Source organism: Acidisoma sp. S159 (assembly GCF_009766125.1).
GTDB lineage: Bacteria > Pseudomonadota > Alphaproteobacteria > Acetobacterales > Acetobacteraceae > Acidisoma.
Genome location: NZ_LMUG01000008.1, coordinates 158,000 through 271,094, shown reverse-complemented (window position 1 = coordinate 271,094; position 113,095 = coordinate 158,000). Strand labels below are relative to the sequence as shown.

The 113,095-nt window shown below is 64.2% G+C and carries 106 protein-coding genes and 1 tRNA gene (1 of these 107 only partly in view); 71 read left to right on the top strand and 36 right to left on the bottom strand.

Annotated elements, in window-relative coordinates; translation table 11 throughout:
• Window positions 1-54, top strand: the end of a protein-coding gene (locus tag GSQ92_RS04580; protein ID WP_158802242.1) for a DUF445 domain-containing protein. The gene continues 1,245 nt to the left of window position 1, outside the view; the window shows 54 of its 1,299 coding nt (coding positions 1,246-1,299); the start codon falls outside the window, past its left edge; its stop codon occupies window positions 52-54.
• Window positions 55-72: 18 nt separating this feature from the next.
• Here GSQ92_RS04580 and GSQ92_RS04575 read toward each other — a convergent pair whose 3' ends face one another.
• Window positions 73-432 carry a hypothetical protein gene (locus GSQ92_RS04575; protein WP_159013087.1) on the bottom strand — a complete coding sequence of 120 codons (360 nt, stop codon included), beginning with the start codon at window positions 430-432 and terminating at the stop codon, window positions 73-75.
• Between the two features lie 175 nt (window positions 433-607).
• On the opposite strand from GSQ92_RS04575, the gene GSQ92_RS04570 reads away from it, so the two are divergent.
• The 12 genes from GSQ92_RS04570 (at window position 608) to GSQ92_RS04515 (ending at window position 12,871) form a co-directional block, all read left to right on the top strand.
• Window positions 608-1,081: an SUF system Fe-S cluster assembly regulator gene (locus tag GSQ92_RS04570; protein WP_158802240.1), complete on the top strand. Its 474-nt coding sequence runs from the start codon at window positions 608-610 to the stop codon at window positions 1,079-1,081.
• Window positions 1,082-1,085: 4 nt separating this feature from the next.
• Entirely contained in the window at window positions 1,086-2,570 is a 1,485-nt protein-coding gene (sufB, locus tag GSQ92_RS04565) for a Fe-S cluster assembly protein SufB (protein WP_158802239.1), read from the top strand.
• Between the two features lie 147 nt (window positions 2,571-2,717).
• Window positions 2,718-3,476, top strand: a complete 759-nt coding sequence (sufC, locus tag GSQ92_RS04560) for a Fe-S cluster assembly ATPase SufC (protein ID WP_158802238.1) — start codon at window positions 2,718-2,720, stop codon at window positions 3,474-3,476.
• Window positions 3,476-4,792: a Fe-S cluster assembly protein SufD gene (gene sufD / locus GSQ92_RS04555; RefSeq protein ID WP_158802237.1), complete on the top strand. Its 1,317-nt coding sequence runs from the start codon at window positions 3,476-3,478 to the stop codon at window positions 4,790-4,792. Before sufC ends, sufD begins: the two co-directional genes overlap by 1 nt.
• A complete protein-coding gene (locus GSQ92_RS04550; protein ID WP_158802236.1) occupies window positions 4,789-6,039 on the top strand; it encodes an aminotransferase class V-fold PLP-dependent enzyme in 1,251 nt (416 codons plus the stop codon). Before sufD ends, GSQ92_RS04550 begins: the two co-directional genes overlap by 4 nt.
• A gap of 67 nt (window positions 6,040-6,106) precedes the next feature.
• Window positions 6,107-6,493 (top strand): SUF system Fe-S cluster assembly protein, encoded by a 387-nt coding sequence (locus tag GSQ92_RS04545; RefSeq protein ID WP_254065548.1) that lies wholly within the window; start codon window positions 6,107-6,109, stop codon window positions 6,491-6,493.
• Window positions 6,494-6,588: 95 nt separating this feature from the next.
• Window positions 6,589-6,906, top strand: coding sequence for an iron-sulfur cluster assembly accessory protein (locus tag GSQ92_RS04540; RefSeq protein WP_158802413.1), 318 nt, complete (start codon window positions 6,589-6,591; stop codon window positions 6,904-6,906).
• A gap of 330 nt (window positions 6,907-7,236) precedes the next feature.
• Window positions 7,237-8,475, top strand: coding sequence for a branched-chain amino acid ABC transporter substrate-binding protein (locus GSQ92_RS04535; RefSeq protein ID WP_158802234.1), 1,239 nt, complete (start codon window positions 7,237-7,239; stop codon window positions 8,473-8,475).
• A 68-nt stretch (window positions 8,476-8,543) separates the two neighbouring features.
• A complete protein-coding gene (locus tag GSQ92_RS04530) occupies window positions 8,544-9,482 on the top strand; it encodes a branched-chain amino acid ABC transporter permease (protein WP_158802233.1) in 939 nt (312 codons plus the stop codon).
• An 11-nt stretch (window positions 9,483-9,493) separates the two neighbouring features.
• Complete coding sequence (locus GSQ92_RS04525; RefSeq protein ID WP_158802232.1) at window positions 9,494-11,602, top strand: ABC transporter permease subunit; 2,109 nt, start codon at window positions 9,494-9,496, stop codon at window positions 11,600-11,602.
• A gap of 7 nt (window positions 11,603-11,609) precedes the next feature.
• On the top strand, window positions 11,610-12,314 hold the full coding sequence (locus GSQ92_RS04520) for an ABC transporter ATP-binding protein (RefSeq protein WP_158802412.1): 705 nt from the start codon (window positions 11,610-11,612) through the stop codon (window positions 12,312-12,314).
• A 65-nt stretch (window positions 12,315-12,379) separates the two neighbouring features.
• A complete protein-coding gene (locus GSQ92_RS04515) occupies window positions 12,380-12,871 on the top strand; it encodes a YaiI/YqxD family protein (RefSeq protein WP_158802231.1) in 492 nt (163 codons plus the stop codon).
• On the opposite strand, the gene GSQ92_RS04510 is transcribed toward GSQ92_RS04515, so the two are convergent.
• Genes GSQ92_RS04510 through GSQ92_RS04500 form a run of 3 tightly spaced genes read right to left on the bottom strand, consistent with a single transcriptional unit; the run spans window position 12,868 to window position 15,342 of the window.
• A complete protein-coding gene (locus GSQ92_RS04510) occupies window positions 12,868-13,608 on the bottom strand; it encodes a DUF72 domain-containing protein (RefSeq protein ID WP_158802230.1) in 741 nt (246 codons plus the stop codon). The genes GSQ92_RS04515 and GSQ92_RS04510 overlap by 4 nt on opposite strands.
• On the bottom strand, window positions 13,601-14,941 hold the full coding sequence (locus GSQ92_RS04505) for a gluconate:H+ symporter (RefSeq protein WP_158802229.1): 1,341 nt from the start codon (window positions 14,939-14,941) through the stop codon (window positions 13,601-13,603). Before GSQ92_RS04505 ends, GSQ92_RS04510 begins: the two co-directional genes overlap by 8 nt.
• On the bottom strand, window positions 14,941-15,342 hold the full coding sequence (locus GSQ92_RS04500; protein WP_158802228.1) for a RidA family protein: 402 nt from the start codon (window positions 15,340-15,342) through the stop codon (window positions 14,941-14,943). The genes GSQ92_RS04505 and GSQ92_RS04500 overlap by 1 nt, the downstream gene beginning before the upstream one ends.
• A gap of 95 nt (window positions 15,343-15,437) precedes the next feature.
• On the opposite strand from GSQ92_RS04500, the gene GSQ92_RS04495 reads away from it, so the two are divergent.
• The gene (locus GSQ92_RS04495) at window positions 15,438-15,731 is read left to right on the top strand and encodes a hypothetical protein (protein WP_159013086.1); all 294 of its coding nucleotides are present in this window, start codon (window positions 15,438-15,440) and stop codon (window positions 15,729-15,731) included.
• A 146-nt stretch (window positions 15,732-15,877) separates the two neighbouring features.
• Here the strand turns inward: GSQ92_RS04495 and arfB are convergent, their stop codons facing one another.
• Both arfB and GSQ92_RS04485 read right to left on the bottom strand, forming a co-directional pair.
• Window positions 15,878-16,306 carry an alternative ribosome rescue aminoacyl-tRNA hydrolase ArfB gene (gene arfB, locus GSQ92_RS04490; protein ID WP_174246636.1) on the bottom strand — a complete coding sequence of 143 codons (429 nt, stop codon included), beginning with the start codon at window positions 16,304-16,306 and terminating at the stop codon, window positions 15,878-15,880.
• A gap of 32 nt (window positions 16,307-16,338) precedes the next feature.
• Window positions 16,339-17,397 carry a glycosyltransferase family 4 protein gene (locus GSQ92_RS04485; protein WP_158802226.1) on the bottom strand — a complete coding sequence of 353 codons (1,059 nt, stop codon included), beginning with the start codon at window positions 17,395-17,397 and terminating at the stop codon, window positions 16,339-16,341.
• 295 nt (window positions 17,398-17,692) lie between these two features.
• Here GSQ92_RS04485 and GSQ92_RS04480 point away from each other — a divergent pair, with 295 nt between their 5' ends.
• The 3 genes from GSQ92_RS04480 (at window position 17,693) to GSQ92_RS04470 (ending at window position 22,939) form a co-directional block, all read left to right on the top strand.
• Window positions 17,693-19,528 carry an ABC transporter ATP-binding protein gene (locus GSQ92_RS04480; protein ID WP_158802225.1) on the top strand — a complete coding sequence of 612 codons (1,836 nt, stop codon included), beginning with the start codon at window positions 17,693-17,695 and terminating at the stop codon, window positions 19,526-19,528.
• Window positions 19,529-19,588: 60 nt separating this feature from the next.
• Window positions 19,589-21,037, top strand: a complete 1,449-nt coding sequence (locus tag GSQ92_RS04475; protein ID WP_158802224.1) for a trehalose-6-phosphate synthase — start codon at window positions 19,589-19,591, stop codon at window positions 21,035-21,037.
• 201 nt (window positions 21,038-21,238) lie between these two features.
• Window positions 21,239-22,939: a glycosyltransferase family 39 protein gene (locus GSQ92_RS04470; protein ID WP_158802223.1), complete on the top strand. Its 1,701-nt coding sequence runs from the start codon at window positions 21,239-21,241 to the stop codon at window positions 22,937-22,939.
• Window positions 22,940-22,948: 9 nt separating this feature from the next.
• On the opposite strand, the gene GSQ92_RS04465 is transcribed toward GSQ92_RS04470, so the two are convergent.
• The 4 genes from GSQ92_RS04465 to GSQ92_RS04450 are packed head-to-tail and all read right to left on the bottom strand — an operon-like array spanning window position 22,949 to window position 26,911.
• Window positions 22,949-24,031 carry an ABC transporter ATP-binding protein gene (locus tag GSQ92_RS04465; RefSeq protein ID WP_158802222.1) on the bottom strand — a complete coding sequence of 361 codons (1,083 nt, stop codon included), beginning with the start codon at window positions 24,029-24,031 and terminating at the stop codon, window positions 22,949-22,951.
• Between the two features lie 34 nt (window positions 24,032-24,065).
• A complete protein-coding gene (locus tag GSQ92_RS04460; protein ID WP_158802221.1) occupies window positions 24,066-24,863 on the bottom strand; it encodes an ABC transporter permease in 798 nt (265 codons plus the stop codon).
• Window position 24,864: 1 nt separating this feature from the next.
• The gene (locus GSQ92_RS04455; protein WP_158802220.1) at window positions 24,865-25,716 is read right to left on the bottom strand and encodes an ABC transporter permease subunit; all 852 of its coding nucleotides are present in this window, start codon (window positions 25,714-25,716) and stop codon (window positions 24,865-24,867) included.
• A 52-nt stretch (window positions 25,717-25,768) separates the two neighbouring features.
• A complete protein-coding gene (locus GSQ92_RS04450) occupies window positions 25,769-26,911 on the bottom strand; it encodes an ABC transporter substrate-binding protein (protein WP_254065546.1) in 1,143 nt (380 codons plus the stop codon).
• Window positions 26,912-27,243: 332 nt separating this feature from the next.
• On the opposite strand from GSQ92_RS04450, the gene GSQ92_RS04445 reads away from it, so the two are divergent.
• From GSQ92_RS04445 to GSQ92_RS04430, 4 genes are all read left to right on the top strand, one after another.
• Window positions 27,244-28,536, top strand: coding sequence for a PA0069 family radical SAM protein (locus GSQ92_RS04445; protein ID WP_254066560.1), 1,293 nt, complete (start codon window positions 27,244-27,246; stop codon window positions 28,534-28,536).
• A 186-nt stretch (window positions 28,537-28,722) separates the two neighbouring features.
• On the top strand, window positions 28,723-30,183 hold the full coding sequence (locus GSQ92_RS04440; RefSeq protein WP_159013085.1) for a deoxyribodipyrimidine photo-lyase: 1,461 nt from the start codon (window positions 28,723-28,725) through the stop codon (window positions 30,181-30,183).
• A gap of 80 nt (window positions 30,184-30,263) precedes the next feature.
• Window positions 30,264-30,500 carry a CsbD family protein gene (locus GSQ92_RS04435; RefSeq protein ID WP_158802219.1) on the top strand — a complete coding sequence of 79 codons (237 nt, stop codon included), beginning with the start codon at window positions 30,264-30,266 and terminating at the stop codon, window positions 30,498-30,500.
• Between the two features lie 122 nt (window positions 30,501-30,622).
• Entirely contained in the window at window positions 30,623-31,180 is a 558-nt protein-coding gene (locus tag GSQ92_RS04430) for a type II CAAX prenyl endopeptidase Rce1 family protein (protein ID WP_254066563.1), read from the top strand.
• A 190-nt stretch (window positions 31,181-31,370) separates the two neighbouring features.
• Here GSQ92_RS04430 and GSQ92_RS04425 read toward each other — a convergent pair whose 3' ends face one another.
• Window positions 31,371-32,822, bottom strand: a complete 1,452-nt coding sequence (locus GSQ92_RS04425; protein ID WP_159013083.1) for an AMP nucleosidase — start codon at window positions 32,820-32,822, stop codon at window positions 31,371-31,373.
• 120 nt (window positions 32,823-32,942) lie between these two features.
• Window positions 32,943-33,350, bottom strand: a complete 408-nt coding sequence (locus GSQ92_RS04420; protein WP_158802216.1) for a hypothetical protein — start codon at window positions 33,348-33,350, stop codon at window positions 32,943-32,945.
• Window positions 33,351-33,656: 306 nt separating this feature from the next.
• Here GSQ92_RS04420 and GSQ92_RS04415 point away from each other — a divergent pair, with 306 nt between their 5' ends.
• The gene (locus tag GSQ92_RS04415; RefSeq protein WP_159013082.1) at window positions 33,657-34,313 is read left to right on the top strand and encodes a glycine zipper family protein; all 657 of its coding nucleotides are present in this window, start codon (window positions 33,657-33,659) and stop codon (window positions 34,311-34,313) included.
• A gap of 39 nt (window positions 34,314-34,352) precedes the next feature.
• On the opposite strand, the gene GSQ92_RS04410 is transcribed toward GSQ92_RS04415, so the two are convergent.
• Window positions 34,353-34,577, bottom strand: coding sequence for a hypothetical protein (locus GSQ92_RS04410; RefSeq protein WP_158802214.1), 225 nt, complete (start codon window positions 34,575-34,577; stop codon window positions 34,353-34,355).
• A gap of 208 nt (window positions 34,578-34,785) precedes the next feature.
• On the opposite strand from GSQ92_RS04410, the gene GSQ92_RS04405 reads away from it, so the two are divergent.
• On the top strand, window positions 34,786-35,154 hold the full coding sequence (locus tag GSQ92_RS04405; RefSeq protein WP_159013081.1) for a nuclear transport factor 2 family protein: 369 nt from the start codon (window positions 34,786-34,788) through the stop codon (window positions 35,152-35,154).
• A gap of 62 nt (window positions 35,155-35,216) precedes the next feature.
• Here GSQ92_RS04405 and GSQ92_RS04400 read toward each other — a convergent pair whose 3' ends face one another.
• Window positions 35,217-35,525, bottom strand: coding sequence for a putative quinol monooxygenase (locus GSQ92_RS04400; RefSeq protein ID WP_158802212.1), 309 nt, complete (start codon window positions 35,523-35,525; stop codon window positions 35,217-35,219).
• 205 nt (window positions 35,526-35,730) lie between these two features.
• Between GSQ92_RS04400 and GSQ92_RS04395 the strand changes: the two genes are divergently transcribed.
• Entirely contained in the window at window positions 35,731-36,117 is a 387-nt protein-coding gene (locus GSQ92_RS04395) for a hypothetical protein (protein WP_158802211.1), read from the top strand.
• Window positions 36,118-36,202: 85 nt separating this feature from the next.
• Here GSQ92_RS04395 and GSQ92_RS04390 read toward each other — a convergent pair.
• A tRNA-Gln gene (locus GSQ92_RS04390) sits at window positions 36,203-36,276 on the bottom strand.
• 112 nt (window positions 36,277-36,388) lie between these two features.
• Between GSQ92_RS04390 and rfaE1 the strand changes: the two genes are divergently transcribed.
• The 6 genes from rfaE1 to GSQ92_RS04360 all read left to right on the top strand — a co-directional run bounded on the left by rfaE1 (window position 36,389) and on the right by GSQ92_RS04360 (window position 44,864).
• Window positions 36,389-37,912, top strand: coding sequence for a D-glycero-beta-D-manno-heptose-7-phosphate kinase (gene rfaE1 / locus GSQ92_RS04385; protein WP_159013080.1), 1,524 nt, complete (start codon window positions 36,389-36,391; stop codon window positions 37,910-37,912).
• Complete coding sequence (locus GSQ92_RS04380; protein ID WP_159013079.1) at window positions 37,899-40,061, top strand: malate synthase G; 2,163 nt, start codon at window positions 37,899-37,901, stop codon at window positions 40,059-40,061. The genes rfaE1 and GSQ92_RS04380 overlap by 14 nt, the downstream gene beginning before the upstream one ends.
• Window positions 40,062-40,126: 65 nt before the next feature.
• Window positions 40,127-41,605, top strand: coding sequence for an ABC transporter substrate-binding protein (locus tag GSQ92_RS04375; protein ID WP_159013078.1), 1,479 nt, complete (start codon window positions 40,127-40,129; stop codon window positions 41,603-41,605).
• A 15-nt stretch (window positions 41,606-41,620) separates the two neighbouring features.
• Window positions 41,621-42,571 (top strand): ABC transporter permease, encoded by a 951-nt coding sequence (locus GSQ92_RS04370; protein ID WP_159013077.1) that lies wholly within the window; start codon window positions 41,621-41,623, stop codon window positions 42,569-42,571.
• Window positions 42,568-43,380, top strand: a complete 813-nt coding sequence (locus tag GSQ92_RS04365; protein WP_254065542.1) for an ABC transporter permease — start codon at window positions 42,568-42,570, stop codon at window positions 43,378-43,380. Before GSQ92_RS04370 ends, GSQ92_RS04365 begins: the two co-directional genes overlap by 4 nt.
• Window positions 43,377-44,864: an amidase gene (locus tag GSQ92_RS04360; protein WP_159013076.1), complete on the top strand. Its 1,488-nt coding sequence runs from the start codon at window positions 43,377-43,379 to the stop codon at window positions 44,862-44,864. The genes GSQ92_RS04365 and GSQ92_RS04360 overlap by 4 nt, the downstream gene beginning before the upstream one ends.
• On the opposite strand, the gene GSQ92_RS04355 is transcribed toward GSQ92_RS04360, so the two are convergent.
• The 4 genes from GSQ92_RS04355 to GSQ92_RS04340 form a co-directional block, all read right to left on the bottom strand.
• Entirely contained in the window at window positions 44,830-45,852 is a 1,023-nt protein-coding gene (locus GSQ92_RS04355) for a P1 family peptidase (protein WP_158802205.1), read from the bottom strand. The two genes, GSQ92_RS04360 and GSQ92_RS04355, sit on opposite strands and share 35 nt — an antisense overlap.
• Window positions 45,853-46,764 (bottom strand): agmatinase, encoded by a 912-nt coding sequence (gene speB / locus GSQ92_RS04350; protein ID WP_158802204.1) that lies wholly within the window; start codon window positions 46,762-46,764, stop codon window positions 45,853-45,855.
• A 92-nt stretch (window positions 46,765-46,856) separates the two neighbouring features.
• Window positions 46,857-48,023, bottom strand: a complete 1,167-nt coding sequence (locus GSQ92_RS04345) for a Hint domain-containing protein (protein ID WP_159013075.1) — start codon at window positions 48,021-48,023, stop codon at window positions 46,857-46,859.
• A gap of 458 nt (window positions 48,024-48,481) precedes the next feature.
• Window positions 48,482-50,776: an NADP-dependent malic enzyme gene (locus GSQ92_RS04340; protein ID WP_159013074.1), complete on the bottom strand. Its 2,295-nt coding sequence runs from the start codon at window positions 50,774-50,776 to the stop codon at window positions 48,482-48,484.
• A gap of 110 nt (window positions 50,777-50,886) precedes the next feature.
• Between GSQ92_RS04340 and mutS the strand changes: the two genes are divergently transcribed.
• The 3 genes from mutS (at window position 50,887) to GSQ92_RS04325 (ending at window position 57,346) form a co-directional block, all read left to right on the top strand.
• Window positions 50,887-53,553 (top strand): DNA mismatch repair protein MutS, encoded by a 2,667-nt coding sequence (gene mutS, locus GSQ92_RS04335; protein WP_159013073.1) that lies wholly within the window; start codon window positions 50,887-50,889, stop codon window positions 53,551-53,553.
• Complete coding sequence (locus tag GSQ92_RS04330) at window positions 53,547-56,357, top strand: [protein-PII] uridylyltransferase (RefSeq protein WP_158802199.1); 2,811 nt, start codon at window positions 53,547-53,549, stop codon at window positions 56,355-56,357. The genes mutS and GSQ92_RS04330 overlap by 7 nt, the downstream gene beginning before the upstream one ends.
• A 119-nt stretch (window positions 56,358-56,476) precedes the next feature.
• Window positions 56,477-57,346 carry an SMP-30/gluconolactonase/LRE family protein gene (locus GSQ92_RS04325; protein WP_158802198.1) on the top strand — a complete coding sequence of 290 codons (870 nt, stop codon included), beginning with the start codon at window positions 56,477-56,479 and terminating at the stop codon, window positions 57,344-57,346.
• 281 nt (window positions 57,347-57,627) lie between these two features.
• Here GSQ92_RS04325 and phaR read toward each other — a convergent pair whose 3' ends face one another.
• Entirely contained in the window at window positions 57,628-58,293 is a 666-nt protein-coding gene (gene phaR, locus GSQ92_RS04320) for a polyhydroxyalkanoate synthesis repressor PhaR (RefSeq protein ID WP_158802197.1), read from the bottom strand.
• A gap of 141 nt (window positions 58,294-58,434) precedes the next feature.
• Between phaR and GSQ92_RS30750 the strand changes: the two genes are divergently transcribed.
• The 4 genes from GSQ92_RS30750 (at window position 58,435) to GSQ92_RS04305 (ending at window position 61,350) form a co-directional block, all read left to right on the top strand.
• Entirely contained in the window at window positions 58,435-58,881 is a 447-nt protein-coding gene (locus tag GSQ92_RS30750; RefSeq protein WP_254065541.1) for a hypothetical protein, read from the top strand.
• A 100-nt stretch (window positions 58,882-58,981) separates the two neighbouring features.
• Window positions 58,982-59,902 (top strand): alpha/beta fold hydrolase, encoded by a 921-nt coding sequence (locus GSQ92_RS30745; protein ID WP_371417981.1) that lies wholly within the window; start codon window positions 58,982-58,984, stop codon window positions 59,900-59,902.
• 178 nt (window positions 59,903-60,080) lie between these two features.
• Window positions 60,081-60,455, top strand: a complete 375-nt coding sequence (locus tag GSQ92_RS04310) for a hypothetical protein (protein WP_158802195.1) — start codon at window positions 60,081-60,083, stop codon at window positions 60,453-60,455.
• A gap of 178 nt (window positions 60,456-60,633) precedes the next feature.
• Entirely contained in the window at window positions 60,634-61,350 is a 717-nt protein-coding gene (locus tag GSQ92_RS04305) for a hypothetical protein (RefSeq protein ID WP_159013072.1), read from the top strand.
• On the opposite strand, the gene GSQ92_RS04300 is transcribed toward GSQ92_RS04305, so the two are convergent.
• The 3 genes from GSQ92_RS04300 to GSQ92_RS04290 all read right to left on the bottom strand — a co-directional run bounded on the left by GSQ92_RS04300 (window position 61,347) and on the right by GSQ92_RS04290 (window position 63,518).
• Window positions 61,347-61,880: a GNAT family N-acetyltransferase gene (locus GSQ92_RS04300; protein WP_158802193.1), complete on the bottom strand. Its 534-nt coding sequence runs from the start codon at window positions 61,878-61,880 to the stop codon at window positions 61,347-61,349. The two genes, GSQ92_RS04305 and GSQ92_RS04300, sit on opposite strands and share 4 nt — an antisense overlap.
• Window positions 61,881-61,949: 69 nt before the next feature.
• A complete protein-coding gene (gene rpsD / locus GSQ92_RS04295) occupies window positions 61,950-62,564 on the bottom strand; it encodes a 30S ribosomal protein S4 (protein WP_158802192.1) in 615 nt (204 codons plus the stop codon).
• Between the two features lie 225 nt (window positions 62,565-62,789).
• Window positions 62,790-63,518 (bottom strand): orotate phosphoribosyltransferase, encoded by a 729-nt coding sequence (locus GSQ92_RS04290; RefSeq protein WP_158802191.1) that lies wholly within the window; start codon window positions 63,516-63,518, stop codon window positions 62,790-62,792.
• A gap of 178 nt (window positions 63,519-63,696) precedes the next feature.
• Between GSQ92_RS04290 and GSQ92_RS04285 the strand changes: the two genes are divergently transcribed.
• Together GSQ92_RS04285 and GSQ92_RS04280 are read left to right on the top strand one after the other, a co-directional pair.
• Window positions 63,697-63,939, top strand: a complete 243-nt coding sequence (locus GSQ92_RS04285) for a hypothetical protein (protein ID WP_158802190.1) — start codon at window positions 63,697-63,699, stop codon at window positions 63,937-63,939.
• Between the two features lie 9 nt (window positions 63,940-63,948).
• A complete protein-coding gene (locus tag GSQ92_RS04280) occupies window positions 63,949-64,821 on the top strand; it encodes a glycerophosphodiester phosphodiesterase family protein (RefSeq protein ID WP_158802189.1) in 873 nt (290 codons plus the stop codon).
• A 23-nt stretch (window positions 64,822-64,844) separates the two neighbouring features.
• Here the strand turns inward: GSQ92_RS04280 and gltA are convergent, their stop codons facing one another.
• From gltA to GSQ92_RS04265, 3 genes are all read right to left on the bottom strand, one after another.
• A complete protein-coding gene (gene gltA, locus GSQ92_RS04275; RefSeq protein ID WP_158802188.1) occupies window positions 64,845-66,152 on the bottom strand; it encodes a citrate synthase in 1,308 nt (435 codons plus the stop codon).
• Between the two features lie 167 nt (window positions 66,153-66,319).
• Window positions 66,320-67,924, bottom strand: coding sequence for a CHAD domain-containing protein (locus GSQ92_RS04270; RefSeq protein ID WP_158802187.1), 1,605 nt, complete (start codon window positions 67,922-67,924; stop codon window positions 66,320-66,322).
• 5 nt (window positions 67,925-67,929) lie between these two features.
• Window positions 67,930-68,457, bottom strand: a complete 528-nt coding sequence (locus GSQ92_RS04265) for a histidine phosphatase family protein (protein WP_158802186.1) — start codon at window positions 68,455-68,457, stop codon at window positions 67,930-67,932.
• 233 nt (window positions 68,458-68,690) lie between these two features.
• On the opposite strand from GSQ92_RS04265, the gene GSQ92_RS04260 reads away from it, so the two are divergent.
• Genes GSQ92_RS04260 through GSQ92_RS04240 form a run of 5 tightly spaced genes read left to right on the top strand, consistent with a single transcriptional unit; the run spans window position 68,691 to window position 74,112 of the window.
• On the top strand, window positions 68,691-69,419 hold the full coding sequence (locus GSQ92_RS04260) for a DUF6134 family protein (RefSeq protein WP_158802185.1): 729 nt from the start codon (window positions 68,691-68,693) through the stop codon (window positions 69,417-69,419).
• A gap of 5 nt (window positions 69,420-69,424) precedes the next feature.
• Window positions 69,425-70,093: an MBL fold metallo-hydrolase gene (locus GSQ92_RS04255; protein WP_158802184.1), complete on the top strand. Its 669-nt coding sequence runs from the start codon at window positions 69,425-69,427 to the stop codon at window positions 70,091-70,093.
• Window positions 70,074-71,486, top strand: coding sequence for an NAD(P)/FAD-dependent oxidoreductase (locus GSQ92_RS04250; RefSeq protein ID WP_158802183.1), 1,413 nt, complete (start codon window positions 70,074-70,076; stop codon window positions 71,484-71,486). The genes GSQ92_RS04255 and GSQ92_RS04250 overlap by 20 nt, the downstream gene beginning before the upstream one ends.
• Window positions 71,483-72,691, top strand: coding sequence for an NAD(P)/FAD-dependent oxidoreductase (locus GSQ92_RS04245; protein WP_159013071.1), 1,209 nt, complete (start codon window positions 71,483-71,485; stop codon window positions 72,689-72,691). The genes GSQ92_RS04250 and GSQ92_RS04245 overlap by 4 nt, the downstream gene beginning before the upstream one ends.
• A complete protein-coding gene (locus tag GSQ92_RS04240; RefSeq protein WP_254065539.1) occupies window positions 72,688-74,112 on the top strand; it encodes an FGGY family carbohydrate kinase in 1,425 nt (474 codons plus the stop codon). Before GSQ92_RS04245 ends, GSQ92_RS04240 begins: the two co-directional genes overlap by 4 nt.
• A 43-nt stretch (window positions 74,113-74,155) precedes the next feature.
• On the opposite strand, the gene GSQ92_RS04235 is transcribed toward GSQ92_RS04240, so the two are convergent.
• Window positions 74,156-75,724, bottom strand: a complete 1,569-nt coding sequence (locus GSQ92_RS04235; RefSeq protein ID WP_158802181.1) for an amino acid permease — start codon at window positions 75,722-75,724, stop codon at window positions 74,156-74,158.
• A 169-nt stretch (window positions 75,725-75,893) separates the two neighbouring features.
• Here GSQ92_RS04235 and GSQ92_RS04230 point away from each other — a divergent pair, with 169 nt between their 5' ends.
• Window positions 75,894-77,117, top strand: a complete 1,224-nt coding sequence (locus GSQ92_RS04230) for an MFS transporter (RefSeq protein ID WP_158802180.1) — start codon at window positions 75,894-75,896, stop codon at window positions 77,115-77,117.
• A gap of 12 nt (window positions 77,118-77,129) precedes the next feature.
• Here GSQ92_RS04230 and GSQ92_RS04225 read toward each other — a convergent pair whose 3' ends face one another.
• Window positions 77,130-78,131 carry a HAMP domain-containing sensor histidine kinase gene (locus GSQ92_RS04225; RefSeq protein ID WP_158802179.1) on the bottom strand — a complete coding sequence of 334 codons (1,002 nt, stop codon included), beginning with the start codon at window positions 78,129-78,131 and terminating at the stop codon, window positions 77,130-77,132.
• The gene (locus GSQ92_RS04220) at window positions 78,128-79,105 is read right to left on the bottom strand and encodes a patatin-like phospholipase family protein (RefSeq protein ID WP_254065538.1); all 978 of its coding nucleotides are present in this window, start codon (window positions 79,103-79,105) and stop codon (window positions 78,128-78,130) included. The genes GSQ92_RS04225 and GSQ92_RS04220 overlap by 4 nt, the downstream gene beginning before the upstream one ends.
• A 317-nt stretch (window positions 79,106-79,422) precedes the next feature.
• On the opposite strand from GSQ92_RS04220, the gene rpmH reads away from it, so the two are divergent.
• The 7 genes from rpmH to GSQ92_RS04185 all read left to right on the top strand — a co-directional run bounded on the left by rpmH (window position 79,423) and on the right by GSQ92_RS04185 (window position 84,612).
• Window positions 79,423-79,557, top strand: a complete 135-nt coding sequence (gene rpmH / locus GSQ92_RS04215; RefSeq protein ID WP_158802177.1) for a 50S ribosomal protein L34 — start codon at window positions 79,423-79,425, stop codon at window positions 79,555-79,557.
• A 31-nt stretch (window positions 79,558-79,588) separates the two neighbouring features.
• Complete coding sequence (gene rnpA / locus GSQ92_RS04210; RefSeq protein WP_158802176.1) at window positions 79,589-79,951, top strand: ribonuclease P protein component; 363 nt, start codon at window positions 79,589-79,591, stop codon at window positions 79,949-79,951.
• 13 nt (window positions 79,952-79,964) lie between these two features.
• A complete protein-coding gene (yidD, locus tag GSQ92_RS04205; protein ID WP_158802175.1) occupies window positions 79,965-80,219 on the top strand; it encodes a membrane protein insertion efficiency factor YidD in 255 nt (84 codons plus the stop codon).
• A 14-nt stretch (window positions 80,220-80,233) separates the two neighbouring features.
• Window positions 80,234-82,018, top strand: a complete 1,785-nt coding sequence (yidC, locus tag GSQ92_RS04200; protein WP_159013070.1) for a membrane protein insertase YidC — start codon at window positions 80,234-80,236, stop codon at window positions 82,016-82,018.
• A 52-nt stretch (window positions 82,019-82,070) separates the two neighbouring features.
• Window positions 82,071-82,709: a ribosome biogenesis GTP-binding protein YihA/YsxC gene (yihA, locus tag GSQ92_RS04195; RefSeq protein ID WP_158802405.1), complete on the top strand. Its 639-nt coding sequence runs from the start codon at window positions 82,071-82,073 to the stop codon at window positions 82,707-82,709.
• A 287-nt stretch (window positions 82,710-82,996) separates the two neighbouring features.
• Entirely contained in the window at window positions 82,997-83,899 is a 903-nt protein-coding gene (argB, locus tag GSQ92_RS04190) for an acetylglutamate kinase (protein WP_158802173.1), read from the top strand.
• Window positions 83,900-83,907: 8 nt separating this feature from the next.
• Window positions 83,908-84,612, top strand: a complete 705-nt coding sequence (locus GSQ92_RS04185; protein ID WP_158802172.1) for a hypothetical protein — start codon at window positions 83,908-83,910, stop codon at window positions 84,610-84,612.
• Between the two features lie 204 nt (window positions 84,613-84,816).
• Here the strand turns inward: GSQ92_RS04185 and GSQ92_RS04180 are convergent, their stop codons facing one another.
• The gene (locus GSQ92_RS04180) at window positions 84,817-85,710 is read right to left on the bottom strand and encodes a dihydrodipicolinate synthase family protein (RefSeq protein WP_158802171.1); all 894 of its coding nucleotides are present in this window, start codon (window positions 85,708-85,710) and stop codon (window positions 84,817-84,819) included.
• Between the two features lie 7 nt (window positions 85,711-85,717).
• On the bottom strand, window positions 85,718-86,665 hold the full coding sequence (locus GSQ92_RS04175; RefSeq protein WP_158802170.1) for an ABC transporter substrate-binding protein: 948 nt from the start codon (window positions 86,663-86,665) through the stop codon (window positions 85,718-85,720).
• Window positions 86,666-87,169: 504 nt separating this feature from the next.
• On the opposite strand from GSQ92_RS04175, the gene GSQ92_RS04170 reads away from it, so the two are divergent.
• Both GSQ92_RS04170 and GSQ92_RS04165 read left to right on the top strand, forming a co-directional pair.
• Entirely contained in the window at window positions 87,170-88,174 is a 1,005-nt protein-coding gene (locus GSQ92_RS04170) for a GDP-mannose 4,6-dehydratase (RefSeq protein WP_158802169.1), read from the top strand.
• Window positions 88,171-89,094, top strand: a complete 924-nt coding sequence (locus GSQ92_RS04165; RefSeq protein WP_159013069.1) for a GDP-mannose 4,6-dehydratase — start codon at window positions 88,171-88,173, stop codon at window positions 89,092-89,094. The genes GSQ92_RS04170 and GSQ92_RS04165 overlap by 4 nt, the downstream gene beginning before the upstream one ends.
• Window positions 89,095-89,115: 21 nt before the next feature.
• On the opposite strand, the gene GSQ92_RS04160 is transcribed toward GSQ92_RS04165, so the two are convergent.
• Window positions 89,116-90,579 (bottom strand): mechanosensitive ion channel family protein, encoded by a 1,464-nt coding sequence (locus GSQ92_RS04160; protein WP_158802167.1) that lies wholly within the window; start codon window positions 90,577-90,579, stop codon window positions 89,116-89,118.
• A 48-nt stretch (window positions 90,580-90,627) separates the two neighbouring features.
• Window positions 90,628-91,752 carry a zinc-dependent alcohol dehydrogenase family protein gene (locus GSQ92_RS04155; RefSeq protein ID WP_159013068.1) on the bottom strand — a complete coding sequence of 375 codons (1,125 nt, stop codon included), beginning with the start codon at window positions 91,750-91,752 and terminating at the stop codon, window positions 90,628-90,630.
• 304 nt (window positions 91,753-92,056) lie between these two features.
• Here GSQ92_RS04155 and GSQ92_RS04150 point away from each other — a divergent pair, with 304 nt between their 5' ends.
• Entirely contained in the window at window positions 92,057-92,941 is an 885-nt protein-coding gene (locus GSQ92_RS04150) for an alpha/beta hydrolase (RefSeq protein ID WP_159013067.1), read from the top strand.
• 19 nt (window positions 92,942-92,960) lie between these two features.
• Here the strand turns inward: GSQ92_RS04150 and GSQ92_RS04145 are convergent, their stop codons facing one another.
• Entirely contained in the window at window positions 92,961-93,923 is a 963-nt protein-coding gene (locus tag GSQ92_RS04145; protein WP_158802165.1) for an alpha/beta hydrolase, read from the bottom strand.
• A 150-nt stretch (window positions 93,924-94,073) separates the two neighbouring features.
• On the opposite strand from GSQ92_RS04145, the gene GSQ92_RS04140 reads away from it, so the two are divergent.
• The 9 genes from GSQ92_RS04140 (at window position 94,074) to GSQ92_RS04100 (ending at window position 104,256) form a co-directional block, all read left to right on the top strand.
• Window positions 94,074-94,988, top strand: coding sequence for a LysR substrate-binding domain-containing protein (locus GSQ92_RS04140; protein ID WP_158802164.1), 915 nt, complete (start codon window positions 94,074-94,076; stop codon window positions 94,986-94,988).
• Between the two features lie 278 nt (window positions 94,989-95,266).
• The gene (locus GSQ92_RS04135) at window positions 95,267-96,625 is read left to right on the top strand and encodes an NAD(P)H-dependent oxidoreductase (protein ID WP_158802163.1); all 1,359 of its coding nucleotides are present in this window, start codon (window positions 95,267-95,269) and stop codon (window positions 96,623-96,625) included.
• Window positions 96,626-96,715: 90 nt separating this feature from the next.
• The gene (locus GSQ92_RS04130; RefSeq protein WP_158802162.1) at window positions 96,716-97,744 is read left to right on the top strand and encodes a substrate-binding domain-containing protein; all 1,029 of its coding nucleotides are present in this window, start codon (window positions 96,716-96,718) and stop codon (window positions 97,742-97,744) included.
• 11 nt (window positions 97,745-97,755) lie between these two features.
• Window positions 97,756-99,294 (top strand): sugar ABC transporter ATP-binding protein, encoded by a 1,539-nt coding sequence (locus GSQ92_RS04125; protein WP_158802161.1) that lies wholly within the window; start codon window positions 97,756-97,758, stop codon window positions 99,292-99,294.
• The gene (locus tag GSQ92_RS04120; protein WP_158802160.1) at window positions 99,291-100,274 is read left to right on the top strand and encodes an ABC transporter permease; all 984 of its coding nucleotides are present in this window, start codon (window positions 99,291-99,293) and stop codon (window positions 100,272-100,274) included. The genes GSQ92_RS04125 and GSQ92_RS04120 overlap by 4 nt, the downstream gene beginning before the upstream one ends.
• 45 nt (window positions 100,275-100,319) lie before the next feature.
• Window positions 100,320-101,201, top strand: coding sequence for an NAD(P)-dependent oxidoreductase (locus GSQ92_RS04115; protein ID WP_158802159.1), 882 nt, complete (start codon window positions 100,320-100,322; stop codon window positions 101,199-101,201).
• A gap of 430 nt (window positions 101,202-101,631) precedes the next feature.
• Window positions 101,632-102,576, top strand: coding sequence for an acetamidase/formamidase family protein (locus GSQ92_RS04110; protein WP_158802158.1), 945 nt, complete (start codon window positions 101,632-101,634; stop codon window positions 102,574-102,576).
• The gene (locus GSQ92_RS04105; RefSeq protein ID WP_256367072.1) at window positions 102,497-103,519 is read left to right on the top strand and encodes a LysR family transcriptional regulator; all 1,023 of its coding nucleotides are present in this window, start codon (window positions 102,497-102,499) and stop codon (window positions 103,517-103,519) included. Before GSQ92_RS04110 ends, GSQ92_RS04105 begins: the two co-directional genes overlap by 80 nt.
• A 68-nt stretch (window positions 103,520-103,587) precedes the next feature.
• Window positions 103,588-104,256, top strand: coding sequence for a DsbA family oxidoreductase (locus GSQ92_RS04100; RefSeq protein ID WP_158802156.1), 669 nt, complete (start codon window positions 103,588-103,590; stop codon window positions 104,254-104,256).
• 4 nt (window positions 104,257-104,260) lie between these two features.
• Here GSQ92_RS04100 and GSQ92_RS04095 read toward each other — a convergent pair whose 3' ends face one another.
• Window positions 104,261-104,455, bottom strand: a complete 195-nt coding sequence (locus tag GSQ92_RS04095) for a hypothetical protein (protein ID WP_254065535.1) — start codon at window positions 104,453-104,455, stop codon at window positions 104,261-104,263.
• A 99-nt stretch (window positions 104,456-104,554) separates the two neighbouring features.
• On the opposite strand from GSQ92_RS04095, the gene GSQ92_RS04090 reads away from it, so the two are divergent.
• Entirely contained in the window at window positions 104,555-104,893 is a 339-nt protein-coding gene (locus tag GSQ92_RS04090) for a DUF1491 family protein (RefSeq protein ID WP_158802154.1), read from the top strand.
• A gap of 213 nt (window positions 104,894-105,106) precedes the next feature.
• Here the strand turns inward: GSQ92_RS04090 and iolG are convergent, their stop codons facing one another.
• Window positions 105,107-106,102: an inositol 2-dehydrogenase gene (gene iolG / locus GSQ92_RS04085; RefSeq protein ID WP_254065534.1), complete on the bottom strand. Its 996-nt coding sequence runs from the start codon at window positions 106,100-106,102 to the stop codon at window positions 105,107-105,109.
• Between the two features lie 209 nt (window positions 106,103-106,311).
• Between iolG and GSQ92_RS04080 the strand changes: the two genes are divergently transcribed.
• The 6 genes from GSQ92_RS04080 to GSQ92_RS04055 all read left to right on the top strand — a co-directional run.
• Window positions 106,312-107,244: a MurR/RpiR family transcriptional regulator gene (locus GSQ92_RS04080; RefSeq protein WP_158802153.1), complete on the top strand. Its 933-nt coding sequence runs from the start codon at window positions 106,312-106,314 to the stop codon at window positions 107,242-107,244.
• Between the two features lie 90 nt (window positions 107,245-107,334).
• Complete coding sequence (gene iolC / locus GSQ92_RS04075) at window positions 107,335-109,248, top strand: 5-dehydro-2-deoxygluconokinase (RefSeq protein ID WP_158802152.1); 1,914 nt, start codon at window positions 107,335-107,337, stop codon at window positions 109,246-109,248.
• 27 nt (window positions 109,249-109,275) lie between these two features.
• Window positions 109,276-111,147 (top strand): 3D-(3,5/4)-trihydroxycyclohexane-1,2-dione acylhydrolase (decyclizing), encoded by a 1,872-nt coding sequence (iolD, locus tag GSQ92_RS04070; protein WP_158802151.1) that lies wholly within the window; start codon window positions 109,276-109,278, stop codon window positions 111,145-111,147.
• Window positions 111,148-111,190: 43 nt separating this feature from the next.
• On the top strand, window positions 111,191-112,075 hold the full coding sequence (gene iolE / locus GSQ92_RS04065; protein ID WP_159013066.1) for a myo-inosose-2 dehydratase: 885 nt from the start codon (window positions 111,191-111,193) through the stop codon (window positions 112,073-112,075).
• Window positions 112,075-112,872, top strand: a complete 798-nt coding sequence (gene iolB, locus GSQ92_RS04060; protein ID WP_174246635.1) for a 5-deoxy-glucuronate isomerase — start codon at window positions 112,075-112,077, stop codon at window positions 112,870-112,872. Before iolE ends, iolB begins: the two co-directional genes overlap by 1 nt.
• A gap of 28 nt (window positions 112,873-112,900) precedes the next feature.
• A partial coding sequence (locus tag GSQ92_RS04055; protein WP_159013109.1) for an aldehyde dehydrogenase family protein occupies window positions 112,901-113,095 on the top strand: 195 nt, incomplete at its 3' end.

Here is a 113,095-nt window from a genome sequence, read left to right as displayed (position 1 = left end):
GGAGGCGTGCTTTATCTGCTGCTGCGGGCAGCCTTTGGCACTGGGGCTCTGTAAGACGAAGCGCGGCGGGAATTAGCCCCGCCAGCGGCCAGCGCGCTGCTGGGCTCTCAGCATTTCCTGGACCCGGCTCATCACGGGGCCGAAACCTTTTGCCTCGAAGCCGTTCCGCCGCATGCGCCAGAGCTGCCAGCGCAGGGCGGCGTAGCCGATCAGCGCCGCGCCCAAGGCAATCGGCACGAGGATGAGGGCGAGCGACAGGGCAATGCCTGCAACAATCGCGGAGCCCGCGATCACCGCCACTAGGCCCAAACCGCGTGGTGCTCGGAAGGTCGCCGATCCCCCGCGCCATCCGGGGGGTGGCCCGGGCCGCTGCGCTTGCACGAAGCTGCCATCGGATCGCATGTCGAGGTCGTAGCCTTGACGGTCGCTCATGGGAAAGACACTGGCGAAAGACGGACGGGGTTTCAAGTTTCCATCCCGTAATCTAACCCGGTGGGACAGCCTGCGCGTCGCGCCGCCCAGCGTTCCGAAAACAGGACTCGCGCGGTCCTAGATGAGCCGCTAAACCTTCGCTCAAGGCGACCAGGGTCGCCAGAAGGTTTCGTGCATGCTTCGCCTCTCCAAGCTCACGGATTATGCCGTGGTTGTGCTGGTGCGGCTCTCCGAGGAGGGCGGCCTACAGAGTTCGGCCGGCATCGCCGCCGCGATCGGCGTGCCTGAGCCTACGGTCGCCAAAGTTCTGAAGATCCTGGGGGCCGGCGGACTCGTTCTGTCCCATCGCGGGGCGCGGGGCGGTTACCGGCTTGGCCGGCCGCTCAGCGCTATTCCAATCGCCGATGTGATTGCCGCGGTCGATGGCCCGATTGCACTCACCGCGTGCGTCGAACATTCGGTGACCAGTTGCGAAGCCTCGGGACTTTGCCCGGTCCGGGGGCGGTGGGATGCGGTCAATGCCGCCATCCTCGATGCGCTCTCTGGCATTAGCCTAGCGGAAATGCGTGGCCGGAGCTTTATGCCGGACCCCATGCCGCACATCTCTACCAAACCCGCCCCTTCCTCCGCCGCCGTCACAGCCGAGTGAGATAATGCCAGCAGTCGCCGAGACCCTAGACACCGTCCGCGCCGTCACGGGCTCCACCTATAAGTGGGGCTTCGAGACGGATCTCGAGATGGATATCGCGCCCAAGGGGCTGAGTGAGGACACCATCCGCCTGATCTCGGCGCGGAAGGAAGAGCCTGAATGGCTGCTTGCCTGGCGGCTGAAGGCCTTTGCGGCATGGAAGACCATGGCCGAGCCGCATTGGGCGAAGGCGACCTATCCGCGCATCGACTACCAGGACATCCATTACTATGCCGCGCCCAAGAAGGGCGGCGGACCGAAAAGCCTCGACGAGGTCGATCCCGAATTGCTGCGCACCTATGAGAAGCTCGGCATTCCGCTGCGCGAGCAGGCGTTGCTCGCGGGCGTCGAGCCGAGCCCAGATGATCGGCTGCCGATGGCTGTTGATGCGGTCTTCGACAGCGTCTCAGTCGCGACGACCTTTCAGGAGACGCTGGCGAAGCAGGGCGTGATCTTCTGCCCCATCAGCGAAGCGGTGCGTGAGCACCCCGATTTGGTGCGCGAATATCTGGGCAGCGTTGTTCCGGCTGGGGATAATTTCTACGCGGCCCTGAACTCGGCGGTCTTCACCGACGGCAGCTTCGTCTACATCCCCAAGGGCGTGAAATGCCCGATGGAGTTATCGACGTATTTCCGCATCAACGCCCGCAACACGGGACAGTTCGAGCGTACGTTGGTGATCGCGGCCGAGGGCGCTTCCGTGAGCTATCTTGAAGGCTGCACCGCGCCAATGCGGGACGAGAACCAGCTGCACGCGGCGGTGGTGGAACTCATCGCCTTGGATGATGCCAAGATCAAATATAGCACGGTGCAGAACTGGTATCCGGGCGATGCGAATGGCAAAGGCGGCATCTATAACTTCGTCACCAAACGCGGGGCGTGCCGTGGCGCGCGCAGCCGCATCAGCTGGACGCAGGTTGAGACAGGTTCGGCAATAACCTGGAAGTATCCTTCCTGCATTCTGCAGGGCGATGGCAGCGTCGGCGAATTCTACTCGGTCGCGGTGACGAATAACTGTCAGCAGGCCGATACTGGCACCAAGATGATTCACATTGGCCGCAACACCAATAGCACGATCATCGCCAAGACGATCAGCGCCGGGCGTTCGGACAGCACCTATCGCGGGCTTGTCCGCATGATGCCGAAGGCGCAGAACGCGCGGAATTTCACGCAGTGCGACAGCCTGCTGATCGGCGACCAGTGCGGCGCGCATACCGTGCCCTATATCGAAAGCCGCAACGCGACGGCGAAGATCGAACATGAGGCCACGACCTCGAAGATCGCCGAAGACCAGATGTTCTATTGCCGCAGCCGGGGCCTTTCGCAGGAGGATGCGGTTGGCCTGATTGTGAACGGCTTCTGCAAGGATGTGCTGAAGGAGCTGCCGATGGAATTCGCGGTGGAAGCGCAGAAGCTTCTTGCGATCAGCCTCGAAGGTTCCGTGGGCTGAGCATGTTCGGCAATTTACCTCGTCGTGCTCGGCGAAGGCCGAGCATCCACGTCTTGCCTGCTCCACGAAGGCAAGACGTGGATGGCACGCCTTCGCGTGCCATGACGGAGAGACTTCACGACACAATCGCTGACGAGACGTGAGAAAATGCTCGAAATTCGCGGCCTGACGGCCACCATCGACGACAAGACGATCCTCAACGGGATCGACCTCACCATTCCGCCGGGCGAGATCCACGCCGTGATGGGGCCGAACGGCGCGGGCAAATCCACGCTGTCCTACGTCCTCTCCGGGCGCGAGGGCTATGAAGTCACCGCCGGCAGCGTGACCTTCTACGGCCAGGATCTGCTGGCGATGGAGCCTGAGGAACGCGCGGCGGCCGGGTTGTTCCTCGCCTTTCAGTACCCCGTCGAATTGCCGGGCGTCGGCAATGCGAACTTCCTGCGCACCGCGCTCAACGCCATCCATCGCCGGCGTGGCGAACCGGAACTCGATGCAGTGCAGTTCCTCAAGCTTGCACGCGGCGAGGTGAAGAAGCTCGCGATGTCCGAGGACATGCTCAAGCGCAATGTCAATGTCGGGTTTTCCGGCGGCGAGAAGAAGCGCAACGAAGTTCTGCAGATGGCTGTGCTGAAACCCAAGCTTGCAATTCTGGACGAGACCGATAGCGGCCTCGACATCGACGCGCTGCGGATCGTGGCCGATGGCGTCAACGCGCAACGTGGCCCAGGCTTTTCTTCGCTGATCATCACGCATTACCAGCGGCTGCTCGACTATATCGTGCCCGACAGAGTGCACGTGCTGGCCGAGGGCCGCATCCTGCGCTCTGGCGGTCCTGAGCTCGCACATGAACTCGAAGCGCGCGGCTATGCCGGCCTCGTCGGCGAATCGGCGGAGGCCGCATAATGGCAGCGACCCCGCTTCGCACGCCGGCTCGCGCACCAAACGCCGCTTTGGCGGCCTTCCTCACCCGGTATGACGGTCTGCGCGAACGCCTGCCCGGACCACACGAGCCGCGCGACGCCGCGGCCGAGGTGCTACGCGAGATGGGCTGGCCGACCCCGAAGGAGGAGCCTTGGCACTACACCAACCTCCGCCCTGTCGAGGCTCAGGTCTTCCATGAAGCGGTGGCCGAGACCGGCGATGGTACGCGACTCATCGCGCATCTGCCCGCCGTCGCGGGCCCCCGCCTGATCTTCGTGGATGGGCGGTTTCGCGGCGATCTCTCCGCACTGCCGCCCGATGTGACGACCAGCACCTTTGCTGAAGGCGGCGCCTCCAGCGGCTTCGATCTATTGGCCCGGCCCAAGCGTGACCGGCTGGTGGCGCTCAACACGATGCTTGCCGAAGATGGCGCCATTATCGATGTGGCGGAGGGCATCGATGGCGGCTTCCTGCTGCTCGGCCAGCTCACGAGCGGTCAGCATCGCCGGGTAGCGAGCCATCCCAGGCATCGCCTGCGGCTACGTCGCGGCGCCAGCCTTGTCCTGCTCGAAGTTTCGGCCGGGGAGGGCGAATATCTGCACAATCCGGTCATCGAGATCGACCTCGCAGAGGGCGCGCATCTCACGCATGTCCGCTTGCAGCAGGAATCGGCCGAGGCCTTCCACCTCTCAACGGTCTATGTCGATACCGCCGCGCGCGCGACGTATGACAGCTTCTCGCTGTCGCTCGGCGCGCAGCTTGGCCGCAGTGAGATCCATGCACGGCTCGGCGGCGCTCAGGCAGCAGTGCATCTCAACGCGGCGCAGATCATGGGCGGCACGCAGCTTTCGGATTTCACGACGGTCATCACGCATGACGCGCCGAATTGTGCATCGCGCCAGACGGTGAAGTCGGTGCTGATCGGCCGGGCGCGTGCCGTGTTCCAGGGCCGCATCGAAGTCGCGCGCGTGGCGCAGAAGACCGATGGCTACCAGATGAACCAGGCGCTGCTGCTGTCACCGGATGCGGAGATCAACTCCAAGCCCGAGCTCGAGATCTACGCGGATGACGTGAAGTGCAGCCATGGCGCGACGGTCGGCGCGCTCGATCCCGAGCAGCTTTTCTACCTGCGCAGCCGGGGCATCGCCGCCGCCGAGGCGCGAATGATTCTGGTGCGCGCGTTCCTCACTGATGCTTTCGAGGCGGTGACGCATGAGGGTGTGCGCGCCGTTTTGGAACATGCTGTCGAGACCTGGTGGAACACCACGGGCCGCGCGGCGGAGGCGCTTGCGTCATGAATGTGATCGCGCCAAGCCGTATCGGCGTCGATGACATCGCGCGGCTGCGTGCCGATTTTCCGATTCTGTCGCAGACCGTGCGCGGCAAGCCGCTGGTGTTTCTCGACAGCGCCGCCTCCGCGCAGAAGCCCCGCGTGGTGATCGACGCGATGGTCGGTGCGATGGAAACGCAATACGCCAATATCCATCGCGGCGCCCACTGGATGAGCGAACGCACGACGGAAGCCTATGAGGCGACGCGCGATTCCGTCGCGCGGCTGCTCAACGCAGGCTCCCGCAACGAGATCGTTTTCACCCGCAACAGCACAGAGGCGATCAACCTGGTCGCCCATAGCTACGGGCGCGGTGTGATGAAGCCGGGCGAGGCGGTGGTGATCTCGGAGATGGAACATCACTCCAACATCGTGCCGTGGCAGATGCTGCGGGATGCTCATGGCATCGAGCTACGCGTCGCCGCCGTGACGGATGCGGGCGAGCTGGATATGGCGAGCCTCGAGGCACTGTTGCAGGATGGCCGCGTCGGTCTCGTCGCCGTCACCCATATGTCGAATGTGCTCGGAACCTATACACCGGCGGAGGGTATCGTGGCGCTCGCCCACGCGCATGGCGCGAAGGTGCTGTTCGATGGCTCGCAGGCGGTGGTGCATCGCCGGATCGACGTGCAGGCACTGGGCGCCGATTTCTACGTCTTCACCGGCCATAAGCTGTATGGCCCAACAGGGATCGGCGCGCTCTGGGCACGGCCCGAATTGCTGGAGGCGATGCCGCCGTGGATGGGTGGCGGGGATATGATCTCCTCCGTGACCTTCGAGAAAACCACCTGGGCGCGGGTGCCGCATAAGTTCGAGGCGGGAACCCCCGCGATCCTGGAGGGCATCGGCCTGGACGCCGCGATCCACTATATCGAGGCGGTCGGCTACGATTCCATCTCGGCTCATGAGGCGGTATTGACGGAGCATGCCATCGCGCGGCTGTCCGCGATCGAGGGCCTGCGGATCATCGGGCGGGCGCAGGATCGGGGTGGCGTGATTTCCTTTACGCTGGACGGCGCCCATGCCCATGATGTGGCGACCTTGGCCGATCGCTCGGGAATCGCGCTGCGTGCCGGCCATCATTGCGCCGAGCCGCTGATGCGCCGCATGGGTGTGGACAGCACCGCGCGCGCGAGTTTCGGCCTCTACACGACGATCGAGGAGATCGATTTCCTCGCGGATACGCTGGACCGCGTTCGGGCCTTCTTCGTTTGAGCTTGCTCATCTCATACGAAGAAAGAGCAGTGCAATCTGCTCTGGCCCGGGCGCAATGGAGATGACGATGATGGACCATTCGCCGGAGACCGAGACCGCCCTCCACCACTCCTGGACGCCGGAGGGTGAAGTCGCGCCCGCATCCGCGCAGCGGGTAAGTGAGGATGACGTGATCAGCGCCATCGCGACCGTCCACGATCCCGAGATCCCGGTGAATATCTATGAGCTTGGCCTGATCTACGCGATCGACATCTCCGACGAGGGCCATATCAAGGTCGAGATGACCCTTACTGCTCCTGCTTGTCCTTCGGCTCAGGAACTGCCCGAGATGGTGAAGCAGGCAGTCGAGATGGTGCCGGGCGTGACTGGTGTTGAGGTGGAGACCGTTTGGGATCCGCCTTGGGATATGAGCCGCATGAGCGACGAAGCCCGCCTGTCCCTGAACATGTTCTGAGGGAGCTGAAGCAAGTGAGTGAAGTAACCCAATCCGCCATTTCCGTTCCCGCTGGCGCCCCGCCGAAGCCGCCGCGCCGCGCCTTGCCGCCGCTCATGCAGCTCAGTGACGCCGCGGCTGAACGGCTGGCTTCGCTTTACGCTGGCGGCCAGGCCGGCATGCTGCTGCGCATCAGCGTCAATACCAAGGGTTGCTCGGGCATGGCCTATGAGATGAGCTGGGTGGAAGCCGCGGGCCCAACTGACGAGCGTGTGACCGATAAAGGCCAGACCGTTTTGGTGGATCGCAAGGCCAGCCTTTTCCTGATCGGTACGATCATGGACTACCGCAAGGAGAAGCTCTCGGCCGGCTTCACCTTCACCAATCCGAACGAGAAAGGCCGCTGTGGCTGCGGCGAAAGCTTCCACGTCTAGCGAATCGCCAACGCTTACGAGACACGTGAGTTCGTGTTGATACAATAGACTTTTATCGTCTCGCTACCACTTGCCGCGCGTCGCCTCTACCTGGCACTCGATTTAAATCGCTGAGGCTGCGGGCAGTGCTCCGACCTTTGAGCAGACTGTCGAAATAGCTAGCCCGCCCCCTCATCCCGCGCGCGTTTTCGCCGCGATCGCAATCTTTCGTAAATCTTTAGCCTCCTAGTCTCCGGCCATCGGGTCGCGTGGCCCCATTCCTGCTTGCGCTCCCCTTGCGATGGCACCAAGCTGAGTTGCATGCCACCTATGTCGGACATGGAGGTCCATATGCTAAAGCGACGCTTCCTCGCCTCACTGATCGCTGCCACCGCCCTTACCGCTGTCGTGGGTCTCCCGCACGGGGCCCAAGCCGCTGACAAGACGATCATTATCGGCATTAATCTGCCGATAACCGGTGGTGACGCGGCTGGGGCCAAGCGCATCATGAATGGCGCGCTCCTCGGCATTTCGATGGCGAATGATTCGAAAGCCGTCCCCGGTTACACTCTGAAGCCGATGGTTTTGAACGACGCGACGCCGACCGCCGGGCAATATGACCCTGCTCAGGCAGCCACCAACGCGCGCAAGATGGTGTCCAACGAGAAGGTTCTCGCGGCGATCGGGCCGGAGATGAGCGGCTCGGCCAAGGCCATGGTGCCGATCCTCAGCGAGGGCAACCTCACGATGATCACCCCGGCCGCCACCAATCCGGACCTGACCAACCCGCAATTCGCCGCGCAGTACATGCCGGGCGGCAAGCCGGTGTTCTTCCGGACGGTGACAACTGACGCCTTCCAGGGCCCGAACATGGCGAACTACTTCGCCGAGACGCTCAAGGTTAAGAGCATCTACGTCCTCGATGACAGCGGCGCCTATGGCGTGGGTCTCGCGGATGCCTTCCAGAAGCAGGCAGCGGCTCAGGGCATCAAGGTGCTCGGGCGTGACAGGCTTGACCCAACGGCGGCGGATTACAGCTCGATCCTGACCAAGGTGAAGTCGCTCGGTGCCGAGGCGCTGTATTTCGGTGGCGTTGCCCAGGCGGGTGTCAAGCTCGTCAAGCAGGCCTATGATATCGTGCCGAATATCCCCAAGGGGGCGGGGGATGGCATGTATAGCCCGGACGTGCTGACCGGCGCCGGCTTCCCTGCGGCGGAAGGCTGGTACATCAGCAACGCATCGCCGCATCTCACGGATGATACGAAGCTGTCGCAATGGATTGGCGATTATCAGTCCAAGTTCAACGAGTCGCCCGATGACTACGCGATCACCGCCTTCGACGGTGTTCAGGTCATCATCGCCGCGATTAATAAGGTAGTTGCGAGCGGCGGAACGCCGGACCGTGAGTCGGTTCGCGCGGCGATCGCATCCGGAACTGTCCCGACGCTGCAAGGGGCGGTTTCCTTCGACAAGAATGGCGATATCACCCAGCGCATCGTCAGTGTGTTCCGCATCACGCATGATCCGAAGTTCCCGGACGGTGATCCGCAGCACCAGTTCAAGTTCGTCGGCAACGCGCCGCAGAGCTGATCTTCTCCGCCCGGAGCCGCAATGCGCGCGCTCCGGGCGTTTTATTCTCCAGCTCTAGTCAGGTGCGGATGACCCCTTTCGACCTGCTGCTTCAGCAGCTCATTAATGGCCTCAGCCTGGGCGCGATGTACGCGCTGCTCGCTCTCGGCTTTACGATCGTCTACGGCATCCTAGAGCTGATCAACTTCTCTCACTTCAACGTCTTCATGGTCGGCTCCTTCATCGCCATGGGCGTGCTTCACCTTTTTGGAATTGAGGGCCAGTCCGTGCTACTGCATGGGCTGCCGCTCGTCGGCGTTTTGCTTGTTGTTCTTGTCGTCACGATGATTGCCTGTGGGTTTCTTGGTGTCATCATCGAACGTTTCGCCCTTCGGCCGCTACGCGGTGTGAAGGGGCCGATGGCGATGATCACCACCATTGGCGTCTCGTATATTCTCTCCAACGTCGTGCTGCTGACTCAAGGCGCGAACGAGAAGAACTATCCCAATCCGATCCCGCACTGGTCATTCTATATCGGCGGCATAAACGGCGCCCGCATCACCGTTTTCCAGATTCTCATCTGGGTCATCTCGACCCTGTTGATGGGCGGCCTTTTCTGGTTCGTGCAGCGTAGCCGGCTCGGCAAGGCGATGCGCGCCACGGCGCAGGATCCGGACGCCGCGCTGATGATGGGCGTCGAGGTCAATCGCGTCATCATGACCGCCTTCTTCATGGGTTCCGCCTTGGCGGGAGCGGCAGGCCTGATCTTCAGCCTCTATTACAATTTCACGAGCTTCGGCATCGGCTTCTCCGCCGGACTGCGTGCCTTCACCGCCGCCGTGCTCGGTGGCATCGGCAATATTCCTGGCGCCATGGTGGGCGGTATCATCATCGGCCTCATCGAATCGCTCGCGGGTCAGTACATCGCCGTCAAATGGGCGGATGTCATCATCTTCTCGATTCTCGTTCTCGTTCTCATCTGCCGTCCGGCGGGCCTGTTTGGCCGCCTTGCGCCCACCAAGTCCTGAGGAGAGGCGCGATGGAAACGACCACCACCTCCCCGGATTCCACACCTGACCCCACGATCCTGGACAACACGCCTGGTCATGAGAACGTCAATGCGCTGCACACCGTGCAGGTCGCGACGAGCCGCTGGACACGGCTGACCGCGCCCTTCGAGCGGCCGCGCGTCCAATACGCCGTCATCACCGTCGTCGCGATCCTCGCCTTGATCTTCCCGATCCTCAGCGGAGATCAGGCCAATATCGACGCGGCGGCCAATGCGACGGCTTACGCGACACTGGCGCTCGGCCTGAACATCGTGGTGGGTTTCGCCGGCCTGCTCGATCTCGGCTACGCGGCCTTCTTCGCGATCGGCGCTTATTCCTTCGGCATCCTGACGTCCTGGCAAATCACCCCCGACTGGGGTGTCTTCTGGCAACCCTTCGCCTATCTCGGCCTGGTCCAGAAGGTCGTGCAAAACGGCCATGCCATCGTGCATTTCACCGTCTCCTTCTGGATCATGCTGCCGGTATCCGCCTTCATCGCGGCCTTCTTCGGCGTGCTCTTTGGTGCGCCGACCTTGCGCCTGCGCGGCGATTACCTGGCGATCGTGACACTCGGCTTCGGCGAGATCGTGCCCATCGTGGCGCGCAACTGGACCGGACTCACCAATGGCGCCGCAGGTTTGAACGGCATCGCCGGTGCGCAAATCGGCAGCTATCACTTCGGCATCAACGCCACGCCCTATTACTACGTCGGCCTCGGCCTCATCGCCTTCCTGATCTTCGTCAGCACCCGTCTGCGAGACGGCCGCATCGGCCGCGCCTGGATGGCAATCCGCGATGACGAAATCGCCGCCAGCGCGATGGGCATTCATCTCGTCCGCTTCAAGCTGCTGGCCTTCGGTATCGGCGCCGGCTTCGCCGGAATGTCCGGAACCTTCTATGTCGCAAAGCTACAGACCGCGACACCCGACATGTTCGGTTTCCCCGTCTCCGTCATGATCTTGGTCATGGTGGTGCTCGGCGGTCTCGGCAGCATCTGGGGCGTGGTGCTCGGCGCCATTCTGTTGCAACTGCTGCAGACTTGGTTCCTCGGCTCGCTGACACAGTGGATCGACGCGCTCGGCACCGCCATCGGCTCCGACTACATAAGCTCCCTCGATCTCACCCAGGCGAGTGAACTTATCTTCGGCATTATCCTTGTCGCGATGATGCTCTACCGGCGAGAAGGTCTCATTCCGGCCGCGCGCCGTCAGCGGGCGCTGACCACGGAGCAGCAGCATGCCTCGGTGCAGCGCCGTGCGGCGAGCGATGTTCGCCTGTCGCAGATCAGTGGCGAGCGCTACGCCCACGCGCCGGGTGCGGTGCCGATGCTCGAGATCAATGACGTGACGGTTCGGTTCGGCGGGTTGGTGGCGTTGAACAAGATCAACATCACAGTGCCTGCCGGCAGCGTCGTCGCCGTCATCGGGCCGAACGGTTCCGGGAAATCGACGCTCTTCAACACTATCACCGGCCTCACACGCGCCGCCGAAGGCAGCATCCTCTTCAACGGGGCGGAGATCCTGGGTCTTCAGCCACATGAGATCCTCAAGGCGGGCGTGGCGCGCACCTTTCAGAACCTGCGGCTGTTCCCGACCATGACGGTGCTCGACAATATCCTGGTTGGTCAGCATGCGCGTCTGCGCAGCGGCCCGATCGGCACCGTCTTCTGGGGCCCCAGCAATCTGAAAGAGGAGAAGGTCGCGCGGAGCTGGGTGTTAGAGATCGCCGAAATTTTCGGCAACCGTCTCGTGCCGCGTCTCAATCACACGGTGGAAGGGCTGTCCTACGCGAACCGCCGCCGCGTCGAGATTTCTCGCGCGCTGGCCTCGCGTCCGCGCATTCTGCTGCTCGATGAGCCGACGGCCGGCATGGACACGTCGGAATCGCTTGAGCTCGCGGAGCAGATCAAGGGGCTGAACGCGCTCGGCCTGACCATCCTTATCATCGAGCATAAGCTCGATGTGGTGACGCGCATCGCGTCGAAGGTAATCGTGCTGGACCATGGCGAGAAGCTGACCGAGGGCCTACCCGACGAGGTGCGTCGCAATGAAGCGGTGCTAACCGCCTATCTGGGCAGAGGGGCCGCCGCCCGTGCTTGAGTTTCGTATGGTCAATACGCATTACGGGGACCTTCACGTTCTGAAGAACGTGAACTACCGGCTCGATCAGGGGGAAATCGTCTGCCTGCTCGGCGGCAATGCCTCGGGCAAGACCACCACGATGAAGACGATCATGGGGATCGTCCGCCCAACTTCCGGCAGCGTCATCTATGAGGGCGAGGCCATCGAGGGTCTCGCCACTGTGGAGCGCGTGAAGCGCGGCATCGCGCCGGTGCTGGAAGCGCGGCGGCTGTTTCCCCGCATGACGGTTTTCGAGAATCTCGAGATGGGCGCCTATACGCGCAAAAAGGGCGCCGAATTCGACCAGGATCTCGACCGGGTCTATTCGCTGTTTCCGCGTGTGAAGGAACGGCGCGATCAGGTCTCCGGCACGCTGTCGGGTGGCGAACAGCAGATGGTCGCGATCGGCCGCGCGCTGATGGCCCGGCCGCGGCTGATCTGCATGGACGAGCCGTCGATGGGTCTCTCGCCACTCTATGTCGAGCAGACCTTTGACATTATCCAGGAGATCAATCGCCAAGGCGTCTCGATCTTCATGGTGGAGCAGAACGCCGCCATGGCACTGCTCATCGCCAACCGCGCCTATGTCTTGCAGACCGGGCAGGTTATCCTCTCGGGCTCCGCGGCCGAATTGCGGGAGAATGAGACGGTGCGCGAGGCCTATCTTGGCGAAATGCAGGGCGGTCACTGAGGCAAGGCGAGGGCTCCGCCCTCGACCCGCTGCGGCCGGCGGCCCCAGGCCGCGGTTCGTTTGAGATGACCATCCTTTATGTTGATGGCGATGCCTGCCCGGTGCGCGATGAGGTTTATCGCGTGGCGGATCGGCTTGGGCTGGCGGTGTTTGTGGTGGCGAACGGGTCGCGGCCGATCCGGCCGACCGGGCGGCCCAACGTGCAGATGATCACCGTCGATGCGGGGCCGGACGCGGCGGATGATTGGATCGCCGATCGCGTCGAGGCGCCCGATGTCTGCATCACCGCCGACATCCCGCTCGCGGCCCGCTGTCTGGCTCGGGGCGCACGAGCGCTTTCGCCGAAGGGGCATGTCTGGACCTCGGACAATATCGGCAGTGCCCTCGCTGGACGCGCGGTTGCCGAGCATCTGCGCGCCACAGGCTTGCCCACCGGCGGCCCATCGACGCTGACAAAGCAGGACCGCTCACGCTTTCTCGCCGCGCTGGACAGTGTCATCCAGGCCGCGCGCCGCCCGGCGCCGCCGTCGCTCAGGGTCCCACCTGGCGGGTTTTAGTTGTTACGCCCGCAGCCGGCGAGCAGGTCCAGCGCGTTCCGGGTTGCTTCGCCCAGCGCCGTATTGTCGAAGATGCACCAGCTTTCCGCCGCCTCCGCGTCGCGCATCGACGCCGCGTAGCAGTCGAGTTCCGTCGCGGCATAGCTTGAATAGTAGATCTTCGGTGCGCCATGCAGGCGGCGATAGACGAGATCCGGCCAGCCACCTGGCTCGGCCGCGCGCGCAACTGGCGCTGGGTCGGCGGCGACTCGAGCGACCCGGAAAGCCGCCAGCATTGCTTCGACCCGATCCTCGAACCAGCTCGCATGGCGCGGTTCGCAGACGAGCGCGCCATCGAAGCACTCGCGCATCCGAGTGAAGAAACGCTCGGCCACTGCCTGCTCGCATTCCAGGCTGGGCGGCAGCTGGATCAGCATAGGGCCAAGCCTGTCACCAAGCGCACACACCTCGGTCAGGAATTGGTCAAGCGGTTCCGCCACATCCTCCAGCTTGCGCTCATGCGTGATCGAACGTGGCAGCTTGACCGAGAAGCGAAAATCTTCCGGCACGCTTGCCGCCCAGCGGGCATAGGTCGTGGGGCGATGCGGGCGATAGAACGACGAGTTGATTTCGACCGCCGAAAAGCGCGCGGCGTAGCGCGTAAGGTGGCTGCCGGCCGCTGGAAACGCATCCGCGACCGCCTTCGGAATGCTCCAACCCGCGGTGCCGATTCGCGGAACCCCCGTCGCGTCAGACAACCAAGGACAGGCCGAGCGCCAGAATCAGTCCTGTCACCGAGATGATCGTCTCCAGCACCGACCAGCTCTTCAGCGTCTGAGCCACGCTCATATTGAGATACTCCTTCACCAGCCAGAAGCCGCCGTCATTGACGTGGCTGTAGATCAGCGAGCCCGCACCAGTCACCAACACGAGCAACGGCGCCGAGACGCCGGGCGAATGCAGCGCGATGGGCGCGACGATACCGGCGGCGGTGGTCATCGCGACGGTCGAGGAACCCACCGCCAGACGCACCAGTGCTGCGAGCAGCCAGGCGAGAACGAGCAGCGGCACATGCGCCCCGGTCGCGACGGTCACGATTGCCTGCGACACGCCGCTATCGATCAGCACACGGCCGAAACCGCCTCCCGCACCGATCAGCAAGGTGATCATCGCGGTCGGTGCCAAGCATTCATTGGTGTATTTGAGAATCGTGTCACGCGAGATGCCCCGTGCGATGCCGAGCGTATAGAAGCTCAGGATCGTCGCCAGCAGCAGCGCGATATCGGTATTGCCCAGAAAATTTAGAATCTCGTAAGCCGCTGAGCCCTTGGTGGTGAGGAGGCCGACCCAGCTTCCCAACAGCATGAGGAAGACCGGCAGCAGGATGGTGGCCATGGTGATGCCGAAGCCGGGGAGGACACGTTGTTGCTCCGCGCTGACGAATTGCGCCTCCATCGGATTCTCGTCCGGCAGGCGCATGCGCGGCGCGAGGTAGGAGGCGAAAATCGGCCCGGCGAGGATGGCGGCGGGAACGCCTACAATCAACGCGTAGAGAATTGTCGGCCCGATCGGCGCATTGAAGGCTAGGACCGCGAGCATCGCCGCCGGGTGCGGCGGCATCAGTCCATGGACCACCGAAAGCCCCGCCACCAGAGGCAAAGCGACGAGAATTAGCGGCGTGCCCGTCCGCTTTGCCACGTTGAACGCGACCGGGATGAGCAGGACGAAACCGACCTCGAAGAAGACCGGCAGGCCGATGATCAGGCCGATGAGCATCATCGCCCAGTGGATGCGCTTCGGGCCGAACCAGTGGATCAGCGTCTCGGCGACCCGCTCGGCGCCACCCGATTCGGCCAGCATCTTTCCCAGCATGGTGCCGAGCGCGATGATGATCGCGATATGGCCGAGCGCATGGCCGACGCCATTCTCGAAAGAGGTCACGACTTTCGCCGCGGGCATGCCAGCGGCCAACGCGAGCGCTAGCGAGACGACGAAGATCACGATGAACGCATTAATGCGGAAACGCGCGATGAGGACGATCAGCGCGAGAACCGCGACGACGGCAAGACCGACCGAGACGAGGGGGGCCATCAGCGGTCGCCTTCTGGGGGTACGCTTGCTCGGCGCGCCGTGACTTCGATCTCGATTTTCATGCGCGGATCGAGGAGGCCCGCTGCCAGCATGGTCGCTGCTGGCCGGACCTCGCCGAGATAGCGTTGCAGCACCGGCCAGCACGGCTCGAAATCGGCGGCATCGGGCAGGATGTAGCGCACGCGAACGATATCATTGAAGGAAGTGCCGGCCTCGGTCAGCGCTTGGCCGATATTGCGCATCGCCTGTTCGGCCTGTTCGCGCACATCGGGCGAAATCGTCATGGTCGCGTAATCGAAACCGGTCGTGCCGCTCACAAAGACCCATGCGCCGTCGACCACGGCGCGGGAATAGCCGATGGTCGCCTCGAAGGGCGATCCCGAGGTGATCAAGCGTCGCATGCTTTTCGATTCCCGCCCCAGTCAGGGGTGAAGCCTATGACCAAGCGGGCACATGATCCAGCCGGGACCCCCGGCGGTTGTCGATTTCGGCCAGGATGAAAGACATACCCATGAGCTACGACACGGTGAGTGGCGGCAAGGGCGGTGTGCCGGCCTGGAAGGGTGCGGGCATCGTTTACGACCGTGCCTGGATGATCCTGGAGCACCTAAGGAAGAACGGCTACGGCGCCGGGCGCCATCCCATCTACAAGGAGATGAAGCGCGTGGAAGAGGATATGGCGGCGATGATCACCGCGCTTGAGCAGGGTCACGAGATAACGGTGCGGAATGCGGTCCAGCGCAACATCCGCTTTCTAACCGCACAGCAATTGGCGGCTACAAGCCGTTGATGGTGTTGGGCTAAGGGGGCTTGCTTGCCGGTTGCCCTCCCAGCAACGGAGGGGCTTGGGGTGGGTTCTTTGGGTCGAAACCTACCGTCGCGATGCCGAACCCACCCCCAACCCCTCGCTTGCAGGGCGGGGAGATTCTCCTCATCTCAGCTCGATGAATCCGGCGAACCCCGCATCCGCTTGACGTTGCCTCGGCGGGTCTTGGTGTCCAGCCTTCGCGTCTTGCTGCCGAGTGTCGGCCGCGTCGGACGGCGGCGGCGCGGTACCTCAGCAGCCTCGCGGAGAAGCGCCACCAACCGCTCAGTGGCGTCTTCCCGGTTGCGAATCTGGCTGCGGTAGCTCTGCGCGAAGATCACGACAACACCGTCCTGCGTCATGCGCTGGCCGGCAAGGGTCGCCAGCCGTGGTGCCATTGCGGCAGGCATTTCCGGCCAGCGCCGGGTGTCGAACCGCAGCTCTACCGCGGTTGACACTTTGTTGACGTTCTGGCCGCCCGGGCCCGAGGCGCGGACGAAACGAAACTCGATGGTTTCGTCATCCAAAGTGAGGCCGGGCCTGATCTCCAACAGCGTCATGGCGATCAGGCACCTGTCAGCCTCTTGGCGCGTTAGCCCGCGACAGCGCGGAGCGCCGGGCGCGGGCGGCGCTCGACCATCTCCTCATAGACCGAGAGGTAGTTCTCGGCCATGCGGCGAGATGTGAAGCGCTGCTCGAAGCGGGCGCGCACGCCGTCTCGGCTGATTTCGCCGAGGCGACGCACAGCACGCACCGCGTCTGCCTCATCGCGCGCGACGAAGCCCGTTACGCCCTCGTCGATAACCTCGGGCACGGAACCGCGCTCGTAGGTAATGACAGGGGTGCCGCAGGCCATGGCCTCGATCATCACCAGGCCGAAGGGCTCGGGCCAGTCGATGGGGAAGAGCAGGGCATGGGCGCCGGCAAGGAATTCGGGCTTTTGCCGCTCGTTGATCTCGCCGATGAACTCGACATGCGGCTGCTTCAGGAGCGGCTTGATCACGGCCTGGAAATACTCCTCGTCGGCTGCATCGACCTTGGCGGCGATCTTGAGCGGCATCCCAGCGCGGCCGGCGATGCGGATCGCCTTGTCCACACCCTTCTCCGGCGAAACGCGGCCGAGCACGGCGAGATAGCTCGGCTCGACCGAGCGCGGCGTCAGCAGATTGAGCGGCAGTCCGTGATGGACTGTCCGCAGCCAGTTCAGGTTCGGCACCGGCGCGCGCTGGCTGTCGGAGATGGAGATCAGCGGCACCTTCGGAAAAGCGCCGTAGATGTCTATGAATTCCTGTAGGTCGAGGCGGCCGTGGATGGTCGTCACGAAAGGCGTTGCCTGGCGAGAGAACAGCGAGAAGGGCAGGTAGTCGTTGTGGAAATGGATGACGTCGAACTCATCCACGCGGTCGCGGATCGCCTCCATCATCAACAAATGGGGAGCGATACGATCACGGATCGAGGGATCGAGGCGCAGGGCCTCGGCACACATCGGCTCGAGACGTGCGCGGGTGATAGAGTCACCGCTGGCGAACAATGTTACGTCATGGCCCATCGCCACCAGTTCTTCCGTAAGGAAGGAGACGACACGCTCGGTGCCGCCATAGAGGCGAGGGGGAACAGCCTCATACAGAGGCGAAACCTGGGCGATACGCATGGGCGGGATACTCTCCTGTGCGGTCCGATGCTGAGCGTTCCGGCGAATGCCAGACTCTCCAGTGGGATAGCCGGAAGTCTTAATGGTTGGTCTCAGCCCGATAACGGCAGGTATAAAAATCTTCCGTGAATGTGGCGAAATCTCGGCGCTAAAGCTTTGAAAACTTGGCAATTCCGTAAAATGCGCCCTATTTCCGCTACGATCTTCTCTTAGGTTTCGTTCAAGCAGGCGGCGGGGCCATGGCTTTGGCCAGGCAATCAGCCGCAGCGATATCGAAGTCTATTGGAGTGTTGGCATGCGCGGTTTCAATCGTGCTCGCGAAGCTGGGACGACGGAGCGGACAGTGACGGCGGAGCATGCGCCCTCGCTACTCGGCCTGCGTTCCAAGCCGATCCACTTTCTCCTTCATTTTGCCGGGCGGCATAAGCTTGCCCATATCGGCGTGCTCGGGTCGGTACTGATCGCGGTGCTGTGTTCGGTGCTGACGCAGTACGGCCTGAAGAACGTGATCGACGCGGTCGCGCACGGCCATTCGGCGGCGGCCGTGACGGGCGTTTGGATCGCGTTCGGCGTGCTCGCGGTGCTGATCTGCGCCGATAACCTGATGTGGCGCGTGGGCGGCTGGATCGCGGCCGGGCTGTTTGTTCGGGTCACCGGCGACGTCCGCCGCGACCTCTTCGCGCATCTCGCCGGTCATTCGCCGAGCTACTTCGCTGACCGCCTGCCCGGCACGCTCGCCGGCCGGGTTACGGCGACCGCGAACGCCGTGTTCACGACTGAGAATACGATTGCCTGGAATGTTCTGCCGCCCGTCGTCGCGGTGATTTTCTCGATCGCCCTCGTGACCTCGGTCAATCCGCTTATGGCGATCGTCATGCTCGCGATCAGCGTGGGTCTTGCCGCGGTGATCTTCATGCTGGCCCGCAAGGGCGGTCCGCTTCACCGCACCTATGCGACCTCTGCCGCGCGGGTGGATGGCGAACTCGTCGATATCATCAGCAATATCGGCGTGGTGCGGGCCTTCGGTGCGACGCTGCGCGAATCTCGCCGGATGAGCGAGACCATCGCGACGGAGATGAAGTCGCGCCATGGAAGCCTGATCTACCTTGAGAAGCTGCGTCTCCTGCATGCCGTCGTCACGGCGGGTTTCTCCGCCGGTGTCATGGCCTGGGCGATCCTGCTTTGGCAGGGTGGTCACGCGACCTCGGGCGATATCGTGCTGGTTGGTTCGCTATGCTTCACCATCCTGCACGGCACACGGGATCTTGCCGTCGCGCTGGTCGATCTGACCCAGCATGTCGCGCGGCTTGAGGAAGCGACCGAGACGCTGCTCGTTCCCCATGCTCTGCCGGACATCGCCCAGGCGCGTCCGCTGCTGCTGACCGCCGGTGCCGTGACTTTTGAGGAACTTGGTTTCGGCTATCCCGGCCGTCCGGACATCCTGAAGGGCGTTGACATCAAGATCGCCGCCGGCGAGCGCGTCGGCCTGGTCGGTGCCTCGGGCGCCGGCAAGTCCACCATGCTCAGCCTGCTGCAGCGCTTCTACGATCCGAATGAAGGCCGCATCCTCATCGATGGCCAGGACATCAGCCGCGTGACGCAGGAAAGCCTCCGCCAGGGTATCGCGGTGGTGCCGCAGGACATTTCGCTTTTCCATCGCTCAGTGCTGGAGAATATCCGCTACGCCCGGCCGACCGCGACAGAGGCCGAGGTTCTGGCGGCCGCCGAGATGGCGCATTGCCGCGAGTTCATCGAGGCGTTGCCGGAGGGCTTCGATACCGTCGTGGGCGATCGTGGCACCAAGCTTTCAGGCGGCCAGCGCCAGCGCCTCGCGATTGCACGCGCCCTGCTGAAGAACGCGCCGGTTCTGCTGCTCGATGAGGCGACCTCCGCCCTCGATACCGGCTCGGAACAGGCGATCCAGGCGGCGCTTGATACGCTGATGGAAGGCCGCACGGTGATCGCCATCGCGCATCGTCTCTCGACGCTACAGAGCTTCGACCGGATCATCGTGATGGATCAGGGTCGCGTTATCGACGACGGGTCGCCGCGTGACCTCTCTCTTCGCCCCGGTCCGTATCGCGATCTTTTGTCCAAGCAAAACGTCGTCCACCTCCCCAAGGCGGCTTAGGCCTCCCATATGCTTCGCACGCGGCTCAGCTCATTCGCAGGGACATAGGGAAGCGCTCCCATGGAAGAGACGGTCTTCGGTCGGGCTTACTCGGATCTGCTGGAGCAGGCGCCCCGCCGCTCCTGGCAGGCCCAGGCAGGCAGGCTGGTCGTGGTCTCCAACCGCATCGCCCCGATCGAGGAGGGGCAACCGACCGCTGGGGGGCTCGCCGCCGGTGTGCTGGATGCGCTCAACGAGAAAGGCGGGCTGTGGTTTGGCTGGAGCGGGGAGATCGCCGCCGGAGCCTCTACCGCTCAGCCGGAGAAGGCGAAGGGGCGGATCCTCCTCCGTACGATCGATCTCAGCGCCGCGGATTACGAGGAATATTATCGCGGCTTCGCCAATGGCGCGCTGTGGCCCGTGTTGCACTACCGCACGGCGCTCGCTCGTTTCTCTCGCGATGAATACGCCGGCTATTGCCGCGTCAACGCGCTGTTTGCCAAGACACTGCTGGATAGCATCGCGCCCGATGACGTGATTTGGGCGCATGACTACCACCTGCTGGGCCTCGCGGCAGCGATGCGGGAAGGCGGAGCGACCAATCGCATCGGCATCTTTCTGCACACGCCTTTCCCCGCGGCCTCGGTTTTCATGACCTTGCCGCCGCACGCCGAATTGGCGCGCGCGCTTTGCCAATTCGATTTGGTCGGCTTCCAGACCGAGACCGACCGCCGCGCCTTTGAGGACTATATCCTCCGCGAGGCGGACGGGCATTTGCTGCCCGGCCGCGCCATCATGGCTTTCGGTCGCGTACTGCGCACCGGTGTCTATCCGATCGGCGTCCAGGTCGATGAGATCCGCCGCCAGGCGGAGGCGCCGGCGAACTGCCCGCAGATGAACCGGCTGCGCAACTCTATTGGCGAAAGCCGCCTCATCATCAGCGTTGATCGGCTCGACTATTCCAAAGGCTTGAGCCAGCGCTTCCTGGCCTATGAGCGGTTTCTCGAGCGACAGGACACGTCGCGGGGGGATGTGACCTTCCTCCAGATCGCACCGCCGTCGCGGGCCGATGTCGATACCTATCGCGAGATCCGGCTGGAGCTGGAGCGAGAGGCCGGGCGCATCAACGGCCGCTTCGCCGAGGTGGATTGGACGCCGCTGCGTTACCTCAATAAGGGCTTCGCGCGGCACCAGCTTATGCCGATGTATGCGCTCGCCGATGTCGGGTTGGTGACGCCGATGCGGGACGGGATGAACCTCGTCGCCAAGGAATATGTCGCGGCGCAGGATCCGGCTGATCCCGGTGTTCTCGTGCTGTCGCAATTCGCCGGCGCCGCCGCCGAGCTGACGGCGGCGCTGCTGGTCAATCCGCACGATGCCGATGATATCGCAGATGCGATCGAGAAGGCGCTGGCGATGCCGTTGCGTGAGCGGCGGGAGCGGCACGCGCAGATGATGTCGGTCCTACGACGCAACAGCCTGTCGGCGTGGCGCGACCGCTTCCTGGGCGATCTTTCGCGCCGCGCCTGATGGGGCGGCCAGAGCAACGATTGCCGTCCTTCGTGACCGGCCAGCCTCGGGCGTTTCTGAGCACGCAGGCGGCAACAAAGCGCCACAAAGTGCTACCTAACAAGCTATAAAGCTGCCTCAATCCCCCGCCATCTTCGTCCTTGGTAGGCGGTCCCATCGGCCGTTAACTTCCTCTGGCGGCTAATGCCGTATGGAGACTAAATGTCGATCGCCTCCCAGCCTCAACCCGTAGCCGGCATCGCCGAACGGCCACGCGCGCGCCTCGCTTTATGGGCGGAGGCGAATGCGACGCTGCTGTTATTCTCAGCCGTTTTCCTCGTTGGCTTCTTCGCGCGCTACTACGGTGTTGCGAGCATGCCGTACTGGCTGGACGAAATTACCACGGTCACGCGGTCGAGCCTGCCGTTCTGGGACATGATCGCCGACTCTCTCGCGCATCACCATTTGCCGTCCTACTTCATGATCACCTCGATGCTCGCCTCCTTCGGTACCACCGAGGCGATTCTCCGCATCCCCTCCGTGATCTTCGGATCGGCATCCTGCGCGGTGCTGTTTCTCATCGGACGGCAGCTTGGTGGCTGGCGAGCCGGGTTGATCGCCGGCATGCTGCTGGCACTTTCTCCGCTACAGGTGCAGTACGGCCAGGAGGCGCGCTCCTACAGCTTCGTCATCTGCATGATGGCGATCGGGTTGCTGGGGCTGGTGGAATTGGCCCGCGACCCTCGCGCCGCCTCGGCACCATGGCGCGATTCCTCGGCGCGGCATGCGCCCTGGGTGCTCTATACCCTCGGCACCCTGGCGGCCCTCAATGTGCTAAGCGTTGCGTTCTTCTGGTTGATCTCGGCCAATCTCGCGGCGCTCGCGATCGCCTTTGACGCGCGGGTCGACCGTCGGCGCTTCCTGCTGCGCTGGCTCGTGGCGCAGGCGATCGTGCTGGGCTTCTCGCTGCCCTGGTTCGTCGCGATGGACATCTTTACGCATGGCTATATGGGCAACGCGACCAACTGGGTGCCCGCTTTGACCTTGCGCCACTTCTTCTCGACGATCTCCTCGCTCTATCTCATGCGGACTTCGCGGCTGATCAGCTTCCAGCTGCTGCCGGCTGCCATTCCGGGCTTCGGTGCGGCCATCGTCGTCTTCGCCGCGATGGGACTGGCCTATCTGCAGCGGCAACCGGTCGCGGGCGCCTTGCAGCGCGGCGCGACGCCCGGGTTGTCGCGCACCATGCTCCGCGCGCTGGCTATCGCCGCCTTCATGCCGCCCCTGACTATCCTCCTGATTTCGTTCATCAAGCCGCTATGGATGCCGCGTTACCTGCTGTGGAGTTCGGTGCCTTTCCTGCTCTTCGTCGGCTTGGGCGTAAGCCTGCTGCCGCGGCGCTGGCAGAGTGGGGCCGCCTTCGCGCTCATCCTCCTCGCGGCCATCAATCTCGCGCCCTATTACCGGGCCGAGACCAAGCCGCGCTGGGATTTGGCGGGCCAGGATCTGCGACAGGCAATGTTACCAGGTGACGTCGTGCTCGTTTCTGATGGCCTGCCCGTCTACATGATGAATTTCTTCCTCAAGCGGCAGGGCGACGAGATCCCTGCGGATGCCTGGACGCTCGACGTTTATAAGGCGGCGCAGCATCTTTCGACCGGTGGCCGGGTGTGGGTGCTGTTTGGCAGGGTCGGGCAGGCGGATCGGACCTCTGAGCCGAATTTTGCGCGGATCATCGAGCCGCTTGGGCAACCGATCCTGCAGACCAAGGAAGGCGACCTCATCACGATGAAGCTCTTCGCCGGGCTGCCGACGGGCACTGCGCTCGATTGCGGAACGGTGACCTCGACGATCCCGACCCATCCGACCACTGCGCCGCCCCAGCCTGCGGCCTGCGATACGGTGGCCGACAATATCGAATAACGTGTAGCGCTAACGCGCGAGGACGCGTGGCGCCCCTGACGGCCAGGATGCCCATACTTTCGTACCTGGCACGAAACGCTCGGCGGCGGCGCTGGAGAGGTCGGCCCAAATCTCGCCGCTTCCCGCGTCGTCACCGGTCGGGGCGCCCGTCAGACCCAGCTTGATGCGGCTGAGCGAGCCGAAGAACGTTAGATCCACGACCTCCGCCGCCACGGACCCTGCTGGCGCACCCTCCGGGGCATCATGCAGCGACACATGCTCGGGGCGGAGGAACATCTCGACCTCGGTGCCAGACGGCATGGCGGCGGCGGCATCGGACGGCAAAGCAATCTCGCCGATCCGCACGGTTGCTCCAGAGGTACGGCCAGCGAGCACGCCGCCCGCGCCGATGAAGCGCGCGACAAAGGCGTCTGCGGGCTGGCGATAGATCGCGGCGGGCGCCGCCATCTGCAGCACGTGACCCTCATTCATCACGGCGACGCGGTCGGAAATCGACAGCGCCTCCTCCTGGTCATGCGTCACGAAAACCGTGGTGATGCCGATCTCGCGCTGGATACGGCGGATCTCAGAGCGGAGCTGCACGCGCACCTTGGCGTCCAGCGCCGATAGCGGCTCGTCGAGGAGCAGGATGTCTGGTTGCACCGCGAGCGCGCGCGCCAGCGCCACGCGCTGCTGCTGGCCGCCAGAGAGCTGGTGCGGGAACTTATCGACATGCGCGGCGAGCCCGACCATCGCGAGCAGCCGCTGCGCCTCTTTCGTTTGCTCGGAAGTGGTGCCGAGGCCGCGAACGCGCGGGCCGAAGCGGACGTTCTGCAAAGCCGTCAGGTTGGGGAAGAGGCTGTACGCCTGGAACACCATGCCCATCCGCCGCTTGTTCGGCGGCAGGCTGCTGACATCCTGGCCGTTGATGACGACCTGCCCGGAATCCGGCGTCTCAAACCCCGCCAGAATACGCAGCAACGTGGTTTTGCCGCAGCCGGAGGGGCCAAGCAGGCAGAGCAACTCGCCCTGGTCCAGCTGCATATTGATATCGGCGAGAACGGTGCGCGTGCCGTAGGTTTTGCGGATCGCGGTGAGGGTAACCCCGGTCATCGGGCGCGCTCCTTGATGGGGGTTGGCCGTCTCATCAGCGGGCGCCGATGCGGGTGCGCTGCCGCTTGCCGGCAACGATGACGCCGAGCATGGCGATCCAGGTCAGCACGAAGCTGAACAGCGACAGGGCTGCGGCCTCGGTCACGGCGTTCTGCCCAGTGTCGTTGATGAAGACGGCGAAAGTCTTGAACAGCAGCACGCTGGCGAAGGTGAACTCGCCCATGACGATGGTGAGCGTCAGCAGCGTGGCGCCAACCAGCGCGGCGGTCATGTTGGGCAGCAGGATCAGAACGATGATGCGCCCCCAGCCAGCACCGAGCGACTGCCCTGCTTCGGTCAACGTCTTCACATCCAGCGTGTTGAGTCCGACATCGATCGAGCGGTAGCCATAGGGAAGGGCCAAGAAGAAATATGGGATGACCAGATAGTTCGGTGTTCCGATCAGCCAGTTCGGCCCTGTGTAGAGCGTGCTGAGACCGGCGATCAGGGCGATGGCCGGGATCACGAAGGGCAGGGTGGCGATAAATTCGAAAAGCGGCTTGAGCTTCGGCGCCTTGAGATGGACGAAGATCATCGCAGGCACCAACAGCACGAAACTCAGCAGGATCGTCTCGATCGCCAGTTGCAGAGACAGCAACAGGCTGCGCCAGAAGCCGCTGCTATGGATCAACAGAACATAGGAGGAGACACCATAGCTGTGGCCACCCTCCCAGAGGCTGAAAATTCCCGTCACGATCAGCGGCACGAGGAAGAACAGCCCGCAGGCCAGAATGATGATCCAGTTACCAAGACCGACGCGCGGCCCGCCGCTGCGGGAGAGTGTGGCACTCATGCTAGCGCCTCCACCGCGCGGCGCGCCGCGAGATGAGGCCGTAGATGGCGAGCACCACGATCATCACCACGATCATTCCGGTGGAGAGCGCGGCACCCACTTGCGGATCGGACATGACATTGCCCGAGAGCACATTGCTGATGTCGATCGGCACCAGCGCGATATTGCCGTCAGTCAGGGCAAAGGGCGTGGCGAAGGCCGAGAAGGCATTGCCGAACAGCAGCAGGAAGGCCGCGAGCAACGACGGAAACAACACCGGCAGGCCGACCAGCCGCCAATACTGGCCGCCGGTCGCGCCGAGATTGTCAGCCGCCTCGCGCCACGTCGTCCGCAAACCTTCGAGCGCCGGAATGATGACGATGAGCATGAGCGGGATTTGGAAATAAGCGTAGGTGATGGTCAGACCGGTCAGCGAATAGAGCGAGAAGCCGTGGCTGTAGATGTCGATGCCGATGCTGCGCAACGCCACCGTCACGAAGCCCAATGTTCCTAGCGTCGTGATAAAGGCGAAAGCCAGCGGCACGCCGGCGAAATTCGCGGCGACCGCAGAGAAACTCGTCACAGCTGAACGCAAGAAACCGGGCGCGCCCGGCCGCAGCACGGCATGGGCCAGCAGGCCGCCGAAAATCAACCCGACGACCGCCGAAGCGGCCGACAGGATCACGGAATTCTCGAACGCGACGCGATACTGATAGTCGCCGAGCTGAGCCAGGTACGACAGCGTGAAACCGTTGTCACCGGTGACCGACTGCACGACGAGCACCAAAGTCGGCGCGATGAGGAAGGCGCAGACAAAGGCGAGGAAGAGACCGACGAAGAGCCAGGGAATGAGCGCGCCAATCCGCGCGCCCATCGGCCTTGGTTTGTGAGTGGACAGAGCCTGGCTCAAGACTCGCGGCCGAGCGTCAGATCTTGACCATCCGGGGCCACTGCGCCGCGACTTCCTTCTGCGCCTTGGAAATCTGCTCCTGGGTCGCGAACTTCACCTCGGCATAGGGGCCAGCCGGCGGCAGCTTCTTCTGCAATTCGGCGGGGACGAGATTCCGCTTGGCAATATCCGCATAGCGCGCGGGATGCGCGTAGCCGGCGAGGAACAGAAGCTGTCCCTCATCCGAATACAGGAATTCCTGCCACAGGCGTGCAACGTTGGGATGTGGCGCGTCGGTCGGGATCGCCTGACAGTAGTAGCTGCCATAAGGTGGCGCGCCGCTCGGAACAACAACGTCGATGACCGCTTTGCCGACGGCGGCATCGCGATAGCCGAGCGCCAGGTAATCCCAGTTGATGACGATGGGTGCCTGGCCACTGACCAGCAGCGCGGGACCGGTCGCGGCGGCCGGGTTGAGGTTGCCGCGCTTGGCGAGGTCGGCGAAGAAGGCGATGCCGGGGTCGATGTTGTCGTAGGTGCCGCCATTGGCGAGCGAGGCCGCGAAGACCGCCGAGAAGGCCGCGGCGGCGCCGAGCACGCTGCCGTTCAGCGCGATCATGCCCTTATATTCGGGCTTCTTCAGATCCGCCCAGGTCTGCGGCGAGTTCTTCACGACGCTCTTGTTGATCGCGAAGGAGACGACGCCAAAATAGTCAGCGACCCAATAGCCCTGAGGGCTTTTCATGTTGTGCGGGATCGTCTCCCAGGTCGCGACTTTATACGGTGCGAAAAGCTTTTTCTGCACGCCCGCGGTTGTGAAAGACGGGCCGACATCGACGGCATCCGGCGCCCGGTCCTGCCCCTTGAGGCTGCGGATCGCCTGCATTTCCTGGGCGGAGGAACCGTCCGGGTTCGCGTCGTTGATCTTGATGCCGTATTTCTGGGTGAAGGTGTCCATCAGCGCGCCGTAATTCGCCCAGTCGCGCGGCAGGGCGATGGCGTTGAGCGTGCCTTCCTTCTTCGCCGCCGCGATCAGCGCATTCATGTCGCTGGTGGCATCCATCGCCGCCGCATAGGCGTGGCGCAGGCCGGGAATGGTCGCGGCCGTCGCCAGTGCCGCGGCACCGAAACCGAGCTTGGCGAAGTCGCGTCGTCCGAGAAGGCGGGGGTCGATCGGCATCAGGATCTCCTGGGGTAGGGTCAGATGAGAGGCGGATAGACGCGAAGACAATCCGCACGATGGGGTGCGGAGGGGCGATACAGGCGGCCATGGCGAGCCACAACGTCACTTTTGTGACAGTTGAGGGGGCGCAACGGCGCCCATCGCCGGCCGATATCAGAACTTTAGGCATGGAGTGCGGCCGGCGTCACCTGCTTAACGCAATGTTTCATTGGGCTTTCGGGTGGAATTTGCCGCCGTCGCTGTCGGCGCAAAACCGATGTTCTCTATTCGTTCTTGACGGCGGTGCCCCGCCTGTCCATCTTGTTCTCAGCCAGAAAGCGGGGCGCAAGATGGGCGAAGCAGTCGCGGCCGGGACCGAAACCGGCGGAGTGCCAGGCAAGACCGAACGAAAAGTCCGGATGGTGTTTCGCCAGGCGCTTATGGCGCCGTCGAGGCGTGCCGCCGTGGCGCCGCGACCGACCGTCGCGCCAGCCGTGGACGATGCGGTCGAGGAGGAGCCAGTCGCCGCCGCGCCTAGCCTGGCAAGGAAGGGACGTGGCGCCACGACCAATCCGGGTGTGCGCTTCGAAAGCGCTTCCGCCACGCCCTATGACGACGGCTGGGGTTCGCTGGAGGATTGCTTCGCCGCTCTACCGCCGCTCGAGACCACGCTCATTCGCGACGCGTCGCGCACAGTCATCGCGCGAAACGACAGTCCCGATATTGGCTTTGACCGATCCATCAACCCGTATCGCGGCTGCGAGCACGGCTGCGTCTACTGCTTCGCGCGTCCGACCCACGCCTATCTCGGCTATTCGCCTGGCCTGGATTTCGAGACCAAGCTTGTCTTCAAGCCGGATGTCGCAGCGCTGCTGGACAAGGAATTGCGGCGGCCGCGCTATACCGCGAAGCCGATCACGCTCGGCTCGAACACCGATCCGTACCAGCCAATCGAGCGAAAGCTCAAGCTGACACGCGCGGCTCTGGAGGTGCTGCTGCGGTTTCGGCACCCTGTCAGCATCGTCACCAAGTCAGCGAGCATCGTGCAGGATCTCGACCTGCTGAAGGAGTTCGCGGCGCTCGGGCTGATACGCGTTTTCATTTCCATCACGACGCTGGATGGGGAATTGGCGCGCCGCATGGAACCGCGCGCTTCGGCGCCCAGCCTTAGGCTAAGGGCCGTCGCGGCATTGGCCGAGGCCGGGGTGCCAGTCGGTGTGCTGGCGGCGCCGATGATTCCAGGGCTGAACGATGCGGAGCTGGAGCAGATCCTTGCGGCTTCCGCGAAAGCGGGCGCCAAGCGGGCCGGCTTCACGCTGCTGCGGCTGCCGCTGGAACTCCGCGAGATCTTTGAGGCCTGGCTGCGTGAGCATATGCCTGACCGCGCTAACCATGTGCTGAGCTTGGTGCGGCAGATGCGCGGGGGCGACCTCAATGACTCACGTTTCGGGCATCGCTTCACCGGCACCGGTCCATATGCGGAACTCATTGGCCGCCGGTTCGAGCGTGCGGTGCGGCAGAATGGCCTGGACGCTGGAATGGGTCCGCTGAACACCAGCCAATTTCGAGTGCCGGAGACGGTATCGGCAACGGGCAACAAGCAGATGTCGCTATTCGACGGGCTGGCGATTGCCGGATCCTGAAGTTTCGCTGCTGAGGCGCGTTACTTCGAATGCTGGTTCTTTCACTATGCTGCTGGGAGAGGCCAGTCGCCGCCAGCTTGATAAATCTCAGCTCGATAAATCAATGTCACCGATAAGGCGGACGATCTCGCTTCTCGCTCAGGTATTAGCGCCCATATGCGTGGCGTCGAGTGAGGAGCGGGCGGATTGGCGAGACAACCTAGTGTGAGTGCGGCGTCCGGTCCCGCCATCGTGTGGTATCGGCGGGACCTTCGCGTGAACGACCATGCGCCGCTGCGCGCGGCGGCCAAGGCCCATGGCTTCGTTTTGCCGGTCTTCGTGCTCGATGATGAGGGGCCGGGTGGCTGGAAGGCCGGTGCCGCCTCGCAGTGGTGGCTGCATCATAGCCTGGAACGGTTGGCGGAAGGCCTGCGCGCCCGAGGTGCCGATCTGCTGCTGCGGCGCGGTCCGCGCGTCAGCACAATTCTCACGCTCGCCCGCGAGGTCGACGCCGCCGAGGTCCATACCGGGATCATGCCCGAACCTTGGGAGAAGGCGGATGATGCCGAGGTCGCGGCTGGTCTCGCGGCGGAGGGGCGGCGGCTTGTCCAGCATCGCACGAGCCTGCTGCACGATCCCGACGCCGTACGGACGCAAGCCGGCAAGCCCTTCACAGTCTTCACGCCCTTTGCGCGCGCCTTCGCCAAGGCCACGCATGTCCCCGAGCCGGTCCTGGCGCCTCGGCGCCTCAAAGGTGCGAAGCTCTCGACGCCCGACCGGCTCGATGCCTGGCGGCTGCTGCCCGCCGTCCCCTGGGATGCGGCGTTTTCGCGCCGCTGGGAGCCAGGCGAGGCAGGCGCCAAGCGACGCGCTCAAGCCTTCATGAACGATGGTCTCGCGGGTTACGCGACGGGGCGGAACGATATCCCGAGTGATGGCAGTTCCTCGATGTCGCCGCATCTGCATTGGGGCGAGATCTCGCCGGTCCAGCTTTGGCACGCCGTGGCGCAAGCGCCGCAGCCGCATGGGGCTGGCGCCGAAGCCTATCGGCGCGAACTCGTCTGGCGCGAATTCACGGCCCATGTGCTGTGGCACCATCCGGAAACCCCCGATGCGCCCCTGCGGGCGGAGTTCAAGAAATTCGAGCGCCGGCATGATCCGGGCCAACTCCGGGCGTGGCAGAAGGGCAAGACCGGGGTGCCGATCGTCGATGCCGGGATGCGTCAGCTCTGGTCGATCGGCTGGATGCATAACCGCGTCCGCATGATCACGGCGTCCTTCCTGGTCAAGCACCTTCTGCTGCCTTGGGAGGAGGGCGAGGCATGGTTCTGGGATACACTGGTGGATGCGGATCTCGCGAACAACGCCGTCAACTGGCAGTGGGTTGCCGGCTGCGGGGCCGATGCGGCGCCGTTCTTCCGCATTTTCAATCCGGTGTTGCAAGGCCAGAAATTCGATCCCGAGGGCACTTACGTCCGGCACTGGGTGCCCGAACTCGCGAAGCTGGAGAGTCGGTATATCCACGAACCGTGGTCGGCGCCCGTGAAGGCGCTGGAGGCCGCTGGCGTGAAGCTGGGCGAAACCTACCCGCGTCCTCAGGTCGATCTGTCCGAGGGGCGGGCGCGCGCCCTGGCGGCACTGCGCGCCATCACAAGAAAGGCCGCTTGAGTCGTTCACAGACGCGCGGCGGGCGGTTGCGAAGCGTGAACGGCCTCCCAGATGTGGCGCAGGTTAAAGGGAGACCACGCATGAGCGAGAACAGGTTCACCGGCGCGGCGCGCGACGCGGCGGGTAAGGTGCAGGAGGCAGTCGGCGATTTCGCCGGCGACGCACGGACGCAAGTGCGCGGCAAGGTCAACCAGGCACGCGGCCAGGCCGAGGATGTGATGGGTGACGCTGCCGACATGATCCGCGACCAGCCGCTGGTAGCGGCACTCGTGCTGATCGGCGTCGGCTACCTGATTGGCCGCCTGCGCCTTCTCTAGGCGGCTAAAAACACCCTTCGCCGCCTGACATGGCGGCGGCGAAGGGTGCCACTTCAGGCAGGGGCTTCCGACTATGGCTCATCGCGGAGTTCGCTTTGATCTATGGAGGAGGCCCTTTGTATGTGCTTTTGGTTCGCTTGCCCGGTGTCTTGTTCCTAGTCTTGTGGGTGAGCGCGCTGATCGCCTACGTCGCCACCCGAGGCGTCCAGCCGGTTCCGAAGGACAGTCGCGCCGAGATCCGCGCAGTGCTCCTCCGCTTCGCCGTGCTGGCACACATTATTACCGGCGCAACATGGCTTCTTTGGCCCCAGAGGTTCCTCAGCCTGCCGCGCGAGCGACCGTTGTTTTGGGCGATCATCATGGTGCTCTACCCGGTCTTATCAGTCTGGCCACAGGAGGTGCTGTATCGCGCACTGCTCTTCATGCGGTACGCGGCTATTCTTCCGACAAATGCGAGGCGGGTGCTGGCGAGCGCGATCACCTTCGGCTTCGCGCATGTCATCTTCCTAAACTGGATCGCGATCACGATGACTGCGGCTGGCGGCTTCCTTTTCGCGCGCGACTACGGCCGCCACCGCTCGCTCAAACTAGCGTGCCTGGCGTACAGCCTTTCCGGCTGCCTCATATTCACCATTGGCCTCGGCCGCGTTTTCTACACGAGCGCCGCTTGGCACCACTGAGGCATGGGGTGTGCAGCAGGATGTCTTCGGTTCAAACCGTTTTCATTCCACCGTCGTCATGCTCGGCGAAGGCGAGCATCCACGCCTTCCTTTCTCGACAAGCAAGGCGTGGATGGCACGGGGTGCCCCGCACGCCTTCGCGTGCCATGACGGATAGGCGGGTCGCGGTTCAATCATGGGCAAACACGCTTTAGCGGAACACCGGCTCGTCGAAAGCACGCAGCTTGCGCGAATGCAGCGAGTGAACCTGACCGCGCAGCAGCTCGATAGTCTCCAAGCCAATCGCGAGATGCTCACCGACAGCGCGCTGATAAAATGCGGTGGCAGCGCCCGGCAGTTTGATCTCTCCATGCAGCGGTTTGTCGGAGACGCAGAGCAGTGTGCCGTACGGGACGCGCAGCCGATAGCCCTGCGCCGCCAAGGTGCCGCTTTCCATATCCACCGCGATCGCACGGCTGAGATTGATGCGCCGCCGCTCCTGGCTCCAGCGCAGTTCCCAATTGCGGTCGTCATAACTTACGACAGTGCCAGTGCGCAGCCGTCGCTTGAGCGCTTCGCCCCGCTCACCGGTCACGCGTGCCGCCGCTTCCTGCAGCGCGACCTGGACCTCGGCCAGCGCGGGCACCGGGACTTCCAGCGGCAGCAGATCGTCGAGAATGCGGTCCCGCCGGAGATAGCCATGGGCGAGCACATAGTCGCCAATGACCTGGCTCTGCCGCAGACCGCCGCAATGGCCGATCATGAGCCAGCAATTGGGCCGCAGCACCGCGAGGTGGTCGGTGATGTTCTTCGCGTTCGACGGGCCGACGCCGATATTGGCGATGGTAATACCCTGGCCGTCCTCGCGTTCCAAGCTATAGGCCGGCATCTGGAAGCGCTGCCATGGGCTCGCCGCGACGATTTCCGCCGCTTCCGCCGGCGGTGTCTCCCGAGTCACGCGGCCGCCGCCCGGCAGGAGGAGCGCGACATAGGGGCTGTCCGGCCGGGCGATCTCGGTGAGGGCGTGGCGCACGAAGCCCTCGACATAGCGCTGGTAATTGGTGAGTAGGATCCAGGGCTGAAGCCGCCGCCAATCCAGGCCGGTGTAATGAGTGAGGCGCTTGAGAGAGAAGTCCGTCCGCACCGCATCGAACAAAGCGAGAGGGCGGGGCCGGTCGGCATGGAATCGCCACAAGCCATCCGCCACCTCGTCTCCCACCGATGAGAGCATCGGCGTTGGGAAGACACGCGCGAGGTCATCGACCTGCACCTCGCCACGCACGAATTCGTCGCCGACCTCGGTGACGTAGGGATAGGGGATTTCGAGGTCGCTGACGCCGACGGACAGCGTGGCGCCGAATTCCTCCACTAGGGGTTCGAGCTGTTCAAGGAGATAGGCGCGGAAGAAGCTCGGCTGGGTGATGGTGGTCGCATAGTCGCCGGGGGTTTGCAGCTTGGCCCAGGCGCGGGTGGTGTAGCGGATGGCGCCCTTCGGCTGCCAGGATACGCCGAGTTGCGGGTAGCGGAAGGCGCGGCGGTCGGCGGCGGTCGGTGCGACGCCGGTATTGACGTAGCGCGAGAGCGCGTCGCGCAGGGCGTTGCAGGCCCGCTCGTAGTTGAATTCGAGCCGCGCTACCGCTTGGCTCGGGGAAATGCCGCCCATCTCGCCGCCTCCTGACCTCGCGGGCGGCTGACGCCTCCGCAGGGCTCCGGGTAGACGAGACGCCGGTGCGACGCTACCCCCGGCGAATGGTGGCTTTCGAGATGCGGCTTTGAGCTTCCGTTAGAAGCGCGGTTCGATGCGTTTCGCGCGTTTTGTCCCGTCCGGGGTCTGGGGAACGCGATACGGCCCCAAATCGAGAGGGTTCTTCGCCTTCCAGGGTGTCGGATCCGGCCATGGTTCGGCGGCCTTGCGGGCGAGCCAGCGTTCGTGAGGGGTCATTTTCGGGACGAAAGCCCGATAGATCGCAATGGGCAGCAAGATCGCGACAAGCGCCCAAGGGGCGCAGAGCATCACCAATATGACGGTTTCGCCGCCGCGGTCGCTCACGCGGTCCGCGATGACGGCGATCACTAAGACAAGTCCGACGAAGACCCGCGCGCCAATCGTGGTGAGCAAGGAGATGGCCCGGCCCTTGAACCAAAGCTGCGCATAATCTGGTTCGGCGCTGGGGCGGCGATCTCGGGGCACGAGCTTGCTACTCTTTGTTGGGCTTGGTCACGACGGGCGGGAGGCTGCGAGAGGCGGGGGCGTCCGTGCCAGCAGTTCGATAGCACAAAACGTTGCTAAGGCGCACCGAAAACACTCTCGCTTGAACTGCGACGGGGAGCGCGGGACAGGGCTTTCCACCTATCCGGCTGCTATGTGAGCTAAGGTGCCTCTCGCCTGACAGCTATGCCCGGTCCACGGATCGAAGAGATGAATAGAAAGCCCCAGCGCGGGTGTTTTCAGCCTTGAGGAGTCGCCGGGAAACCGGGCGGCGGCAAGGAGCAAGTCATGATGCGGTGCGGAGTCGCTTTGGCGTTGACGAGCATCTTAGGGCTGAGCGCATGCGCGGCGCCTCCCGATGGCCCAACGGTGCTCGAAGTTCCTGGGCCCAACAAGACCTTACCGCAATTCCAGGCCGATGACGCGGGTTGCCGTGACTATGCACAAGCGCAGACCGGACCCACCTCGCCGAACCAGGCGGCGAGGTCGAGCGGTGTCGCGGGCGCCGCGGTTGGAACTGCGGTCGGCGCGGCGGCTGGAGCGGCGATCGGTGCCGCCGCCGGGAATGCGGGCGCCGGAGCAGCCGTCGGTGCTGGGACGGGGCTCGTGCTGGGTGCCGCGACCGGGGCGACGAACGGCGCCTATTCGGGTGCGAGCCTGCAGCGGGTCTATGACGCCTCGTATATCCAATGCATGGCCGCGAACGGCAACAAGCTCGAGGCCTATCCCATCTATGCCGATACGGGATCCGGCTTCTACGCCGACCCCTATGCTGGCTTCGGCTATGGCCCCTATGGCTATTTTGGTGGGCCGGTTTTCGCGTTCGGGTTTTTCAACCATCGTGTCTACCCCCGCTACGGCTACCGTGGCGGCTATTGGCACGGCGGTTACCACGGGGGCTGGCATGGCGGCGGATATCCGCATGGCGGACCGTGGGTGAAATAGCCGCCGGCGCCCCATTCCATCGTCGACGCCCCGATGAAGTCACCGGGCGTCCTCGTCCGGAACCTCCATGGCGCGCCAGGTGAGCGCGTCCAAACCAGGCTGAAGAAGATCGGGATGATCTCTCAGATAGGCGCGCGCCCAGGCTCGTGCTTCCAGCGGGTCCAAAAACCCTGGGGAGTCAGGCAATGGGATGAAGACCGCCGCCCGTAAAATTCCGACCACCAACACCGCCGCGCCTACCTCATGCCCGGCGAAATCATACATTACTGTTTTAGAACGAATCTAGCCCTGCCTTATCCGTGGGCGGTCAGACGCTGAGTGAGAAGAGGTCTGCGACGGTCGCATGAGGCAAGCGCTGGGAGCGCTTGGGCAAGCGGCGCGAGACCCTTAAGATTGTCACGCCGAGGGCCGGACCGGAGCGGAGTTAGTGCCGTTTTGTAGCCCGGTCCCGGACGCGCAAGGAGCGGGGCTAATGGTGACAACCGCGCTAATCGACGATGCGGAAGAACGTTTGCGGCGGGCTGTTCTCGCAAACGACGTCAAGGCGATTGGCGATCTTCTCAGTCCAGCACTCGTCTTTACCGATCAGACGGGGCAACGCCTCAACAAGATCGACAGCTTGATCGCGCATTCGTCCGGCTCGCTGCGGATCCGCAGCATGACGATCGAGGATTTCGAAACGAGGCTGATGGGGAGTTGCGCGGTGGTTACGGTGACCGCCACTGTCGGCGGCAAGCTGGACGGCACGGCCTTCGAGGGACGGTATGCCTATACGCGTATTTGGGAGCATCGGGAGGGCCGATGCATGCTCGCCGCGGCACATTGCTCAGCCATCGCGTGAGGCCGCGAGGGTGATGGCGCTGACCCGCATGTGCCGCGGGTTCTCCTGTGTTTCTGGGCGGCTCAGAGCGGTTCGAGAACGTGGATGGCTCGGGATGCGATGAGGTCCTTAACCCGCGCCGCATAGGCCACCATGTGGGCCGAAGCGCTATGAGCCTCGAGTGCCTCTTTGCTCTCCCATTTCTCGATCACGACGAAGGTGTCGGGGCCGAACTTCGCCCAGGTCTCGGGGCCGCCCTCGATATCCACAGTGGCGCGATATTCGACACAGCCTTCTTCCCGGCGGACCTCGAGAATAATGTCCCGGAAGGATGAGAACACCGTCCCGCGCTGGCCGGGTTTCGTGGTGATGATCGCGACAACATGGATCAAGGTCTCGTTCCCTCGTTGGATGCTCTTACAGGCGAGGGAGACTACCACCACCACGGCCCGAGTCACGAAGCGGGTTCGCCGAAGGGAGATCGCCGTCTCGCCGGCGGCAGTTCCGTGGCACTAGATCGCTCAAAGACCATGAGCGTAAGCTGCGATCCCGGCCGGTCGCTTGCCAAAGCCGTCTGAACCACTTTGAGGTGTCGGAATGAAGCTGAGGATTCTGGCGTTCGCGCTCGTCGCGGCAGGTCTGTCCACATCGCCCGCCCTTGCGAAGCGGAACGCGCCCGGAACATTCGCGGTCTATGGCTTTGGCAAGAGTCCTTGTTCCGAGTTTCTCGTGGCGCGGCAGCACAACGATGCGCAGACGGCGGGCTCGAACCAGCCCGGCAAGCCGCCGGAGGTCAAAGACCTCCAATATGAGGGCTATTACGCCTTCATGGCCGGCTCACTGACGATCACCAGCCTCCTGCTCAACAAGGCCTATACGGTGACGATGGAAGACGCGATGGACAAGGTGGCGAAGTTCTGCCGCACCTATCCGAGCAGCCTCTACGTGATCGCGGTGACCGCAGTCGTCGGGCCAGCGAGCTGAGGCGAGTGACGGGGGAAGATCTCCGCAAGCACCTCGGGTTAACAACGACCTTGGGTTAAGCGGCTGACGACCGAATTCATTGGACTGGCTGGGGGACCTGGATTCGAACCAAGGCTGCCCGGGTCAGAGCCGGGAGTTCTACCGCTAAACTATCCCCCACCGGGACAGGGGGCGCGGATTACCACGACGATCCCAGGGGATCAACCATCCTCCCAGGCGCCCTGTAGCCTGCCACTACCAGGGACCGGCCAGAGCGGCTATCTGGAAGCCGATGTCCAACGACTCTTCCGCGACACCAGCTCCGACCGATAACCCGCCCCAGGATCTCGCCGAGGCCGCCCGCTGGCTCGGCCGCGGCTCCGTTCTCGTGGTTGGCGACGCCATGCTGGATCGCTACTACTACGGCGAGGTCACCCGCATCAGCCCCGAGGCGCCAGTGCCCGTGCTGGGCGTGCAGCGCGAAATGTCGGTGCCCGGCGGCGCCGCCAACGTGCTGCGCAACGTCACCGCTCTTGGCGTCAGCGCCGCCTTCGTGTCGGTGGTGGGCGATGATGCTGCGGGATCTGACCTCACCGCGCTGATCGGGAGGCAGGCGGGCGTCGAGCCCTGGCTGCTGGTCCAGGGCGGCCGCGTCACCACGGTGAAGACCCGCTTCGTGGCGCGTGGCCAGCATCTGCTGCGCGCCGATAGTGAGGATCCGGCTCCGCTGCACCCGAAACTCGGGGAGCGGCTTCTCCGCATCGCCTGCGATTCCATCGCAGCGACCACGGTCACCATCCTCTCCGATTACAGCAAGGGCGTGCTTGGCGCCGGGATCGCGGGCAAGCTGATCGCGGCGGCGCGGGCAGCGGGCCGGCCGGTTCTCGTCGATCCGCGCGGCAACCAATACGAGGACTACGCCGGCGCCGATGTCATCATGCCCAACCGCCGAGAGCTTGCGGCCGTAACCGGCCTGCCGGTCGACAGCGATGAGGAGATCGTCATCGCCGCCCAGGCTCTGCGTCACCGGCTGGGCTTCGGCGCGGTGCTGGTGACGCGGTCCGAGCATGGTCTCAGCCTCATCACCGAGACTGAGACCTGGCATTTCCCCGCCGAGGCGCTGGAGGTGCATGACGTCGCTGGAGCTGGCGACACGGTGGCCGCGACTCTCGCCGCTGGGCTTGCCGCCAAGCTGCCGCTGCATGAGGCGGCACGGCTCGCCAATGTCGCGGCGGGAATCGTGGTCGGGAAGGTGGGAACGGCCGTCGCGCGGCAGGACGATATCATCGCGCGGCTCTCCCCCTTCGATGGCAATCGCGCCAAGATCGTGACCCTTGCGGCGGCTGTGGAACAGGCCGAGCGCTGGCGCCGGCGAGGCTGGCGCATCGGCTTCACCAATGGGCGTTTCGACACGCTGCATTCTGGTCATCTTCACCTGCTGGAACAGGCGCGCGCGGGCTGCGACCGGCTGATCGTGGCGGTCAATAGCGATGCGAGCATCGCGAAAATCGTTAATGGCGGCCGGCAACCTCAGCGACCGCGACCGCAGGCCGAGCGCGCCGCGAACCTAGCCTGCCTTTCCTCGGTCGATTTGGTCTGTTTCTTCGACGAGACGACACCTATTTCCCTGATCAATACCCTGCACCCGGATCTCCTGGTCAAGGGATCCAATCATGCGGCGGATGTCGTGGGCGCGGAGATGGTGCGCGGCTGGGGCGGCACCGTCCTGCTGGCGGAGTTGCTGCCGACGGCGGCAGGTTTCGGCAATGGCGGCTCGACGAAACTGAATGAGGAGAAGGTCGATGGAGCGAATTGAGATCGGCGGCCTGTCGGTCGTCACCGCCCTCCATGACTTTGTGAGGGAGGAGGTTGTGCCGGGAACCGGCGTCTCTCCGGAGGCGTTCTGGTCTGGCTTCGGCGCCCTGGTTCATGATCTCGCGCCACGCAACCATGCGCTGCTGCGACGCCGCGACGCGCTGCAAACCGAGATCGACGCCTGGCACAGCCGCCATCCCGGGCGGCCGAGCGACCCCGCCGCCTACCGTGCGTTTCTGGAGAGCATCGGCTACCTGATGCCTGACCCTGCGCCGTTCACGATCCAGACGACCAACGTAGATCTGGAGATTGCTTCAGTGGCGGGGCCGCAGCTTGTCGTGCCCATCACCAACGCACGCTATGCGCTCAACGCCGCCAACGCGCGGTGGGGCAGCCTCTACGACGCGCTTTACGGCACCGATGCGATTCCGGAGGAAGGCGGCGCGCAGCGTGGACGCGGCCTCAACCCTGAACGTGCGGCGCTCGTGATCCGCAAAGCGCGCGCCTTGCTCGATGAGGCGGCGCCGCTCGCCATCGGCTCGCATGCGGATGCGACTGGCTATGCGGTGTCTGACGGTGCGCTGAAAGTGGCGCTAGCGAATGGCACGGAAACCGGGCTGCGTGACCCTGCAGGCTTCGCCGGCTATCGCGGAGATGCCGCGAAGCCAAGCGCGATCCTGCTGCGCAACCATGGGCTGCATGTGGAGCTGCTGATCGACAGCGCGCATCCGATCGGCAAGGTCGATGCGGCGGGCATCGCTGATGTCGTTTTGGAATCCGCGATTTCCACCATCATGGATTGCGAGGACAGCGTCGCCGCGGTCGATGCCGAGGACAAGATCCTCGTCTACCGCAACTGGCTTGGTCTGATGCGGGGCACGCTTACCGCAAGCTTCGAGAAGGGCGGCCATACGGTCGAACGCCGGCTCGAACCCGATCGCATATACAGGGCGCCGGCTGGCGGCGAAGTTGTGCTGCCAGGCCGCAGCCTCATGCTGGTGCGCAATGTTGGGCATCACATGATAACGGATGCGGTGCTCGATGCCGAGGGCAAGGACATCCCGGAGAATTTGCTAGATGGCGCGGTCACCGCGCTCATTGCGATGCATGATCTCAAGGGGCGGAGCGGGCTGCGCAACAGCCGCGAGGGCTCGATCTATGTTGTGAAGCCCAAGATGCATGGGCCGGAGGAAGTCGCTTTCGCGAATGAGGTCTTCGGCCGCATCGAGGATCTGCTCGGCCTTCCGCGCCATACCATGAAGATCGGCATCATGGACGAGGAGCGGCGGACAAGCGTCAATCTCGCCGCCTGCATTCACGCCGCGAAGCATCGCGTGTTCTTCATCAATACCGGCTTCCTCGACCGTACCGGTGACGAGATCCATACCGCGATCGAGGCCGGGCCGGTGGTGCGCAAGAACGCCATCAAATCCACTGTCTGGATCAAGGCTTACGAGGATCGCAACGTCGATATTGGCCTCGCCTGCGGGCTGCCGGGACGCGCGCAGATCGGCAAAGGCATGTGGGCCGCGCCAGACCGTATGGCCGAGATGCTGGAGCAGAAGATAGGCCATCCCAATGCCGGTGCCACAACCGCCTGGGTACCTTCCCCCACCGCCGCGACCCTCCATGCGCTGCATTATCACGCAGTCGATGTGGCGGCACGGCAGCACGCTCTCGCAAGCCGTCCGCGCGCTTCCTTGGACGATCTGCTGACGCCGCCGCTTTCCGACGGCGAGAACTGGTCGGCGGAGGATGTGCAGCAGGAACTCGACAATAACTGCCAGAGCATTCTCGGTTATGTGGTGCGCTGGGTCGAGCAGGGGATTGGCTGCTCCAAGGTGCCGGATATCCACGATGTCGGGCTGATGGAGGATCGCGCGACCTTGCGGATCTCCAGCCAGCATATCGCCAATTGGCTGCTTCATGGTGTGACGTCACGCGCGCAGGTGAAGGAGACCTTGCACCGGATGGCGCTGGTGGTGGACCGGCAGAATGCTGGCGACGCCAACTATCATCCCATGGCGCCGGACTATGACAGCCCGGCTTTCCGCGCGGCCTGTGACCTGGTGCTGAAAGGTCGCGCGCAGCCCAATGGCTATACGGAGTTCATCCTCCATAGCTGGCGGCGTCGCGCCAAGCTCGCCTGAACACTCACCCGCGTACCGCGCTTCCACCGGAGAGAAGGGGCGAGGGCGCCCCGAAAGGGATTGGCATGAGGCAGCTTGGCGTTTTCTTGGTCGCGGCGCTGGTGATCGGTACGGGCGCCGCCTATGCCGCGCCGCCCGATACGCTGACGCTCGGCCTGCCGCTGGAACCGCCCGGCCTCGATCCGACTGCAGGCGCCGCGTCGGCGATCCGCGAGGTGACCTACGCTAATATCTTCCAGGGCCTGACGCATATCGACGAGAACGGGCAGGTTCAGCCCGATCTCGCGAGCGGCTGGGAGATTTCCAAGGACGGGCTAACCTACACCTTCAAGCTGCGCTCCGGCGTGACCTTCCATGACGGCACGCCCTTCGATTGCAGTATCGTCAAGTTCAGTTATGGACGTGCCGCGGCGCCCGAAAGCATAAACGCGCAGAAGCAACTCTTCGCGCCGATCGCATCCGTCGATTGCCCGTCACCGGATACAGCAGTCGTTGAGCTGAAGCAGCCGACATCGACATTCCTCTACGACATGGCCTGGGGCGACGCGGTGATGATCGCGCCGAAAACTGCGGCCGGAAACAAGGCGCATCCGATTGGCACGGGGCCCTTCGTGTTCAGCCGCTGGGTTCCCGGCGACCGTATCGAGCTGCTGCGCAACGATCATTACTGGGGCGCCGCGCCCAAGCTCAAAGCGGTGACATTTCGCGTGATCGGCGATCCTGCCGCGGCGACGGCGGCGCTGCTGTCGGGCACGCTCGACGCCTATACGAATTTTCCGGCACCCGAGGCGGTGGCGCGGTTTCGGCAGGATCCGCGCTTCACCGTCGCGATCGGTCATGACGAGGGCAAGGTGATCCTGGCGCTCAACAACGCGCGCCAGCCCTTCAGCGACGTTCGCGTGCGCCAGGCGATCGCCTATGCCATCGATCGCAAGGCGATCATCGATGCGGCCTATTCGGGGCTGGGTTCGCCGATTGGCTCGCATTACACGCCGCAAGATCCGAGCTACGTGGATCTTACGGGCGCCTATCCCTACGATCCCGCCAAGGCTAAGGCTTTGCTGGCGCAAGCCGGTGTGGCGCCGGGCACGAGCTTCACCATTATGCTGCCGCCGCCGAGCTACGCGCAGCGTGGCGGTGAGTTGATCGCGGCCTATCTGCAACAGGTCGGTCTGAACGCGAAGCTGCAGTCGGTGGCTTGGGCGCAATGGCTGGCGCAGGTGTTCGGACAATCGGCCTTCGACGCGACGGTGATTGCGCATACCGAGGCGCGCGACCTCGATATCTATGCGCGCCCGCATTACTACTTCAACTATGCGAGCGACCAGTACAAGACTCTTTATGCGCAATACATCGCGGCTACCGATGCGGCGAAACAGGCCGACTTGCTGCAACAATTGCAGCGTCAGCTTTCCGCCGACGAGCCCAATATCTTCCTGTTCGCATTGCCGAAGATCGGCGTGTGGAACGCGAAGCTTCGCGGGTTGTGGACCAATGACCCGATGCCGATCAACGATGTGACCGGCGCATACTGGGCACCCTAAGCCGGCGACGACGGCATGCGCGCCTTTCTCCTGCGCCGTCTGGCGACGCTCGTCGCGGCTCTATTGGTTGCCTCGCTGGTTGTCTTCGTCGTGCTGCAGATCTTGCCTGGCGATCCGGCGCTGGTGATCCTGGGGCCAGATGCGCAGCCCGATACGCTGACGGCGCTGCGCCATCAACTCGGCATCGATCTGCCGGTCTGGCTGCGCTATCTGCACTGGATCGGCAGCCTGCTGAGCGGCGATTTCGGGCGTAGCACAGCGTATGACATTCCGGTCTCCGACCTGATTCTGCAACGCATGGCCGTTACACTCCCACTTGCGGTGATGGCGATGGCGCTGGCTGGCGTGCTGGCTGTGCCGCTAGGCGTCGCGGCTGCAGTACGGAAGGCGCGGCTGGCGGATGTCGGGATCATGGGCCTCACCCAGATTGGCGTGGCGCTGCCGGATTTCTGGGTCGGGCTGCTGCTGATCCTGGTGCTCGCGGTCCACGCAGCCTGGTTCCCGGCTGGGGGCTTTCCCGGCTGGTGGCATGGTGCCGGTGCCGCGTTTCGCGCGCTGATCCTGCCGACTGTGGCGCTCGCTTTGCCTCAGGCGGCGATCCTCACGCGCGTTGCACGTGGCGCCATGCTCGATATTGGCAGCCGCGACTATCTGCGCACCGCGCGCGCGAAGGGTCAGCGCGAGCGCCGCATCGTCTGGCGTCACGCGGTGCCGAATGCGCTCGGCCCGATCATCACGATGATGGGCCTGCAATTCTCGTTTCTGCTGGCAGGAACAATTATCATCGAGAATGTCTTCGCCCTGCCGGGGCTTGGCGCGCTGCTGTTCCAGGCCATCGCGCAGCGGGATCTCGTCGTCGTGCAGGATCTGGTCCTGTTGTTCGCGGGCATTGTCATCATCGTCAACGCGGCCGTTGACTTGCTGAACGCCGCCATCGATCCCCGGCTGGTGGAGGCGACGGCGTGAGGGTGGGGCTGGCAATCGGCGGCGCGCTAACGGCCGGTATGCTCGTGCTCGCCGCGCTCTCGCTGGTCTGGACACCCTATCCTCCCACCGCCATCGACATCATCCACCGGTTGTCACGCCCCTCCGCCGCCCATTGGTTCGGCACAGATCCGTTTGGCCGCGACGTATTCTCCATGGTCATGGTCGGCACCCAGGATGCCGTGGCCGTCGCCGCCTTGGCGGTGCTGCTGGGCACCGCGATCGGTGTGCCCGCCGGGATGCTGGCAGCGACACGCGGTGGCTGGACCGATGAGACGGTGATGCGCGGCGCCGATCTTACTTTCGCCTTTCCGGCCGTGCTGACGGCGGTGATGCTGACCGCGCTGCGCGGTGCTGGAGCGATCACCGAGATCATCGCGATCGGCGTTTTCACCGCCCCTGTGCTGGCCCGCACCACGCGTGGCGCCGCCGCGGCGATCTGGGTGCAGGATTATGCCCGCGCCGCCCGCGCCCTCGGCCGCACTCGCCGAGGCGTCGCGCTGGTCCATGTGCTGCCCAATATCCTTGGCCTGCTCATCGTCCAGGTCACCATCCAGCTTTCGCTTGCCGTGTTGGCCGAGGCGGGGCTGTCCTTCGTGGGGCTGGGCGCCCAGCCGCCGGCGCCGAGCTGGGGGCGGATGCTCAACGAGGCGCAAACCTATATCTACACAGCGCCGCTGCTCGCGGTGTTTCCGGGCCTCGCGATCGCTGCTGCGGTTCTTGGCCTCAATATGCTGGGCGACGGTCTGCGCGACCGCTTCGACCCAAGGCGAAGGAGATCGGCCCAATGAAGCCCGGCGAGTGGACGGTGGCGAAAATCCAAGCGGCGCTGGTGCGCGGCGAGACGACGGCCGAAGCGATCCTCCGACAGGCTCAAGGTGAAATCGACCGCCTCGATGGCAGGCTCAATGCCATCATCACGACCAATCCTGATGCGCTGGATGAGGCCCGGGCGATCGACCGTCGCATTGCTGCGGGGGGGGGTGCCGGGCCTCTGGCGGGCGTCCCAATCGTCGTCAAGGACACGATGGACATCGCGGGACTGCCGACGACCGGCGGTTGGTTCAAGCTCAGCAGCAGGGCGGGTGGCACCGATCTCATTCCCAGCCGCGATTCACCGGTCGTCGCCCGCATGCGTGCGGCGGGCGCGGTGATCCTCGGCAAGACCAATGTGCCGGTGATGAGCGCGAGCGGCACCCACGCCAATGACAGCTGGGCAGGCCCCACGCTCAACGCCATCGCGCCAGATCGCGCGCCCGGCGGCAGCAGCGCGGGCAGTGCCACCGCGGTCGCGGCAGGCTATGCGGTGATCGGCCTCGCCGAGGAGACCGGCGGCTCGATCCAGAACCCGGCTGCCGCGCAGGGCCTGGTCGGCATCAAGCCGAGCTTTGCCCTGATATCGAATGCGGGGGTCATGCCGCTGGCTGGAAGCACGCGGGATGTCGTGGGGCCGGTGGCGCGCACCGTGTCGGATGCCGCAATCGCGCTGGATGTGCTCGCGGGATATACGGCGGCCGATCCGAAGACGGTCGCTGGCATCGGCCACCGGCCGAAAGGGGGTTATGCGGCGTCGCTCCGCCCCGGCGCGCTGAAGGGACGCAAGCTCGGGCTTTATGGGGCGGGATGGCGCGCGGCACCGCTCTCATCGGAGACCGAGACGCTCTACGCCGCCGCGCAGGAGCGGCTGCGGCGCCAGGGTGCGCTGCTGGTGCCCGATCCCTTCGCCGGCAGTGGCTTCGCGGAACTCGCCCGCTTGCTGCGCGGCATGCCCTACGATCCGCGGGGTGAGGAATATGTCGCCTATGACCTGGAGCGCTACCTCGCGGGCTTCGGCCCAGGCGCACCGATCCACTCGATCGAGACTTTGCGGCGCGTCACCGGCGCGGACCCGCTCGGCCCTTCAGGCTCGCTGGGCTATCTTTACGAGCTGGAGAATTTTGCAGCTCTGGTCGAGAATTATGGTGAGGCGCCTGACATGTCGGAGTTCGTTGCGGCGCGCGAAAGCTACCTCGACATATTCGACAAGGTCATGGACGCTGCCGGGCTTGATGCGATTGTGATGCCACAGACGCGCGAGGCGATTCCGCCCCGTGAAAGCGACCTTGTGATCCTGGAGACCGCGGTTTCGGAGATCAATATCTCTGGATTGCCTGGCATCACCGTGTCCGCTGGCACCTACGCCTCCGGCGGCGGTGCCGGGCTGCTGTTCGTGGGGCGGCTGTGGTCCGAGGCGACCTTGCTCAACCTGGCGCTGGATTTCGAGGCATCGTGCTGAAGCGGTCCCGCCAGGCGGGTTTCGCATCGGGATAGGGCAGGGCGGTCGCCTCGAACACGCCGCGCGCGATGGCGCGCGATAAGGTGAGCGCCGCGTGGTGGCAGAGCAGGGTGAGCACCATGGGATCCACTGCCGGTCCCTCGCCTGTGCTGGCGGCGAAGATCGTGTCGCCGTCGAACGGAAGATGCGCTGGCATGATCGCCCGCACGAGCCCGTCCTGCCCGGCGATGGCAAGGCGCTTGGCCTGTGCTTTGGTCAGCGGCGCGTCCGTCACAATGAGGCCGATGGTGGTTCCGGTTTCGGGGGGTGGGGCGGCGCCCTTCAGGCGCGGCGTAAGGGCGTCCGCCGGCATCGGAGACGGCCAGCCGATACCGCCGAATTCACCGTCGCGCTCGAAGGGCGCCGACCAAAAATGCGGGCCATCGCTCAAGCTGGCCGCGCCTACGGCGTTGACGGCCACCAGCGCCGCGACGCGGTAGCCGGTTTCCGTCTCGCTGCTCGCCGAGCCGATGCCGCCCTTGAAGGTCGCGGTTGTGGCACCTGTGCCCGCGCCGACCGAGCCGAGGGCGAAGGCACCCGACCGTGCCGCCTCGGCCGCCTGCCAGCCAAGCTCGCGATAGGGCGGGTAGCGGCCCCAATCCTTGTCGCCGCCATTGAGGAGATCGAACAGGATCGCCTGCACCACGATTGGAACGCGCGCCGCGCCGACGGCGACGCCACGGCCGAGGCCGCGCAACCAGGCCTGCACGCCGCTCGCGGCACTCAGGCCGAAGGCTGCTCCGCCAGAGAGCACCACCGAATCGACTTTCTCGACGGTCATCTCAGGCTCGAGAAGTGTCGTGTCGTGTCCACCCGGCGCGCCCCCAAGCACGCAGACGGAGGCGATGGCCGGCGGGTCAAACAGAATCGCGGTCACACCGGAACCGAGCGCGAGGTCGGTGGCGTGACCGACCATGACGCCTGGAATATCGGTGAGCAGGTTGCGCATCTAGTCGGGCGTCTGGGGACGGAACAGCAAAGCGAGATATTCCCAGACTACCGTCGCCGCGGCCAGCGCGGTGATCTCGCTCACGTCATGCGCAGGCAGAACCTCCACCACATCCATGCCGATGAAGGGAATGCCGCCCAATCGCCGGATGATGGCCTGCGCCTGCCAGGAGGCGAGACCGCCGATCTCCGGCGTTCCCGTCCCCGGCGCGAAAGCGGGGTCGAGGCAATCGACGTCGAAGGTGAAATAGGCGGGACGGGCATTGCCGACGACCTCGTGGACACGAGCGGCCACAGCGGCCGGGCCGATCTCATGGACTTCCTGCGCGCTCAGGATCGTGACGCCCTGGCTTACCGTCCAATCCCAGATCTCGCGCTGGATGGGCGAGCGGATGCCGATCTGGATCATCCGGCGGGGATCGACCAGACCCTCGTTAATGGCGTGGAAAAAGACTGAGCCGTGCCCATAGACTTGGCCGAAGTTATCGTCCCAGGTATCGGCATGGGCGTCGAAATGAACCAGCCCGAGCGGCTCGCCGATGCGTTTCCGCAGCGCGCGCAGCAGCGGTAGCGTGATGCCGTGCTCGCCGCCGAGGGCCAGCAAATGCTTCAGCGGCGCCGCCTGCTCCTCAATGAGGGCGAGGCTGCGCGTCAGGTCGCCCAGCAGGATGCGAAACTCGCCAATATCGGCAAGTGGCAGCGTATCGACGCGGGTCCAGAAATGAGGGTGCTCGCCATCGACCAGCATGCGGCTGGCCTGGCGGATCGCCGCAGGTCCGGAGCGGGCGCCGGAGCGGTTGGTGACACCAATGTCGAGTGGGATGCCAGCGACTACCAGTTCTGCGTGAGGGTCGCCGCCATGTGGCAGGCCGAGGAAGCCCGGCGGGGTAGCGAAGGTCGGCATGTCGGCCATTGCTGATCGCCTTTCCTGGTCCCCGGCTTCTGTAGCGGGGACCCCGCCGCTTGGCGAGGCGATCGCAAAGTTGGCTGTCGCGCGGTCTGCTGCTAGCTCGCCTTTACGCGCGTCACTCTTGTGCTGCTGGCCGTGGCGGCACTGCTGGCTACGGGAGCACCCCTGGTCACAGATCGTGAAGCCAGCGCATTTGCCACTTCAAGGTCAAGCCATGAGGAGGAAGCGTTCGACGCGCCCAGGATTTCGGACAGCTTCGCCTGTTGCTGTTTGAGCCACGACAGCATCTCGACAATTTCGACATCCGAGCTATCGACCGCAAGGCGCTCAAGATCGAATTCTTGGAGCCGTTGCAAGGTCGGCTGGGCACGGAGTGTGCGCGGCGAGCCGGGCAGGTGGGTGGCATCCTCGGCCCGGACCACGGAGAGCGAATGAAGGCGCGAGGGGTCGAGAGAGCGTGCCAGTTGCAAGTGAAAGCCGTGTCGGCTGGAGCCGATGCCGGCCTTACGAAGATCCTCTCGTGGAAGATTGGCGATGACGCGCCCAATCGTCTCGGCGCCATCGCGAATTTCGAGCACCACCGGCGTGTCGGGAAACTCGGGGAGCCAAGCCCAGCCTGAGACGGTTACGTGATCCGCCCATTCGAGGTAGCCGATTAGTGGGCCCTGCTGCGGACGTTCCATGATCTCGGCGGGAATGATGCCCGCGCGCAAAGCGAGGTGTTCGCGGATGCGTTCGAGCTCGGGGCCTTGCTCGACGAGTGGTGCGCAGGAACTCCAGGATGGGGTTAATTCCTGCCGCCGCGCGGCCTCCGCGGATTCTTCCGCGTTCAAGAACATGCCGCGATTGCCACGATCTACATAGCTTTCCGCAAACGCATCCTCAGCAACCAGAAGCGCGGAGCGGCTGAGTTCAATGTGAAAATACGAGACCTCGTCGAGATTCTCGCAACGCAGAATCGTTACACCATTAACCAGCTTGTTCGCGGGCACCAATACGCCACTGACATGGATGCAATGCAGTGGGGACACGCGTAGGTCGCGGAAGGGTCGACCCTTGTCGATCGCCCCGGCCTTGATCAGCACTGGAACGATTCCCGGGTTTGTTTTCGTGAAGGGAGCTCGGTACATCTTACGTCCGATCCACCGGATCGGCATGGGGACATTAGGCCAGGCCAAAACATTATCGCCGATGCGTAGATTTTCGACCTTCACGCGACCGCGCTCAGTGAGTATGCGCGTGCCTATATAGAAGCTGGGCATGTGATCCTTTACACTTCGGACTGTGCGAAGCGGCTAGGCGGAGGGCCCCTCGACTAGAAGGTCTCTTCGCTACGAAATTCTCGAAATGCACGGTGTCGAGCATGCTCCTCTCTCGCTTGATCACCCATGACAAACCTTGCGTGCTGTTCAGCCCTTCTACACGAAGATCAGCGCTTGGGGACGATCAAGACCTAGAGCGTGTTGATGATATTTTGTCAGAGCGCAAATTTTTGGATGCACCTAGCGTCGCGAATCAAAGCAAAATTTTTTGGATCGATATCAGAATAATCAAATTACGATATAACAACTAATAGAAGAATCCAAGTCGCGTTTAATCGAGATGGCATCATTTTGAATCGATCTCATAACCATGTGCTTTCGTTACAAGACCGTCCTCGGCTGGCGATGGATTGGAGCGCATCTCAATTTCGGCGAAAATTCTTCTGTGAGGCGGCTTTTTAGACGGGCTCGGCCTGATAGGCGGTGAGGCATGCAAGATCAACGATCTGGCTAACAGAAGCGTCCATCGGCAGGATTTGGACAGGTTTTGCCATGCCGAGCAGGATCGGGCCAATCGTGCTACCGCCACCTTGCGCAGCAGTCATGCGAAATGCGAGCCGCGTTGTAATATGGGCAGCATGCAGTCCGGGCATGACCAATACATTGGCGGGGGCAGTCAGCCGGCAGAAGGGGTACAGCGCGCGCACAGCGGGCTCCAGCGCCGCATCCGGACTCATTTCACCGTCGAATTCGAAATCCACGCCGCGTTCCTCAAGCACGCGGACAGCCTGCCGGCTTGCTTCGCCCACCTCGAACATCGGGTTGCCGAAGGTCGAGTATGAAAGCAGCGCGACGCGTGGCTCATGGCCCAGGCGCCGCGCCGCGGCCGCGGCGCCCACTGCGATGTCGGCGAGTTGCTCGCCTGTGGGCCGCGGGTGGATCAGCGTATCGGCAACGAACAGCGTGCCGCGCGGACCGACCATCAAGGTCAGACCGAAAGCGGCACCACCCGGTGCCGGATCGATCGCACGCTGGATCTCCTCGAGGCAGACATAAGTCGGACGTGTCAGGCCCGTAACCACTGCGTCCGCATCCCCCAAAGCGACCATGCAGGCGGCGAAAACGTTACGATCGATATTGACCATGTGCTGGCAATCGCGAGCGAGATGGCCCTGGCGTTGTAGCCGCCCATAGAGGAATTGCGCGTAGTCGCGATTGCGCCCGGAGCGCTTGGCGTTCTGGATCTCGATCCCGCCAAGATCTCCGAGGCCGAGATCCCGCACGATGGCGTTCACCCGTTCCTCTCGGGCCACCAGGATCGGCGTCCCATAACCGGCATTGCGGAAGGCATAGGCGGCGCGGACGGCTTTCTCCTCTTCACCCTCGGCGAAAACCACGCGCTTTGGCCGCGAGCGCACTGCTTCCATAATTGTGTCGAGTACCAGCGCCGTCGGGTCCAGCCTTCCCGACAATTCCCGGGCGTATTTGCGCAGATCGGGCAGCACCTTGCGCGCCACGCCCGAATCGATCGCCGCTTTCGCGACAGCCGGTGAAATGCGGGATATCAAGCGCGGATCGAAGGCGTTCGGGATGATGTAGGTCGGACCGAACTTGAAGCGCGCCCCGGATCCGGCAACACCGACTTCGTCCGGCACATCCTCCCGCGCGAGCTGGGCCAGCGCATGGGCCGCGGCGATCTTCATCTCCTCATTGATGGTGCGCGCACGGACATCCAGTGCGCCACGAAAGATATAGGGAAAGCCGAGAACGTTGTTGACCTGATTGGGATAGTCGCTGCGGCCGGTGGCCACGATCGCATCTTGGCGCACGGCATGCGCGTCCTCGGGTGTGATCTCGGGATCCGGATTGGCCATCGCGAAGATGATCGGGTTCGCCGCCATGCTGGCCAGCATCGGCCCGGTCAGCGCACCCTTGGCGGAGAGGCCAAAGAAGACATCGGCGCCCGCGCAGGCATCGGCGAGTGTGCGTTTCGTTGTCGCAACGGCATGTCCCGCCTTCCACTGGTTCATACCCTCGGTGCGGCCCTGGAAAATGACGCCTTTGGTGTCACAGAGCAGGATATTTTCCGCCCGCATGCCCAGCGCCTTGAGCAACTCGATGCAAGCGATACCGGCCGCACCGGCGCCGTTCACGACCATGCGGGTCTCGGCGAGGGCGCGGCCGGTCAGATGGCAGGCGTTGATGAGACCGGCTGCGGCAACGATGGCCGTGCCGTGCTGGTCATCGTGAAATACCGGAATGTCCAGCATCTCGCGGAGCTGGCTTTCGATGATGAAACATTCCGGTGCCTTGATGTCCTCAAGGTTGATGCCCCCGAAGCTCGCGCCGAGGTAGCGCACGCAGTTGATGAACTGATCGACGTCCTCGGTGCTGACCTCGAGATCGATGCCGTCGACGTCGGCGAAGCGCTTGAACAGCGCGACCTTGCCCTCCATCACCGGCTTGGAGGCGAGGGCGCCAAGGTTTCCGAGGCCCAGAACCGCCGTCCCATTGGAGATCACGGCCACCATATTGCCGCGTGTCGTATATTCGTACGCGAGGTCGGGGTCCTTGAAGATGCGCAGGCAAGGCTCGGCGACGCCGGGGGAATAGGCGAGGGAGAGGTCACGCGCCGTAAGCAGCGGTTTGCTGATGCGGGTCTCGAGCTTGCCGGGGCGGCCGGAAGAGTGCAGGAGCAGCGCCTCTTCGGCCGAGACGCGCGTGGTGCGCCGATCCTTGTCGCCTTCGGCCATGGCAGCTTCCCCTAGGTTCGTCTTATGAGCCCATACTGAAGCGCCTCAGCCTGTCGGGGAAGCCCAGTCGCGGTCTTCGCGCCGCTCTAAATGGCGGCTAAACGAAGACTATGGGGATTCCGAATGCGGACGGCGCGTCGCCTTCCATGGCGCAATGGTTCGCGATGAAGGCCGAGCATCCGAACGCGCTGCTGTTCTTTCGGATGGGCGATTTCTACGAGCTGTTCTTCGCCGATGCGGAAGCGGCCGCCGCCGCGCTCGATATCGCGCTGACCGCAAGAGGCGAGCACGGCGGAAGCCCGATCCCGATGTGCGGCGTACCCGCGCATGCGAAGGAGGCATATCTCGCCCGTCTTATTCGCCGTGGTTTTCGCGTGGCACTCGCCGAGCAAACCGAGGATCCGCGCCGCCGCACCGGCAAAGGGCCGCTGAAGCGCGAAGTTGTTCGCCTCATTACCCCCGGAACCTTGACGGAGGACGCGCTGCTCGAAGCCGTGCGGCCGAACTTGCTTCTCGCTATTGTCTCGCTGGCGCCCCCCAAGCCAGTAGCACGCGGCAACCTGGCCCCGCTTGGGGCTGCCTGGCTCGACATCTCGACCGGCCAGTTCGAGACAGCGGCGATTGCGCCGGCCGCACTTCCGGCACTGCTCGCCCGGCTTGATCCGGCTGAAATCCTCGGCGGCGATGGCGTCGACCTCGGCGGCTGGTTGTCGCGGCGCGGCGCCGATCCGGTGGTGGTGCCGAGACCCGAGGCGGCGCGTGCGCGGCTGGCCGGCATGTTCGGCGTCGCCAGCCTGGACGCCTTCGGAAGCTTCACGGATGAGGAAGCCTCCGCTGCCGCCGTCGCCGTCGATTATGTTCGCCGCACCCAGGCCGGTCGGGAGCCGCATCTCTCTCGCCCCCGGCCGGAAGGTGGGCGCGGGTCGCTCGCCATGGATGCGGCCACCCGCACCAGCCTGGAGATCTGCGCGCCTCGGCAGGGCGGTGACGCGGCCCATACTCTGCTCGGAGCCATCCGCCGCACCGTGACACCGGGTGGCGGCCGATTGCTCGAGGCGTGGTTGCAGGCACCGCTGACCGAGCGGGAGGAGATCTTCCATCGTCAGGACGGCTGGGACTTTCTTTCGTCCCATGCGGCAATGGCCGAGGGTCTGCGGCAAAGGCTGCGCGCGGCCCCGGACATCGCCCGGGCTCTGGCGCGCCTCGTGCTGGGGCAACGCATCCCGCGAGATCTCGCCGCGTTGCGGGATGGGCTGCGCGCCGCCTGCGATCTTGCGGAGTTGCTGCAGGGCGCGCTGCCGCCTGTGCTCTCCGGCGTCGCCACGGATCTCGCTTGCCTGCCGGAGCTCGCCGCATTGTTGGAGCGGGCTCTGGCCGATCCGCTGCCGGCGCGGCTGGAGGATGGGCGTGCCATCGCCTTGGGCTTCGACCCGGAACTCGACGCCGAGCGCAGGCTGCGGGACGAGCAGCGCCAAATCCTTGGGCAGGTTCAGCTCGACTACGCGCAGCGTTATGGCGTTGGCAGTCTCAAGATCCGCCACCATGCCCAGATGGGTTATGTGATCGAGGTCCCGGCCGCCGCGGTGGAAGGGCTGCGCGCGCATCCCGACCTCGTGCTGCGCCAAGGCATGGCGAATGGGGCACGCTTCACCAGCGTCGAACTGACCGAACTAGACACCCGCATCGCTGCTGCCGCCGAACGCGCGGCGGACCGCGAGAAGCTCGTTTTCGAGCATCTGGTGGATCGCGTGCTGGCCGAACGCGCCGCCATCACCCGCTGCGCCGCTGCCCTGGCACTGGCCGATGTATTGCAGTCCTGCGCGAGGCTCGCCGCCGGTTCCGGCTGGTGCCGGCCGATCGTGACGGCGGATGAGGCCTTTTGCATCACCGGCGGCCGCCATCCGGTGGTGGAGGCGGCCATCTCCGGCGGTGCTCCCTTCGTTCCCAACGACTGCGATCTGTCACCGGGACGCCGCCTGATGCTGCTGACCGGGCCGAATATGGCTGGAAAATCGACCTTCCTGCGGCAGAACGCCCTCATTGTCATCATGGCCCAGGCGGGTTTGCCCGTCCCGGCGGCCCGCGCGGAAATCGGCATCGTCGACCGGCTTTTCTCCCGCGTCGGCGCGGCGGATGACCTCGCACGCGGCCGCAGCACCTTCATGGTGGAGATGACGGAGACCGCCGCCATCCTCAACCAAGGCGGCCCGCGCAGCCTTGTAGTGGTCGATGAGATTGGTCGTGGCACCGCCACGCTCGATGGTCTGGCAATCGCTTGGGCGGTGCTAGAGGCACTGCACAATACGATTCGAAGCCGCACCATCTTCGCCACGCATTTTCACGAACTCGCCCGCCTGTCCTTCACCCTTCCGCAATTGCAAGCCGCCACGATGAGGGTGAAGGATTGGAAAGGTGGCGTCGTTTTTCTCCATGAGGTGACGCAAGGCGCGGCTGGCCGCAGCTGGGGTGTGCATGTCGCGGCGTTGGCCGGCGTGCCGGCGCCTGTCGTCAAGCGCGCCGGGGCTTTGCTCGCGACTCTCGAAAAGGCGGCGCCGCTGACCGAGTCGGCGGAATTGCCTCTTTTTGCCGCCGCGCAGGACCGGGCTTTGGTGCCTGCCGAAACGGTGGCGGAGGCCCCGGATCCGCTGAGGGCCGCTTTGGCAGGGCTTGATCCTGAAGCAATGAGCCCGCGTGAAGCGCTGGACAGCCTTTACGTGCTGAAAGACTTGCTTTCTAGCCCTGATGAAGAGGAACAGTTACCATTAAAGGAATGTTGACCGAAACCTCTTTCCCGCGTGGCGCGGCAGCGGCGCCCGCGGCCTTGTCCGACGCCCTCGCCGAACTGGCCGGCGAGGCCGGCGGCGTCGCGCGTGAGGCTGCTCTCGGCGCTTTCCGCCGTCACCTGGCACGCGTGCAGCACCAGGTCCAGCACGCTTTCGAGCGCGACGAGATTTCCGGTCTGGCCGCGGCGCGCCATCTCGCCTGCCAGATGGATGCGGTCATCGCGACCCTGGTTGCCTATACCCAGAATGACGCGGTGCCGGGTGCCACCGACCGCATGGCCGTGGTGGCCACGGGCGGCTACGGGCGCGGCTACCTCGCCCCTTTCAGCGACATCGACCTGCTGTTTCTGACCGAGGCCGACCCCTCCGACCGCACGCTGCATGGCGTCGAGTTCATGCTCTATTTCCTGTGGGATTTGGGCCTGAAGGTCGGCCATGCCACGCGCTCCATAAGCGAATGCCTGGCGGAGGCCAAGCGGGACGCGACGATCCGCACGACTTTGCTCGATGCCCGCTGTCTGGTTGGCGATGAGGAACTCTTCGCGAATTTTCGAAACACGTTTCGTGGCCAGTGTCGCGAGGCAGGCGCCGCCGAATACATCCGCGTAAAGCAGGCGGAACGCAGTTCGCGCCATCGCCGCTACGGCGAGAGCCCGTTCATGGTCGAGCCAAACGTCAAGGAAGGACGCGGTGGGTTACGCGATCTGCATTTCCTCCACTGGATCGCGAGCTATGTCTTCGACATCGACAGCGTCCAGGACTTACTGACCAAGAACGGCCCCTTCGGCCCGATGCTGACGACGCGGGAAGCACGGCACTTCAACCGTTCCGCTGATTTTCTTTGGACAGTGCGGTTTCATCTCCACTACGTCGCCGGCCGGCCCGAGGAACGCCTGACGTTCGATCTGCAGCCCATCGTTGGAGCCCGCATGGGCTACACGCGCCATGGTGTGCAGGACGGCGTGGAACGTTTCATGCGCCACTATTTCCTGACGGCGCGCGACGTCGCCCGGATTTCCCATGTGCTGGAGCCTGAGCTCGTCCGCATTGCGCGTGGCACGCCGGCCCTGACGGCGGGCGCTGATGAAAGCTTGGTGCAATCGGGTTTCGCCTTGGCGGATGGCCAACTTGTCTTCGGTGCCGCCCAAGACCCGGCGGCCTCGCCTATCCTGATGTTGCGGATCATGCAGATCGCGCGGGAACGCCATCTGCGCATCCATCCCCTCGCATTGCGCGCCATGATACGCAACGAACGCTCGGCCATCGCCTTGCGTCGCGAGCCCGAGGCGATGGCGATCTTCCTCGACCTGCTGTGCGGCTGGGACGGTGAGGAGCCGCGCTCGGATGGCGCGCGCTGGATGACGATGCTGAACGAGACCGGCCTTCTCAGCCGGCTCTTGCCAGATTGGGCGCGCATCGTCGGCCAGATGCAGTTCGACACCTACCACGTCTTTACCGTCGACGAGCATACGATCGAGGCGTTGCGCATTCTCGCTTCGCTAGAGCGCGGCGATCTCGCAGAGGCGGCGCCGATTGCCTCCAGCATCGTCGATCACCTGCAATCCCGTCGCGCGCTTTACACGGCTGTGTTGCTGCATGACATCGCGAAGGGCAGGGGCGGTGACCATTCCGTTCTCGGCGCTGAATTGGCCCTCAGCGTTTGTCCCATGCTCGGACTTTCGGCGGAGGAGACCGAAATGGTCTCTTGGCTTGTGCTGCATCATCTCCTTCTTAGCCAGACCGCCTTCAAGCGCGACATTGACGACCCCAAGACCATCCTCGATCTCGTCGACACCATCCAATCCCCCGAGCGACTCAAGCTGCTTCTGGTTCTTACCGTCGCGGATATGCGTGCCGTATCACCGAAAGTCTGGAACGGCTGGAAGGCGACGCTGCTGCGCGAGTTGTATAGCCACGTCGCCGAAGTGCTCGCCGGCGGCCTTGCCACCACCGAGCGCGACGTGCGCGTCGCCCGTGCGAAGGAAGCGGCGGCGGAGCGGCTGGAGGGCTGGTCGCAGAAGGACATCAACACCTTCCTCAACCTCGGCTATCCCGCCTATTGGCTGAGCTTTGATCCATCCACCCATGAGCGCCACGCGCGGATGATCCATGATGCGAGTCACACCAATGCGCCGCTGAGCGTCCGCACCGAAGTGCTGCACAATCGCGCGGTGACCGAGGTGACGGTCTATGCCGCTGACCATGCCGGCCTGTTCAGCCGCATCGCTGGCGCACTCGCCATAGCGGGCGGTTCGATCGTGGACGCACGCATCCACACGCTGACCAACGGCATGGCGCTCGATACTTTCTGGATCCAGGATGCGGCGGGCGGCATCTTCGCATCTCCGCAGCGCCTGGCTCGGCTTTCGGTGCTCATCGAGCAGGCGCTTTCCGGCCGCTTGCGTCTTGCGGCCGAGATCCGCAGCCTGTCGGATGCGCTGCTAGGGCAACGAATGCGGGCGATCCATGTGCCGCCGCGCGTGGTCATCGACAACCACGCTTCCAATACCCATACGGTCATCGAGGTGAACGGCCGCGACCGGCCGGGCTTATTGCATGACGTAACGGCGGCCATCACCGACCAGGGCATGCAGATCGCCTCGGCCCATGTCAGCACCTATGGCGTGCGGGCTATCGACGTCTTCTACGTCAAGGATGTCTTCGGCCTGAAGGTTCAGAACGAACGCAAGCTGACCGGTTTGCGCCAGGCCATTCTCGATGCGCTCGCCTCGGATGAGTCCGGTCGCACCCCCGAGCAGGATAGCCGGCGAGATCGCCGCGCGGTCGACGCGGCTTAGAGACTTGCTATCAAGCGGTCTCTTAGTGTGACGCCGGAGTGACGTTGGCGGTCGGGCTCTTTTCGCTATCCTGAGGTAAGACCATCTGACCAACGGATGCTGCTTGCAAGGACGCGCCGATGAGCGACATGAAGACCGCGAGACTGGTGCTGGACAGCCGTTGCGGCACCGCGGAATCCCCGGTCTGGGACAGCGAAGCGAGCCTGCTGTATTTTGCGGATATCCCGCGCGGCCAGCTTCATCGCTTCGACCCCGCAACCTCCGCGCATCAGGTCTGGACCTTCCCTGACTCGCTTGGCAGCCTTGGTCTCTGCCGCTCGGGTCGGATTTTGATTTGTCAGAAGCAGGCTCTGGCGATCTTCGATCTCGGCCGTGAGACATTGACGCCGCTCGCCGCGATCAGCGAGCCTACGGGCAACCGCCTCAATGACGGCAAGGTCGGGCCCGATGGCTGTTTCTGGGTAGGCACGATCAACGAGAGCGGCGACGGCGCGGCAAGCGGCAAGCTCTACCGCATCACGCCGCAGGGTAAGGTCGAGATCAAGGTCGAGGGGCTGAAGAACTCGAATGGCCTTGCCTGGACCGCGGACGGCCGGAAGATGTTCCACTCCGACACTCGCGGCCCGTGGATCGATACCTGGGATTTCGACACCGCTACTGGCGAGATCAGCAACCGGCAGCGCTTCGCGGATCTGACCGAGGCGGAAGGGCGGCCAGACGGTGGCGCCGCCGACGTGGAGGGCGGCTACTGGTCGGCGGGCGCCGGAGCGGGGGTGGTCAATCGCTTCGCGCCGGATGGGCAGCTGGTCGAGAAGATAGCGATTCCTGTGCCCAATCCGACCATGCCCTGCTTCTCCCCGCATGGCCTGTTCGTGACGACCGGGCTGCCCAAGGAACCCGAGGTGCAAGCACGCTATCCGCAGGCCGGCGGGCTCTTTTTGCTGCCCAGCCCGGTGGCGGGCGTCCCGGTGACGCGCTTCGCGGATTGAGGCTGGTATCTTTGGTTCGCACCAAGGCCGGATGTCTCTAATCCGATCCGCGCTCATGCCACCGCGTCATGCTCGGCGAAGGCCGGGCATCCACGCCTTCGCTTGTGGGACAAAAGGCAAGACGTGGATGGCACGGGCTGCCCCGCACGCCTTCGCGTGCCACGACGGGGTCTGGGTCAGGGTTGAGCTTGGATGATCACGCTTAGGCGTGACAGTCCGCCTCGCGCGCGGTGAGTAGTGACAGACTGATTTTAAAGCATTTTTCCGAGGACCGCAGTCTCTTAGTCCGCAGCGGACTTGTTCCCCAACGTGCCACTTGCTGGCGTCGCCACCTCGGCAAGCTTGGTCCGGACGTCACGCAACTCCTTCTGCAGCCGCGCCAACTCCCCTCTCAGGGTGGCGATTTCAACCCTCGGATCCGCCGGTGGTGCGGTAGCAGCGCCCTCTTCCACCCCACCCTCGCCCCGGTAGAATGGGCTAAACAGGCTCATCGTCCGCTCGATCATCGCCATGTTCTGGCGGCTGACCTGCTCGATATCGAAGGGAAACAGGTTTCCCATGGTTTGCTGCATCGTCTGGCGAAGCTGCTGCTGTTGTGTCGTAAAATTCGCCATCGACTGTTCGAGGTAGCGCGGCACGGCCCCCTGCATGCTGTCGCCATAAAAGCCGATGAGGTGACGCAGGAAGGCGGTCGGCAACAGGGCGCTGCCCTTGCTCTCTTCCTCAACGATAATCTGAGTCAGCACGCCGCGCGTGATATCCTCGCCCGACTTCGCGTCGAATACCACGAAATCGCGCCCCTCGCGCACCATGAGCGCCAGGCTGTCAAGCGTAATGTAACTTGAACTTTCAGTGTTATAGAGGCGTCTGTTAGCGTACTTTTTGACAACGACCGGGGGCTTGGCGTGAGCCTCCGTACCGGGGGGCGGGGCTTCGGGCTGCGGCATCGGTCCACCTCCGTAAGGGGCTCTGTGGGAAAGGCTAGCGGGCCACCACGACTTCAATATGCCGCGATTCCGCCATAATGATAGCGGGTGACCGACGCCTGGGACACTACCCAATGTGCGGTGCAGGAGTATGGATGCGACATGGACCAGCGTCACCCGCCCGCCGACGACTCGGAGGGCGATCTCCGCAAGCTTGCCGAGGATTGGATCACGATCTGGCAGAGCGAGATCACCGCCTTCATGGCCGACCCGGAGACGCAGCAATCCTGGGGCTCGTTGATGGCGCTCTGGGGCGGTGCCGCCCAGGCGATGGTGCGTGCGATGCCCCAGGGCGTGCCGTATCCCAATGCCGGCTGGCCGCCATCCGGAGCAACAAGTGACCGCTCGCGCCAATCCGCCGGGCCCTCTCCATCGCCGGGGCCCCCGCCCGCTGCTGCTGCACCTGACTCTCGCGATGACGAGATCCGCCGTCTCGAGCGGCGCGTGGCCGAGCTGGAGCGCTATCTGGCCCCAGCGGACAGCGGCGGCGACGGCGCCCCCCCTCGCACGCCTCGCCGAGCTGCTAAAGCGCGACGGGTCGGCAACTGAGGGGCAATTCGCGCAAGCCGTTCTTGCGGAAACCTGGACTCAGGACCGCGCGCTACTGAAAGGCATCGCCGCCTACCGCCGCCACCCCTATTCCCGCGCGATGCCGGAGCCGCCTACGCTGTGGCATGAGGGTAGCAGCCGCTTGCTGGACTATGCCCCGGGGGCCGGCGGACCTATTATTTTGTTCGTTCCAAGTCTTATAAACCGATCCTATATCCTTGATCTTATGGAAAATCGGTCGGTCCTTCGCTGGTTTGCCGCAGCGGGAATGCGACCGCTCCTATTGGATTGGGGCGCGCCCGGAGCGCTCGAGAACAGCTTCACCCTCACGGACTATGTCGCCGGCCGGCTTGAGCGAGTGCTCGGTTCCCTCGAGGAGCCCGTGATCCTCGCGGGGTATTGTATGGGCGGCCTGCTCACCCTTGCGGCCGCTGTCCGTCGTCCCGACCGGGTGAGGGGATTGGCGCTGTTGGCGACGCCTTGGGATTTTCACGCGCCAGACGCAGACCGGGCGAGAAACCTGGCCGCGCAACTCCCAGCGCTGGAGCCCGCCATGGCGGTGACCGGCAATCTCTCGACCGACTTGCTCCAGATGCTGTTCGCCTGTCTCGATCCCTTTGATGTCACGCGTAAATACCGCGCTTTCGGGCGGCTGGAACAGTCCGGCGCGGGCGCGACCATGTTTGTGGCCATCGAGGATTGGCTGAACGACGGGATCCCGCTGGCGGCACCTGTCGCACGCGAATGCCTTGGCGGGTGGTATGGCGAGAATCTGCCGGCACGGGGTGCCTGGCGGATTGCGGGGGCGCCCATCGAGCCCGCTGCCTGGAAAGGCCCGAGCTTCGTCGCCATCCCCGAACGGGACCGCATCGTGCCGCCGGAATCCGCCATAAGCCTGGCGACTGCGCTGAAAAGCGCAGCCGTCCATCGACCAGCGGCGGGCCATGTTGGCATGGCCGCCGGCAGCCGGGCAGAGTCAGAGCTTTGGCGCCCTTTGCGCGATTGGTGCGCGTCGATCTGAGACTGACCGATACCCCGCGCGATCGCAGGCAATTGCGGCCAATTCTTGCCAACGCCGCCCTAGATCCACCGCAACTCCACGCCAAGTTACTCGTCAACGGCATCGGTGTCCCCCGCGCCGCCACTGATACGTAATAGTTACGGAACCTTGGTAAGCTGCGGGACAGGAGGATGAAGCAATGACGATTTTCTCACGCTTTACGCTCAAACGCGGCCTGGCCGCTGGCGCCCTTCTGGTCGCGCTCGCCGCGCCACTGGCCGCTCCGGCACAGGCGCAATACTGGCATGGCGGCGGTGGCGGCTGGCACGGCGGCTATGGCGGGTACGGCGGCTACCACGGTGGCGGCTATTATGGCGGCTACGGCGTTGGCGCGGTGGTCGGTGGTGCCCTGCTCGGCGCCGCGCTCGGCACAGCTTTGGCCGCTCCGGTCTATGCGGCTCCGCCGCCAGTCTATTATGCGCCTCCGCCTCCGCCGGTGTACTATGCGGCACCGCAGCCTTACTATTATGCAGCGCCGCCTCCGCCGCCGCCGGGTTATTATTACCAGCACTGACGGGTAGGCGTACAGAAGAAGCGTCGCGTTCGGCGGCGCTTCTGCCGTCGCGAGCCGATGTTGTTGGATGAACAATTGCTTGGCGCTGAGTAAGAGCGGGCCGCCGCATTCCAGATATTAATGTCCGGTTAAACACTTTCACCGAATGCTCCGCGAACAAAAGACGCGGAGCTGAGCCATGTCAGGCATTCGAATTATTCCCCCCGCCAGTGGCGAGTTTGTGGAAGAGCGAGATGGCTTCGTCTGGCAATGGGGCCGCTGGATACCGGAGGCGAATTTCTCACATCTCTTGCAGCAGAATGCTTCATCGGCGATCACGAACTACCTGACGCAACGGAATGAATGGACGCGGGAGCATGCCGCGGGTGGGGCGTTCGAGGCCGGCTATCAGCGACATCACTTACATGGCCGCCACCATTATCCCCAACTTCGCCATGATAACCGGACCTGGCCCCAGGTGATCGGGGGGTTCTTCGGTAACATCGCCCGCGAATGGGGCTGGACTTCGCAGCCTCCAGCTAGCGGTGGTGAAGGCTCGCCCTACGGACACCACGTCTACAGTCCCCAGGGAACTACGCATTATGCGCCGCCTATGACCAATGCCGGTTTCATGGGTGGTTGGACACCATGGGTCCTTGCTGGCGGGGGACTCTTGGGAATAACGCTAGTATCTGTCTATAACCGATCGGCGAGCGGCGACGTCGCCGGCGCGGTCGCCCGGGAGGACCGGGATCTGGAACTTGGCGCAAACGCGCCATTCTTGGCGGGTCTACCCTCGGGCGGCGAGATAGAGGCGCCATGGCTTCCCGTCATGCAGCCACAGCTGTCCGCGTCGAGCCCGGAGCTCACTTCGCAACCTGCGTCGCTCCGGCGCTCGCAATCCGCGTTGTTCTAAGGAGCATAGATCGATCTCGCCAACGGGTCCGGCGCCGGGAGGGCGAGGTAGACGCTATCGGTCCAGACTTCTCCCACACGAAAGGTCGCCTGCGCCTCACCGGTTTTCTCGAATCCAAGGGAGAGCAACAGCCGCAGGGACCGGTCGTTGCGAGGATCGATGTCCGCCGTGATGGCGGTCACATCGCGCGCGAAAGCGCGGCCGATGACGGCCTGCAAGGCTTCCCGCGCGAGGCCTCGTCCCCAATGGGAGCGGCTGAGGAAAAAGCCGATCTCGGAGCCCTGCCACAGGCCCGCTTTGCCGATGACAACGCCATCCTGTGTGATGACGAAATCGTCGCTGTCTCCGGCCACGACCGCGGCGATCGTCGTTTCCACAAACGTCCGCGTTTGCGCCTCGGTCTCATGCGGCAAGTTTGACCAGTAGCGCATCACGTCGGGGTCGCTCAAAGCGAGGTGCAAGGCGGGCACATCCGCCAACTCGAACCGGCGAAGGCGAAGACGCGGCGTTTCCAGCACGACGTCGGTCATGGCTGCCTCCACAAAAAAAGGGCGCCCGCAGGCGCCCTTTCCGATCCGGCGATGCTGCCGAAACCGCCCTCAGCGCGAATAGAATTCGACGACGAGGTTCGGCTCCATCTGCACCGGGTAGGGCACGTCGGTCAGCTTGGGCGCGCGCAAGAAGCGGCCCTTCATCGCGCGATGATCGACCTCCATATATTCCGGCACGTCGCGCTCGGAACTCTGGGCGGCATCAAGCACGACGGCCAGCTGCTTGGATTTGTCGCGCACCTCGATCACGTCGTCATTGCTGACGAGGTAGGAGGCGATATTCACCTTGCGGCCGTTCACCATCAGATGGCCGTGGCTCACGAACTGCCGGGCCGCGAAGGGCGTCACCGCGAATTTCAGGCGGTATACAACCGCGTCCAGCCGGCGCTCGAGCAACTCGATGAGGTTCTCGCTGGTGTCGCCCTTACGGCGCACGGCTTCCTCATAATACTTGCGGAACTGCTTCTCGCTGATGTTGCCGTAGTAGCCCTTGAGCTTCTGCTTCGCCATCAGCTGAACGCCGAAGTCGCTCGGCTTCTTGCGGCGCTGGCCGTGCTGGCCGGGACCGTAGTCGCGCTTGCCGATCGGGGACTTGGCACGACCCCAAAGGTTCACGCCGAGGCGGCGGTTAATCTTGTACTTACTCTCGAGGCGCTTGGTCACGCGCTACTCCTTCTCGTGTTGCGCCAGTAGTCCATCCCGGCCTGCCGCCCTGGGGCGGAAGACAGCGAAAGGGCGGCGACCGGCCCCAATAGGAGCAGTCTCCGCCCGAAACGCCTTGGGTGGCGGGCGCGAGGCACGGAAGGCCGCATCTCGTCCACATTCCCAGCAATGGCGCGCTGTCTAGGGCGCCGCGCCGCCGCTGTCAAACCATGGCAGCCCCCAAACTCAGCCTTCGGCGATGAGCTTGTTCGAGGTCGCGCCGCCTCGCGCCGCCGACCAGTCCGCCGGAGCTTCAAGGAAGCGATGGACTTCGGCCAGCGCCGCGGCCGGGAAGTAGGAGCGTTCACGGCAGGCCTCCAGCACATCCCACCAGGTGCAGAGGTAATGCAGGGCGATATCGTTCTCCGCGAGAGTCTCCAGGCTGCCCTCGAAGACGCCGTAGAAGAAGATGACGAAGGCGTGGTGGACGAAGGCGCCGGCATCGCGCAGCGAATTGGCGAACCGGATCTTGGACTGCCCGTCGGTGGTCAGATCCTCGACCAGCAGCGTGTGCTTGCCCTCCGGCACATCGCCCTCGATGAGTGAGTTCCGGCCGAAGCCCTTGGGTTTTTTCCGGACATAGGCCATGGGCGCGGCCATGCGGTCGGCGATCCAGGCGGCATAGGGGATGCCGGCGGTCTCTCCGCCCGCAACGACCTCGACCGATTCGAAGCCGATATGGCGATAAATCTTCTCGACCGCCAATTCGCAAATCCGGGTCCGCGCGCGGGGAAAGTAGATGATGCGGCGGCAATCGATATAGACCGGCGATTTCCAGCCCGAGGTGAGGGTGTAAGGCTCATCGGGTCGGAAATTGATCGCGTTGATCTCGAGCAGGATGCGGGCCGTGGTCATGGCCGCGTCCCGATCCCAGTCGCTCGCATGCCCCGCGATCTTGCGGGAAGGGACAGCCATGTCCGAACTCCTTATCTCCTTTTGGGGGTTCTAGTGGAAAACACCCTGTCCGCAAGGCGCGCCGGCTGGCAGTATGGGCTATCGGTGGCTCGCTTGAATTCACGGGCTACCGCCGATAGAGGACGACCAAGGGCCGCGATTGTCGCGGCTGCGTTGAGGCGAGGAGCCGATACCCCGGATGGTTCGCCAGTTCAGCAACATCGCGAGGCGCTGCGAACGTGCCGTGGCAACCGCCTATGGCGAGTTGCGGTCGATCGGCTGCGAGGACATGTCGGCCTTCCAAAGCTGCGTGACCCTCTACCGCATCCACCACCCGGAAGCACCGCTCACCGAGGCTCGCCGCCTCGTTGCCGAGTGGATCGATCACCATCATGTCCGCGCCGACGAGGGGCCGACCAACGGTTGCGACTGCGCCGACTGATTTTCGGCCATGACGATCGAGTTGCACGGGCATCGTGGTGCCCGTGGCCTATGGCCCGAGAACTCACTCCCCGGATTTGCCGCCGCCATCGCTCTTGGCGTTACCGCCATCGAGATGGATATCGCGCTCACCGCCGATGGCGTGGTCGTTCTGAGCCATGATCCTGGGCTCGACCCCGATCTTACCCGGCTGGATGGCGACTGGATTGATGCGCCGACACCGCGCGTGCTCGATCTGACTTTGGCGGAACTCTCACGTTACGACATAGGTCGCATCCGCCCGGGGAGCGCCCAGGCGGGCCGTTTTCCCGATCAACGCGGCCTCGACGGGCTGCGCATTCCGACGCTCGCCGAGGTCGTCGCTTTGCGGCCGGAGGTCATGCTCAGCGTCGAGCTCAAGACCCACCCTGACCGCCCAGCGGACAGCACCTCTCCCGAGGTCATGGCCGATGCGGTTTTGGCGGTGCTGGAGGAGGGCGGGGGGCTCGGCCGCGCCCGCGTCATCTCCTTCGACTGGCGCGGGCTGCGCCACCTAAGACGACGCTGTCCCGGTCTCAGCCTCGGCTTCCTGACGGATGCGGAGAGCCTGGCCGATGCTGCCCTCTGGTGGGATGGCCCGACCGCCGCCGACTATGGCGGCTCCATCCCGCGCGCCGTCGCGGCCGAAGCTGCGGCAGGTGCCATAACAGCCTGGGGACCGGACCACGAGGGTCTAAGTGAAGCGCAGGTGGCGCAGGCCAAGGCGCTTGGTCTGCTCGTCAACCCTTGGACGGTCAACGACGAAGCCGAAATGACCCGCCTCCTTGGCTGGGGCGTCGGGGCGATAACCACCGACTATCCGAACCGCGGCCTGCGCGCGATCGCGGCCTTCGCCGCGACGTGACCCATAAGCGAAGCGAATGAGCGTTACGCCCGTTCGCTCATCGGTATGAAGTCCCTCGCGGTCTCGCCCGTGTAGACCTGGCGTGGCCGGCCAATGCGGTTCGCCGGATCTTCGACCATCTCTTTCCACTGGCTAATCCAGCCGACCGTGCGCGCGACGGCGAAGAGCACGGTGAACATGCTCGTCGGGAAGCCCATAGCCTTTAGGATGATGCCCGAATAGAAATCGACATTCGGGTACAGCTTGCGCTCGACGAAATAGGGATCGTGCGTCGCAATCTTCTCTAGCTCCATGGCCAGATCGAGCAGCGGATCATCCTTGATACCAAGTTCGGCCAGAACCTCGCGGCAGGTCTGTTCCATGATCTTCGCGCGCGGATCGTAGTTGCGATACACGCGATGGCCGAAGCCCATCAGTCGAATATGGCTCGTCTTGTCCTTCACCTTGGCGATGAAGTCCGGGATGTTGTCCTTGTGCCCGATCTCGCCAAGCATCTTCAGCACCGCCTCATTGGCGCCGCCATGCGCGGGACCCCAAAGCGAGGCAATTCCCGCCGCGATGCAAGCGAAGGGATTGGCGCCGGTCGAACCCGCCAGCCGCACCGTGCTGGTCGAGGCGTTCTGCTCGTGATCCGCGTGCAGGATGAGAATACGATCCATCGCCCGAGCGAGAACAGGACTTACGACGTATTCCTCGGCGGGCACCGCATTCATCATGTAGATGAAATTCGCCGCATAGCCGAGGTCGTTGCGCGGATACATGAAGGGCTGGCCAATCGAGTACTTGTAGGCCCAGGCTGCGATTGTCGGAAGCTTCGCGATCAGGCGGAAAGCGCTGATGCGGCGATGCTCGGGGTTATTGATGTCGAGACTGTCGTGATAGAAAGCCGAGAGCGCGCCGACGACGCCACACAGCACTGCCATCGGATGCGCGTCACGCCGAAAGCCCTCGAAGAAGCGGCGAAGCTGTTCGTGCACCATGGTGTGACGAATGACGCCGGTGTGAAAGTCTTCCATCTCCACTTCGTTCGGAAGCGAGCCGTTCAGCAGGAGATAGGCGACTTCGAGGAAGTTCGACTGTTCGGCGAGCTGGGCAATGGGATAGCCGCGATGCAGCAGGATGCCCTCATCGCCATCGATATAGGTGATCTTACTTTCGCAGGCCGCAGTGCCGCCATAGCCAGGGTCGAAGGTGAAGATACCGAGGTCGGCATAGAGTTTTCGGATGTCGGCGACTGCCGGGCCGATTGTGCCGGTAATGATCGGCAACTCCGCCACCCGGTTGGAGCCGTTCAGCGTGACGGTCGCCGAGCCACTGGCCGTATCGGTCATTGTGCCGCCCTTTGCGTTAGTACCCCTCGACAAGCATGGCTCGGAGGGAAAGGTGGGATACCTTCAAGAGCACATAATATCGCCGGCTCACCCTGGCAATCTTCGCTGCTGCAGCAACCGCGGCGCAGCAGCCATCGCGGGGTGTGAGGTCAGTCGCAGTGATGAAGTTAGAAGGCGCCGGACTTAAGCAGCTTGCGCCAAAGCTCGAGAACCTCGCCGCGATCGCTGCGGCCGCCGCCAACACCGAAGCCGCGCACCAGCCCTAAAGCCTCGTCAGCGCGCGCGTCAGGTTTGGGCGGACGGAGATCGCGCGCCAGACCCGCCGCGACGATGCCGTCATTGTGTTTTCCCATACTCTCCTGCAGTTGAGACAGCCGCTGGACAAGCTTCCTCGCCTCACGCTCAGGCAGAACATCGGAAAACATTTCAGTCTGGTAGCGCAGCTTCTTACATTTGATCCGGAGCCTGTGGAGGTCCGCGTCCGATAGCGCCATCACTTCGCTCGTGGGGCACGCGATCTTCTTCCAGCGGCGATGAATCAGATGCCGCGCGTAGCTGTCGATCGTCTCATAGGCTGGCTCGGACAGTGCGGGCGGCAGCGGGACATCCGCCTCGGGATCCGAGGCGACGGCGTCGATGGCTTCAGCAAGCGTCGGCTCTGCGGCCAACTCAGGGGAAAGCTCATTCTGCGCCTCACCCTTCCAGCCTTCACCTAAAGTGACAGCCACCAGATCCCAGGCTAGCTGCCGGAAAGCATCCCCGGCCAGCCATTGAAGAAGCGTGGCATAGGCCTCCCTCCGCCGCTGTTCCGCGGTCTGCCGTAGCCAGGCGATGGCGGGATCTTCCGCCGGCAAGCCATCCGCGAGCGGCCCCACCGTTTCGGCAAGGAAGACATCCCAATCCCTGGCGGGACCCAAGGCTTCCTTCAGCCCGCCCAAGGCGAGTTTCAGCGCTTCCTCGGTCTCTCCCAGCAGCGGCCGGAAGGCGAAAAGCAGCGCTCGCAGCCGGCGCAGCGTCACCCGCGCCTGGTGGACATTTTCCTCGCCGCTGTCGTGCTTGATCCCGCCGAGCAGGTTGAGAAGCGTGCTGACCCGGTCACGCAGCAAAGTCCCGAATGCCGTGGCGGCGGACATCTCCGGACTAAGCCTCACCGGCACCCGCCCCGGCAGCGTAGCCTCGGCAAGCTTCAATGCCTCATGCGGCAGGCTGCGAAGGGATGGCGTGAGCGCGGTGTCCCGCCCGACCAGCTTCGCGAAGGACAGCGCCGCGGCGACATCTCCCTCGATCTCGATGCGCGCGACCGGACGCGAGGCGGTGATCTCCCCGTGCAGGTTCACCGCAGTCAGCGTGCCGCTCAGGATGCGGAATTCGAGCGGGGCGCCGTCATGGTTCAGGCCTAGTCGCTGCAAGCGGCCGTGCAGGCTTGCGAAGGGGCGGAGCGGGCCCGGCAAAGGATGACCAAGGCGCTCCTCGATTCCCGCCGGGTGGATAGACGTCGCGGAGGGCGGGACGGGCCGCCCAGGACCCTGGCGCCTCGCGCGTCCCACAGTCTCGGCGCTCCATACCGGGGCAGCCTCGACCAAGGCCAGGTCGCATGCCGCGAGGTCCCAGCCGGTAGTGTCGTAAAAGGTCCGGGTCACTGTGCGAAACCGGCTGCGGGTGCCGCGTGGTCGCCCGAATGCCGCGTGGCGGGGGAGGGCGAGCGCGACCTCGGTTGAGCAGATCATCTCGATCGTGGGCGCCTGGGCACCGGGCTGCCCCCTCTTACTCATGGCGCTCAAGCGTTTCCTCGAGTTTCGGCGGGAGTTACGAAATTTAACAAGCGCGCGCCGTGCGGCAGGTCGGACCATTGGCCTGCAACGGAGAAGTCGAGCAGGCCGCCGGTGGGCAGGCCGCGCGCCAGCCGGCTCGTGAGTTTGCCGCCCAGGCTTATGCCATGCGCCCCACTGAGCATCATCGCGAGATCGTGCAGGCCGGGATTATGCGCGATCACCAGCACGCGCTCGATCTCGCGCGGGGTGAGCGCGAGATAGTCAAGGATCTGCCGCGGGCTCGCCAAATACAGGTCGCTGCTCCGCTCTATCCGAGGCGAACCCGGCAGCGGCTCAAGCAATTCAAGCGTTTCGCGCGTGCGCCGGGCGGAGGAGACGAGAACCAGTTGAGGTGCGAAGCCAAGGCCAAGAATTGTCTCGCGCATACCAGAAGTAGCGGACCGGCCCTCGCTATCGAGGGGTCGATCGTGATCGGCAAGACTGGGGTCCTCCCAGTTTGATTTGGCGTGCCGGAGCAGAAGCAGCTGACGCATGAGCGCGATCCTGCCACGAAACCCGACCCCTGTCGTCAGGGACATCCATCCTCACCTATTGTCCGTAAAACATGGCTGAGGCTTAAGACGCTTGGCCATCCATGTCAGATTCGCCTCTCCGGCCGGATCGAGACTGCAGGAAGGAGGACGAACCAGATGCTCGATCACCTCGAACTGGCGAAACGCGAGACGCCCACCAACACAGCATTGCCTCGGGCTGTCGGGCGCGCCGCATGATTGGCGGTTTCTTTCACTCGCTCCAATCTCCGGTTGTGGCGCCAGAGAAGCAGAGCAACAGCGTCCCGGGTCGGCGCCGCTTTTTGCTGGGTGCGGCGGCGGGGGCGACAGCCCTGGTGCTCGACCACCCGGCATTGGCACAGGTCATCCCGGCGTCGGGCCACGCAACCTACCAGCTCGTGCGCCATGGCGATGTGATCGGGCATGAGACGATCAGCTTCAACCAGTCGGGCGGCATGCTGACGGTGACGATCGAGGCTCACATCAGAGTCACGCTGGCGATGGTGACGATATACGCGCTCGATCATCACGAGACGGAAACCTGGCAGAACGGCACTTTCCTGAGTTTCTCGTCGACGACGAACAAGAACGGCACCAAGTTCTACGCCCAAGGATGGCGCGACAACGGGCAGCTCATGGCGCGGGGCACGCGGCACCCGGCGACCTATGTGGCACCGCCGAATGCGCTGCCGACCTCGCAATGGAATCACGCGATGCTGAGCGGGCCGATGTTGAATACGGAAGACGGCCGGCTCATGCACCCGCATGTGGTTGACATGGGGCTGGTCAGCCTGCCGACGGCGAGTGGTGGCACCGTCACTGCGCGGCATTTCAACGCCAGTGGCGACTTACGGTTCGACACCTATTTCACCCCGGCCTGGGATTGGGTCGGTCTTTCCTTTCATGCCGATGACGGTTCACTCGTCACCTATCAGAAAGTCTGAAATCCTTGGCGACTCCCCTGAAGCTGGCGATCGAGATCGTCACACCCTTCGCTCAGAATTGCGCGATCCTCTGGGACGACTCGACAAAGCATGGCGTGATTGTCGATCCAGGCGGGGAGGTCGATCGTCTACTCGCCTCGATCGATAAACTCGGCATCCACATCGACCGCATCCTGCTGACGCATGGCCACATCGACCACGCGGGCGGGGCAGCGCGGCTGCGGGACGAGCTAGCCGCACGTGCCGGCACACCACCGCCCATCGAGGGACCGCACGAGGCCGACAAATTCCTGCTCGACAATCTTGAGATCACCGGCAAGGGCTATGGCCTCACGGATGCGCGCCCCGTCGTGCCCGATCGCTGGCTCGCGGAGGGGGATGAGGTCGAGATCGCCGGGGCCCGTTTCGCGGTGCGCCACTGCCCCGGCCACTCGCCCGGCAGCGTGGTTTTCATCGCCGCCGATTTGGGTTTCGCCATTGTCGGTGACGTCCTGTTCCGGGGCTCGGTCGGCCGCACGGACTTCCCGTACGGGAACACGGAGGCGCTACTGGAATCCATCCGCACGAAGCTGATGACGCTCGATGACAGCGTCGTTTTCATCTGCGGCCACGGTGCCCGCTCGACGATCGGGGCGGAGCGGCGTAGCAACCCTTATGTCCTCGCGGCCGAGTGACGGAACCCGCCTAGCAAGCCACGGCGCGGCGTCCCTGACCATCGAACCGGCCGATGTCGCCATCATCGGCGCCGGTGTGGTCGGTTGCGCGATCGCCCGCGCCCTGGCGCTTGAGGGCCTCTCGGTCGTCCTTATCGAGCGCGGGCGAGACATTTTGTCGGGCGCCAGCAAGGCCAATTCCGCGATCCTGCATACCGGTTTCGATGCGCCCACTGGCAGCGTCGAACTGCGCGCCATGCAGGCTGGCTACGACGAATATCTCGCGATCCATGAGAGCCTTAACCTGCCGCTGTGGAAAACCGGCGCGCATGTCGTCGCCTGGACAGAGACAGAGGTCGCGAAGCTCGACGCGATCGTTGCGAAGGCGCGGGCCAATGGCGTGGCGGACGTCGCCCGCATCGAGGTGGCGGAGTTGTCGCGCCGCGAACCGGCCCTTGCCCGTGGCGCACTCGGCGCCGTTCAGGTGCCGCGTGAGTTCCTCATCGATCCGTGGTCGGCGCCGCTCGCTTACGCGTTGCAAGCGATGGCCCATGGCGCGCGCGTGCTGCGCGATGCGGCGGTGACAGCTGCGCGGTTCGATGGCGATGGCTGGGTGATCGAGACGTCGCGTGGAATGGTGCGCGCCAGCGTGGTCGTCAACGCGGCCGGTCTTTTCGGCGATCACGTTGAGGCTTTGGCGCGAACCTCACCTTTCGCGATCCGCCCAAGACGCGGACAGTTCCTCGTCTACGACAAGCCCGCCGCCGCGTTGATGCAGTCGATCCTGCTGCCAGTGCCGAATGAGCGCACGAAGGGCATCGTTCTCTGCCGCACTGTCTACGGCAACCTGCTCGTCGGCCCAACCGCCGAGGAGGTCGATGAGCGGGAGAATGCCACGACCACGGAGGACCAGCTTCGCATGCTGCGCGAGGTCGCTGAGACCCGGCTCCCGGCGCTGCGCGACATACAGATTACCGCCACCTATGCCGGGCTGCGGCCAGCGACGGAGCGGCAGGATTATGTCGTGGAGGCGGTACCTGACCGCCGCTGGATCACCGCCTGCGGCATCCGTTCAACAGGGCTGACCGCCTCGCTTGGTGTGGCGGCCATGGTGCGCGCGCTTTACGCGAGTCACTTCGGTCCGCCGCGTCCGGTGCCAACGCCGCACCTTATCCGCATGCCGAACCTGGCCGAGGATCGGCCGCGCGGGATCGACGGTCCGGCGCCCGGCGCGATCATCTGCCACTGCGAAGGCGTAACCCGGCGGGAAATCGAGGCGGCGCTCATTGGGCCGCTGCCCGCGGCGGATCTCGGTGGCCTCAAGCGGCGCACGCGGGTGATGATGGGCCGCTGCCAAGGTTTCTACTGCGCGGCGCAAGTCGCGGCGCTCGCGCCCAAGCTGGTCACGCCATGAGCGCGGAACGCGACGTGGTGGTGATCGGCGGTGGCCCAACGGCGGCGGGGGCGGTGCGGGCATTGGCCAGGAAGGGACGGCGCGATGTCATCGTGCTGGAGCGCGAGTCGGAGGCGGGCGGCATTCCCCGGCATTGTGGCCACACGGGCTACGGCGTCGCCGAATACGGCCGCCTCATGACCGGCCCGAACTTCGCCCGCCGGCTTGCGGCGGAGCTGGGGGCGGGTGCGGATCTACGCCGCCGGCATACGGTGCGTAGGCTGCAACCGGACGGCCAGCTAAGTGTCGTCGGTCCGGAAGGGTCGTATGAACTGAGGGCCCGCGCCGTGCTGCTCGCGACCGGGGCGCGGGAGACGCCGCGCAGCGCGCGGCTCGTCGGCGGCATCCGGGCGCCGGGTATCATGACCACAGGCACTTTGCAGCAACTGGTCTATCTTCAAGGCGCGCGCCCGGTGCGGCGGGTGGTGATCATCGGCACTGAGGTCGTCTCCTTCTCGGCCATCCTGACCTGCCGCCATGCCGGCATCGAGATCGCGGCGATGATCGGGGAGGGTTTCCGCACGCTCGCCCGCTGGCCCGCCCATCTCGTCTCGCGGCATGCCTTCGGCGTATCGGTGCTGCGCGGCGCGCATCTCGAGGCGATTGAAGGCGGGTCAACCGTGACCGGCGTACGCCTGCGCCTCGCATCCGGTCAGACAAGAGTCATTGCGTGTGACGGCGTGATCTTCACCGGAAAATTTCGGCCCGAGACGGCGCTCCTCGCCGATCATCCCGGACTCGTCGATCCGGGCTCACGCGGCCCATCCATCGACCAGTTCCGCCGCCTCGAGCTGCCGGGCTATTTTGCTGCGGGCAACCTCGTGCATCCGGTGGAAACCGCTGGGCGGTGCTTTCGCGACGGCATGGCGGCGGGCGAGGCAATCGCCGATCACCTCGCGGGGGTTTTGCCGCCGTTGGGTGACACGCGCCTGATTCGTGCGGCGGGCGCGATCCGCTCGCTCTATCCGCAGCGCCTGGCCGGGGAGGGTATGGCGCCGATCCACTTCCAGGTAACCGAAGAAGTGCGCGGGAAGCTCGAGATCCGTCTGGACGGCACACTGATTTGGTCCCGGCCGCGGCACTATCTGGCGGAGCGTCGCCACACCATTCCACCCTGGCGCCTCGCCGGCAGGCACTTTGCCGAGGCTGAGGTGCGCATCGCGTGAACGCGCAGCCCATCCTCGGGATCGACCAAGGCACCACAGGCACCAAGGCGGTGCTGCTTTGGCCGGACGGCCGCCACCGACTGGTCTTCGAGCGGCGCCACGCCCAATCACACCCGAGGCCGGCCCAGGTCGAACACGACCCAGAGGAGTTGTTGGCAAGTATTGCAGCGGCGCTTGCCGCGGGGCAGGCGGAGTCACCGGCGGCAATCGGCCTCGCCAATCAGGGCGAAACCGTTATCGCCTTCGATGCCGAGACCGGCCGCGCGATCCATCCCGCGATCGTCTGGATGGATGCGCGAGCGGAGCAACTTCTGCAGACCCTTCGCGTGGCGGGAGCGGAGGAGGTCAGCCTGAAGCATTCCGGGCTGCCGCTGGACGCATATTTCTCCGCCGGCAAGCTGCGCTGGATCCTCGATAACGTGCCGGAGGCGCGGCGTCTCGCGACCTTCGGCCGTCTTCGGCTCGGCACGAGCGACGCTTTCTTCCTCCATCGCCTTACGAGCCGCTTCGCGACCGACCTCTCCACCGCCTCGCGCACCGGCCTGCTCAATCTCAACACCGAGCGGTGGGACGAGACGCTCTGCGCCCTTTACGGCATCTCGCCTGAGACACTGCCCGAGATCCTATCGAGCGCCGACGACTTCGGCACGACGGCCGAGGGCATCGCCGTGCGCGCCTCGCTCGTCGATCAGCAGGCAGCCTTGTTCGGCCATGGCTGCCGGGAGCCGGGCGCACTCAAGTTCACCTTCGGCACCGGCGGTTTCGCCCTCGCCCTGACTGGCGCGGAGCCTGTGCGGGATACGACCAACGGCGTGCTGACGACGGTTGCCTGGCGGCGGCCGGGCGGCACGGACTATGCGCTCGACGGCGGCCTTTATCACGCCGCCTCGGCGGTCGATTGGGCGCGGCGGATCGGGCTGTTCTCGGACTACACGGAGATTGAGAGTTTCGACGGACCTTCGGCACTGGAACGCGGCCTCGTCTTCGTGCCCGCGCTGACCGGCCTCGGCTGCCCCCATTGGGACCGTTCAGCGGCGGGCACGTTTCTCGGGCTTGGCATCGATACGATCGGCCGGGAGATGGCGCGCGCCGTAGTGGAGGGCGTGGCGCTCAGAGCAGCCGAGATCATGCGGGCGATAGGCGGGTTGCTGCCACTGGCGGACACTGTCTCGATCGATGGCGGCCTATCGCGCAATGGCTATTTCTGCCGGTTCCTGGCCCGCGCTCTCGGCCGCGAGGTGCGGGTCTTTGAGGGTGAGGCGGCAGCCCTCGGCGCGGCGCTTATGGCCGCCGAGGGGCTGGGACGAGCGCAGGCGGCGCCCCATGCGGATGGCCGCCGTTACTCGCCCGGCCCGCCTGTGGCCGAAGCCGATCTGGTGCGTTTCGCTGAGGCAATTCGGCGCGCGAAGAACTGGCGCTGACCCCGGCCGACACACGGCGCCGGCCGGGAAACGCCGCGTCGTCTTAGGCTTCTGCCTCCAATGCCCGCTCCTCGGCGAGGATTGCGGCCTGGCGCGCGCGGATCGCGGCGTCGCCAATCGGCGGGCCCTTGAACCGGCGGCGCTCCAGCGCGAACCAGCCGATCACCAGCAGCACCAGGGCGCCGATCGCGTAGCTATCGAGAATGTCGTTCGGCGGCCGGGTGCCGATGTAGAGCAGGATAATTCCGCCAACCACGGTGATCACCGCGAAAGGCTTGGACAGCGCGCCGAGCCGGAAGGGGCCGAAATCGGTCCAGCTCCGGCCCTCGGCGAGAAGACCCGCGAAAACCGGCATGGCGTAGGAGACATAGAGGAACACGGCGCAGCCGGCGGCGAGCGCGTTGAAGGCGGGCGAGTAGAGCGTCGCGAGGAAGGACAGTACCGCGACGGTCCAGATCGCCGGAACCGGCGTGCGGTAATGCGGGTTCACCCGCTTCAGAGTGTTCGAGAAGGGCAGCCCGCCGTCGCGCGCGAAGGCGAAGAGCATGCGGGAGGTCGATGTGACGCCGGCCAGCGCGCAAAGGTAGTTGGCCAGCACGATCGCGATGAAGATCAGGTATTTGAGCCAAACCGCGATCGGCAAACCGCCGAGCAGGTTGAAGAAGACGTTGCCGCCGTCCTTCGCCGCCTTGGTCATGTCGGGCATGGCAAGCACGAAGGAGCAGGCCATGATGTAGCCGAATAGGCCGGACCAGACGACGGCATGAATCATGCCCTTCGGCACCGTCCGCTGCGCGTCAACCGTTTCTTCGGAGGTATGGGCGGAGGCGTCGAAGCCAGTGATCGTATAGAGCGGCAGGATAAGACCGAGCAGCAAGGCCATCAACGGCCCGGTATGGGTCGGGAAGACCCCGCCGCCCGCATCGCCGGTATTGTTCACGAAGGTGAAGAGGCGGCTGATATGGATCGAGGGTGCCGCGTAGAGCATCGCGATGGTCAGCACCACGGCGGTGACCAGGATGAGGTAGCCGGAAAAGTCGGTGAGCTTGGTCGTGACGCGGATGCCGAAATGATTGAACAGCGCCTGGCTCGCGGTGATCAGAATCACGCCGATAGCCTGCTGCGTAAGCCCCCAATGCGACACGTCGATGTGGAAGATATTGGTCAGGATCAGCTGGGTGAACAGCAGATAGACGCCGACATCGACCGAGGCCACGACGAAGATGAGGCCGAGCAGATTGATCCAGGCCGTCGCCCATCCCCAGCCCCGGCCGCCAAGGATCGAGGACCAATGGTAAAGGCCACCCGCCGTCGGATAGGCCGAAGCGATCTGTGCCATCGAGCATGCGACGATGACCGCGAAGACGGAACCGATGAGCCAGCCAACGCCGATGCTGAAACCGCCGGTCGAGCTGAATCCGAGCTGAAACGATGTGATGCCGCCAGCAAGAATACAAATAATTGAGAATGATATGGCGAAATTGGAGAAGAGTGGCATCCGGCGCGAAAGTTCCTGCGCGTAGCCCATCTTGTGCAGATGTTGGGTATCGCTATCGAGAACTTCCGGCTCGTGCGGCGATGGTGGTCGAAGAGGCCCGGTGGGCTGGGTCATGCGCAGCCTTTCACGAAATGATGAGGAAGGTTACGGGAATATTACCAAAAAACTCAACGACAGAGTTTTCTGCCGGCCGGCGCCGGGTTGGCAGTTCATGACGAAACTGACAGGATTGCCCTCGGCAAAGGCGTAGCGATCGAAGCTGCGGCCGCGGAAGGGGTGGTTGATGCAAGACATTGGAAATGCACGCCGGGTCGTCGTCGCCTCCTACCTCGGCTGGACCCTCGACGCCTTCGATTACTTCATCATGATTTTCGTCTTCGACGACGTTGCGCGGACCTTCGGAGTTGGGCTGACCACGGCCAGCCTCGCCATCACTCTGACGCTTGCGATGCGCGCCGTCGGCGCCTTCATCTTTGGCCGTCTCGCGGACCGGTATGGGCGGCGGCCGGTCATGATGATCAATATTCTCTGCTTCTCCGGGCTGGAGCTGCTGTCGGGTCTCGCGCCGACGCTGCTCGCCTTCATGTTTCTGCGCGCCCTTTTTGGCATCGCCATGGGCGGCGAGTGGGGCGTCGGCTCCTCGCTGACGATGGAGACGATTCCGGCGCGCTGGCGTGGCTGGGTCTCCGGCCTGCTACAGGCGGGATATCCCAGCGGCTATCTGCTGGCGACGCTCGCCTACGGCATTCTCGGACCTTATGTCGGCTGGCGTGGCCTGTTCATCGTGGGCGCGCTGCCGGCGCTGCTGGTGCTCTATATCCGCCGCAACGTTCCCGAGAGCCCGGATTGGGAACGCATCCAGGAGAAGCCGAAGGTCAAGATCACCGAGGTCCTGCGCCGCCACATCGGTCTCACGATCTACGCGGTGATCCTGATGACCGCCTTCAACTTCTTCAGCCACGGCACGCAGGACATCTACCCCAAGGCTTTCCTGAAGGCGCAGCATGGCTTCAGCCACGGCACCATCACGATGATCGCCTTGACCTATAATATCGGCGCGATCCTCGGCGGGCTGTCCTTTGGCGCGGTCTCTCAGCATATCGGCCGGCGCCGCGCCATGGTCATCGCGTCGCTGCTCTCTCTGCTCGTCATTCCGCTCTGGGCCTTCGCTTCGTCGCCTTGGGTGCTCGGCCTCGGCGCCTTCCTCATGCAGTTCATGGTGCAGGGCGCCTGGGGCATCATCCCAGCGCATCTAAACGAGCTGTCACCGGGCGAAATTCGCGGAACCTTCCCGGGCGTCGTCTACCAGCTCGGCAATTTCCTCGCCTCGTATAACGCGACCTTGCAAACGGCGATCGGTGCCCGGAACGGCCACAATTACAGCTGGGCGCTGGCCGGGGTGGCGGGCACCGTCGCGGTGGTGATCGCCCTGCTTGTCGGCTTCGGGGTGGAGAACCGGCACGTCAAACTCGGCAACGAGGCGCGGGAGGCCGAGCGATTGGCCTAGCGGAGTCGCCGCCTAAGCCGGCAGGGTCAGCACGATGCGGGTGCGGCCCTCGGGCATCTCCGGTGCGAGCGTGATGTCGCCGCCATGGGCAAGCATCACGTCCCGGGCGATGACCAGGCCAAGACCCGTGCTCCCGTAGCGATAGCAGCCGGAGAAGGCGCGGAACGCATCGTCCCGCATGGCCGGTGCGAACTCGGTGCCGTCGTCGGTCACGAAAATGACGATCCTGCGGGCTTCCGTACGTGCCTCGACCACGGCGACCTTTGCCTGGGCATCCGCTGCCACGCGCAGGACATGGGCAAAGGCGCGGTCGAGGTGAGCACGATCCGCTTCGACCTCCAGCTCGGCCGGGGCGCGGTTCTCCACCGACAGCGAGCGGTGCGTTTCCCCGAGGTTGAGTGCAATCTCGTCCACCAGCTCGGCCAATCGAAAACGCGACGGGGTGAGGGCAGGGCGCGCCTCTCCGGCGAAGTCGGACGCCGACTGCAGCATCGCGGTCGATCGTTCCACCGCACTTACCAGCCTGCCCCCCGCTCGGCTCACGGCCTTGTCCTCCGACTCCTGCAGCCGGTCGGCAACCAGCATCGCCGAGGTCAGCAGATTACGAAGGTCGTGGTGAACTTTGGCCGCCGCGACGCCAAGCTCGGCGAGCCGGTTCTGCCGCCAGAGAGCGTCGCGCAATCGCTGATCGTGGCGATGGATGGCAGCGGTAAGCGCCGCGACCTCGTCGGCCTCCACGGAGGCCAGCGAAAGCGCGTCCAGCTCCTCGCGCGTCGCGGTTAGCGCCCCGGTGATCTGTCCCAGTGGTGTGGCGATCCAGCGCCTTGCCAGCACCGCCGCGACTGAGGCCACGGCGAAGGCGGCAACCAGACCGATGAGGCAAAGCACCAGTATGGGTCCGGTCGCCATCGGCAAGAGAGCAGTGGCGGGGGCAAGGGTCACGGCCTCAGCGAGGACGGCGGCGATAAAGATCCGCAGGAAGAACCGACGAGGAAGGCCGTCCGACCTCCTCATGCAGAAGCGTTGGGCTGGCCGATATGTGGCTCCGGCGTGGCCTCAGCCGGCTGCGCGAGGGCGTCGTCTGCCGCCGCCTGGCCAGCCGTGAAAAGCTCCGTCAGGAAGTCGAACTCGGTGTTGAACTTACTGGAAATCGGCAGTTCCGCGAGCGTAGGGTCAGCGTCGATTGAGCGCAGCAGGATGCCGGCCGGCAAGGCCGCGAGTTCGGTCTCCAGCACCGTGTGGCACGCGATCTCGTTCAGCCGGTTCATGATCTCGGCCGGGGTCCTCGGCACGCCGCGCCGCCGCTCGGGCTGGCCACGGATGATCCAGAGTTCGTCGGGCAGCGGGTTGAGCAGCGGGCGGAGCGGCGGATTGCCGCTGTAGCCGCCGTCCCAATAGGCGCGGCCATCGATCTCCACCGCTGGGAACACCAGCGGCAGGCAGGCGGAGGCGAGCAGCACGTCGACGGTGATCGCGTCATTGCCGAAGATCACCGGCGCCCCGGTCTCCACGTCGGTCACACCGACATGGAGTCGCGGTGCATCCGGATGTTCCAGCAGCGCCGGGTCAATCAGCTCCTCGAGAAGCGCGCGGAGCGGATTGTGCCCAAGAGGGTTGAGCTGATGCGGGCTGAACAGCCGCATCGTCGTCTCGAGGCCGGCCCAGGCCATGTTGTTCGACAGATCCCAGCCGTAGAGCCACTTTTCCAAGGGCGAGCTGCGAATCGGGCTGAGGGCGCCGGCGGAGGCGACACCCTGCCAAAGGCGATGCATCGCTGCTCGGCCGCCAGCCGCTCCACCCTGCGCCAGACCCTGTACCAGCACGGCGCCCAACATCGCCCCCGCCGAAACGCCGCAGACCCGCGTTGGCACGACATCGCGTTCGAGCAGGCGGTCGATCACGCCCCAGGCGAAGGCGCCATGCGCAGCGCCGCCCTGGAGAGCGAAAGCAATGCCGCCCTGCCGGGCGTCTGAAGGAGTCGCGTTCAATGTCATTCCTGGGGTAAGTGAGCCTTCAACGAGGCGGCGGCAACTTCTTAGCGGATCCAAGTTCCAGTCGGCACCGCCCTCACCCCGCCCGGCCACCCCCGACAGTACGCTGATGGGTGGCCGGGTGGGGGTTAGGGCCGGTGCCAACTGGAACCAAAAATCCGCGTGGCATTGACGTGAGCTTCTGGCGGCCCCTATACACCGCCGCCGAAAACGGTGCCTGTGACGGGCGCCGCCTTCGTTGCTGCGGATGACCGTGCGGCCCCCTTCGACGGCGAGGTGGGGCCAAGCGTTGTTAAAGAGAGCTGGAGAGTAACGTGAAGCGCACCTATCAACCCTCGAAGATCGTCCGCAAGCGGCGGCATGGCTTTCGCGCCCGCATGTCGACGGTGGGTGGCCGCAAGGTGCTCGCCAATCGGCGCGCTAAGGGCCGTCAGAAGCTCTCGGCCTAGGCCCGACCGCACATCGCAAGGGCACGTCGCCATGGCGCCGACGCGGTTGACGCCGCCGGCGCGCCTTAAGCGCCGGGCGGAATTTCTCACTGTCGCGAGCCGCGGCGCCAAGGCGCCGATGCCCGGACTTGTGTTGCAACTTCTTTCGCGTGGCGACGACGCGCCACCTCGTATCGGCTTTACGGTGACCAAGAAGGTCGGCAACGCAGTGGTGCGGAATCGCACCAAGCGTCGCCTCCGCGAAGCCGTACGCCTGACGCTGGAGGCGGACGCCCATCGCGGCCTCGACCTCGTGGTGATCGGCCGGGACAAGACCGCAGCACGGCCCTTTCCAGACCTGGTGAATGACCTCCATGCCGCCATCGCCAGAGCGCGGCGGGGCAAGCGGTCATGATCGGCGGCCGTGAATGAACGACTTTTTGGCAACGCTGCTCCGCGCGCTTCTGATAGGGCTGGTTAAGGCCTATCAGCTGACCCTGCGCCCGATCCTCGGCAATAACTGCCGCTTCACGCCGAGCTGCAGCGACTATGCCCTGGAGGCGATCCGCAGCCATGGCGCCATTCGCGGCGGCTATCTGGCGGGGCGCCGCATCCTGCGCTGCCACCCTTGGCATGGCGGCGGGAGCGACCCCGTGCCTCCCGCCTCTTCGCGCTCAACCTAGGACCCTGTCGGCTGATGGATCAGAAGCGCCTCATTATCGCGATCGCCATCTCGGTCGCGATCCTGCTCGGGTTCGAGTTCCTGGTGCGCCCGCATCTACCTCAGCCACCGCCCGAATTGGCGCAAACCACGGCGCCTGCCTCCACCGGCAATACGACTCCGGGAGCGGGCGCGCAGCCCGGCATCGGTACGGCAACCTCGGCGGCCGCCACCGCCGCCGCGCCGCGCGTCACGATCCATGCCGAGCGCGTCGATGGCAGCCTCAGCCTGCGTGGCGCCACGCTCGATGACCTCGTGCTGAGCGACTATCACGAGACGGTCGATCCGAAATCGCCGCTGGTCCGGCTGCTCGAGCCGGCTACCCAGCCGCAGCCCTACTACCTGCAGTTCGGCTGGACCGGCGCACCCGGCGCCACGATCGACGGCGCGCCACTGAAGCTGCCCGACTCGAACACGCTCTGGACGGCATCTGCGCCGAACCTCGACACGGCCCACCCGGTTACCCTGCATTGGGATAACGGCCAGGGCCTCACCTTCTCGATCGTGATCGCGATCGATCCGCATTACATGTTCACGGTTGACCAGCAGGTCACGAATAGCGGCAAGCAGCCGGTCTCGCTCTATCCCTGGTCCCGCATCCGCCGAGACTACACGCCGACGACCGCAGGTTTCTATCTTCTGCATGAGGGTCCGGTCGGCGTCTTCAAAGGCACGCTGCACGAGTTCAGCTACAAGTCGATCAAGAGCGACGGCGCCCATCAGGATGGCATCGGCTATACCGAGAGCAGCGACGGCGGCTGGCTTGGCATCACCGACAAATACTGGCTGACCGCCCTCGTCCCCGATCAGCGCCTCAGCGCGACCGCCGATGTGCGGGAGATGCAGATCAACGGCACGACCGGCTTCCAGACCGACTTCATCGCCAATACGGCGCAGGTCGTCGCCCCCGGCGGCACGACATCCACCCAGACCCATGCCTTTGCCGGCGCCAAGGTGGTGAGCCTGCTCGATCGCTATGAGAGCGAGTTCAATATCCCGAGCTTCGACAAGGCCGTCGATTTCGGGATGTTCTACTTCCTGACCAAGCCGATCTTCTTCGCGCTCGACTACCTCAACCGCCTGCTCGGCAACTTCGGTCTGGCGATCCTGGTCTTCACGGTCGCGGTGAAACTGTTGTTCTTCCCGCTCGCCAACAAATCCTACAAGTCGATGAGCAAAATGAAGCTCCTCGCACCGAAAATGACCGAGGTGCGAGCCCGCTTCAAGGATGACCCGGCGAAGCAGCAGTCCGAGATCATGGCGCTTTATCGCGCCGAGAAGGTCAATCCGGCCTCGGGCTGCTTGCCGATGGTGATCCAGATCCCGGTGTTCTTCTGCCTCTACAAGGTCATCTTCGTGACCATCGAGATGCGGCACGCGCCATTCTATGGCTGGATCCACGATCTGTCGGCGACCGATCCCACCAATATCTTCACCCTCTTCGGTCTGATCCCCTGGGATCCGACGGCCATCGCCCCGTTCCTGCATCTTGGCGTCTGGCCGCTCATCATGGGCTGCACGATGGCGCTGCAGCAGCGGCTCAACCCGCCGCCGCCCGACCCGACCCAGGCGCGGCTGTTCCAGTTCATGCCGATCATCTTCACCTTCATGCTGGCGCGGTTCCCGGCCGGGCTGGTGATCTATTGGAGCTGGAACAACCTGCTCTCCGTCGCACAGCAGTGGTTCATCATGCGCCGCACCCGCCTCGCCAAGCCGCGTATCGCCCGGACCGATCGTCCGCGTGTCCGTTCCGGTGCCTGAGCCCGAGCCCGACTGGGACGAGCTGGAGGAGGAGCCCGGCACCCCGGCGCCGATCGGCCACAAGCCGCCCGACGCCGACCAGATCGAGGCGGGGCGCCTGCTGTTCGCCGCGCCCTGCACCTTCTTTTTCGCGGCCCAGCGGCTGGAGCAACTGCCGGCACCGCGCAGCATCGAGCTGGCCTTCGCCGGCCGCTCCAATGTTGGGAAGTCATCGCTGATCAATGCGCTGACCGGCCAGCATGCGCTTGCCCGCGCCTCCAACACGCCCGGCCGCACGCGCCAGCTCAATTTCTTCGATCTTGGCGGGCGCATGACCCTCGTGGACATGCCAGGCTACGGCTATGCCCAGGCCGAGAAGGCGGTGAAGGAGGATTGGCAGGGTCTCATGTTCGACTACCTGCGCGGCCGCCCGAACCTCCGCCGCATCGCCTTGCTGATGGATGCGCGGATCGAGCTGAAGCCCTCCGACACGGCGGTGATGGATCTGCTCGACAAAGCCGCGGTTACTTTCCAGCTCGTCCTCACCAAGGCCGACGGGCTGAAGCCTCCCGCGCTGGCCCGCAAGCTGGCTAGCCTGGAGGCGATGGCCCGCAGCCATCCGGCAGGCTTTCCCGAGGTGCTGGTAACCAGCGCCCGCAGCGGCGACGGCATCCCGGAGGCTCGCGCCGCCTTCGCGGCGCTGCTGGCTTAGGCGGGCCTGAGACGTGGTGATTTATTATTGAACCGCGACCCAAAGGATCCGTCATGGCACGCGAAGGCGTGCGGGGCACCCCGTGCCATCCACGCCTCCCGTCGTCACGCAAGTAAGGCGTGGATGCTCTGCCTTCGCGGAGCAGACGCAGTGAAATGCACACGGCTAAGACCAAAGACATCACGCTTAGCCCGGACCCTCGCAGGCACTGAAGCTGACGGCTTGACCCGCCGCGCGAGCCAGACCACTAGCTGAAAACCTGCCAATTGCCGGAGGGATTCGCGCGCATGACCAATGCGGCTGAGCGTTATCGGATTGCGGCCGAACAGGCCTCCACCGTATCGCGCGCACTTCCCTATCTCCGCCGTTATGCCGGTGCCACGATCGTCGTGAAATACGGCGGCCATGCGATGGGCGATGAGAGCCTTGCCGCCGGCTTCGGGCGTGACATCGCGGCGCTGAAGCAGGTCGGCATCAACCCCGTCGTGGTTCATGGCGGCGGCCCGCAGATCAACGCGATGCTTAAGCGGCTGGCGATCCAATCGACCTTCGTGGACGGACTCCGCGTGACCGACGCCGCGATGGTCGAGGTCGTCGAGATGGTTCTCGCCGGCACCGTCAACAAACAGGTTTCGTCGCTGATTACCCAGGCGGGGGCGCTCGCGGTTGGCATCTGCGGCAAGGATGGCGGCCTCATACGGGCGCGCAAGCTGACCCGGGTGAAGCGCGATCCCGATAGCCATATCGAGCGTGCCCTGGACCTCGGCTTCGTCGGCGAGCCGGTGCATATCGACATCCGCGTCATCCACGCGCTGACCGGCGCCGGTCTGGTGCCGGTCATCGCGCCTGTGGGCCTGGGGGATGACGGGCTGACCTACAACATCAACGCCGACACCGCCGCCAGCGCGATCGCCGCCGCTCTCTCGGCACACCGGTTGTTGATGCTGACGGATGTCCCCGGCGTGCTGGACGAGAATCGGGAACTGCTGCCAGAGCTGACGGTGGCGCAGGTGGAGGCGGGAATCGCGAGCGGCATGATCAGCGGCGGCATGATCCCGAAGGTCGAGAACTGCATCGCGGCCGTGCGCGGCGGGGTGCGCGGTGCCACGATTCTCGATGGCCGCGTCGAACACGCTTGCTTGCTTGAACTCTTCACCGAGGGCGGCGTCGGCACCATGATCTTGGGATGACAGCGAGCATGCGGACCATCTCGACAAGACTGCGGCCTCTCCGGCTGGGCGCGGCGCTTATGGTGGGGCTGGCCCTCGGTACCGTGGGCGCGCGAGCGGAGCATTCGGGCGATGTGTTCCCGGGCATCGGCGAGGTCTTCATCAAGACCGAGAAGGCGGTGGGTCAGCTCCCGAAGGTCGTGGTTACGGATAAAGCTGGCCGCGTGTTGCTGAGCACGGCGGTGGGTGGCACGCAATCCGACTATTTCAGGATCCAGCAGAATACGGACGGCACGCTGAACCCTACGGTGCATTACGCTGTGCTGCCCGGGCCGACGCCAGACTCCCGCGCGGTGCTTGCAGTGGCAGCGGCCACCGGCGGCTCGGATTGTGCCTATGAGGCGGTGGTTTTCGGCTCCAACCGGGGCAAGCTCAGCCTCTGGACGCCGCGCACGCTGGATACGATGGCGGAAGGCGGCATCTATGTCGGCGATCTTGGCGGAAGGAAGGGCTACGGCCTCGCGGTCTGGAACTTCATCTGGGGCAACGAGGCGCATGTCGATCCGCATCGCTACAAGGTGTGGTTCTATAAGCTGAACCGGCGGAGCATGGTCTTCGTGCCGTCCGGCACCCGCATGACCCGCGGGCGTTTCGCAAGCGATACCGCCGCGCTGCATGAACTTGGCCTGACCTTTCCGAACCTTACCCGCGCGATTCCGAAGCTGGCTTGCTGAAGGGTTGTTTGGGCCGTCCATGCCGACCTTTGGCCGAAATTTAACTGGCGTATCTGGCGTCAACGGACATGGTTCGGCGGAATACCCGTCATGGCACGCGAAGGCGTGCCATTCACGCCTTCTTCCTGGAGCAAGCAAGGCATGGATCCTCCGCCTTCGCGGAGGATGACGAGTGCGAGTGGTGGCTACACGCGGCGGACCTATTCAAACTAGCCGCAGCGTCTCCAGCGCTTCTCCAACCCGCCGCGCGACATCTTGTGATACCGGCAGCATCGGGCGTGGCGGCTGCGCGTTGCTGAGACCAAGCTGGTTCACGATCGCATAAACCACCCGGACGCTGCTGGCCTCTACGAACAGATCGAACAACCGGGCGAGACGCTGAGCGAGATCACGCACCTTCCGCGCGTCGCCCGCTTCAGCGGCTGACATGATCGGCGCGCAAAGACCGGGGAAAATTCCGCCGAGCACGCTGTACCAAGCGTCGGCCCCAGCGATCATCGCCTCGGCGGCCTTCCAGTCCATGCTGTACCCGACTGAGAAGTCAGCCGCCGCCACCTCCCGCAACCGGCGGAGATCCTCTGCGGCGGTATCGGCACCAGATGCCGGGTTCTTCAGCGCCACGATATGCGGCAGCCGGCTCAACCTGCCGACCAGCCCGGCGGAGAAGTCGAAGCGCGTTGCGCCGGGATTGTTGTAAATGCAAAGCGGCAAACCTACCGACCCCGCCACTGTCTCGTAATGGACAAAAGCCTCGTCCTCGGTCAACGGCGTGTAGGATACCGGCGCAAGCAGCACCGCATCTGCGCCCGCAGCCTTCGCGTCCTGCCCGAGCGCCACCGCTTCATCCGTCCGCAACGCGCCGATGCCGACCATGAGCGGCGCCCGCCCGCCAACCTCATCCACCGCGATCTCGATCGCCCGCCGCCGCTCCCCGCGTGTGAGATAGGGATAGGCGCCCGTACTGCCGAGCAGCCCGATCGACCCGACCTCCGGCCCTGTCAGCCGCCGCAGCAGCGCTCGAAGGTCCTCGGCAATGACCCGCCCGTTCTCGTCGAAAGGCGTGATGGGAAAGGCCGACAGGCCACGGAAGAGCGTCATGCGCGGACTACTCCTGCTCCTTGAGCTGCACGGCGTAATCTCCGAGCGGCAGCGTCTTGGCGATCAGCTTATGCGCCAGCATGAAATCCGCATAGTTCGTGTAGCGCGGGCCATCCAAGCGAAACGGATCGGCCGCGAAATAGGGCAGGGTCTGGAACCAAGCCGTCTTGTTCAGCGTGTCGTTTAAATCCGGATGCGACTTGATGAAGCCCTCCCAGGCCTCCTGCGGATGCGCTTGCAGATAATCCTCGCCCTCCTTCACGGCGGCGAGAAAGCGGGGGAGACGCGAGTCCGACAGCGACTTACGGTTGGCGATCAGGATCAGCTCGTCATCAGCCGGGACACCCTCGGCCTGGGGATCGATGACGACGGGCGACAGCCCATGCTCCTTCAACTCATTGACCTCGAAGTTGCGATAGGCGCCGGTCACCGCATCCACCTGATGCGCCATCAATGACGTCACCAGCGCGAAATTGACGTTGACCAGATGCACGTCCGAGAGGTGCAGCCCGGCATGGCCGAGCATCGTGTCGAGCAAAGCCTCGTCCAGCCCCGGCACGGAATAGCCGATGCGCTTGCCTTTGAAGTCCGCCATCGTGCGGATGCCGCTCGCTGGCAGGGCGACAAGCACGTTCAGCGGCTTGTCGATCAGCGTGCCGACGCGGACCAGCGGGAGGCCCTGATCCGCCAGCAGATAAATCTGGGTCTGGTAGCTCACCGCCAGATCCGCCTGACCGGCCGCGACCTCGCGCGGCGGCGTCGAGGGATCGGCGGGGGCAATGAATTTCACCTCCAGCCCGCGCTTCTTGTAGGCGCCGATCTGCTCGGCGACGAAGAGCGGCGCGTGATCGGGGTTCACGAACCAGTCCAGCACCACCGTCAGCCGATCCTCGGCGAGCGCTGGCCGGCTGAGGGAAGCAATCAAGAGCAGCGCGACAATGACTCGGATGAGCATGGCTGGAACCCTCGGGTGACGGGACCTAGGGATCGCAGGCGCACGGCCCACCATCAACTGGCATCGCGGAGACCTTGCCATGTTCAGAGCGAGGGCCGTGGCGATTTCTGCTCCGAAGCCCAGACAAGACCTTGAGGGAGCGCCCCGAATACCGCCTGCGGGCTGTTTCTTCCGGTTTAAGCCTTGTCGAATAGATCGACGTCATCGCGTGTTTCGATCAGGATAGCGAGGTTTGCAATGAATAACGCTAGAGAAGCTAACGGCGCGCGAATGTCTCAAGCAAAGATCCCGCAATCGCCGCGTGGGCAGGTCACTCGCAACCTCATCACAATGTCTGATCTCCGCCGTCGCGCGGCGCATCCTTTTGGCCGACCCACCATCTGAGGGTCTTGAACGAATTCGCCGGAAGACCCGGAGCCCCGTCAAGTCGCCGTCCGGAGTCCGCGATTGCCATCGTGCCGGGACTCAGCAACAGGGACCTTTCAAATGCGGATATCCCACTAGATGCCGACAGCTTTTATTACCGGCATCACCGGTCAGGACGGCGCCTATCTGGCGCAACTGCTCCTCGGAAAAGGTTATCGCGTCTTCGGACTGCTTCGCCGCTCCGCGTCCTCGGACGTCGTCGGAGAGCGGCTGCGCTGGCTCGGCGTGCTCGATCAGGTCGAGCTGATCGACGGCAATCTCACCGACCTCTCCAGCCTCATCCGGGCGATCGAACAGGCTAACCCCGACGAGGTCTATAATCTCGCCGCCCAGAGCTTCGTGACAGCGTCGTGGCAACAGCCGCTGCTCACCGGGACCGTCACAGGGTTGGGCGCCGCCAATCTGCTTGAGGCCTTGCGGATCGTTCGCCCGAAGGTTCGCTTCTACCAGGCCTCCAGCTCCGAAATGTTCGGCTTGATCCAGGAGCCGGTCCAGAACGAGCGTACGCCCTTTTATCCGCGCAGCCCTTATGCCTGTGCCAAGCTCTATGCCCATACGATGACGGTGAACTATCGCGAGAGCTTCGGCATGTATGCCTGCTCCGGCATATTGTTCAACCACGAGAGCCCGCTTCGAGGAATCGAATTCGTCACGCGGAAGATCTCGGACGGCGTGGCGCGCATCAAGCTTGGACTGGCGGACCATTTGACTCTCGGCAATCTCGATGCGCGGCGCGACTGGGGTCATGCGCGGGACTATGTGCAGGCGATGTGGCTCATGCTGCAGCAGGACGTGGCGGAGGATTTCGTCATCGCAACAGGCCAGGCCGCGTCGATCCGGGATTTCTGCCGGCTCGCCTTCGGTCATGTCGGCCTCGACCCCGAGATTTACCTCCGCTCAGACCCGGCCCTGTTGCGGCCCGCCGAGGTCGATCTCCTCCTGGGCGACGCCTCGAAGGCCCAGTCGAAGCTGGGCTGGAGCGCGGAGACGCCCTTGGCTGGCCTGGCGACCGAGATGGTGGAAGCGGATCTTGCGAGATATCGCGTGAAACTCAGGACGTGGTATGAACCCGCCCTAGTATGAATCCTCGCCGCATATTTCTGACGGGTGCCAGAGGTTTTGTCGGCGGCCACATGCTCACGCGGCTTGGGAAGTCCTTCCCGGACGCGATGGTTCATTCGTCGGCCGCCGACATTACCGATCGGCGGGCCATCACATCCGAAATAGCCGCGGCCCGGCCTGACGTTTGCATCCACCTGGCCGCCATCGCGGCGATCGCCGAGGCCAACCGGTCCTCGGAACGCGCTTGGCACGTCAATCTCGACGGCACGCTGAATCTGGCGCAAGCGGTGCGTGAGCACGTGCCTGATTGCCTCCTGCTCTACGCGTCGAGCGCGGATGCCTATGGCGGCGCATTCAAATCCCGCGTGGCGGTGGACGAGGCCGTGGCCCTGGCCCCGCTCAACACCTACGCGGCCACAAAAGCGGCGGCGGATCTGGCATTGGGCGCCATGGCAGCGGGTGGCTTGCGCTGCGTTCGGCTGCGAGCCTTCAATCACACGGGTGCCGGCCAGTCGGATGCCTTTGTGGTTCCGAGCTTCGCCCGGCAACTGGCGCTCATCGAAGCGGGCCGCTTACCGCCTGTGATCCGTGTCGGGGACCTCTCGCCGAAGCGGGACTTCCTCGATGTCCGGGATGTCTGCGGGGCCTATGTTGATTGCATAACCAATGCCGAAGTTCTGGCGCCCGGCACGATCCTCAATATCGCCTCGGGTGTGCCGCGACAGGTTGGCGAAGTGCTGCAAGCGCTTTTAGCAGCAGCACGGCTGACGGACGTGGCGATCGAGCAGGATCCAGCTAAGCTGCGGCCGAGCGATATTCTGCTCGCCTGTGGCGATTCGGCGCGGGCGCGGGAACTGTTGCAGTGGCAGCCACGCGTGCCTTGGGATCAGACGATCAAGGACGTGTTGCAGGATTGGCGCGAACGCGTCGCCTCCGCTTAGCGACGTAATCGCACCAGCGCTCTATCCGTTCAGCAGTCGCAGGAAGCTGCGAAGGCGGGTAAGGAACATCTCCGGGTGTTCGAGTTCGCTGCCCTCATGGGGCGCGGTATCCGCGCGCAGCGCCGCCTGGCCGCGTTGCGCGACGGCCTCCAAGCCCTTCGCAAGTTCGGGGCTGGCCTTGATGGCGGCGATCATCGCCTCCCTTTCCAGCTGATAGACCTTCAGCGGCGTCAAGGCGGTGGCTGTGGCGATGAAGGGCGCATTGGTAATCAGGCCGATCGCACCCACGGTCTCGCCAGGGCTCATCCGATACACGACACGCGGACCGGACGGCCCGTTCACCGTGATTTCGGCGGCACCGGACGCAATGACATAGAGCGCGACAGGGGTCTCGCCGATGCGGATCAGCGTCTCGCTCGCTTTCAGCCATACCGGCGAGAAGTGCTCCGCCAGCGAGTCTCTGTCGCCGGGCTGCAAACCGCCGAACAGATCCGACTGCTCCAGCAATTGGCTCAAGGTTGGGATCGCTATCGCGGGCACCGTTGCGACGCCCGGAACGGCCAGCGCGATTCCCGCATGGCGCAGATGGCGCTGGATTTGCGTGAAGAGTTCGTCGCGGGCCTTGCCGAGCCGGTCGCTCGACGGAACCGTGAAGCTGATCTCGTAGGTAACGCCGTCACCATGCAGGCCGGTGCAGGTGATCCCGGGCGGTGCCAGTGGGATACGGCAGGCGCGCGTCGCGGCGGTCAGGGCGGCGACGCAACGGTCCGAAGCCGCCGCTGGATCGAGCCTCAACTCAATTGAATCGCCGCGCGTCGGTGTGGGCAGGCTGCGATTGACCAGCCGCGCCTTGGCCATGATGCTGTTGGGAATCACGGCGATGTTGTTGTGCCCGGTGGAAATCTGCGTCGATCGCCAGGTCACCTGGATGACATGGCCCTCGATACCGCCTTCCACCCACAGCAGATCGCCGGCCTTGTACGGTCGCTCCAAACCCACCGCGATGCCGGAGAAAACATCCGACAATGTGTTTTGCAGCGCGAGGCCGAGCACGATGGCGATGACGCCCGAGGTCGCGAGCAAGCCGCCGATCGGCACGGAGAAAACAAAATTGACGATCGCCAGCGTCGTCGCGACATAGATCGCGCCGGCCATGAGATCCGAGACGATCTGCGTCTCCCGTGGCCGATGCTCCAGCACCACAAGCAGGCGCACGATGCCCACCGCGACGCGCGCGGCGATTACCCACCAGCCCGCTTCCACGAGCTTTTCCCAAAACAACACGCCTTCCTGGCCGTTGCCGTAGATCGGGCGCAACGGCGAGCCTAGGATGTGCTGGACAAGCACGGTGAGCACGACAAAGACCGCGACGCGCCAGCTCACCCTCAGCCAAAGCGGCCAGTGTGGCCGCAGCCGCGGCACAACGGCCGAGATCACCAGCACCAGCGTCGCGAGCAGCAGCAATTGAATCGGCTGGTTTGACATCACTGCCCTTGGCGCTTTGTAATGGCAGAGGACGAAGTGTTTTCCAGTTTACATCTCGATGATGTGCCGCACGACATCACCCCGGTCGAGGCGGTCGAAGGCTTCGTTGATGCCGGAGAGCGGACCCGTGCTGGACAGCAGCTTGTCCACCGGCAGCTTGCCGGCGAGAAAAAGGTCGATGTATCGCGGAATGTCACGCGACGGCACGCAACTGCCCATGTAGCTGCCTCGCACGACTCTTTCGTCGGCGACCAAGGTGACCGGCGGAATCTGGAAAATCGCATCGGGCCGCGCCAGCCCAGCACTCGCGGTGGTGCCGCCGCGTCGGGTGATGCTGAACGCCATCTCGAAGGCGCGGGGCGATCCCGCCATTTCCACGGCGTAATCGACGCCGCCATTGGTCGCCGCCCGGATCTCCTTCGTGGCCTCCGGATCGGTGGCGAGGAAGGTGTCGGTGGCGCCCATCGATCGCGCGAGTTCCAGCTTTTCCGGTAGGATGTCGATTGCCACGATGCGCCCGGCCCCCGCCGCGACGGCGCCGAGCAGCGCGGAAAGCCCGACGCCGCCGAGCCCGACAATGCCGACCGATTGGCCCGGCGAGACCTTGCAGGTGTTCACGATCATCCCGACGCCGGTCATCACCGCGCAGCCGAACAGCGCCGCATGGGTGAGGGAGATCGCATCGGTGATCTTCACCATCGAACGCCGCGAGATCACCGCATATTCCGAGAAAGCCGAGACCCCGCTGTGATGATTCATCTCCACGCCGTCGCAGGTGATGCGCCGCGCGCCGGAAAGCAGCGTGCCGCTGGCATTCGCCGCATGGCCCGGCTCGCAAAGCGAGGCCCGGCCGCTCGCGCAGCTTGGGCAAACGCCGCAGACCGGCAGGAAGGACATCACGACATGATCGCCGCGCTTCAAATCCTTGACGTTCGAGCCGGGCTCCTCGACCACGGCTGAGGCCTCATGGCCGAGTGCAACTGGCAGCGGCCTCGGCCGGTCGCCGTTGATGCCGGAAAGATCGGAGTGGCACACGCCCGCGCCCGCGATTTTCACCAGCACCTCGTCCGGCCCCGGCGGCGCGAGCTCAAGGGTCTCAATGCTCAAAGGCCGTGAGGTCGCATAGGGCTTCGGAAGCCCCGACTGGCGCAGAACAGCGGATGATATACGCATGGTGCTCCTCCTCGGGGCTGGTCCCCTTTCTTTCTCGGCGCGGCCGGTGGTTCATCCGGCCGCTTCCTTCCGACACAGCCGAAGCTTAAGCGGAAGGGCGCATGACACCACGGGGATTGCTATGCGGCAAGCTCACGGGGGAAGGCGTGAAACGACCGCGCGAGGGATCAGGTTGAATTAAGGTATTGAAATCGGTGTAAGATTGTTCGCCTCGCCGCGTGATTCCGTCCGCCATGCGACGACGTAGCGGCGGCTGATCGGATCGTGCTAGGCGAGGTTCGGTCCTCCGATCGGAGAAGAGATGATGGCTGATCCCGAAATCGACCGCATTCGCGAAATATTGGCGGCCAATCCGCGCCCTGCCGCCTTGGCTGAGCGGCGCGAAAGGCTCGACATGCTCGGCCGGACATCGAACCTGCCGCCCGATATTCGTGTCGAACCCGCCGATGCCAACGGTTTCGCGGCGGAATGGACGATGTCGCCGGAGGCCGATCCCTCCCGCGTGATGCTGTTTCTCCATGGCGGCGGCTATGTCTCGGGATCGCTGCTCAGCCATCGCGCCATGGTTGCCGAGGCCGGCCGTCAGGCGAAGCTTCGCACTTTCGCCTTGGCCTATCGTCTGGCGCCCGAGAACCCGTTTCCCGCCGCACTGGAAGATGCGGTGACCGGCTTCCGCTTTCTTGTCGCGAGTGGCATCGACCCGAGCCGGATCGTCGTTGCCGGTGACAGCGCCGGCGGTGGGATGACGATCGCCATGATGATCATGCTGCGCGAGGCGGGCGAGGCCCTGCCTGGCTGTGCCTGGTGCATCTCGCCCTGGGTTGATCTGGAAATGACCGGCATCAGCATGAGCACCAAAGCGGCGACCGATCCGATGATCCAGAAACCTTACCTTGAAGAACTGACCGGCCAATACCTCAACGGCACCGACGCCAGCAACCAGCTCGCATCGCCTCTCTATGCCAATCTGCGCGGGCTGCCGCCGCTCCTGATCCAGTGCGGTTCAGCGGAAACCTTGCTCGATGATTCGCTACGTCTCTCCGCCGCCGCGGCTGAGGTCGATGTGCGGACCACGCTGGAAGTTTATCCCGACATGATCCATGTCTGGCCGCTGTTCCATCAGCACGTTGCGGCCGGCCAGCGAGCACTCGTTTCCGCTGGCGACTTTATCCGCGCCGCTCTCGGCTGATTCGAGTCACACCAAGAGCCTAAGTCGCAGCCTGCATGTCCTTTGTAATTGCCGTACGGATAACCTGCGAGCGCCGGTAATATTGATGCGATTCGAGGAAGCCCGCAGGGTAGTCGGAGGCGGTGGCGGCGTCGAACATGGTGTAGGGCGGCACGGGAAAGGTCTGCGCATTGGCACGGTCGCGCGGCCCGTCCTGGCCCATCCTCTGCGCAAGGTTCACGACCTGGCTGAGCTTAAGCACGTCGTCGCGGTCGCTGTAATAGATCGAGACGCGGTCGGTCAGATGCACAAGACCGCTGAGGCCAAGCATGTTAGGTTGATCAAAGGCGTCAAAGCCACAATCGGCGGCGGCAAGAATCGTCAGGTCGAAGAGTGCGGCGTCCCCTTGGCCGTGCAGGAACCAGTTCTCCACGGCGCTATTGAGCGCCAGATTGCCCATGCTGTGGGCAAGAAGGAATGTCCGGCACTTGTTCGCGCGCGCCGTTCGCAGAATAGGCTCGAGTTTTGCGAAGAACGACATCAGATGGATGCCGGAATGCTGTGCCATGGCCTGATCGTGCTTGTAGGCATCGGGCAAGATCGGAACTTCGACGATCTTCCCCAGGGAGGGCCAGCTGAAGGAGATGATCGCGTCATTCGCGGCCAGAACGCGTGAGGCGGCCATCCATTCGCGATTGAACGCCGCTTGGGTGATCGCATCGGTAAAGGTGTTGTCGAAGCCGTGGATGAAGACCAGCAGGTTGCGTCCGGGTTGCGACAGATCGGCGGCTGCTTCTGTCGGGAAGCGGCCGAGAGTTGTCTCCTCGATGGCGGTGATGACGCCCGGGTTGTTGGTCGGAATATCCACGCCGTTGACGAAAGCGGTGCCGTAGACCATCGATTGTGAGTTCGAGGGCGGCTGGATATTCGGGCCGTAGCTTGCGGGATCGTCGGCCGGGCCGGTCAGGATTCGGTTGCTCGCAAAATACACTGTGGTTGCCATGGGAGGTCACCTTCCAGATTAAATGCATCGGAAGCCAAGCAATCTCGAACGCGAACGCCAAAGGACGCTCTAGCCTAATTTCCTCTCAGGGTAGTCATCCATCTGCGCTGAATGTAAGTGTGAGCGGAACCAGCGCGCAACGGTCAGATCATGTACTTGCCACTCCGTGCCATTAGCGTGTTCCACGCCGCCGCCAGGGCAGGCAGCATTACCAAGGCTGCCGCCGAACTCAACGTGACGCCATCGGCCGTTAGCCAGCAAATTCAGGCACTTGAAGTCCAGCTCGGCACGTCACTGATGACCAAGACCGGCCGCCGTATCGTGCTGACAGAGGCCGGGGAGCGCTACTTTGAAAGTATTACCGACGAGATCGAGCGTATTTCCGAGGCGACGAAGAATATTCGTGGCTATAGAACTGTGACTACATTGACGGTTCGAGCCTCGCCGACACTATCGAATAAATGGCTGTTGCCGCGTCTTCGGTCCTTCCTTGACGCCTATGCTGATATCGAGATCCGGCTCGACGGGACGAATGAGTCGACGGACTTTACGCGTGAGGCTGTCGACCTTGAAATTCGCCACGGTGGCGGCCGATGGGCAGGTCTCTTCATCGAGGGGCTGGCGGACGAATCCTTCGTTCCGGTCTGCACACCGTCTTACGCCGCCGCTGAGAGCCTGGACGCGGGTGAAGTCGCCAACTTTCGGCTAATTCACTCGGTGAAGTCCCAGGCGCAGTGGCCGAACTGGTTCGTGATCGCAAATGTACAGCCACCCGCGCGTTGGCGAAGAATCCTGTTCGATCGCAGCCACATGGCGATCGACGCCGCCTCGGACGGTCTCGGGATAGCGCTCGAAAGCCGGTTTATGATGTGGCGCGAATTAAGCGACGGCAGCCTCATTTGCCCGGTGCGAGCACCGCCGCCGCTCATTCTCACGACGCAATGGATCGTCTGCCCGCACGACCATTTGAGGCAGCGAAAGGTGCGGGTTTTTCTCGACTGGCTGCGCAATGAGCGCGATTTGGCGGGTTACAGCTCAGCGGAGCCCATCAAGGCAATCGTTTAGCCTGGCTAATCGATCCGATCGAAAATCTGCATTGTTCTAACCAAAGCAGGCCCGTATCCTCCTCAGCAAGAAGACCACAGAGGAAAAACGTCATGGCGCCGGCCAAGTATGGCGGCCACCGAACAGTTTCCATGCGGATACTCGTGACGACCCGCCGGTAGGGCGCGGGCGTGCGAGCCTGAGCGGGCTCGACACGCGTTTATTTCAATCGATGGCTATCGGGCATTGGCGTCGTTTGAGTGACGACAACAAGGCCTATTGAACAGGAAAAGACGAGCATGAACCTCTCCTCACTGTTGGCTGCTCACGCGTCGAAGGGACGTGCGGTGCGTGTCGGTCTGATTGGCGCGGGCAAGTTTGGGTCCATGATCCTGGCGCAGGCGCAGCAGATTGTCGGGCTTCATGTCGTGGGCGTCGCGGATCTCGATGTCGCGAAAGCTCGCGCCTCCTTCGCGCGCGTCGGCTGGCCTGCTGAGCGCTATGCTGCGAAGTCGCTTGGCGACGCTCTGAAGTCAGGCTCCACATGTATCGTGGACGATGCGGCGCTGCTCGCTGGCTGTGACGAAATCGACTGTATCATCGAGGCGACGGGCCATCCGATTGCCGGCGTGCGCCACGCGCTTGCGGCGATCGAAGGTGGCAAGCACATCGTCATGGTGAACGTCGAGGCGGATGTTCTATGCGGACCGCTGCTGGCGGCACGCGCCGCGGCGAAAGGCCTGGTTTATTCCATGGCCTATGGCGATCAGCCGGCCATTATCTGCGAGCTGGTCGATTGGGTACGCTCCTGTGGCTTCGAGCTGACCTCCGCCGGCAAAGGCATGAACTTCGAGCCTCGCTACCGCTACTCCACGCCGGATACCGTCTGGGGTTTCTTCGGATGGAGTGAGGAAGAGGTTGCCAAGGGCGACTTCAATCCGAAGATGTACAACTCCTTCACCGACGGCACGAAAGCCGCGATCGAGATGGCGGCTGTCGCGAACGGCACTGGTCTCGACTGTCCGGATGACGGCTTGGCGTTTCCTCCGGCGGGCCTGCAAGATCTGGCACAGGTGTTTCGTCCTGCCGCCGATGGTGGCCGCCTGTCACGTAGCGGCCTCGTCGATATCGCCGCGAGTCAGGAGCCCGATGGTCGCGAGGTGCTGAACAATATCCGCTACGGCGTCTTTGTGACGTTCAAGGCACACAACGAATATGCGCGCGCCTGCTTCAAGCAATATGGGCTGCTGACGGACTCCTCAGGTTGGTATGGCTCAATGTGGCGTCCGTTCCACATGATCGGTCTCGAAACCAGTGTCAGCGTTCTGTCGGCGGTGTTGCGCGGCGAAGCGACCGGCTCGTCAAAGGAGTTCCGCGGCGATGCGGTCGCGACCGCCAAGCGCGATCTGAAGGTCGGCGAAATGCTAGACGGGGAGGGCGGCTATATGGTTTGGGCGAATGCGATCCCTGCCACAAAGAGCCTCGCCTTCGGCGGTCTTCCAATAGGCCTCGCCGGCAATGTGCGACTGAAGCGACCGGTCGCCAAGGACGCGATGGTGAGCTTCGATGATGTCGAGATGGTCCGAGATCTCGACGTTGTGGCGCTCAGGCGCGAGATGGAAGCCGCGGCAACCAGCCGGGCCGCGAAGGCCGCTTAATACGCCGACGCGCGAGACCGCTAAGCAAGAACCAGAAATGCCAAGTGCGCCGGTATTGAATCCGGTTCCGCTAACGAAGGGGAAACGACCGTGAACAAGAAGTCCGCTATACTCGGGTCTACGACCGCGCTTGCCGCGCTGTTGCTCTGCGCGCCGGCCTTTGCCGCCAGCTCCTGCTCGGCATATCCGACTTCGCCGATCGACAAGATCGAGTCCTCCGCGATTGTTGCGAAATTCGGCGCACTGCCGAAGCCGAAGGATGAACTGAAATTCGCCTATGTCACGAAGACGCTGATCAACGAATTCTGGCAGGTCGTCGCGGCTGGCGTGAAAGGTGAATCGGCCAAATACGGCATCAAGGTCGATCTGCAAGCGGCGAATGATGAGTCATCCATGATCGAGCAATTGAACCTCGCTCAGACGGTCATGTCGAAGAAACCTGATGCGCTGCTGTTGTCGCCGGAATCCGATTCCAACCTCGTGCCGGTCATCGAGGCCGCGCGCGCCGCGAATATCCCGACCGTTGTTATCGACGATGCCCGCACGAAGGGCGCCAGCACCTATATCGGAACCGATCAGGTGGCGATCGGCGCCAAGGCCGCTGACTTCTTCCACAAGATCTACCCGAATGGCGGCAAGGTCGCACAGATCGAGGGCGCCGCTGGATCGCCGAATGCGCGTCTTCGTATCAAGGGCTTTGAGGATGAGCTCAAGACCTATCCCAACCTGCAGCTTGTCGCGAGCCAGCCGGGCAACTGGGATCGGCTGACGGCCCTCAATGCCACCTCCAACATTCTACGTCAGCACCCCGACCTCGTGGGCATCTACGCCAATAATGACGGCATGGCGCTCGGCGTCGTCGAGGCTGTGAAAAGCGCTGGCGACCTGGCGAAAGTCGCGGTCGTGGGAACCGACGGCATCAAGGAAGCGAAGAATTCGATCATAGCGGGCGAGCTCAGGGCGACGGTTGCCGAGGCTCCCTATGCGGAAGGCCAGCTCGGCGTGCAGATGGCTCTTCGGCTCCTAGACTGCCAGCCGATCCCGGCTTGGGTTTTGTCGCCTCAGGTCGTGATCACCAAGGACAACCTCGCCGACTTCCCGAGTGCCACGGGCGACTAAGGACCCGACCCATGCAAAGCATTCCCGCCGTGAGCGAAAGCTCAACCGGGGCATCCGTCATGCTGCGGATGGAAGGCATCTCCAAAGCCTTTCTCGCGGCCCGGGTATTGAAGAACGTGGATCTGACCCTGCAGAAGGGTGAGGTTCACGCGCTTCTCGGGGAGAACGGGGCGGGAAAGTCGACCCTGATGAAAATCATGTTCGGCGTCGTCCAGCCAGATGCGGGGGTTATCGATCTGGATTCCGTTGGCCCAATTCGGGTCGATGGACCGCGTCACGCGCTGGCCTTAGGGATTGGGATGGTGAGCCAGGAACTCAGCCTTGTTCCGCAACTTGACGTGGCACAAAACATCTTTCTCGGGCAAACGCCGGCCATGGGGATCGTACCGCGCCGGCGCTATCGCGACGAAGCGGCTATCATACTGCAAACTCTGGCACCTCATCTGCAGGTCGATGCTCCTGTCCAGACCCTAGGCATGGCAGACCGTCAGCTTGTGGAAATCAGTAGAACCTTGGCACGTGGCGGCCGTGTCATCGCCTTTGACGAACCGACATCCAGCCTGACGCCTGCCGAGCAGGAAGCGCTTTTCGCTGTAATCCGGCGGCTTCAGCATGACGGCAAGGCGATCGTCTATATCTCGCATCGTATGCAGGAGATCCGCGCCATCGCCGACCGGGTCACGATATTGCGCGATGGTGCGGTGGTGGCATCCGGGCCGATCGGTGATTTCACCGATGACGCCCTCAATGAGCTGATCGCCGGGCGAGAGCTTTCGCGTGCGTTAAGCCGCCATCACGTTCCCAAGGAGAACGCCGCTGCTCCGCTGCTGGAGTTGCGGAACCTCTCGACCCAGCGGATTCGTAACATCGATCTTACGGTGAGGCCCGGTGAAATCATGGGCCTCGCGGGGCTCATGGGTTCCGGGCGGACCGCGATCATGCGCAGCATTTTCGGGATCGACAAGAAAACCTCGGGACAGATCCTCATTGATAGCGAGCCCGTGGACATCCACGGGCCGGCCGACGCCATTGCCGCCGGGATCGCGCTGATTCCTGAGGATCGTCGTGGTCACGCCATCGTGCCGATGATGACGGTGGAGCAGAATTTCGGCCTTGCAAGCCCGCGCAAGTTTTCTCGGCTGGGCGTCCTGCGCGGAGCCACGAGGCGAGGGGCGATCGATCATTTTGTTGGCGAGCTCGGTATCCGTCCGACAACGACAGCCTCGCTCATGAGCAGCCTGTCAGGTGGCAACCAGCAGAAAGTCGTGATTGCCCGCTGGCTGGCGACCGGAGCGCGTGTTCTGCTGTTTGACGAGCCCACCCGCGGCATCGATGTCGGGGCGAAAGCCGAGATCTACACTCAGCTGAAGCGCCTCGCCGAGAGCGGCGCCGCCATCCTCGTCATTTCGTCCGAGCTGCCGGAGCTGCTCCTGCTGTCGGACCGCATCGCAATTGTCTCTGGCGGGCGTCTGACCCGAACCGTCGAAAATACCGAAGATCTCAGCGAAGATATGCTCATCGCCTATACGGAAGTGGATGGCACAGCATGAAAACCCAGGCCGTTAAAACCGAGCTATCCCCCGCCGCCCTGGCTCCCTCAATCGGGCGGCGCAAGAGCGTCTTCCGGCAAGCCGGGGCTTTGACCGGCTGCGTTGGCCTGTTCGTCATCTTCTCGATCCTGACGAGCAACTTCTACCAGCCGGCTAATCTCATCGATGTCATGCTCCAATCGTCGATCAACGCGATCATCGCGGTCGGCATGACGCTTGTCATTATGACGCGCGGGATTGATCTCTCGGTTGGCTCGGTTGTGGGTCTGTCGAGCATGGTGGCATCGGACATGCTGTCTCATGGGCTGCTTGTCGGTATTATCGCCGGCCTCGTCGTCGGTTTGCTGTGTGGCGCGATCAACGGCATTCTAATCGCAAAGCTCAAATTGCCAGATTTCATCGTGACTCTCGGCACGCTGAGCGTGTTTCGCGGGGCCGCGCTGATCTACACCAACGGCCAGCCGATCTACGGTCTGCCGCCTGCCTTCCGTGACGCCTTCGCGGGGCGAATATTGGCGATCCCGACGCCGGTGCTGCTTGCCATCATAATCGCGGTCGCTGCCTTCCTGTTCATTCGCTTCACCGCCCTGGGCGAACAGGTCATCGCCATCGGTGGCAATGAGGAGGCCGCGCGCTTGTCCGGCATCAGCATCGATCGCGGAAAAATACTAGTCTACACGATATCCGGCGTGCTCTCGAGCATTGCGGGCTTCGTGCTCATCGCGCGCATCGGCGCCGCAGAGCCTATTGGCGGCAGCGGATTCGAGCTTCAGGCGATCGGCGCGGCGGTCATCGGCGGCGCCAGCCTGTTCGGCGGGATAGGCAATCCACTCGGTTCCCTCATCGGCGCGCTGACCCTTGGCGGTTTGCAGAACGGCCTGACGCTCATGAACGTGCCTTCCTTCTGGCAATACGTGGCTTCCGGCGCAGTCGTCATCCTCGCGGTTTACGCGGACCAGTTGACCCGCAAGCGTCGCTAGGTATGACATCCTGGCTCGCGTCGGGTTTGCGAAGGGGGAAGCACAATGGAAACGGCACGGCCAAAACGGGTCGCCATAACGGGAGCCTGCGGCAACCTCGGTCGCAAACTGGTGGAATCCTGTGTCCGCGCCCCGTGGTGTGATGAGGTTGTGGCCCTCGACATCCGTTCCTGGGATGGCGCGGGCGACAAGGTTTCCTCGGTCGTTGCGGATCTTGCGGATCGCAGGGATCAGCGATGGCTGGACGCGCTACGCGGCGTCGATGCGATCGTTCATTTCGCTGCCCAAAATCCTTATACGGACGCCAACTGGGAAGACATGGCGGCCTCGATCGACATGACCTTGAACCTCAGCGGCGCCGCGCAGGCAATGAATGTCGGGCGCTTCGTCTTTGCGACGTCAAACCATGTGATGGGCGGCTACAAGGAAGAGTCGGACCGCATGCTGCCCGGATCCCTGACGGTCGATCTTCCGCCGTGGCCCGGCACAAAGGTGAAGGAGCCGAATGGCAGCGAAGTCCAGCCCCATCCTTATGCTGTCTCGAAACTAACCGGCGAGCGCATTTGTCGCGAACGCGCGCTAGGCTCGAACGGCAGCCTCACGACCGTCGCGGTTCGGATCGGCTGGTGTCAGCCGGGAGACAACCGGCCGGAGACGCTCAATGCTACTGGCATGCCCGGAGCGGAGCACAGCGGCGAAATGGATGCCGAAGCCGCGCGAGACCTCGCTTGGTTCCGCAACATGTGGCTATCCAACAGCGATTTCGCGCAGTTGTTCGAACGCGCGATCTGCGCCGATGCCGGCGCTTGGACGGAGCCCTCGATAATCGTCAATGGCATGTCCAACAACGATCGGATGGTTTGGGACATCGCACAGACCGCGCGGCTACTCGGCTATCAACCGGTCGATAACGTCTCTGCCGGCTAGCGCTGAGCAGTATGTCCGCGGCGGGATTCGAACCCACGACCCCAGGATTCATCCCACTTCGGCTTCCGCCGCCGGCGACCGAAATGGCCGCCGTTCGTGGTCTGGACTGTCCCTTCGCCTTGAGATGGAACCCGTTCCATCCGTTAGGCGTCGCCCGTCCAGTCTCTACACCTTCCTCGCCGGGTAGGCGGGGCTTGGCTCGGGATTGGCTGGGTGCGCGTGCACCGGGAGCTTTCCCCGACTTTGAGCGAATCCGCCGCGCGGTTTCCCCTCGCGACGCCCAATCGATTGCCGAAACTCCTTCGAGTTCCGGCGACCAGGAATCCTGTGCTCTATCCTACTGAGCTACGCGGACATAGGCTGCCGAGGATAAAGCGGCTGCGCGTGGTGGGCAAGCCGCGCCCAGACCAGCCAGCAGGAGAACGAGCCGATGTGTCAGCGGTGCGACTTTACCATTCATGCCGCCCAGCATCATTTCGGCTGGGACAATAGCTTCACCCCGGTTCTCCGCACCGAGCCGGGCAAGCGCATCGAATTCGTCTGCAACGACGCCTCGGCCGGCCAGCTCGGGCCGAGCAGCACGGTGGCCGATGTCGCGACCCTGGATTTCAGCCGGATCAACCCGGTCAACGGCCCGGTCTATATCGAGGGCGCCGAGCCGGGCGATGTGCTGAAGGTCACGATCGAATCCTTCGCGCCCTCCGGCTTCGGCTGGACCGCCAATATCCCCGGCTTCGGCCTGCTGGCGGACCAGTTCACCGACCCCGCGCTGAAACTCTGGTCCTACGACGCGAACGAACTCGCCCCCGCGGCATTCTCCGACACCGCCCGCGTGCCGCTGAAACCCTTTGCCGGCACGATCGGCGTCGCTCTGGCCGAACCCGGCCTGCACTCGATCGTTCCGCCCAGGCGGGTCGGCGGGAATATGGACATTCGGGATCTGGCGGCGGGCACCACGCTCTATCTGCCCATCGAGGTCCCCGGCGCCTTGTTCTCGATCGGCGATACCCATGCTGCGCAAGGCGATGGCGAGGTTTGCGGCACAGCGATTGAAAGCCCGATGACGGTGGTGGCCCAGCTCGACCTCATCAAGCAGACGCCCTTGGCCACGCCGCGCTTCACCACGCCGGGGCCGGTCACGCGCCACCTGGATGGTGCAGGCTATGAGGCGACCACCGGCATCGGTCCTGATCTGATGACCGGCGCGCGAGACGCCGTTTCTCGCATGATCGACCTGCTTTCCGCGCAGCATGCGCTCTCGGCCATGGAGGCGTATCTTCTTTGTTCGGTGGCCGGTGATCTTCGGATCAGTTGCGTCGTCGATCGGCCGAATTGGCTGGTCTCCTTCTACTTCCCGCGAATTATTTTCGCATGAGAGAGGCCGTTTGGATCTACTGGGTGCCTTCCGATGTTTCGTGCGCGTGGCCGAAACCGGCTCCTTCTCCGCAGTGGCGCGAGAGGTAGGAGCCACGCAGCCCGCGATCTCCCGCCAGATCGCCGCCCTCGAGGCGCATTTCGACGTCCGCCTGATCCAACGTACCACGCGCAGCCTGACGCTCACGCAAGACGGCCAGGACCTGTTGAGCCATGCTCGCAGGGTGCTCGATACGGTGGAGGAGACCGAGGAGGTGCTGGGCAAGCGCCGCGCCTCACCCTCCGGAACGGTTCGGCTCGCTTCTTCCACCGCCATGGCGCGCCTGCATATCGTGCCCCGCCTGCCGCGCCTGCTCGAGCGCTACCCGCAGTTGGAGGTGGAGCTCAGCATCTCCGAGCAGGCCCAGGATCTCATCGCCGAGAATATCGACCTCGCGATTCGGGCAGGAACGATCGGCGATTCCTCGCTCGTGGCGCGGCATTTGGGATCGACCGGCCGTGGCGTGATGGCCGCCACCTCATACCTCGCGACGCATGGCGAGCCGCAGTCGCCGGCCGAACTCGCCGACCATGCCTGCATCATCTACACGGGCGGCTTCGGCTCCCAGAGGCTGACGGCCCATAGCTGGGATTTCGAGGGGCCGGCCGGCAGCGTGACGGTCGAGGTGAGCGGCCGCTTCCGTTGCGACAGCGTCGAGGGGATCAGTGACGGGTTGCGGGCCGGGCTCGGCGTCGCGCGGCTGCCGATCTGGATGTTCAGCGAGGATATCCGAAGGGGCGAGGTGAAGCCGATCCTCACCCATTGGCAGACCTCGCGCATTCCGATCCACGCCGTATATCCCTCCCGACGCCACCTGGCGCCGCGGGTGCGCGCGATCATCGACTACTTTGTCGCGGAGTTCCGGCTCGATCCTGTGGTCTCCGACCACGTAGCTGCCGCCTGAACCCGCGAAAGATGCCCGCCACGCGCACGAGAAGGCTATAAGGGCGCTGGAGGAAAAGGACACGTCGGATGAATATGCCGGCCTATGCGCGGGCACCGCTCTCGATCGAGGTCATCTATGACCTGATTTGCCCCTGGTGCTTCATCGGCACGCGGCGCCTCATGCGCGCCCTGCGGCGGAGGCCGGAATACGCCACCAGTATTAAATGGCGTCCGTTTCTGCTCAATCCGGATATGCCGCGCGGCGGGATGTCGCGCGTCGATTACCTCACGCGGAAATTCGGTGCGGAGGACCGGGCGCGGCGCCTGTTCAACTCCATCACGCAGCTCGGCCGGGGTGAGGATATTCTCTTCCGCTTCGACCAGATCAAGCGGTCACCGAGCAGTGTCGATGCCCATCGGCTGGTCGGCTATGCCAGCGGCTTCGGCCGCGCCGAGATCGTCGCGGATGCTATTTTCACGGCCTATTTCACGGATGGTCTGGATATCGGGTCCGCCGAGGTGCTCGTCCGCGTCGCGATGCAATGCGGGCTCGACCGGCGCGAGGTGCGTGACTACCTCTCCTCGGGGGACGGCACGGACCAGGTGCATGGTGACAATCTTCGCGCCCATCGCCTCGGCATCAACGGCGCGCCCTGTTTCGTTCTCGGCCGCCGCCACGCCATCGCCGGCGCGCAGGAGGAGGAGGTGTTGGACCGCCTCCTCAATGTCGCGGCGCTCGATATGACCGAGGACTGACTGCCTATGTCTTCTTCAGCGGCTTGTGGGCGCGATCGACCAGGCGGCGCAGCAGGCCGGGCGGCTTCGGCGGTGGCGGCGGCTTGCGCTGGGCGGTGGCTTCCAGGCGCTCCCGCTCCTTGGATTGCAGCCACTTATCCAGCGACATGCCGGCTTTCTGCGCCCGCTTCGTCTCATAGGCCTTCTGTGATTCGCTCATTTTGCGCTGCATGCCGCATCTCCCGCCCGTCGCGCTCATCTGGCAGGCGGCCGCGCGGGTGTCGAGAGGGGCTTTTGGTTACGAGGAAGCCACGCCGGCATGTCTGAGGCGCGGGTCAAGGCCGGCATCTGGGTGCAGGCGGCGCTACGCCTCGCCGATATCGGCGGCCGGCCCGGCATGGTGCTGCGCCGGGGCGACGCGGATGCCGGCGGCGTGCTGGCGGTGTTGCGCGACCGCGAGGGCGGCGTCTCCGTGTTGTCGCAGACCCGGACGGATGGCGGAGCGCTCGCCTGGATGCGCGGCACCGGCGCCGCGCCGGTGGACGACGCAACGGCCGATGCCTATGTGGCGCGCCAGATCCGCATCGATCCGGACCTCTGGGTAGTCGAATTCGATGCCCCGGATCTGCTGCCGCCGTTCGAGGGCAAAGTTATTTAGAATGCGATGACTTTGGTCAGGACCATGCTCATCGTACCACGTCATGTTCGGCGAAGGCCGAGCATCCACGCCTTTTCTCGCTTCACAAAGGCAAGGCGTGGATGGCATGCCTTCGCATGCCATGACGAATCGTTGGGTGACGGCTCGGGGATCGAATCATGACGCACTACCCCCTCCGTGCACGGGAGGGGAAAAGCCGTCAGCGCGTTTAGTTCACCCCAGCTTCACAGCCCGGCCCGTCTTCAAACTCTCCAGCGCCGCATTCGCTAGCCGCAACGCCTCCGCGCCATCGCGGAAACTCGTAAGCGGCGTCTGCTTCGCCGCGATGCTGTCGACGAAATGCGCGACCTCATTGGCGTATGCATCAGCGTAGCGCTCGATGAAGAACGGCAGCACCACATCGCCCGCTCCGGTGCGCTCCGCCGAAAAAGCCGTGACCGTCGTTGCCGTCTTGTTGCCGGCGAGCAGCATGCCCTTCTCGCCGAAAACCTCGAGCCGCTGGTCGTAACCATAAGCGCAGCGGCGGCTGTTGTTGATGTGGATGAGCGCGCCGGAAGTCGCCCGCATCGTCACCATCGCCGCGTCGATATCGCCCGCCGCCGCGATGGCCGGGTCGACCAGATTGGCACCGAAAGCCTGCACCTCTGCGATCTCGCCCGCGAAGTAGCGTGCGATGTCGAAGTCGTGGATTGTCATGTCGCGAAACAACCCGCCCGAGACATTGATATAGGCGATCGGCGGCGGCGCCGGATCGCGGCTGGTGATGACGAGTTGCTCAAGCTTGCCGATCTCGCCAGCGGCCATCCGGTCGTGCGCCGCGCGGAAGGACGGGTCGAAGCGACGGTTGAAGCCGATCATTACCGTGGCGTTGAGATCGCGAATGTCGTTCCAGCACTGCTCGACCTTCGCCATGTCGAGCGCGATCGGCTTTTCGCAAAGGATCGCCTTCCCGGCCCGGGCGGCGGCCGTGATGAACTCGACATGCGTGTCCGTGCTGGTCGCGATGAGAACGGCATCGACCTCCGTATCCCGCAGAACTTCCTCGATGGAGGCGGCTGCCTTCACTCCGAGTTCCGCCGCCATGCGATCGGCGGCGGCGGTCACCACGTCGAAGACTGAGGTGAGGCGGGCCTGCGGATGCCGCGCGAGGTTGCGCGCATGCATGGTTCCGATGCGGCCACAGCCGAGAACGGAGAAACGGATCATCATTTTTCTTTCGTGTGGCGAGGGCGTGTGAGTGTTCGGGTCGGCGTGCGAGATGTCGGCAACGGCCAAAGAGGGCAGGGCGCCGGAGCGCTGAGTCGGCAGGCGATCCTTCCCTCACGCGCCGCTTAGATTGGAGCGTTTCTTTTTCTTCGATCTAATTCTGGAAGTCGTATTCCATTCACGCTATGGGATGTCAACGGGAGATGACGCCCATGCAGGACGTAGGACATGATTTCGCTGGCGCGGGGGAAACGGACGAAGTGGCGCATGTCGCCGCGCCACCCGCCGAGACCCCGCGCGATTTCCGAACCCTGCGCGCGCTGATCCTGGAACGACGGGACGGGCTGCCCAAGCGGTTGATCCAGGTCGCCGAATTCGCGCTCCAACATCCGTCGGAGATCGCCTTCGGCCGCGTCGCCGAACTCGCGAGGCAGGCGGGGGTACAGCCCTCGACGATGATCCGCTTCGCCCAGGCGCTCGGCTATTCCGGCTTCTCCGATCTCCAGCTCGTCTTCCAATCCCATGCCCGCGACCGCTGGCCCGACTACAATACCCGTCTCGAAGCGCTGCAGGGGGGCGCGATAAGCGGGGACGTAGCCGCATTGCTGGATGGGCTGGTCGAAGCCTCCTGCAACTCGACAATCAGTTTCCGTCAAAGCGTTGACCTCGTCGCGCTGGAGCAGGCCGTCGTGGTCTTAGCGGCGGCGCGGACTATCCATATCGTCGGTGTGCGGCGCGCCTTCCCTGTCGCGATCTACCTCACCTATGCGTTGCAGAAGCTCGGGGCGCGCTGCGATCTGATCGACCAGCTTGGTGGGCTAGGCGGCCGCCAGGTCGATCTCATCGATCCGGAGGACGCGCTGCTGGCGGTGAGCTTCACGCCCTACGCGAGCGAAACCTTGTCGATCACGCGCGCTGCCTTCGATCGCGGCGTGCCGGTGATCGGCATCACTGATTCCCCCTTTTCACCGCTTGTCCAGACCGCATCTGTCTGGCTGGAGGTTGCCGAATCTGATTACGCCGGCTTCCGCTCCCTCGCGGCGACCTTCGCTTTAGCAACGACCCTGGCCGTCGCTTTGGTCAGCCGCCGCTCGGCGACCGGTTCGGCTCAAGATTCTTCGGATCAAACTAAAAGGAATGAATGAACCATATTGACTTCGATTTGGAATACTGATTTTAGTGTGCTCGGCTGATCCTGAGGGGTCGGCCCAATGAATTCGGGAGGACGTAAATCGATGCCAGCCCCAAGCCTGGATCTGATCGCGATCGGCCGCAGTTCGCTCGACCTCTATGGCCAGCAGATCGGCGGTCGGCTTGAGGATATGGGCAGTTTCACCAAAGCCGTTGGCGGCTGCCCGTCGAATATCGCCATCGGCACCGCGCGTCTCGGCCTGCGTTCCGCTCTCATTACCCGTGTCGGAGATGAACAGGTCGGCCGCTTCATCCTGGAGCAACTGGCGCGCGAGGGCGTGGAGACCGCCGGCGTCGTCACCGACAAGGCGCGCCTCTCGGCGCTGGTCATTCTCGGCGTACGCGACAGCCACACCTTTCCGCTCATCTTCTACCGAGATGACTGCGCCGACATGGCTCTATGCGAGGACGACATCGACGAGGCCTTCATCGCCTCGGCCGCCGCTGTCGTCGTCACCGGCACCCATTTCTCCCGCCCCGGCGTCGCCGCCGCGCAGAACAAGGCGATCCGCATCGCCACGGCGAACGGCCGCAAAGTCATTTTCGATGTCGATTATCGCCCCAACCTCTGGGGCCTCGCCGGCCATGACGCCGGCGAAAGCCGCTACATCCGTTCGGACGAGGTGACCGCCCATCTGGCGCCGGTTCTCGCCCAATGTGACCTCATCGTCGGCACGGAGGAGGAGCTGCATGTCGCTGGCGGGTCCGAGGATACGTTGCAGACCATCCGCAATATCCGCGCGCTCTCTTCCGCCGTCATCGTCTGCAAGCGCGGCCCGATGGGCTGCGTCGTTTTCCCCGGTGCGATCCCTGACGATATCGAGGATGGCGTGCGCGGCCCCGGCTTCCCGGTCGAAGTCTATAACGTGCTCGGCGCGGGCGATGCCTTCATGTCCGGCTTCCTGCGCGGCTGGCTCAAGGATGAGGCGCTGGAGACCTGCTGCGCTTACGCCAATGCTTGCGGCGCCTTCGCCGTTTCGCGCCTCCTTTGCTCACCCGAAATCCCGACTTTCGCCGAACTGAAAACCTTCCTCGCCAATGGCAGCCCGCATCGCGCCCTGCGCCATGACGCGGCGCTCAACCATGTCCATTGGGCCACCACCCGGCCCGCCAGCCCGCCGGGCATCATGGCGCTCGCGATCGATCACCGTGTCCAGCTCGAGGCTGTCGCCAAGGAAGTCGGCGCGCCCTTCGCGAAGATCGATGACTTCAAGGTGCTGGCCGTGCAGGCCGCCGCCCGCGTCGCCGACGGCCGCCCCGGCTTCGGCATGTTCATCGATGGCCGCTACGGGCGCGAGGCCCTGTTCCGCGCCGCCGACCACAAGCTCTGGGTCGCACGCCCCGTGGAACTCACCGGATCCCGTCCGCTCGACTTCGAATATGGCGGCAGCCTAGGCACCCATCTCATCGAGTGGCCGACCGCGCAGGTCATCAAATGCCTCTGCTTCTACCACACAGATGACCCAGAGGAGTTGAAGCTGCGGCAGGAGCGGGAGTTGCAGCGCGTCTATGACGCCTGCCGCAGCCTCGGCCGCGACCTGCTCATCGAGATCATCGCCGGCAAACACGGCGCGCTGACCGACGACACCATCTCGACGGTGATCCAGCGCATCTACGACATCGGCATCAAGCCCGACTGGTGGAAGCTGGAGCCGCAAAAAAGCGCCAAGGCCTGGGACGCCATCAGCCAGGCCATTTCCCGCAACGACGAATACTGCCGCGGCGTCATGGTGCTGGGGCTAGAAGCGCCGATCGAGGATTTGGTCGAGGCTTTCCGCGCCTGTGCCGGTGTGCCGCTGGTGAAGGGTTTCGCGGTCGGTCGCACGATACATATCGAGCCTGCACGCGCATGGCTGGCGGGCCGCATCACGGACGCGCAAGCTGTGGACCAGATGGCCGAAAGGTTCTCCCGCCTCGTCGAGGCCTGGGGGCAGGCGCGGCGAGCGGAAGCGGCCTGAGCCGTGGACGCAATGGGGGGAACGGGCATGAACAAAATCCGGTTGACCATGGCGCAGGCCCTGGTGCGCGCCATGGCGGCGCAGAAGACGATCATCGAGACGCCGGATGGCAAAACGTCGACCGTGCCGTTCTTCGGCGGCGTCTGGGCGATCTTCGGCCATGGCAATGTCGCCGGCATGGGCGAGGCGCTGCATGGCATTCGCGAACGGCTTCCGACCTATCGCGCGCATAACGAACAGGCGATGGCCCATGCCGCCATTGCCTATACCAAGGCGCTGCGCCGCCGCCGGGTGATGGCCTGCACAACATCGATCGGGCCCGGCGCGCTCAACCTCGTCACGGCCGCTGCACTCGCCCATGTCAATCGCCTGCCGCTGCTTCTGTTACCGGGCGATATCTTCGCCACCCGCCGCCCAGATCCGGTCTTGCAGCAAGTCGAGGATTGGAGCGACGGCACGATCAGCGCGAACGACGCCTTCCGCCCGGTCTCGCGTTATTTCGATCGCATCACGCGCCCCGAGCAGATCATCCCAGCCTTTGCGCGCGCCATGCAGGTTCTCACCGATCCGGCGGAATGCGGTCCGGTGACGCTCGGCCTCTGCCAGGATGTGCAGGCCGAGGCTTATGATTTCCCCGCGCATATGTTCGAGGACAAACTCTGGGTGCCGCGCCGTCCGCGGCCCGATGTCCATGAATTGGGCGAGGCCGTGCAGATGTTGCTCGGCGCGAAACGCCCCTTCATCGTCTGCGGCGGCGGCGTGCTCTATTCGGAAGCCGAGCGCGAGCTGGCCGATTTCGCGCAGAGCTACGGCATTCCAGTCGGTGAGACGCAGGCCGGCAAATCCTCGCTGCCCAGCACGCATCCTATGAATCTCGGCGCAATTGGCGTGACCGGCACGGGCGCCGCCAATACGCTGGCGGCGGAGGCGGATGTCGTCCTCGCGATCGGCTCGCGGCTACAGGATTTCACCACCGGATCCTGGGCGCTTTTCCAGGGGGACGGTCGTCGCATCATTGGCCTAAACACGCAGGCTTTCGACGCCGGCAAGCACAATGCTCAGCCGCTGCTCGCCGATGCGCGCGCCGGGTTGTCGGAACTTGCGGCGGCGCTGGGCGACTGGCGCGCACCCAAAGCTTGGGCGGGTCGCGCGGCGGAGAACAAGGCGAGCTGGACCGTCGAAGCCGCCGACTACACGGCGGCACCGGTCGCGGAGAGCAACGAGCTACCCTCCGACGCTCAAGTAGTTGGCGCGGTCCAGCGGCAGACGCAGGCGGATGACGTCATCGTCTGTGCCGCCGGCGGGTTGCCGGGCGAGCTGCACAAGCTGTGGCTGGCGAGCAAGCCGGGCGGCTATCACATGGAATACGGCTTCTCCTGCATGGGCTACGAAATCGCCGCTGGCCTCGGCGTGAAAATGGCCGAGCCCGAGCGCGAGGTCATCGTGATGGTGGGCGACGGCTCCTACCTCATGCTGAATTCCGAGATCGCGACCTCCGTTATGCTGGGCCACAAGATAACCCTCGTGATCCTCGACAACCGAGGCTACGGCTGCATCAATCGCCTGCAACGCGCGACCGGCGGGGCGCCATTCAACAATCTCCTGCGGGACGCTGTGCATGAGGTGCTGCCGGAAGTTGATTTCGCGATGCATGCGCGCAGCCTCGGCGCAGTGACGGAGAAAGTCGCGAACCTCGCGGCACTTGGCCCAGCGCTGGAACGCGCACGCGCAAGCACACGGACTTATGCCGTGGTCATCGACACGGATCCGCTCATCAGCACGGATGCCGGTGGCTATTGGTGGGATGTCTCGGTGCCGGAAGTCTCCGTCCGCAGCGAGGTCCGCGCCGCACGCGAAAAATACGAAGCCGCCATCGAGCACCAGTTCATCGGCAATTGACGATGGGCTGGGGCGCCCGCATCGCGAAGGAAACTGCCGCACCATGACCATCCGCATCGGGGCCAATCCCATCTGCTGGTCCAATGACGACATGGTCGAGCTCGGCGGCGACACGACGCTCGAGACGATTCTCAGCGAAGCGCACCAGGTCGGCTTCGAGGGCCTCGAGTTGGGCAAGAAATTCCCCCGTACCCCAGACGCGCTGAAGGCCGCGCTGGCGCCTTATGATCTCGCCTGCATCTCCGGCTGGCACTCCGCCAAGCTGCTCACGCGTGATGCCAATGCGGAGTTCGCCGCCATGGGCAAGCACCTCGCTTTGCTCAAGGCGATGGGCAGCACGGTCATGGTGGTTTGCGAAACTTCCAACACTATCCAGGGCGAAATCGAGACGCCTCTGTCACGCCGCCCGCATCTCAAAGGCGATGAGTGGAAGGTTTTCGGCGCGCGGATGACCGCCGTGGGTGACCGGCTGCTGACCGAGGGCATCCGCATTGTCTACCACCACCACATGGGCAGCGTCGTGCAGAGCGATGACGATATCCATGCCTTCATGGCTCATACAGGACCGTCGATCGATCTGCTGCTCGATACCGGCCATGCGGCCTGGGGCGGCGCCGATCCGGCGGCGCTCGCGGCCCGCTATCGCGATCGTATCAGCCACGTCCACACCAAGGATATTCGTCCCGCCGTACGCGCGCAAAGCGATGCCGAGGACTGGAGTTTTCTCAAAAGTGTCCTCAACGGCGTCTACACCGTGCCCGGCGACGGCACGATCGACTTCGCGGCGATCTGCCGAAGTCTCCCAGGCTATTCCGGCTGGGTCGTGCTGGAGGCCGAGCAGGATCCGAAGAAGGCCAATCCGCTCGTCTATACGACGAAGGGCTATGCCTATCTCAAGACAGTGCTGACACAGACGGGGCTGATGTGATGTCGAAGCTTCTGCTCCATCCGAACGCACCCGATGGCGACGGCTATATCCACGACATCACGCCCGCTAGCGCCGGCTGGGATTATGTCGGTTTCGCCGCGCTCGAACTAAAACCCGGCCAGCGCGTGACGCGCGAGACCGGCGGCACCGAAGTCTGCCTCGTTATCCTTTCGGGCCGCGCCCGCATCGAAGCGGGCGCGGAGGATTTCGGCATGCTCGGCGAACGCGAGTCGGTTTTCGATGGCATCGGCTGGTCCGTCTATATCCCCGCGCATTCCCGCTGGACTGTGACCGCCGAGACCGCCGCCGAAATCGGCGTCTGTTCCTCCCCCGCCGAAGGCAAGCTGCCCGCCCGTGTCATCACACCGGACGAGGTGGGGCAGGAAACGCGCGGCAAGGGCACCAATACCCGCTATGTGCGAAACATTCTGCCGGATACCGGCATCGCCGAATCTCTGCTCGTGGTGGAAGTCGTCACCCCCGGCGGCAATTGGTCGAGCTACCCACCGCACAAGCATGACGTGAACGATCCGCCGCGCGAGACCTATCTTGAGGAAACCTACTATCACCGCCTCAAGCGCGGCTCAGGCTTCGCGCTACAGCGCGTCTATACAGACGACCGATCACTGGACGAGACGATGGCGGTCAGCGACCGTGATGTCGTGCTGGTGCCGAAAGGCTACCACCCAGTCGGCGCGCCGCACGGTTTTGATCTTTTCTATCTCAATGTGATGGCGGGACCGGTGCGCGAGTGGCGCTTCACCATGTCGCCCGACCACGCATTCCTGACCTGGTAAGCAGCGCATCGCGCGCGAGGAGTCGAAAGTGGATACTGTTCAGCACTATATCGGGGGCAAGCTGACTTCCGGCGCTTCCGCGCGACGGGCGAAGGTCTACCAGCCGGCGGATGGTTCGGTCGCGCGCGAAGTCGTTCTCGGCACGCGTGACGATGTCGATGCCGCGGTGCGTGCGGCGGCCGCCGCCTTCCCAAAATGGGCCGCGACGACCCCGCTGATGCGC

Bases quoted from the DNA above. Each gene is read 5' to 3' on its own strand.
- GSQ92_RS04575 (WP_159013087.1), bottom strand. From the start codon at position 432: ATGAGCGACCGTCAAGGCTACGACCTCGACATGCGATCCGATGGCAGC.
- GSQ92_RS04570 (WP_158802240.1), top strand. From the start codon at position 608: ATGCTTCGCCTCTCCAAGCTCACGGATTATGCCGTGGTTGTGCTGGTG.
- sufB (WP_158802239.1), top strand. From the start codon at position 1,086: ATGCCAGCAGTCGCCGAGACCCTAGACACCGTCCGCGCCGTCACGGGC.
- sufC (WP_158802238.1), top strand. From the start codon at position 2,718: ATGCTCGAAATTCGCGGCCTGACGGCCACCATCGACGACAAGACGATC.
- sufD (WP_158802237.1), top strand. From the start codon at position 3,476: ATGGCAGCGACCCCGCTTCGCACGCCGGCTCGCGCACCAAACGCCGCT.
- GSQ92_RS04550 (WP_158802236.1), top strand. From the start codon at position 4,789: ATGAATGTGATCGCGCCAAGCCGTATCGGCGTCGATGACATCGCGCGG.
- GSQ92_RS04545 (WP_254065548.1), top strand. From the start codon at position 6,107: ATGATGGACCATTCGCCGGAGACCGAGACCGCCCTCCACCACTCCTGG.
- GSQ92_RS04540 (WP_158802413.1), top strand. From the start codon at position 6,589: ATGCAGCTCAGTGACGCCGCGGCTGAACGGCTGGCTTCGCTTTACGCT.
- GSQ92_RS04535 (WP_158802234.1), top strand. From the start codon at position 7,237: ATGCTAAAGCGACGCTTCCTCGCCTCACTGATCGCTGCCACCGCCCTT.
- GSQ92_RS04530 (WP_158802233.1), top strand. From the start codon at position 8,544: ATGACCCCTTTCGACCTGCTGCTTCAGCAGCTCATTAATGGCCTCAGC.
- GSQ92_RS04525 (WP_158802232.1), top strand. From the start codon at position 9,494: ATGGAAACGACCACCACCTCCCCGGATTCCACACCTGACCCCACGATC.
- GSQ92_RS04520 (WP_158802412.1), top strand. From the start codon at position 11,610: ATGGTCAATACGCATTACGGGGACCTTCACGTTCTGAAGAACGTGAAC.
- GSQ92_RS04515 (WP_158802231.1), top strand. From the start codon at position 12,380: ATGACCATCCTTTATGTTGATGGCGATGCCTGCCCGGTGCGCGATGAG.
- GSQ92_RS04505 (WP_158802229.1), bottom strand. From the start codon at position 14,941: ATGGCCCCCCTCGTCTCGGTCGGTCTTGCCGTCGTCGCGGTTCTCGCG.
- GSQ92_RS04500 (WP_158802228.1), bottom strand. From the start codon at position 15,342: ATGCGACGCTTGATCACCTCGGGATCGCCCTTCGAGGCGACCATCGGC.
- GSQ92_RS04495 (WP_159013086.1), top strand. From the start codon at position 15,438: ATGAAAGACATACCCATGAGCTACGACACGGTGAGTGGCGGCAAGGGC.
- arfB (WP_174246636.1), bottom strand. From the start codon at position 16,306: ATGACGCTGTTGGAGATCAGGCCCGGCCTCACTTTGGATGACGAAACC.
- GSQ92_RS04485 (WP_158802226.1), bottom strand. From the start codon at position 17,397: ATGCGTATCGCCCAGGTTTCGCCTCTGTATGAGGCTGTTCCCCCTCGC.
- GSQ92_RS04480 (WP_158802225.1), top strand. From the start codon at position 17,693: ATGCGCGGTTTCAATCGTGCTCGCGAAGCTGGGACGACGGAGCGGACA.
- GSQ92_RS04475 (WP_158802224.1), top strand. From the start codon at position 19,589: ATGGAAGAGACGGTCTTCGGTCGGGCTTACTCGGATCTGCTGGAGCAG.
- GSQ92_RS04470 (WP_158802223.1), top strand. From the start codon at position 21,239: ATGTCGATCGCCTCCCAGCCTCAACCCGTAGCCGGCATCGCCGAACGG.
- GSQ92_RS04465 (WP_158802222.1), bottom strand. From the start codon at position 24,031: ATGACCGGGGTTACCCTCACCGCGATCCGCAAAACCTACGGCACGCGC.
- GSQ92_RS04460 (WP_158802221.1), bottom strand. From the start codon at position 24,863: ATGAGTGCCACACTCTCCCGCAGCGGCGGGCCGCGCGTCGGTCTTGGT.
- GSQ92_RS04455 (WP_158802220.1), bottom strand. From the start codon at position 25,716: ATGGGCGCGCGGATTGGCGCGCTCATTCCCTGGCTCTTCGTCGGTCTC.
- GSQ92_RS04450 (WP_254065546.1), bottom strand. From the start codon at position 26,911: ATGCCGATCGACCCCCGCCTTCTCGGACGACGCGACTTCGCCAAGCTC.
- GSQ92_RS04445 (WP_254066560.1), top strand. From the start codon at position 27,244: ATGGGCGAAGCAGTCGCGGCCGGGACCGAAACCGGCGGAGTGCCAGGC.
- GSQ92_RS04435 (WP_158802219.1), top strand. From the start codon at position 30,264: ATGAGCGAGAACAGGTTCACCGGCGCGGCGCGCGACGCGGCGGGTAAG.
- GSQ92_RS04425 (WP_159013083.1), bottom strand. From the start codon at position 32,822: ATGGGCGGCATTTCCCCGAGCCAAGCGGTAGCGCGGCTCGAATTCAAC.
- GSQ92_RS04415 (WP_159013082.1), top strand. From the start codon at position 33,657: ATGATGCGGTGCGGAGTCGCTTTGGCGTTGACGAGCATCTTAGGGCTG.
- GSQ92_RS04410 (WP_158802214.1), bottom strand. From the start codon at position 34,577: ATGTATGATTTCGCCGGGCATGAGGTAGGCGCGGCGGTGTTGGTGGTC.
- GSQ92_RS04405 (WP_159013081.1), top strand. From the start codon at position 34,786: ATGGTGACAACCGCGCTAATCGACGATGCGGAAGAACGTTTGCGGCGG.
- GSQ92_RS04395 (WP_158802211.1), top strand. From the start codon at position 35,731: ATGAAGCTGAGGATTCTGGCGTTCGCGCTCGTCGCGGCAGGTCTGTCC.
- rfaE1 (WP_159013080.1), top strand. From the start codon at position 36,389: ATGTCCAACGACTCTTCCGCGACACCAGCTCCGACCGATAACCCGCCC.
- GSQ92_RS04380 (WP_159013079.1), top strand. From the start codon at position 37,899: ATGGAGCGAATTGAGATCGGCGGCCTGTCGGTCGTCACCGCCCTCCAT.
- GSQ92_RS04375 (WP_159013078.1), top strand. From the start codon at position 40,127: ATGAGGCAGCTTGGCGTTTTCTTGGTCGCGGCGCTGGTGATCGGTACG.
- GSQ92_RS04370 (WP_159013077.1), top strand. From the start codon at position 41,621: ATGCGCGCCTTTCTCCTGCGCCGTCTGGCGACGCTCGTCGCGGCTCTA.
- GSQ92_RS04360 (WP_159013076.1), top strand. From the start codon at position 43,377: ATGAAGCCCGGCGAGTGGACGGTGGCGAAAATCCAAGCGGCGCTGGTG.
- GSQ92_RS04355 (WP_158802205.1), bottom strand. From the start codon at position 45,852: ATGCGCAACCTGCTCACCGATATTCCAGGCGTCATGGTCGGTCACGCC.
- speB (WP_158802204.1), bottom strand. From the start codon at position 46,764: ATGGCCGACATGCCGACCTTCGCTACCCCGCCGGGCTTCCTCGGCCTG.
- GSQ92_RS04345 (WP_159013075.1), bottom strand. From the start codon at position 48,023: ATGCCCAGCTTCTATATAGGCACGCGCATACTCACTGAGCGCGGTCGC.
- GSQ92_RS04340 (WP_159013074.1), bottom strand. From the start codon at position 50,776: ATGGCCGAAGGCGACAAGGATCGGCGCACCACGCGCGTCTCGGCCGAA.
- mutS (WP_159013073.1), top strand. From the start codon at position 50,887: ATGGGGATTCCGAATGCGGACGGCGCGTCGCCTTCCATGGCGCAATGG.
- GSQ92_RS04330 (WP_158802199.1), top strand. From the start codon at position 53,547: ATGTTGACCGAAACCTCTTTCCCGCGTGGCGCGGCAGCGGCGCCCGCG.
- GSQ92_RS04325 (WP_158802198.1), top strand. From the start codon at position 56,477: ATGAGCGACATGAAGACCGCGAGACTGGTGCTGGACAGCCGTTGCGGC.
- phaR (WP_158802197.1), bottom strand. From the start codon at position 58,293: ATGCCGCAGCCCGAAGCCCCGCCCCCCGGTACGGAGGCTCACGCCAAG.
- GSQ92_RS30750 (WP_254065541.1), top strand. From the start codon at position 58,435: ATGGACCAGCGTCACCCGCCCGCCGACGACTCGGAGGGCGATCTCCGC.
- GSQ92_RS30745 (WP_371417981.1), top strand. From the start codon at position 58,982: ATGCCGGAGCCGCCTACGCTGTGGCATGAGGGTAGCAGCCGCTTGCTG.
- GSQ92_RS04310 (WP_158802195.1), top strand. From the start codon at position 60,081: ATGACGATTTTCTCACGCTTTACGCTCAAACGCGGCCTGGCCGCTGGC.
- GSQ92_RS04305 (WP_159013072.1), top strand. From the start codon at position 60,634: ATGTCAGGCATTCGAATTATTCCCCCCGCCAGTGGCGAGTTTGTGGAA.
- GSQ92_RS04300 (WP_158802193.1), bottom strand. From the start codon at position 61,880: ATGACCGACGTCGTGCTGGAAACGCCGCGTCTTCGCCTTCGCCGGTTC.
- GSQ92_RS04290 (WP_158802191.1), bottom strand. From the start codon at position 63,518: ATGGCTGTCCCTTCCCGCAAGATCGCGGGGCATGCGAGCGACTGGGAT.
- GSQ92_RS04285 (WP_158802190.1), top strand. From the start codon at position 63,697: ATGGTTCGCCAGTTCAGCAACATCGCGAGGCGCTGCGAACGTGCCGTG.
- GSQ92_RS04280 (WP_158802189.1), top strand. From the start codon at position 63,949: ATGACGATCGAGTTGCACGGGCATCGTGGTGCCCGTGGCCTATGGCCC.
- gltA (WP_158802188.1), bottom strand. From the start codon at position 66,152: ATGACCGATACGGCCAGTGGCTCGGCGACCGTCACGCTGAACGGCTCC.
- GSQ92_RS04270 (WP_158802187.1), bottom strand. From the start codon at position 67,924: ATGAGTAAGAGGGGGCAGCCCGGTGCCCAGGCGCCCACGATCGAGATG.
- GSQ92_RS04265 (WP_158802186.1), bottom strand. From the start codon at position 68,457: ATGCGTCAGCTGCTTCTGCTCCGGCACGCCAAATCAAACTGGGAGGAC.
- GSQ92_RS04260 (WP_158802185.1), top strand. From the start codon at position 68,691: ATGATTGGCGGTTTCTTTCACTCGCTCCAATCTCCGGTTGTGGCGCCA.
- GSQ92_RS04250 (WP_158802183.1), top strand. From the start codon at position 70,074: ATGTCCTCGCGGCCGAGTGACGGAACCCGCCTAGCAAGCCACGGCGCG.
- GSQ92_RS04245 (WP_159013071.1), top strand. From the start codon at position 71,483: ATGAGCGCGGAACGCGACGTGGTGGTGATCGGCGGTGGCCCAACGGCG.
- GSQ92_RS04235 (WP_158802181.1), bottom strand. From the start codon at position 75,724: ATGACCCAGCCCACCGGGCCTCTTCGACCACCATCGCCGCACGAGCCG.
- GSQ92_RS04230 (WP_158802180.1), top strand. From the start codon at position 75,894: ATGCAAGACATTGGAAATGCACGCCGGGTCGTCGTCGCCTCCTACCTC.
- GSQ92_RS04225 (WP_158802179.1), bottom strand. From the start codon at position 78,131: ATGAGGAGGTCGGACGGCCTTCCTCGTCGGTTCTTCCTGCGGATCTTT.
- rnpA (WP_158802176.1), top strand. From the start codon at position 79,589: ATGGCGCCGACGCGGTTGACGCCGCCGGCGCGCCTTAAGCGCCGGGCG.
- yidD (WP_158802175.1), top strand. From the start codon at position 79,965: ATGAACGACTTTTTGGCAACGCTGCTCCGCGCGCTTCTGATAGGGCTG.
- yidC (WP_159013070.1), top strand. From the start codon at position 80,234: ATGGATCAGAAGCGCCTCATTATCGCGATCGCCATCTCGGTCGCGATC.
- argB (WP_158802173.1), top strand. From the start codon at position 82,997: ATGACCAATGCGGCTGAGCGTTATCGGATTGCGGCCGAACAGGCCTCC.
- GSQ92_RS04185 (WP_158802172.1), top strand. From the start codon at position 83,908: ATGCGGACCATCTCGACAAGACTGCGGCCTCTCCGGCTGGGCGCGGCG.
- GSQ92_RS04180 (WP_158802171.1), bottom strand. From the start codon at position 85,710: ATGACGCTCTTCCGTGGCCTGTCGGCCTTTCCCATCACGCCTTTCGAC.
- GSQ92_RS04175 (WP_158802170.1), bottom strand. From the start codon at position 86,665: ATGCTCATCCGAGTCATTGTCGCGCTGCTCTTGATTGCTTCCCTCAGC.
- GSQ92_RS04170 (WP_158802169.1), top strand. From the start codon at position 87,170: ATGCCGACAGCTTTTATTACCGGCATCACCGGTCAGGACGGCGCCTAT.
- GSQ92_RS04165 (WP_159013069.1), top strand. From the start codon at position 88,171: ATGAATCCTCGCCGCATATTTCTGACGGGTGCCAGAGGTTTTGTCGGC.
- GSQ92_RS04160 (WP_158802167.1), bottom strand. From the start codon at position 90,579: ATGTCAAACCAGCCGATTCAATTGCTGCTGCTCGCGACGCTGGTGCTG.
- GSQ92_RS04155 (WP_159013068.1), bottom strand. From the start codon at position 91,752: ATGCGTATATCATCCGCTGTTCTGCGCCAGTCGGGGCTTCCGAAGCCC.
- GSQ92_RS04150 (WP_159013067.1), top strand. From the start codon at position 92,057: ATGGCTGATCCCGAAATCGACCGCATTCGCGAAATATTGGCGGCCAAT.
- GSQ92_RS04145 (WP_158802165.1), bottom strand. From the start codon at position 93,923: ATGGCAACCACAGTGTATTTTGCGAGCAACCGAATCCTGACCGGCCCG.
- GSQ92_RS04140 (WP_158802164.1), top strand. From the start codon at position 94,074: ATGTACTTGCCACTCCGTGCCATTAGCGTGTTCCACGCCGCCGCCAGG.
- GSQ92_RS04135 (WP_158802163.1), top strand. From the start codon at position 95,267: ATGAACCTCTCCTCACTGTTGGCTGCTCACGCGTCGAAGGGACGTGCG.
- GSQ92_RS04125 (WP_158802161.1), top strand. From the start codon at position 97,756: ATGCAAAGCATTCCCGCCGTGAGCGAAAGCTCAACCGGGGCATCCGTC.
- GSQ92_RS04120 (WP_158802160.1), top strand. From the start codon at position 99,291: ATGAAAACCCAGGCCGTTAAAACCGAGCTATCCCCCGCCGCCCTGGCT.
- GSQ92_RS04115 (WP_158802159.1), top strand. From the start codon at position 100,320: ATGGAAACGGCACGGCCAAAACGGGTCGCCATAACGGGAGCCTGCGGC.
- GSQ92_RS04110 (WP_158802158.1), top strand. From the start codon at position 101,632: ATGTGTCAGCGGTGCGACTTTACCATTCATGCCGCCCAGCATCATTTC.
- GSQ92_RS04100 (WP_158802156.1), top strand. From the start codon at position 103,588: ATGAATATGCCGGCCTATGCGCGGGCACCGCTCTCGATCGAGGTCATC.
- GSQ92_RS04095 (WP_254065535.1), bottom strand. From the start codon at position 104,455: ATGAGCGAATCACAGAAGGCCTATGAGACGAAGCGGGCGCAGAAAGCC.
- GSQ92_RS04090 (WP_158802154.1), top strand. From the start codon at position 104,555: ATGTCTGAGGCGCGGGTCAAGGCCGGCATCTGGGTGCAGGCGGCGCTA.
- iolG (WP_254065534.1), bottom strand. From the start codon at position 106,102: ATGATGATCCGTTTCTCCGTTCTCGGCTGTGGCCGCATCGGAACCATG.
- GSQ92_RS04080 (WP_158802153.1), top strand. From the start codon at position 106,312: ATGCAGGACGTAGGACATGATTTCGCTGGCGCGGGGGAAACGGACGAA.
- iolC (WP_158802152.1), top strand. From the start codon at position 107,335: ATGCCAGCCCCAAGCCTGGATCTGATCGCGATCGGCCGCAGTTCGCTC.
- iolD (WP_158802151.1), top strand. From the start codon at position 109,276: ATGAACAAAATCCGGTTGACCATGGCGCAGGCCCTGGTGCGCGCCATG.
- iolE (WP_159013066.1), top strand. From the start codon at position 111,191: ATGACCATCCGCATCGGGGCCAATCCCATCTGCTGGTCCAATGACGAC.
- iolB (WP_174246635.1), top strand. From the start codon at position 112,075: ATGTCGAAGCTTCTGCTCCATCCGAACGCACCCGATGGCGACGGCTAT.